Raw genomic sequence first — 113,115 nt, forward strand, 5'->3', positions numbered from 1 at the left:
TCCAAGCGTCGCGAGACTGTCATCCGTGGGGGCGAACAATGAAGAGGTGTTCATTGTTCGCAACCAGGTGACAATTCATGTTGACGCAGACGCTTCCCTTGGCTCGCCCCTTTCTGGGGCTGACGCTGACCATTGCCGCGCTTGCCGCAGGCATTTCCACCGCCCAGGCCGATTTCAAGCTCAGCGATCGCTACACTGACAACGATGGCGATCTCATCGCCGATATTCCTGAAAACGAGGCCCAGCAGCGCGATCCGGATACGTTGGTTTTCGCGTACACGCCGGTGGAAGATCCCGCCGTCTACAAGGATGTGTGGGCTGGCTTCCTCGAGCATATGGAAGACGTTACCGGCAAGAAGGTGCAGTTCTTCCCCGTGCAGTCCAACGCTGCGCAGATCGAGGCGATGCGCGCCGGACGCTTGCACGTCGCCGGTTTCAATACCGGCTCTAACCCGCTGGCGGTGGCCTGCGCGGGCTTTCGACCCTTCGCCATGATGGCTGCCGACGATGGCTCTTTCGGCTACGAGATGGAAATCATCACCTATCCCGGTTCGGGCATCGACGAGGTCGAGGACATCAAGGGCCACACGCTGACGCATACTTCCGAGACCTCGAATTCCGGCTATAAGGCACCCACTGCGCTGCTGGCTTCGGAATTCGGCATGAAACCCGGCGAGGACTACGAGGTCGAGTTCTCCGGCAAGCACGACAACTCGGTGCTAGGCGTGGCCAATCACGACTACGAGGTCGCCACCGTCGCCAACTCGGTCAAAAACCGCATGATTGACCGGGATGTGATCGACGCCGACCAGCTCGAGGTGATCTACCAGTCGGATACCTTCCCGACCACGGGGTACGGCGTGGCGCATGACCTCAAGCCTGAATTGCAGGAGGCCATCAAGGAAGCATTCTTCAGCTTCGACTGGGAAGACTCCGCGCTGGCCGAGGAGTTCGGCAAGAACGGCGAATCGCAGTTCATCCCCATCACCTTCAAGAAAGAATGGTCGGTGATCCGCCAGATCGACGACGCCAACGGCGTGAAGTACCAGTGCTCGTGAGCCGATGGGCGGCGGGCGGTGCCTTGCATGCCACCGTTCGCCGTCATGGCATCGGGAGGATGACATGCTAGAACTCCAGCAACTTTCCAAGACCTATGCCACCGGCGATACGGCACTCCAGGATGTGTCGTTCATGGTGCCACGCGGTCAGGTGGCGGGCTTGATCGGGCCTTCCGGGGCCGGCAAGTCGACGTTGATTCGCTGCATCAATCGCCTGGTCGATCCTAGTGCGGGCCGTATCTTGCTCGGTGAGACCGACCTCGCTCAGGTGGGGCGCGCTGAGTTGCGTCGCCAACGGCGGCGCATCGGCATGATCTTTCAGGAATACGCCCTGGTTGAGCGCCTCACCGTGATGGAGAACGTGCTCTCCGGGCGCCTGGGTTATGTGCCATTCTGGCGAAGTTTCACGCGGCGCTTTCCGGGACACGATATCGAGAATGCCTATCGCCTGCTGGATCGTGTGGGGTTGCTCGAAAAGGCCGACAAACGCGCCGACGCCTTGTCGGGCGGCCAGCGCCAGCGGGTGGGCATCGCCCGCGCCTTGGCGCAGGAGCCGGCGTTGCTGCTGGTCGATGAGCCGACCGCGAGCCTGGACCCTAAGACGAGCCGCCAGATCATGCGCTTGATCATCGAGATCTGCGATGAGCGCGAATTGCCGGCCATCGTCAATATTCACGACGTGCCGCTGGCCCAGCAGTTCATGCATCGCATCATCGGCTTGCGCGAGGGGGCGGTGGTCTTCGACGGCGCACCGGCGGCGCTCGATGAAGCGGTGCTCGGCGATATCTACGGTGCCGAGGACTGGACGGCGATGCGTCGCGAGCACGAGGAGGATCAGGCTGCCGAGGCGGACGCCACGCGGCGTGTGGCGGAGGTGGCACGATGAGCCTCGGAACGACCTATCCGACGCACTGGCGGCGTCCGCCGCGGATGTTGCGTGATCGGCGCTGGCGACTCGTCGTGCAGGGGGCGGCGCTCGTTTACCTGGTGCTGGCGGTGGGCTCGCTGGATATCGAGTGGTCGCGGGTGGTGGAAGGCTTGGCCCGCGGGCAGGCCTTCGTGGAAGGGTTCTTGCAACCCGATTTCACCAGCCGCTGGGGCGATATTCGTCAGGGACTGATCGAAAGCCTGACCATGACGCTGACCGCGACCGTGGTGGGGGTCTTGATCTCGGTCCCTATCGGTATCGGCGGCGCGCGCAACCTGGTGCCGGCACCGGTATATGCGGTGTGTCGCACGATCATTGCCGTCAGCCGCTCGCTGCAGGAGATCATCATCGCGATCTTCCTGGTGGCGATGTTCGGCTTCGGTCCGCTGGCGGGTTTCATGACGTTGTCATTCGCCTCGATCGGCTTCATCGCCAAGCTCCTCGCCGAAGACATCGAAGAATGCGATGTGCATCAGATCGAAGCGGTGCGTGCGACGGGGGCGTCATGGTGGCAGGTGCTGCACTATGCCATCCAGCCGCAAGTCATGCCGCGCCTGATCGGCCTGTCGATGTATCGCCTGGACATCAACTTCCGCGAAAGCGCGGTGATCGGCATCGTTGGTGCCGGCGGGATCGGCGCCACGCTCAATACCGCCATCGACCGTTACGAATACGACAGTGCCGGCGCCATCCTGCTGATCGTGATCGTTATCGTCATGCTGTCCGAGTATGGCTCCAGCTATTTGAGAAGATTCCTGCAATGAAGCCCTCTCTCGTTAACACCGCCGAGCCGGCGACATACGCTCAGATCTGGACATTCCGCACGCCGCGCGCCCGGCTGGCCTTATGGGTCGGCTGGCTGGCGCTGGTCGCGCTATTCGTCTATTGCTGGCAGGTCATGAACGCCGAGACGATGTGGGTGTTCGTGGCCGATGCGCCGACCCAGGCTGCCGATATCGGTTCGCGCATGTGGCCACCGAGCTTGAGTTATCTGCCCGAGCTGATGAAACCACTGTGGGATACGCTCAATATCGCCACCCTGGGTACGCTGGGCGGGGTGATCATGGCGGTGCCGGTGGCCTTTCTCGCAGCGCGTAACACTACGCCCTCTGTGGCTTTGATCAGGCCGCTGGCGCTGTGGGTGATCGTCGCCTCGCGCTCGATCAATTCGCTGATCTGGGCCTTGTTGCTGGTGGCGATTATCGGCCCGGGGCTGCTTGCCGGCGTGGTGGCGATTGCGCTGCGCTCCATCGGCTTCGTCGGCAAGTTGCTTTACGAAGCCATCGAGGAAACCGATATCCGTCAGGTCGAGGCGGTCAGCGCCACAGGGGCGAGTGCCATGCAGCGGCTCAATTACGCCATCGTGCCGCAGATACTGCCGGCGTTCTGGGGTATCACCATGTTCCGCTGGGACATCAACATCCGCGAGAGCACCATTCTCGGCCTGGTCGGCGCTGGGGGTATCGGCCTCAAGTTGCAGTCGTCGATCAATGTGTTGGCCTGGCCGCAGGTGGCGACGATCCTACTGCTCATCCTGGGCACGGTGATCGTTAGCGAGTGGATTTCGGCCCGGGTGCGCCATGCCATTCTGTGATCGATGCGCCGTCGACATGCGGCGTGCCCCGTGCATCTTGTCGAGCGGCGTAATATCCTTCTCCTCCTAAGGTCTAATCGACGTCTTTCCGCCATGTTTGACAGGTAATTCGTCAGCGGAAAGCGTTCCCCTGTGCCAGCCAGGCTGGTGGTGTTCAATCCGACCGCCGTTGCCCGCGCGGGGCTTTCGCCCGCGTGCCGTACGGCCGTCGCGTGACAATAGGAGTCTTGAGTGGCAACTCCCTCGCAACACGATCTACGTAATGACTTCCGCGCCTTGCTGGCGTCCGACCAATGCTTTTTCACCGCCTCGGTCTTCGACCCGATGTCGGCGCGCATCGCTGCGGATCTGGGCTTCGAAGTGGGGATTCTGGGGGGCTCGGTGGCCTCGCTGCAGGTGCTGGCGGCGCCGGATTTCGCCTTGATCACGCTCAGCGAGTTCGTCGAGCAGGCGACCCGCATCGGCCGTGTGACGCGGCTGCCGGTGATCGCCGATGCCGATCATGGCTACGGCAATGCGCTCAACGTCATGCGCACCATCACCGAGCTGGAGCGTGCCGGAGTGGCGGCATTGACCATCGAGGACACGCTACTGCCGGCGCAATACGGGCACAAGTCCACCGACTTGATTCCCCTCGACGAGGGCGTGGGCAAGATGCGCGCGGCCCTGGAGGCGCGTATTGACCCGGCGATGGCGATCATCGCGCGCACCAACGCCGGCCAGCTCGATGATGATGCCGCCGTCGAGCGCGTGTGTGCGTATCAGGCGGCGGGCGTGGATGCCATCTGCCTGGTGGGCGTGCGTGATTTCGAGCATCTCGAGCGCCTCGCCGCGCCGCTAGACATTCCACTGATGCTGGTCACCTACGGCAACCCCGAGCTGCGCGATCGTGAGCGCCTGGCTGCGCTCGGTGTGCGCGTGGTGGTCAACGGCCACGCAGCCTACTTCGCCGCCATCAAAGCCACTTACGACTGCCTGCGCGAGCAGCGCGACATCGCCGCCAGCGAGCTGAGCGCGTCGCAGTTGTCTACGCGTTACTCTACGCTGGACGAGTATCGTGCCTGGGCGCGCGATTATATGGATGTGAAAGAGTAGGCCTCGACAACCGGAGAGTGCGATGACCGCCATGCAATGGGAGCGCTTGCTCGACCCGATGCGTCTCAATGACAAGCACGGAGGCTCGCGCGAGGAGATCGGGCGCAGCCCGTTCCACAAGGATCATGACCGTATCGTCTTCGCCGGGTCGTTCCGGCGTCTGGGGCGCAAGACCCAGGTGCATCCGCTGACCGACAACGATCATATCCACACCCGCTTGACGCATTCGTTGGAGGTGGGCTGCGTGGGACGCTCGCTGGGCATGATCGTCGGCGAGCAGTTGCGCGAGCGGTTGCCGGCCTGGATCACGCCCGCCGACTTGGGGGTCATCGTGCAGGCGGCTTGCCTGGGGCACGATATCGGCAATCCGCCGTTCGGTCATGCCGGCGAATATGCCATTCGCGACTGGTTCAAGCGCGCCGAGGCGGAGGGCAGCGGGCTATTGGCCGAGCTTTCGCCGGCCGAGCGCGAGGATCTGCTGACCTACGAGGGCAATGCCCAAGGGTTTCGCATCGTCACCCAGATCGAATACAACCAGTTCAATGGCGGCATGCGCCTGACCGCCGCCACGCTGGGCACGATGCTCAAGTATCCGTGGACGGTGGAGCGCGCCTCGCGGGCCGGCAAGTTCGGTTGTTATCAGTCGGAGCGCGAGCAATTAAGCGAGGTCGCCGAGCGTCTGGGCTTGTTGCCGCGTGGCGAAACTGCCTGGTGCCGGCATCCGCTGGCGTATCTCGTCGAAGCCGCCGACGATATCTGCTATGCGCTGCTGGATCTCGAAGATGGCCTGGAGATGGGCATCCTGCGCTACGACGAAGTCGCCGAGGTGCTCATCCAGATCGCCGGGGGCACGCCGTCGGGCTATGACGATATGCGTGCTCGGGGCGTTTCTCAGCGTCGGCGTATCGCGGCCTTGCGCGGCGCGGCGATGGAGCGTGCGGTGAACGATGTCGCGGCGGTGTTCGTGCAGCATGAAAGTGCGCTGCTGAATGGCACGCTGGAGGGCGACCTGCTCGAGTTGTGTCATCCCGATCTGGGCTGGGGAGTAGGTACGGCCAAGCAGATCGCCCGTGAGCGTATCTTCCAGAACGAGCGCAAGGCCAAGCTGGAAATCGGCGCCTATACGACGCTGGGCATCCTCCTCGAAGCCTTTATCGGCGCGGCGTATGAGTTACATCACAGCGGCGAATCGTCCTTCAAGCATCAGCGCGTACTGGCGTTGATCGGCGAGAACACGCCCAAGCCGTCGTGGTCGCTCTACGCCAGCTATCGGCGCATGCTCGACTTCATCGGCGGCATGACCGACCACTACGCCGTCGATCTCGCCCAAGAGATGGGCGGCCGACTGCGCGGCGAGTGACGCGCTCGCCACTCGCCATGCGTTGCGGGTTTACGGCGAGGTGCTACGCAGGCGCTCGGCCAGCCAGGCACGAGTGCCGCTGTGCCCTTCGCGCTCGGCGCGTTCGGCCAGTTGCATGGCCAGCTCGATGTCGTCGGCCTTGAGGGCGGCGTCGATCATCCGCCGGTAGTCGAAGTCGGGTGCGGAGGCATTGTCGCTATCGCCGCTTGACGGAGATGCCTGTTTATCGCGCGAAGGCGCAGTGCCGGTATCCGCCGTTGCACTGTTGGTATGCGAGCGCGTGCCGAGGATCGGCGTCAGCAGGCCGCCGCCGCTCTCGCGGGATTCGCTTTCCAAGGTGACGTTGCCGGTGGCGGTGTGCTCGGCGATGGGGTCGGGGCCCGGGGGAAGCGCGAGACCGCGCACGCGGGCATAGACTTTTTCCGCGCTCTCATACTGCGTCGTGCCCTGACGCGCGGCATCGTTACTGTAGACCACCAGGTAGGCGGCATCGGGGCCAGGGGTGATGTCGAAGGAGGCACCCAGACGTGCACCGGCGAAACCGTTGGGACTGAGATAGTCGAATTTATCGCTTGCGACGCGCTGGGTGGGCTGAAAATCCTCATCGAGGACCAGCACGGTCGGGGCGAAGACCTGATCATTGGCGATGGTGCTGGTGAGTTTGAACGTCAGCGGCTCTCGCGTGGGTGGTAACTCGAACGCCTGGAAGTAGCTGGCCCCGTCCTCGAAACGGTGCATCGGGGCCTTTTTATTGAGCGTTAATGACTGTGACTCGCCGACCGCCAATGACTGATACGGCAAGGCGGCAAGCGAGTCGCAGCAGTCCGTAGCGCGATCGAGCGCTTGCTGGCTCTGCTTGGCTGGCGTCACGGAAGCGTCGTCGTGGGGAACCAGTGAGGCGCAGCCCGCCAAGCTGGTAAGTGCCAGTCCCGAGAGCAGGACGGCGAGAGGACGTTGTGGCATGCGATGAACTCCCGAGTGCGAAAACGGCCCCGTTGCCGATGCAACGGAGCCTCAAGGATCGAAACAGCTAGACTAGCTTGGGCAATGGGCGGTAGCCGCCCGCCGTGCGATCAACTGCCCCACCAGACCTCCATCTGGGCGCCGAAGGTCACGCCGTCGGTGTCGTTGAAGTCGACGTTGTTGGGACCGGAGCCGGTGTCCAGTGCGTGGGCCTGGCGATAGTTATCCTCATCTAGTTGTTGCTGGTAGGCATCGCCGTTCCACTTGGCGTAGGTGGCGAACAAGCGAATGGTGGGGCGCACCATGGCGCCGCGCCCGGCGGACCACTGCTGAGCGAGGGTCAACTTGGTGACGTGATGATCGCCGCCATCATAGCCGGTGACGTTGCTTTGCGGCTCGATATGGTCGTAGCCGAGCTCGACCGCCGTGCTCATGATGTCGTTCCAGTAATACACCGGACGCACCCCTGCCGAGAACCACTTACGGCCTGAGTCGTCATCCATGTTCTTGTCTTCGTAGATGGCGGTGTAGAGCAGGTCGAGCTTATCCGGCATTAGCCAGACATGACCGTGGTCGAGCACGCGCCACATGTCACCTTCCTGCTCGAGACTACCCGAGCCCCGTCCGACGGCATTGCCGTCGCTGGTGATGATGCCATCGGTGGCGTACTGCAGGGCCACGGTGTTGGAGCCACCGAACCAGTTCGACTGGGTGTGCTCGATGGTGCCCATCCAGCCCTTGTCACCCTCATCGTAGTCGATATCCGAATTGTTATCGTAGTAGTCCTCTTGCCATTCGGGCAGTGAGGAACGGCCGTAGTCGACGCCCAGTTGCAGCGAGCCGCCGGGGTTAGTGGGAATGTCCGTCCAGCGTACATCGACGGTGTCATCGGAGAGCCGCTGATCCTCATCAGGGAGGTTGTCGCCATCCGAACCGGTGCTTCGCACCCAGGCGAGGCTGAGCTTGCCGGTGCCCATGTCGATGTCCGAGATCCCCACGCCCGGACCGGAGACGTCCCAGTAGTAGTAATCGTTCATGTGGATATCGTGACGCTTGTAGAAGCGCTTACCGGCCCACAGCGTGGAACCGTCGGGCAGGCCACTAACGGCGTTGGTGCCGGTGACGAACATCTCACGCAGGGCGATGTTGTTGTCGTCGTCCTTGAGCGATTCGTCGTCGTTGGCCTGCGAGGTGACGTAGGCGACGCGACTGCTGAAGTCGAACGTGGTGCCCTGCTGGTCGAAGAGGTTGGCACCCAAGCCCAGCTCGGCATAGGTTTCACACTCGTTGCCCAAGCGGTACTTGGCCGGGGCACCTGCCGCCTTGAAGCACGTCTGGCTGCCACCACCGGCGGTGGAGCCGATTCCCGAACGCGCATAGCCGAAGAAGTTGGGGTTGATATCGGCATGGGCCAGGGCCGGCATGACGCAGGAGGCGCCGATCAGGGCCGCGAGCAGCGGTCGGCGGGTGAACTGGCGTGAGACTTTCATAAGTTGTCCCTTGTGATGTTATTGGACGTTGAGCCGTTTTATTGCTTGTGAAACGCGATGGTTCGTGCGCGTCGCTCAGCGAGCCGTGAGGCCCGACGCCGAGATCGTTGCGCAGGGGTATTGAGGCCTCCTGGGCAGTGAGTGGATTAGATGGGCGTGTTCTGGCCCGCGTGAAGCGGGTGCGCAGTGGCGTGTCGAAGATGTCGGCATGAGATCCCCTTGTTGTTGTTCTCGAAACGTCTTTGTTTTTTAAACGCGATGATCGAATGATGCCTGCGTCATTTACGACATTATTAGCACGATGTCGTAAGTTTTCATTTTGACTATGGTATAAACGCCACTAAAGTTTAATCTCTAAACTTAGTTCTGATGCCAATTGTCAACTTATCCAGGAAATGGCGTTTTTTCGGTGTTTTTTGCTCGATTCGGCCAATCGGTTCGTTCGATACATGGTCGATGGGATTGAAACATTACGAAAAAATAAGTGTTTGACTTGGAAACGTTGCGACGCGGAGCTTCCGGCAGCGCGCTCTAAAGCCTGCTAATTTAGACAGTCAGGTGGGGAACATGGGGACGGGAATGTGAGCGAGTTTACCTGGCTGGATAGCGTCGTCTTGGTGGTGTATATCCTGCTCGTGGCGCTGATCGGCGCGCGCTTCGGGCGCTCTCAGGCGAGTACCCAGGATTATTTCCTCGGCGGGCGGCGCATTCCCAGTTGGGCGATCGGGTTATCGGTGATGGCGACTCAGGCCAGCGCGATTACCTTCATCGGCGCGCCAGGATGGGGCTTCGACGGTGGCCTGGAGCGTCTGGTGACGTTCATCAACGTACCGCTAGCGATGGCGGTATTGATCGTGTTGCTCGTGCCGGTATTCCACCGTGCGGGGATCTACAGCATCTACGAGTTGCTTGAACGGCGCTTCGGTCCGGCCACGCGCAGTGTCAGCGCCGGGTTGTTCTTGATCGCACGCGGGCTGGCTACCGGCGTAGTGCTGTATGCGCCGGCGCTGGTGCTCTCGGTGGTGACTGGCTGGAGCGTGAATCTGACCATCGTGGTGATGGCAGTGCTGGCGGTGAGTTACACGGTGCTGGGTGGCATCAGTGCCGTTATCTGGACCGACGTAATCCAGATGTTCGTGCTCTGGCTCGGCGCCCTGGTCAGCATGGGCTTGATGGTGGCCAGCCTGCCCGGGGGCTGGAGCGATGTATTTGCCTTCGGCGCCTCGCACGGCATGTTCAATACCCTCGATCTTTCGCTCGACCCGAGTGTCACTTATTCGCTTTGGGCAGGGCTCTTCGGTGGCATCTTCCTGCATATCGCCTATTTCGGCACCGATCAAAGCCAGATTCAGCGAGTATTGACCAGCCCCGACGTTCCGCAAGGCCAGCGTTCGCTGTTGATCGGCGGCTACCTGCTGGTGCCGCAGATGCTGCTGTTCCTGTTCATCGGGGTGATGTTGGCGACTTACTACGACCAGCATGGCCTCACCGCGCCCGAGAACCTCAACGAGCTATTCCCACGCTATGTGGTCAGCGCTTTTCCGCCCGGCTTGGCGGGCCTGGTGATGGCGGGGGTCTTCGCTGCGGCGATGTCGAGTCTCGATTCGGCCCTCAATTCGCTCTCGGCGGTCAGCGTGCGCGATTTCTATACCCGCTACATCAAACCCGAGGCCAGCGAGGCCCATTATCTCAAGGCGTCGCGTTGGGCAACGGTCTTCTGGGGGCTCTATGCGACGGTCTTCGCCTTCTTCGCGGGCAACCTGGGGCCGGTGATCGAGGCGGTCAATCGCATCGGATCGTGGTTTTACGGCGCTTTGTTGGGGACTTTCCTGCTGGCCATCCTCAGTCATCGTACCAACGCTAGAGGCGCGTTGAGCGGGCTGCTATTGGGGATGTTCGCCGTGTGGGGCGTCGAAAGCCTTGGCGACATTTCATGGCTCTATAATAACCTCGTTGGCGTGGTGGTCTCGCTCGGCGTGGGCTATCTCGTCAGCTTGACAGCACCTGCGCCGAGTGCCGCGCAACTCAGCGACGTGGTCATCGAGGAAACCGCACCGGACATGCAGGCACTGCTGTCGACACGCGCCGGCAATGCGCGACCGGTCACCGCAGTGGCACGCGTGACACGCCGCCGCTGCCTGGGATTGATGGCATGGTTCTGCGTACTGTTGGCGGGATTGGTGCTATTGCAGGTATGGGCCAATGCATGAGGCGCACTCCGCACCACTAAGCTTGCCATGGCGTCTCGACGAGGATAGGGCCATGCCCCGCTTGCGTCGCCTGGGGGCAGAGACCTTCGAAGCGGCCAGCCTCATGCTGTGGGCGCATGCCTTGGGGCGCGATGCGCGCGATAACCCCGCTGGATGGCTTTTATGTCATCCGCGAGCGCGACGCGCGCTGCTCTGGCCGCAGTCGCTCTCGCAGGCGCACGAGGCTGAGGTATCGACGGCGTCGCTGCGGTTGGCTGCGGCGTCTCCGCCCTCGGCGGAGGCGGTGACGCGGTTATGGTTCTGGGAGCGCATGGTGGCACGACGGCACTGGCGCGTGGCGCTACGCGAGGTGCCGCCGCGTGCAGTGATTCTGCCCGTATGGTTAGGGTATGTCGGGCGCGGGGCCAAGGCCGGAGGCCGCCATCGTCTGGTGGTACTCAGTGGGTTGTCCGGCGAGCCGTTGCCCGTGCTTAAGAGTGCGGTGCTGTGGGAACTAGGACAGTTGGCCGGCGCGCGCGAAAGCGACGCCTCGGCCTGAGTCGTTCAAGGGGTGGCGCGAGAGGACGTGTCGCGAGGTTCGCTGCGCTTCACCCGCTGATCGAGTGCCTGCACCACGCGTTGGTGTGCGTCGTCATTCATGGGCTTGAGCGGAGTACCGTCGAGCAGGGCGGCGAGTCCTTCACCGTTGACGACCATTAGCCCGTTGGGGGCTTTCTCGATCTTTATCTCCCAGCCGGGCAGGACCAGTACGCCTTGCACGGCGATATCGCCCAGAGATTGGCGGGTCAGCCATTGGCGGCACCAGCTCGCGGCCATCCGTGTGTGTGCCAGGGATTGACGTTCGCGCCAGCCGGGAAAGCGCAGGCGTTGCCCGGCTACCGTTACTTGGGTGCGGGCCTCGCCCATGATATCCAACGGCGGCGTCCGGGCGCTTACCTCGACCACGAAGACCCCATGCGGGGTGACCACGACATGGTCGATGGCGACGCTGTCGGTGGGCACATCATGGAACACGAAGTAGGGGTGCGCTTCTGGGCGGATCAAGCGCTCCAGCTCTTGGCCCACGGCCAGCTCGCAGGCCAGGCCCAGTTTGAGGCGGCGAATGCGCTGTACGTCGTGAATCAAGCGAAAGCACAGCACCAACGCCAGCAAGGTGGTCAAAAGCCCGTAAAGCGCCCATTCCAGCCAACTATGATGATTGGCGAACAGCATGCGCCCCATGCCGTAGACCAAAGGCGCCAGGGTGATGATGGGCCCCAGCGCGCCATCCAGGAAGAGCGCGGCATAAGCGCGGTCGAGTCGATTGCGTAGCGATTGCGCGGGCTCGCGCAGTGTGCGCCCATCATAGGGCGATACCAGCGCCCCGTCTTCCAGGTGGCGCAGTGCCAGCACCACGAGCGCGGTGGCGCCGAGCGGGGCGAGAAAAATGATCGGCAGTACGTATTCCAGCCAAGCCATCACGGTCATCCTGGTCGAGAACGTGTTACATGAACGCCCATTCTAGCTAGCTTACCGGGGATCGGCGATGCCGAAGCGCGATGGGCGCTTGTCGCGAGGCAGGATGCCAGTTGTATCATGGAGCATCGGCTTTGCTTGGGAGATCACGATGTCCGATTCCTCCACGTCGTCATTGGCGACCTTTTTTTCCCGTCATTCGCGGTTGTTCGTGCTCACCGGCGCCGGGATGAGTACCGATAGCGGAATCCCCGATTATCGTGATGAGCAGGGTGCCTGGAAACGCTCGCCGCCGATGACGCATCAAACGTTCATGCACAGCGACATCGCACGACGCCGCTACTGGGCGCGTAGCCTGGTGGGGTTCCAGGCGCTCTCCGAGGCGCGGCCGGGGCGTGGGCATTACGCGTTGGCCGCGCTGGAGCGTGCCGGACGCATTGAGCAGCTGGTGACGCAAAATGTCGATGGGCTTCACCAGCGCGCTGGGTCGCGACGCGTTATCGACCTGCACGGCCAGGCCGATGTGGTGCGCTGCATGCGCTGCGGCGCGACCCAGATGCGCCATGCCGTACACGCTGCCTTGGCACGTCTCAATCCCCAGTGGACGGGTCTGGAAGCGAGCGTTGGGCCGGATGGCGATGCCGACCTGGTGCATGATGACTTCGGCGATTTCGCGTTGTTGTCCTGCGCGCGTTGCGGCGACGGCATCTTCAAGCCCGATGTGGTGTTCTTCGGCGATAGTGTGCCACGCCCCCGTGTGGACGCGGCCTTCGCTGCCCTTGAGCGTGCCGATGCGATGCTGGTGGTAGGCTCGTCGCTGATGGTTTATTCGGGCTATCGCTTTGCGCGCCGCGCGGCGGAGTTGGGCAAGCCGATGGCCTGCATCAACGTGGGGCGTACGCGCGCCGACGACTTGTTTAGCCTCAAGGTCGAAGCCTCGGCGGGCGAGACGCTGGAGGCTGCGCTGCAAAACATGACCGCGACGACTGCCGATGGAGTGACGTCCCAAGCTCCGGTTGCTGGCGTCTGGCCCTCGTCAGGCGTTCGACCTTGAGTCTATCGTGCGCTACTTGGCGGCATTGGCTGTCTTCGCGCGTTCACTCACTAAGGTGAAGCGGGCTCCAGCGTCACGGTCGGTATCTCGCCAGTCTCGCCGTTGAAGACGTCGACACGCTCGCGGTTGAGGTGTGTCAGTCGCCCTTGATCGCGCACCTCGGCCTGCAAGACGTAGCTATGCGCTGCCTCGATGGCGCTGTCGTCGTATTGCAGCGTGACCTCGGTCGTAGGAGTGTCGATACGCGTGTAGCGGCTTTCCGCTATGGTGGCGTTGTCGTCGCTATCCTTCAGCGTGACATTGAGGATGGCATCGTCCGACAGCTCGGGCGGTTGAGCGAAGGTGACCCGGGCATCGAGCGTATTGAAATCAGGGCCACTGGCACAGCCCGCGAGGCCGAGCAGCAACAAGCCGGTGAATACGGCATGCAGGCCACGTGGAAAATTAGGCAAGGACATGAGGGCCTCCTCGCACAGGTAAAGGGAAAGCAGCCGACGAGGCGTTCAACCGCCAGCCAATTTGACGCGATAGCTGCGTGCTTCCAGCTCAGCCTTGAGCGTGTCGCGCTGATCGCCTTGAATCTCGATGATGCCATCCTTGATGGCGCCGCCGGTACCACAACGCTGCTTGAGCGCCTTGGCCAGGGGCTTGAGCTCATCGGCCTTGAGCGGTACGCCTTCGATTAGAGTCACGCCTTTGCCCTTGCGTCCCTTGGTCTCACGGCGCAGGCGGACGGTACCGTCGAGGCTTGCCAGGCGTGCTTCCTCCGCCGCCTCGGCACAATGACACTCGGCAATCGGCGCCCGGCACTCGGGGCAGGTCTCGCCATGTTCGGTGGAGTATACCCGTCCGCGTAACTGATCCTGCAGCGATGCCATGCGCGCCTCCCTGAATCGATGTATCGCGATATTTCCATGATAACGCGCCCTGCCGGTGGGCACGATATCGATCGGTGCCATCCAACGGGGTCAGTGGAGCACGGCTTCCAGCTGTTCCAGCCGCGCCACGGCACTGGGTAGATCGCGCATGTGATGCAAGGTGATAGCGCCCTCGGGAGTAGTCTCGCGCTCGGGGAAGCGGTTGATGTGGATCGTGCGCATCCCCGCCGCCAGGCCGGCTGCAACGCCCACATCGGCATCGTCGATGACCACGCAGCGTTCGGGCGCGACCCCCATCTCGCGTGCGGCATGCAGGAACAATTCGGGATCGGGCTTCCAGCGCTCGATGGTGTAGCCGCTGTAGAGGCGGTCCCCGAAATAGGCACGCAGGCCCGTGCTGTCGAGGGCGCGGCGAATCTTGTGCTCGGGGCCGTTGGAAGCCACGCAGCGCGGGTGCTCGGTGAGCCTGTCGAGTGCTTCGCGGATTCCTGGAATCGGTTGTAACTCGGTGCTCATGCGCGTCTGCATGGTACTGCGCATCTCCGCCTCGGCGGCGTCTCGAGTAGCGTCGTCCAGGGCGCCGAAACGGCGCTCCAGCTCGGAGACGATATTGGCGAATCTGACGCCTCGAAACTCTTCCATGTATTGAGAGGTGGTGAAAGGTAACCCGGCACGCGTCAACACATCGGCCATGACATCGGCGAGAAGGGGTTCGCTATCGACCAGGGTGCCATCGCAATCGAATAGCAGGCATAGCGGATGAGACATGGTGGAGCCTCGAAGGCGTAGTGGATGAAACCGTTCATTGTCCCAAATATCGGCAGGCGACGCCCAGTCTTGAAAAAGCATACCGAGTTTTAGAACGGTGTTTTTAAACGTTCTCTAGAACTTTAGTTGCCCCCGGCCATGATGGCAAGGCCGGGGAGGCGTTTAAAGCGATTGCCCGCCGGTGAGTTCGATGCGTTCGCCGTTGAGCCAGCCGAAATCGCTCGACAGCAGGTTCGCGACCGCAGCGCCAATATCATCCGGTTTGGCCGTGCGCCCTAGCGGGGTGATCGCGCGGAAGTGGGCGTTGAGTGCCGGATCGTCGCGGACCGCGCCGCCGGCGAAATCGGTTTCCACGGCGCCGGGGGCGATGGCGTTGACCGTGATCCGGCGCTCGCCGAGTTCCTTGGCCATGTAGCGTGTGGTTACCTCCAGCGCGCTCTTCATCGCCGAGTAGGCGCAGTGATTGTCCAGCACGAAACGCGTGGCGGCGGTGGAAACGTTCAGGATGCGGCCGCCCCGGGCGATCATCGGCAACAGGGCTTGGCTGAGCAGGAAGGGTCCCTTGAAGTGGGTGCGGTAGAGAGCGTCGAGATCGTCTTCGGTGGTCTCTTCGTAGGGCGCGAGAATGCCCTCGCCCGCGTTGTGGACCACGGCGTCCAGCTCCGTGCGGCCGAAGGTGTTTTCCAGCGTGTCCGCGACGTTGTCCTTGAATTCGGCGAAGGCGGTGCTATCGCCGATGTCGAGTTTGAGCATCGCCGCCGTGCCGCCGGCGGCCTCGATTTCGCGGGCGACTGCCAGTGCTTCGTCGCGATGGTGACGGTAAGTACCGATGACGCCGACGCCGGCGGCCGCGAGGTGCAGCGCCATGCTGCGGCCGAGGCCTCGTCCGGCGCCGGTGATGAGGGCAATGCTGGAGGACATGGAGTGGCTCCCGAATCGAAAAGTGCGCGGCGCTGGGGGCCGCTATCAGTGATCACTGACTGGGGGCGGGATGCCAGGTTTCAAGCGGACGTGTCATGAATCGAAAACGCCCGCATCGAGAGGCGCAGGCGTGTGAAGGGAGGTGGCGCGGCGTATGGGAGAGGCGTCAGCCGCGTGGTGTGACGTCGTTGTAGGGGCTCGGTGGTTGCTGGCCCTCTAGGGCGGCGATGACGTTGTCGACGGCGCGCTGGGCCATGGCCTCGCGCGTTTCATGCGTGGCCGAGCCGATATGCGGCAGGGTGACGACGTTATCCATCCTCGTGAGGGGTGAGTCGGCGGGCAGCGGTTCCTGGGCGAAGACATCCAGCCCTGCGGCGTGGATCTCGCCGCTTGAGAGCGCTTCGATCAGCGCTTGTTCGTCGACTACCTTGCCGCGAGCGATGTTGATCAGGATCGCCGAGGACTTCATGCGCTTGAGCACGTCCGCGTCGATCAAGCCGGTGGTCTCGGCGGTCAGCGGCACGTTGACGCAGACGAAGTCGGCCTGTTCGAGCAAGGCGTCGAATTCGCAGTGCGTCGCGCCGAGCTCTTTTTCCAATGCTGGCTTGGGCGAGGCATGGGTGTAGAGCACTTGCATGCCGAAGCCCAGCGCGCCACGCCGCGCGATAGCCTGACCGATGCGCCCGAAGCCGATCATGCCCAGCGTCTTGCCGTGGACATCGGTGCCGAAGTGAGGCTCGCCGATACTGCTCGTCCATTGGCCTTGCTTGACCATGTTGGCGAGCTCCACCGCGCGGCGGGCGCTGGCCATGATCAGCAGGAAGCCGGTGTCCGCAGTGGTTTCGGTGAGTACATCCGGGGTGTGGCAGAGCAAGATGTGGCGCCGGGTCAGCTCGTCCACGGGGTAGTTGTCGACCCCCACCGAGATGCTCGAGATGGTCTCTAGATGAGGTGCATCGTCGAGCAGCTCGGAGGTGATCGGCAAGCTGGCGCCGAGCAGGCCGTGCGCTTCGCTCAGCGCTTCACGAAAGGCGGGGTCGTCGGCGCTTGCCAGATGGTCGAAATAATCGACGTGGAAGTGTGCGCGCAATTGGTCGAGATGATGCGGCTTGAGTCGCCCGAAGGCGAGGATGCGCTTGGTCATGCAGGACTCCTGATCGTGAAATACAGCATGGTGGCGTGTCGTCACGCCATTGGGTGTGCGGCTTCCAGGTCGCGCAGTCGGGCCCGGTGCGGCAGGCCTTCCATGTCGCCGACGACCTGAACCTGTTCGGCACCGATGAGATTGCCGCGATGCGCGGCTTGGCGTGGCGAGCACCCGTCGAGCAAGGCGCTGATCACGCCCACCGCGAAGCCGTCGCCGGCACCCACGGTATCGACGACGCGAGATACGGCCACGCCCTTCACCATGCTTTCATCGTCCGCCGTGCGCACGTAGCTGCCTTCCGGGCCGAGCTTGATGATGACACCGCTGGCGCCTTGATCGAGGTAATAACCGGCGATGTCGTGCGCGTTATCGAGGCCGGTTAGGCGCTGACCCTCGGCGAGCCCCGGCAGCACCCAGTCGGCGTGCGCGGCTAGTGCATTGAGAGTCTCGCGCATTTCGGCTTCGCTGTTCCACAGCGAGGGCCGCAGGTTGGGATCGAAGCTGATCGTGAGACCGGCCTCGCGAGCGCGTTCTAGCATGTGAAAGGCGAGCTCGCGTGTGCTCGGCGACAGCGCGGGGGGCAAGCCGGTGGCGTGCAGGTGACGCACACCCTGGAAGTCGAGATCGTGCACGTCGGCCACACCCAGGTGGCTGGCGGCGCTACCGCGGCGGTAATAGGCCACCTTGGGATCCTCGCCGTGTTCGGCGCGTTCCTTGAAGACCAGGCCGGTAGGGTGCTCGGTATCGGTACTCAGGTAGCGGCAGTCGAGACCTTCGCTTTCGAGCGTGCGACGGATGAAGGTGCCAAAACCATCGTCACCGACGCGGCTGATCCAGGCGACGTGAAAGGCCAGTCGTGCCAGGCCGATGGCGACATTGGTATCGGCGCCGGCGATGCGTCGCTGGAAGCGCTCGACTTCGGCTAGGTCGCCGGGGGTTTCGGCGATGAACAACGTCATCGCTTCACCGAAGGTCAGGACGTCCGGCGTGGTGGAATCGGTCATGACAAGATCCTGAAAGAAGTTGCAAAAGCGGTTGCCGAGGGCATGGTGTCGGCGTTGCGATGGGTCGAGCGGTCGTCGATGGGAAAGCTCCATCATAGAAACACTGGGGCATCACGACAATCGAATGTATCTAGACTTTGGTCGGGGAGGGGAGGAGATGCTAAAGGAGAACGAAAGGCAGGATACTGCGCGGGGCGAAATGCCCCGCGCATGGGGGCTTATTGCGTTTGCTTGGTGTACTTGTCGACCAGCTGGTTGGCGTCGTCGTAGAGCTGCTGGCCGTCGTAGCCTTCTGCGTCCATGTCCGCGATCCACTCGTCGATGGTCTTGTCGGCGGCCGCTTTCCACTCACCCTGATCTGCTTCGGCGATATGGATCATCTGGCCTTCGTCGCGAGCCGCGATGTCGTCGATGGCGGCTTGCTCCGCCTCGTCCATGACGTGGCCGATTTGCTGGGCTTCCTGGATGCCGGCGTTGTCGTCGATGACCTTCTGCAGTTCGGGCGACAGGCTATCGTATTTGTCCTGGTTCATTGCCAGCACCATCATCGCTGTGTATAGACCATGCTCACCGTCGAAGAAGGTATGGTTCTGGGCGACATCCAGCACGCCCAGGGCGGAGGCGCTCTCGAAGGGCAGCGTCAGGCCGTCGATCACGCCACGCGAGATCGCCTCGGGTATTTGCGGCATGGGCATGCCCACGGACTTGGCGCCGAGCCGGGTGAAATAGCGGTTCATGGTTTTGGAAGGAGCGCGAATGGCCAAGCCGTCGATATCATCGATATCGTGCACGCTGACATCTTTGGTGTGGAGCTTGCCCGGGCTATGGGCGAAGACGGCGATGGGATGAACGCCTTCGAAATCGTCCTGCATATGTTCCATGGCGAATTCATGTGCCGCCATGCTGGTGGCTTCACCCGTGGTCGGCAGAAAGGGCTGATCGAAGGCTTCGGATTCCGGAAAGCGGTTCGGCGTGTAGCTCAACAGCGTCCAGGCGATGTCGACGACACCGTCCTTGGCCTGATCGTAAAGCGAGTTGGCCGATCCGCCGAGCTGCATGGCGGGGAAAATCTCGACCTTGATGGCGCCATCGGATTGCTCCTCGATGCGTTTCGCCCAGGGTTCCAGATACTGCGCCTGAACCGGCGTGGTCGGCGCCGCGAAGTGGTGAAGACGCAGCGTCACGGTGTCTTGTGCCAGGCCTGTGCCGGCCAGGGTGATGCCGCTGAGGAGAACGAGACCGGCGAGCGTATGTTTTGTTGTCATCATCTTAAGCTCCATGGGAGTGTTGGCGTGCCAGTGCGCGATATCTAGAGGCATGACCGCTAGATGATCTAGAGGTGTGACCGTTAAATGGGATAGTGCCGGGGCCCGAGCTGCATGGTCATCCAGCGCAGCTCGGTGAATTCCTCAATGCCAGCCTTGCCGCCGAAGCGCCCGTAACCGCTCGATTTGACGCCGCCGAACGGCATCTGTGGCTCGTCGTGTACGGTGGCGCCGTTGATGTGGCAAATGCCCGATTCGATACGTTGGGCGACACGCATGGCGCGTGCCGTGTCGCGGCTGAAGACCGCTGCAGAGAGGCCGTACTCGCTGTCGTTGGCGACCCGCAGGGCATCTTCTTCGTCCTTGACGCGCATCATGGCCACTACGGGGCCGAACGACTCTTCGGCGTAGAGGCGCATGGCGTCGGTGACACCATCGACCACGGTGGGCTGCATGATCACGCCCTCGGCCTTGCCGCCGCAGGCCAGGCGGGCGCCGTGCTGCTGGGCGTCGTCGAGCAGGCCATTGAGCTTTTCCCCGGCCTCGCGATTGATCAGCGTGCCCAGCGGATTGCCGTCTTCACGAGGATCGCCGGCCTTCAGACTGGCGGCTTTTTTCGCCAGCTTCTCGACGAAGGCATCGGCCACGGCGTCAACGACGATCAGTCGCTCGGTGGACATGCAGATCTGGCCCTGGTTGAAGAAGGCACCGAAGGCAGCGGCCTCGACAGCGGCGTCCAGATCAGCATCCTCGAGCACCACGAACGGCGCTTTACCACCGAGTTCCAGTAGCACGGGCTTGAGATGGTGCGCGGCCTTCTCAGCGATGATGCGTCCGACCTGCGTGGAACCGGTGAAGTTGATGCGACGCACAGCGGGATGTTCGATCAGCGCCTCGACGACGTCGGCAGCTTGCGGCGGCGCATTGGTCACCACATTGACGATACCGTCGCCCAGGCCCGCCTCGACGAGCACTTCGCCGATCAGGTGATGGGTCGCCGGGCATTGCTCGGAAGCTTTGAGAATGACCGTGTTGCCGCATGCCAAAGGCGTGGCGATGGCCCGCGTGCCGAGAATGATCGGCGCGTTCCAGGGCGCGATGCCGACGACCACGCCACATGGCACGCGCACGCCCATGGCCAGGCTGTCGGGAACGTTGGAGGGGATGACATCGCCGCCGACCTGGGTGGTCAGCGAGGCAGCTTCGCGCAGCATGTTGGCGGCGACCATGACATTGAATCCGGCCCAGCCCGGCGTGGCGCCGGTTTCATCGACCATGCGTGCGATGAAGTCGTCCTGGCGGGCTTCCATCGCTTCGGCGGCCGCGAGCAACTTGGCACGGCGCTCGCCGGGGCCGGTCTGCGACCAGGCGGGAAACGCCTGAGACGCTGCCTCGGCGGCATGCCGGGTATCTTCCACCGAGGCTGCAGCGGCGCGCGTCACGACATGTTCATGCAGTGGGTTGCGACGCTCGAAGGTCGCGTTGTTCTGGGCGGTGCGATGTTTGCCGCCGATGAGTAGCGCAAGATCCATGAGACTCCCCTTGTTGTTGTCGAAGCGATATGACGTTCAGGGCTGGGCGACTTGCTGTATCGCCAGCGGGTTCGGTGGCGTCTTGCGAGTGAACGCCACCGTGCCCTCGCGCCTGTCAGCGGTGGTAGCTTTCCAGCCCGGGCTTGATGCTCTTGTCGTCGAGGAACTGCTTGAGGCCTTGCTCGCGGCCATGTTCCGGGTCGAGCTGTTGCGCTTGGTCCAGCTTAGCGTAGAGATATTCCTCGTTTTGTTCCCAGGTCAACTCGCGGGACATCTTGAAGCCGGTCTTGGCGGCACGCAGAACGACGGGGTTCTTGTCGCGCAGCGTGGCTGCCAGCGTCTTGGTGGCCTCGCGTAGTTCGGATCGCGGCACGCTCTTGTTGATCAGGCCCATGTCTGCCGCCTGAGGACCCGTGAAGGTCTCGCCGGTCATGATGTAATAAAGCGCCTGGCGATGGCCCACGGTATCGGCCATGGCTTTGCTCACCAGGTTGCCCGGGGGAATGCCCCAGTTGATTTCGGAGAGCCCGAACACCGATTCGTCGGCGGCGATCGCCAAATCGCAGGCAACCAACGGCGAGAACGCGCCACCGAAGCACCAGCCGTTGACCATGGCGATGGTGGGCTTGGCGTAGTGGCGCAGCAGCTTCCATTGCCAGGTGGAGGCATCGCGGCGGACCTTGACCTGAACGATCTCGGGGCTGGCGTCGATCTCGCGGAAGTATTCCTTGAGGTCCATGCCGGCGGAGAAGGCTTCACCTTCGCCGGTCAGCACGAGCACGTGGGCGTCCTGGTCCAGTTCGATGGTTTCGAGCACATCAATCATTTCACGGTTGAGCGTGGGGCTCATGGCGTTGCGCTTGTCGGGGCGGTTGAGCGCCACCCAAGCAATGCCGTCCTCGACGTCGACCTTCACGGTCTGCCAGCGGTCTGTATAGTCGCTCATCGCATTTTCCTGTCAATTAATTGTCAAGTAAGTTGATATTTACCGTTTCCATCATAGTGCGCTATGCTGCGCTTGCAAAGAGGAAATCCCTATGACCAAAGTTGAACCGCAGGCCTCGCATGACGCGAGCTCCTCCGTTGATGGCGCGCCGGAAACGGTGCGTGTCGCCTATCTGATCGGGCGTCTCGATCGCGCATTGCGTCGCCATATCAGTGAGGCCGTGCATCCGCTGGGCTTGACCATGCAGCAATACACGGCGCTTTCGGTGTTGGCCTGGCGTAGTCCGTTGTCCAATGCCCAACTGGCGGAGAAGTCGCTGGTCTCGCCACAAGCCGCCAACGAAATGGTCAAGGCCATGGAAGGCAAGGGGCTCGTGGAACGTTCTCCCGACCCTCATCATGGGCGCATCGTGCAGATCCACATGACCGATACCGGGCGAAGTACGCTCGATGAGGCGAATCACGCCGTCGAGGCACTCGAACGGTGCATGCTGGAAGCACTCAGCGCGTCTCAGCAACGCATGTTTCAACGCCATCTCAAGTCCTCCCTTAAAGCTTTGGGGGCCGGCCTGGTCGAGCCTGAATAACGGCTCGACCGGCACTGCCTTTTCCTGCCATGGGTCAGCGTGTGTATTCGTTGACGAGTTGCGTGGCGCTGTCGTAGAGCGCTTGACCGTCGAGCCCTTTGGCGTCGGCCTCGGCGATCCAGTCATCGACGACCTCTTGACCAACCGCCTGCCAGCGGGCGGTTTCTTCGCTTTCCAGGCGGGTGATCGTGCCCGGTTGCTCGCCACTCTGAATGGCCAGGATTTGGCGGTGGTCGGCATGGTCCATGATCTGACCGATCTGATACGCCTCGCGGCTTCCGGAGTGCGCATCGATGACGGCTTGCAGGTCATCGGGCAGGGCGTCGTATTTGTCCTGGTTCATGGCCACGATCATCATCGTGGTGTAGAGCGCCCGATCACCGCTGAAGATAGTGTGTTCGGTGGTGATATCGGCGAGCCCCATGGCGGTGATGGCTTCGAAGGGAATCACCGTGCCGTCGAGCACGCCACGTGATAACGCCTCCAATGCCTGGGCCACCGGCATACCGATGGGCTCGGCGCCGAGCTTGGCCAGGTAGCGGTTTACCAGCCGGCTGGGGCCGCGCATCTTGAGGCCCTCGATATCCTCGAGGGATGCGATACGGGTTTCTTTGGTATGCAGTGCGCCAGGGCTGTGGGTGTGCACGGCAATGGGGTGCACACCCTCGAGTTCGTCCTGCATGTGTGTCATGGCGTATTCATGTGCGGCCTGACTCGTCGCGGCACCCGAGGTCGGCAGGAAGGGCAGGTCGAAGACTTCCGCCTTGGGGAAACGCCCCGAGTTGTAACCCAGCACGGTCCAGATGATGTCCACCTGGCCGTCCTTGGCTTGATCGTAGAGTGAGGGCGGCGTGCCGCCGAGCTGCATGGAAGGATAGAGCTGCACCTCTATGCGTCCATTGGATTCTTCTTCGATGGCCTCTTTCCAGGGGATGAAGTACTCCTGGTGCACGGGCGCCGAGGCGGGGAAGAAATGATGCAGCCGCAGGGTGTATTCGGTCTCTTGGGCTTGGGCCTGGCTGGCAACAGCGATCGAGAGTGCTGCCGCAGTGGTCATTACGAAGCGACGCAGGTGTGAAGTGGCGTGTTGGGTCATGGCGAGGTGCCTCATTGTGGTTGTTGTATGACGCTGGGTGGCAATGGATCAGCCGACGGCGAAAAGGTCGATGACCACGTTGTCTTTGGTGCGTGCCGCGCTGCCCAGAAACAACGTCCGGTTGAGCCACTCCAGCCGCGTGCTGGTGGTGAAAAAGCGCGGCGCGGTGTGGAAGTAGTAGTCCTCGGGCGGCACGGCCTCTCCGTCTCTTAGCCGCTGCATGACGGCTGGCGGGCCGTGGCGAAAGCCCGTGTTTTCTACCTCAAGGCGCTCGCCGTCGTCGGTTTCCAGGAAATAGCGTGCGTATAGTTCAGCCACGCCATCCGGACGTATCGTTTGCCAGTCGCCGCCCGCGGCGAGAATACGGCCATTGAGTCCCTCGCCGGTCACGTCGCCGCCGGTGATGGCGATGAAGCGACGCTGGCCGTGTGCGCTCTCGCCCAGTTCCCAGGGCGAGGCGACGTCCACCGTTAGGCGGGCGATGAAATCCAGCGTGGGCGTGCGAAGTGGGTTAGTAGACGACATCATGTGGTCTCCTCGAGCGGTGTGGTGACGTCAATAAAGCCAGTAGACGAAACCCAATGTGATGGACGGGAAAACCACCAGCATGATGATGCGCAGCACGTCTGCCGCCAGGAATGGCAGGATGCCCTTGAAGGTCTCGGTCAGCGGTACGTGGGGCGCCATGGAGTGGATGATGAAGATATTCAGTCCCACCGGTGGTGTGATCATCCCTACTTCCACGACGACCAATGCCAGGATGCCGAACCAGATCGCCACGTCGCCGGGAGGCATGCCGAAATCCATGCCCGTCACGATGGGGAGGAAGATGGGCACGGTGAGCAGAATCATCGACAGGCTATCCATGAAACAACCCAGTACCAGGTAGCACAGCAGGATCCCCGCCAGGACGATCCAGGGGCTGATTTCCAGGCCCACGATCCAGCCCGCCGTGATTTGCGGCAATTGCGTCAGGGCGAGAAAGCTGTTGAACACGCTGGCCCCGAGGACGATGAAGAAGATCATCGCCGAGGTGACGGCCGTGTCGAGGAGGCTCTCACGCAGCCCTTCCCAGCGCAGCCCACCGCGGATGACGGCTAGCAGCCCGGTGGCGGCGGCACCCACGGCGGCGGCTTCGGTGGGCGTGAAAATCCCTGTGTAAATACCGCCGATCACGATGACGAAGATCGCTGCACCAGGCCATACATCGAGCAGCGAACGCCAGCGCTCACCGGCCGAGGCCTTGGCCTTGCTGGGGGCGCTATCCGGAAAGAAGCGCACGAACAGTGAGATCGCCACCATGTAACTGAGCGCGGCAAGGATGCCGGGGATCAAGGCGGCGGCGAACATCTCGTTGATGTTCTGTTCGGCAAGGATGGCGTAGATGACCAACACCACGGAGGGCGGGATCAGAATGCCCAGCGTACCGCCTGCGGCCAACGCGCCGGTGGCCAGACTACCGCGATAGCCTTGACGCTCCATTTCCGGTAGCGCGACTTGCGTCATGGTCGCGGCAGTTGCCAGCGAGGAGCCGCAAATGGCGCCGAAGGCACCGCAGGCGCCCACCGTCGACATGGCGAGGCCACCGCGACGATGGCCCAGCCAGTCGTTGGCGGCCTGAAACATGGCGCGTGATAGCCCGGCGCGTGCTGCGAATTGTCCCATCAACAGAAAGAGGGGAATGATTGACAGCGTGTGGCTGGAAAAGTGCTCGTAGGGCAGTGTCTTCAGGGCATTGAGGATACCCATCGGTCCCGTGATGAGCATCGAGCCCAACGCGCCGATAACCAGCATGGCGAGGCCGATGGGTATGCGGGCGCCCATCATGGCCAGCAACAAGACGAAGCCGCCTGCGCCCAGAGTAAGAGGCGTCATGAGGCATCTCCTTGTGTCGCGGGGGCGGCGTCGTCCGAGAACGTGGAAAAGAGCCGGTATAGACAGACTAGCGAGAGCAGGGTGAAACCGACGATGCCGGCGATATAGCCCCACCACAGCGGGATACCCAGCAGCATGCTGGTTTCCATGTAACGGTGCTTGTCGAGCAGGCCGTGATACAGCCGCCATGTCATCAGGCATGCAACGACGAGGAACAAGGCTTCCGCGAGAACGGCGAGACAGCGCTGCACGCCCAGCGGCGCGCGCATGACCAGCAGATCCACCGTGACGTGGCCGCCGCGCAGATGGCAGTACGGCAAGAAAAGAAACACGGCGATGGCCGTTCCGAGCTCGACGAGTTCGTAGTCGCCGGTGATGGGACCGATCCAAGCCAGTGCCGATAGGTCGCTGATCAGCGGCAGGCTAGATGCCCAGCGTCCGAGAATGCTGACCACTGTCATCAGTGAGAGCGCCGCGACGATCAATCCGCCGATGATCGCGGCGAGCCGACAGGCTGTTTCGAGGCCTCGGCGTAGGCAGGTGATGCTGGCGTTGGATGTCGTCGCTAGGCTGCTCATGATTATATCTTTATAGGTTGCGTGGATCGGCCAAGGCGGTTAGGGGTATCGTTTTTAGTTGCTTTGTATAATTAATTGTCCCGAAGCAGGTGTGCAAGCCATGTCGCTTCAATTTGCCTAAAATTGCGGCTAAAGGATTAGTCGTTACCTTCCTCGGAGGCATAAACTTTACGCAGCAAGGTCAATAATTGACGCCGCTCTATTTCGCTAAGTAATTGAGTTGCGTCTAAATCACTTTGCTCTGCCAACCCTTTCAAGCGCTCGACGAGTGCCTCGCCGGTCTTGGTGAGGAAGATGCCGTGTGAGCGACGGTCGCGCTTGCAACGTACCCGCAATGCCAAGCCACGCTCTTCAAGACTATTAATCAAGCTAACGACTCGCGGCGGATCGATGCTCAATGTCTGGGCAAGATTGGATTGCGTCACGCCCGGATAGCCCTCGATGACTACCAGCGAGGAAAACTGTGCCGGTCGAATGTCATGCTCGCGCATGGCCTCGTCGAAGTGCTTGAAGACCTTGAGCTGCGCCCGTCTCAGGGCATAGCCAAGGCGTTCCTCGAGCACTAATCCTGTGACCGTGGTTGGGTAGGCTTCCTCGAGGGGTGTTTGCTCCGGGGAGGGCGTTTTCTTGGATGTCGTCATCGGGGGTTCCTTCTTCGATACCATAGTTAATAGTAGAAACTATATTCTGAATGCATTGTTTACGATATCGGTGTGGATAGGCAATACCGTCGACTAATGGGCGCTTGTGTGCACCTAAAGTCTCATGCGGTGCGTCTAGTCAAAAAAATAGTTACCTATTATAACTATATCTATCACGTTGCTGGTGAAGAACGTATCGCTGAATAACAAGTTTAATCACAGACTAATGGAGCGCCTTTCATGTCGTCCCCTTCCGGTAACCGGTCTTCGCCCCGTTCCGAGAGCGATGCGTTCGCACAGGCGTATCGACTATACGGTGGTGAAGTGCTGGATTACCCCCGTTGCATGACCCAGCGTCTCGCGCACTGGGCACGTGAGACGCCGTCGACAACGTTCCTGGCCGAACGCGAGGGGGCGCAGCGCGACTGGCGAAAGCTAACCTTTGATGAAGCGATGCCGCGGGTGACCCGTCTGGCACAAGCGTTGCTGGATTACGGCCTGTCCCCGGAGCGTCCCGTCGTGGTGCTGTCAGGTAACAGTATCGAGCATGCGTTGCTGGCGTGCGCCGCCATGCATGTAGGCATCCCCTATGTGCCGGTATCACCGTCCTATGCCCTGCTCTCGGAAGATTTCGTCAAGCTTCGCCATGTCGTCGATCTCGTGACCCCAGGGCTCATCTTTGTCGACGACGAAGCTCGCTTTGGCGCAGCTCTGGCGGCCGTTTGCGATGAGCAGGTGACCTGCGTAGCGACGCTGCCGACTCAGCGAGCGCTGGCGTTCGAGACACTGGCGGCGACGCCGGCACGGGCCGAGGTCGATGACGCTCATGCCCGCGTGACACCGGATAGCGTCGCCAAGTTGCTGTTCACCTCGGGCTCGACGGGTATGCCCAAGGCAGTGATCAACACCCAACGCATGCTGTGCAGCAACCAGGCCATGCTCGAGAAACGTCTGGATTTCTTGTCTCGGCACAAGCCGGTGTTGGTGGACTGGCTACCCTGGCATCACACCTTCGGCGGCAACACGATCCTCGGCATGACGATCCATAATGGGGGATCGCTGTACATCGATGACGGCAATCCGACGGCGGACGGCGTGCGGCGCACGGTGGATAACCTGCGTGAGGTGTCGCCGACGTTCTATTGCAACGTACCCAAGGGGTTCGAGGCGCTGGTCGAGCATTTACGTGACGATGAGGCGTTACGCACGGCGTTCTTCCGCGATCTCGAGATGATGCACTTCGGTGGAGCCGTGTTGCCCGTTCACGTGCGCGAGGCGCTGGATACCTTCGGCGAGCAGGCATGTGGACGCCCCGTGCCCATGCTGACGGGGCTTGGGTCCACCGAGGCTTGCCTGGCGTTCTGCACCGCGGAGGCCAGTGGTACGCCGGGCCTGATCGGTCAACCCGTGCCGGGGATGTCGCTCAAGCTGGTGGCGACGGATGACAAATGGGAAGCACGTCTCAAGGGGCTCAATGTCACGCCTGGCTATTGGCGCGACGCCGAACGTACCGCCGAAGCATTCGATGACGAAGGCTATTATTGTACCGGGGACGCGATGCGACTCGCCGATCCCGAGTACCCTGAGCGTGGGCTGATCTTTGACGGACGCTTGAGTGAGAATTTCAAGCTGGTGACCGGTACCTGGGTCAATGTGGGCATCTTGCGACTGCAGCTTATCGAGCACTTCGCCCCGCTGGTGCAGGACGTGGTGATCGCCGGTGAAGGGCGTGGCTATCTCACCGGGTTGGTGGTGCTGAACGTCCCGGCGTGCGCACAGCATGCAGGTGTCTCGACGTCATCGCTGGGTGACCTGGCGCACGACGCCACCTTGCACCAATGGTTCACGCAACGCCTGGCGTCCTGTCGTCGAGGGCAGTCGAGTTCTACGTGTCTGGAACGCTTGTTGATTCTGGATACGCCGCTTTCGGTCGATCGCGGAGAATTGACCGATAAGGGGTCGGTCAATCAGCGGCTGGTGCGCGAGCGCTATGCCGATCTCGTCGACACACTCTATGCCGATGCTCCTCACGATGCGCGCGTGGTGCTACCTGCCCCCCAAACCCAATAGGGGGCGTTAGACGGGCTGGCCAAGACGCCAAGTCATATGCATGCCTCCCAGGCCGAGCAAGCGATTGATGCTGGTAAGCATGTGCTCTGTGAAATACCCATGAGTCTGAACTTGGTCGATGCCGAGCGCATGACGGCGCGAGCCCGTGACTCGAACACCGTCGCGATGGTGGCCCATACGCGTCGCTTCAACGCTCCGCATTGGGAAATGAAGCGGCGTATTAAAGCGGGTGTGTTTCATCTGCAGCATTTCGTCAGCGAGACGTATTTCCTGCGTCGCGAAAACCTCAATATGCAAGGCGAGCCTCGTGTCTGGACGGATCATTTGTTATGGCATCATGCTTGCCATAGCGTGGATCTTTTTGCGTGGTTGCTGGAGGATTTCGACTTGGATGTCTGGGGAGGGCGAGGGCCGATTCACCCCGAGCTAGGGATTGCCATGGACATGAATATCGGCTTGAGGTCACGCGATGGGATTCTGGCGACCTTGACGCTTTCCTTCAACAATCATGGGCCATTCGGCGGGTTTTATCGCTATATCGGTGAAGAAAGCACATTGCTGGCTTATCGTGATGAGCTAAAGGATTATCGAGGAGAGGTGTTGCCTCTCGAAGGGACGGGGGTTCAAGCGCAGGACGCCGAATTCATCACCGCCATTCGCGAATCTCGTGTACCTGAAGCGGCGTTTTCACATTGCCTTCCTACTATGCGACTTCTCGATAAGCTGGAAGCGCTAATAGGCTGAAGTCCGTGAAATGGCACAGACTATTTTTGGCCTTCCATGAAAAAGGCTGGCGAAACGCCAGCCAAAATCACGATCGATCACTATCACAACACTAGAACTGGAAGGTAGCGCTTGCCTGCAGGCGGCTTGCATCGTCGGAGTTGCCGTTGATCTGCTCGACATCGGCGTTTTGATACTCAAGACCCACGGCCAGGCGTTGGGTGACATCCCAGATCACGTTGGCGAAGGTGTAGTCGATGGTCTCGAACTGGGCACCATAGCTATCGGGAAGGTCCTGGTCGAGACGCGAGAAGCCAACGGAGCTGAACCAGTCGTCGGTCCAGTTATGGTTGAGGGATACACCGAAGGCACGTGTCTCGACGGCCTCGAGTTCGTTATTGTCATTAACGTAGACATCGGGTGCATTGCGATGCCCGGTATTGCCGGGGTTGCCCATGTAGTTACCGATACCTTCACCATAAGTCGCACTACCATGTAGGCTCGTCATCGGCGTAAAGGGTAGGTTGAACTGTGCTTGTACCCCGTAACCGGTGGTTTCGTCATCCACGGTATTGGTGATGTTATTGGTGGAGAGCTGGCGCGCGACACCGGAAAGAGCGAACAGGCGCTTGTATTCGTAGCGTACCGTCAAGTCGGGGAATTGACTCTCACCATCGGCAACGCCTGCGTCGTCACGTGCGATCACCGTATCCGGATCCTCCACGGAGAACGATAGGTTGCCCGCACCAAGTGGCTGGGTATAGCGCAACTGGGCCTGGCGCTCGAAGGCATAACCTTTAGGATCGCCCAGCGCCAAGGTGCGTGTGCCACCCACGAAACTCATGAAGTTCGTCCAGGTACGGCCCGCCAAAAAGCCATTGAGTTCGCCATAGGCATGGCGCAGGTTGAATTTGCCGTCCGGGATGAAATGCCCTTCGAAATAGGTCGTTAATCGGCCATAGTCGGTCATGGTATGCGTACGGAAGTTAAGACGCGACTCATAGGCGGTGAAGTCGCTGCGTCCATCGGTACGATTCGATGGATCCATGACCGCATAAGGGTCGGTAGCCTTACCAAGGTCATAGTCGAAATCGTAAAGCATATCGAGCTTGACATAACCACCGAAGGCGATATCGGTTTCGGTGCCTGGGATGTTGATGGTCGAGCGATGGTTCCACGGAGGACCGACGCGGCTTGGGTCGCCGGTGACCACGGGTTGGCCCGCTTCAACGACGTCGAAGGCATAGGCGGGAGCCGTCGCCACGCCAGCCATGCCTGAAACGAGTGACACGCAGAGCGCGAGTTTTGTCATCTTGAATGTTGTTATATCGGATCGCATTGGTGAGCTGCCCTTTTTAGGAAGTTATCGAGCTTGGTGCGCATGAATGAGTATGCGTTTCTGAATCGACGGGAAAATTAATTTTTTACCGTCTCCCCATGCATTTTTCTGATGAAGCTAGGTCATATCTCCTTCGTCTACCCCATGAACTCAGGAGGGAACCACGCTGGTCGAGCGAAAGATCTGCTGTGCATTTTGTTCCCCGGCTAATGTTTTTATCGTCTTATAAGTTCGTAATACGAACCTTGATTCGTCTTGCGTACAGAGAAGCTGAAAAAAAACGCCCTTCCTGTCAATGAGGAAGGGCGCGGTAATTTATGAAGCTGATATAACGCTTTGTATTAAAGTGGTTTTTAAGTTCTTATACTTTGGTTGTGACGCATGTTTTTTGCGATTAAATTAACGTTTCTTTTATTTCTAATGCCTTTTCTTTCAAGCAGGGTAGGATATTTTCCTCAAGCCTTTCGAGAGGCACGCGAGCGGAGTTCGTCGAGACGTTCATTGCGCCGATAAGACGTCCTCCCCCACTGAATATGGGCACGGCGAGTGAGCGAAGCCCCGAGTCGAGTTCCTGGTCGACGATACAATAGCCTTGCTCTCGGGCTTTGATGATCTCGGCTTCGAGCGTTTTAAGATCGGTAATACTATGCGCGGTATGTGCTACGAGCTCGCTTTCTTGCAGGATGCGGTGGCGCTCTTCGTCCGGCAATGTTCCTAGCAAAATGCGTCCCATCGAGGTGTAGGCGGTGGGCAGTCGAGTGCCTACCGCAAGCGTGATGGCCATCAGTCGATGCTTGGCCGCAGAGCGCGCGACGTAGATCACATCCTTGCCGTCGAGTACGCCTAGGGACGAGGATTCGCCGGTCTCATGCGTGATATCTTCCAGGTACTTTTGGATGGCGTTGTGGTAGTTGTTCGCCGACAGGAAGGCGTAACCCAGTTGTAGCGTCTTGGGTGAAAGTTCGAAATAACGCTCCTGCTTACGCACGTATCCCAAGGCATGCAAGGTCAACAGGAAGCGCCTGGCCTTGGCTCGGTTCATGTGGGTTTTCGTGGCGACCTCGCTGAGTGTCATGCGAGGGCTGGCCTGATCGAATGCCATGATGACTTCCAGGCCGCTTGCCAATGCGGTAACGAAATCCCTGTCGTCGGGCGTGAGCGCTCCGTCTTGTGATGCCATGTGCCGTGATGCCTCGTTGTTGATTGTCAGGTATCTTGGAGCAAACCTATCATAAAGTTCGAAATGCGAACATTTGTTCGCCTTGATTCCGGCTGGAGATCCGCATGTACGACACCCTACTTCGCCACCCCTTCATGAGCTCTGCGGGACGTTCGGCGACCCAAGCCCGTGATCTGATAGAGGCTATGGCGGTCGTCGAAATCGCTCTCGCCAGCGAACAGGAAGCGCTGGGTATCCTCCCTACCGGCGCCGCCGATGGCATCGAACGTGTTCTCCGCGCGCATGTGTTTGACCTGGAGTCGATGGCCCAGGAGACCGTTCTGGGCGGCAATGCGGCAATTCCTTTCGTCAAGCAGGCCAAGGCGGCCCTTCCCGATGAACTCAAGGGAAGTTTTCATCGTGGCGCGACCAGCCAGGATATCCTCGATACGGCCTTGATGTTACTCCTCAAGCCGCGCCTCGAGGCATGCTTGACGCACTTGAAACATAGTCGTGAGGCGGGCTGCGTGCTCATGCGTATGCATGCACGCACCCCCATGGTGGGTCGCACGCTGATGCAACAAGCATTGCCCATTACTTTCGGGGTCAAGGTCGCGCAATGGGCGGAGAATCTGGCCCAAGCCGAACGGCGTCTCAAAGACGTGGCTGAGACAGGGCTCTACCTGCAATTCGGTGGTGCGGTGGGCGTTCACTCCGGATTGGGTGCGCAAGGGCTGGAGGTGATGGATCGTGTCGCCGCGCGGCTGGGGCTCGCGTCGCCGTTGCTGCCATGGCACACCAACCGCCAGCCGATCTTGGCCCTGGCCGGTGCCATCGATGCGGTGGCGGTGGGCGTCGAGAAAGTGGCGTTGGATGTCTCGTTGCTGACGCAGTCGGAAGTCGCGGAAGTCAGCGAGCCTGCCGTTGCTGGTGCCGGTGGTTCGTCGTCGATGCCCCATAAACGCAACCCGGTGATTTGCGCGCGCTTGCGGGCCGCGGCGCGCCAGATTCACGGGCAAGTGGCGACGCTCAGCCATGCCGGGGCGCAGCCGCTCGAACGGGGGTTGGGTGAATGGCATGCCGAGTGGGCGCCGATGCTGGATGCCGTGCTGCTGATGGAAGGTGCCCTGGAATCTCTGGTCGAGCTTTGGGAAGGCCTGGAAGTACACCCCGAGACGATGCGGCATAACCTGGCGCTGACCGGCGGCGCGATCATGGCCGAGCCCGCGGCCCGCTTTCTCGCCGACGCTCTAGGGGCAGACGCCGCACAGCGTATTGCCAAGGAGGCCGTCGAAACCTCGCGTCGCGAGCGGCGTGATTATGCCGATGTGCTCTTGGCTGACGAGGAAGTGGCGAGGCAGGTGGATGCTCAGGATCTGCGGGCATGTGTCGATCCGGGTTTATACATTGGTAGTAGTCCGTGGCAGGTTGAGCGTGTTCTGGATGCGCTGGAAGTCATGTAACTTTCTATATTTAAAGCATTAGTTGTTTTTCTACCGCAAGGGCAACGTGGAGGCGTTGCCCTTTTGTGTGTTTGACCGGCCGTCGCAATCCCGATAATTTTGTTCGTATCACAAACCAGTGTTCACCAAGCGAACAAATTGCGAGGCAATCCGCATGGCCGAATTTCTTAGCCTCCATGACGCCGTGGCGCGCTATGTCGAAGATGGTGCCACCGTGGCCATGGAAGGCTTCACCCACCTGATTCCCTTTGCCGCTGGGCACGAGATCATTCGCCAGGGCAAGCGTGACCTGACGCTGATCCGCATGACGCCGGACTTGGTCTACGATCAATTGATCGGTGCCGGTTGTGCCAAGAAACTGATTTTCTCTTGGGGCGGTAACCCCGGTGTGGGGTCGCTGCATCGCCTGCGCGATGCGGTGGAGAAGGGCTGGCCGCACAAGGTGGAGATCTTCGAGCATAGTCATGCGGCTATGGCGTGTGCGTTCGAGGCCGGCGCGGCGGGGCTGCCGCTGGCGGTGTTGCGCGGTTACGTGGGCAGTGAGCTGCCCAGCGTCAATGATCAGATCAAGTACATCGAGTGTCCGTTCACCGGGGAACGCCTCGCGGCGGTGCCATCGGTGCGTCCCGATGTCTCCCTGGTGCATGCGCAGAAGGCGGATCGCAAGGGCAACGTGCTGGTGGAAGGCATCATCGGCGTGCAGAAGGAAGCGATCCTCGCCGCGGGCAAGAGCATCGTCACCGTCGAGGAAGTGGTCGACGATCTTGAAGCCGGCCCCAATGCCTGCGTGATTCCCGGTTGGGCCATCGACGCCATCGCGGTGGCCGAGAAGGGCGCTTATCCCTCCTACGCCCATGGTTACTATCCGCGCGACAACCGCTTCTACAAGGAGTGGGACGCCATCGCCCGTGACCGTGACGCCTTCCAGACATGGCTCGATGACAACGTCTATAACGCAGGAGGTCAGGCCTGATGAGTAACGAATACACCTCTGCGGAAATGATGACCGTGACGGCGGCGAAAGCGCTGGAAAACGGCATGACCTGCTTCGTGGGCATTGGCTTGCCCTCCGAGGCCGCTAACCTGGCGCGCCTGACGCACGCACCGGACGTGGTGCTGATCTATGAGTCCGGCACGCTGCAGACCAAGCCCGAAGTGCTACCGCTGTCGATCGGTGACGGCGAGCTGTGCGAGTCGGCGTTGACCACCGTCTCAGTGCCGGAAATGTTCCGCTACTGGTTGCAGGGCGGCAAGGTCGACGTGGGCTTCTTGGGTACCGCGCAGATTGACCGCTACTGCAATCTCAACACCACGCTGATCGGTGACTATCAATCGCCCAAGGTGCGTTTGCCGGGCGGTGGCGGGGCACCGGAGATCGCCACCAGCGCTGGCGAGGTCTTCATCACGCTCAAGCACTCCAAGCGAACCTTCGTCAACGATGTGGATTTCATCACCACGCTGGGTTTCGGTCGCGACGGCAAGGCGCGCGATGGCGTGCCCAACATCGGCCGTGGGCCGACTAGGGTGATCACCGACCTGTGTGTCATGAAGCCCGATCCCGAGACCAAAGAGTTGGTGGTCGTATCGCTGCATCCCGGCGTTACGCGTGACGACGTGATTGAGGCTACCGGCTGGGAGATTCGCTTCGCCGAGCAGCTCGAGACGACACCGACGCCGGATGCACGCGAGCTGGAAGTGCTGCGGGACCTCAAGGCACGTACCGAACGTAAACACGCCGGCGAGGCGTGAGGAGAATTCGATGAGCGATGTTTGGCTGTGTCATCCCACGCGTTCCGCCGTGGGGCGCTTCGGTGGCGTGCTGGCCAGTGTCCGCCCCGACGACCTGGCGGCGACGATCTTCCGCGCTGTGCTGGCCCAAGCCCCGGATCTCGATCCGGCGGCCATCGATGAAGTGATCATGGGCTGCGCCAACCAGGCCGGCGAGGACAATCGCAACGTGGCGCGCATGTCGGCGTTGCTGGCCGGGCTGCCCACCAGCGTGCCCGGTACCACGATGAACCGCCTGTGCGGGTCGGGCATGGACGCCGTGGGTACGGCGTTCCGTGCCATCAAGGCAGGCGAATTCGAACTGGCCCTGGCGGGCGGTGTGGAATCCATGTCGCGCGCGCCATTCGTGATGGGCAAGGCCGAGAGTGCCTTCGCGCGTGCTCAGGCGATTGAGGACACCACCATCGGCTGGCGCTTCGTCAATCCGCTGATGAAGAGCCACTACGGTGTCGAGTCGATGCCCGAGACCGCCGAGAACGTGGCCGAGCAGTTTCATGTTTCTCGCGAAGATCAGGATGCCTTCGCCGTGCGCTCGCAGCAGAAAACCGAGCGCGCCCAACAGTCGGGGCGTCTGGCGCGGGAAATCACGCCGGTCGAGGTGCCACGTCGCAAGCAGGATCCTCTGATCGTCGATCAGGACGAGCATCCGCGTGCCGGTACCACGCTGGAGAAATTGGCCAAGTTGCCGACCCCATTTCGCGAGGGCGGCAGTGTCACCGCCGGCAATGCGTCCGGCGTCAACGATGGCGCAGCGGCGATGCTGGTCGCCAGCGATGCCGCCGTTGCGCGTCACGGGCTTACCCCCATGGCGCGCATTCTGGGCATGGCCACCGCCGGCGTGGAGCCACGCATCATGGGCATGGGCCCGGTGCCGGCCACACGCAAGCTGCTCGAACGTCTGGGTATCGGCATCGACGATGTCGACATCATCGAGCTCAACGAAGCCTTCGCCGCCCAAGGGCTGGCGTGCCTGCGCGAGCTGGGCGTCGCCGACGACGACCCGCGCGTCAATCCCAACGGCGGGGCGATTGCGCTCGGCCATCCGCTGGGCATGTCCGGTGCGCGCTTGCTGCTGACGGCAGCGCATGAATTGCACGCGCAGAACAAGCGCTACGCCCTGTGCACCATGTGTGTCGGTGTGGGCCAAGGCGTGGCCACTTTGATCGAACGCGTTTGAGGAGAACGGCATGGCTTTCTTGACGGTAGCGGAACGCACGATCGCCTATCGCGATAGCGGCGAAAACGCGTTGCCAGCGGTGCTGTTGGCACATCCGCTGGGCATGAGTCAGGACGTCTGGGAAGGCGTGGTGACGGCCCTGCGTGGGCGCTTTCGCTGCGTGACCTGGGATTTTCCCGGTCATGGCGCAAGCACTGGCCTGACAGCGTCGGTAACGCCGGACGACCTGGCCGAGGACGCCTTGGCTCTGGCCGATGCCCTAGGCCTTGCGCGCTTTCACTTCGTGGGCACGTCGGTCGGTGGCGTGGTCGGCCAGCAGTTGCTGGCCCAGTGCCCCGAGCGGCTCATCAATGTAGTGCTCACCAATACCGGTGCGGTCATCGGCACGCCGAATAACTGGCATGCGCGGGCGACGCGAGTACGTCAGGAAGGCCTGGCCGCGATGGCCGACGAGATCGTACCGCGCTGGTTTACCGAGGCGTTCGTGCAGCGTGACACGGCGGCGTATGCGGGCTGGAAAGTCCAGCTCGCGCGCACCGATGCCGAAAGTTACGCGCGGCTCTGCGAAATGCTGGCCGCGACCGATTTTACCGGCCGGTTGCGTGACGTTACCGGCCCCGTGCGTCTGCTGGGTGGGCGCGAGGATCTTTCCACGCCCCCCGAGACCTTGAAAACGCTCGCTTCCCAGTTCGGCGACGCGCGCCTCGAAGTGCTCGAGAACATCGCCCACGTGCCCAGCGTGGAAGTGCCCGAGGCGATCGCCAAGCGCCTGCGCGCCTGGTTGGGCGAGGAGCACGCCGACGAGAACGGCGTGAGCTATGCCGCTGGACTGGACACCCGCAAGCAGGTGCTGGGCGATGAGCACGTGGCACGCGCCAGCGAAAATGCCACCACGCTCGACGCGCCGTTCCAGAACATGATCACGCGTATGGCTTGGGGCGAGCTATGGGGCAACGAGGACTTGAGCCGCACCGAGCGCAGCATGATCACCCTGGCGGTGCTGGCGGCGCTGGGCCGCGACGGCGAGCTGGAGCTCCACCTGAAAACCGCCCAACGCATTGGCCTCAGTGAAGCGCAACTGCGCCAGACGCTGATGCATGTCGCGATCTACGCTGGCGTGCCGGCCGCTAACCATGCCTTCTCGATGGCCAAGAAACTGGGCTGGGGCAACACCCTATAACGAGAATCCCGCCTGGATAATGCCTTCCTCGGAAGGCGATTGAAGCGAGAGGTCCTTAGCGGATCTCTTTCGAGATAATAAAAGGAATCAATGCCATGAAACGTACGCTAACTTGCATGCTCACCCTCTCCCTCACGGCGGCGGCCGTGTCGACCGCCCATGCGGAAACCACGCTGCGCATGTCGCATTTCTGGCCGGGCGCTTCGTCGATCAATAAAGATGCCTTCGAAGCCTGGGCCGCAGCAGTGGAAGAAGACTCCAATGGCTCACTGACGATCGAGAACTATCCCTCCCAGACCTTGAGTCAAGCCGATGAAACCTATGAAGCGGTTGTCAACGGCATCGCCGATATCGGGATCACTGCGCAGGGCTACACCAACGGCCGCTTTCCGCTGAGCCAGATCGTCGAACTGCCGGGCGTGGCGTCGTCGGCCCCCGAGGGCGCCTGCGTGCTGCAAACGCTCTATGACGATGGCCAGATCGCCGACGAGTACGATGACACTCATGTATTGTTCATGTTCACCACGGGGCCGGGGTATATCCACACTCGCGATACCGACGTGCAGAAACCCTCGGACCTCGAAGGACTGCGCATGCGCCGCCCCACGGCCGTGGCGGGCAACATACTCAAGAACATGGGCGCCGAACCGACCGGCATGCCGGCACCGGAAATCTATACCTCCATGCAGCGCGGTGTGCTCGATGGCTTGAGCTTTCCCTGGGAAGGCATGAAGACCTTCCGTCTCAACGAGCTGACCGAGTACCACACGCAGGTACCGTTCTACACGCTGATTTTCGTCGCCACGATGAGCCAGGACAAATATGACAGTTTGTCCCCGGAGCAACAAAAGGCCATCGACGAAAACTCCGGCATGAAGTGGGCTGAGAAAGCCGGCAAGGTCTTTGCTGCCGATGATAAGGCTGGCAAAAAGGAAGCCGAAGAAGCCGGACACACCATCCGTGTCATCGACAATCCGCTCGAGAATTCGGAATGGGAAAAGCCGCTCAAGGCGGGCATCGATCAGTACCTGGGTAATCTTGAGTCGCGCGGTCTCGATCAGGCGCGAGATGTCTATTACGCCGCGCTTGAAGCGCGTAAATCCTGCTCAGCCGAATAAGGCTAGGAGAGAACGGTATGCAGCAAGGGCTCACTCGGCTCAGCCACTGGCTGGGCTCCCTGTGCAGAATCATTGCCGGTATAGCGCTTCTGGCTTTGCTGTCGGTCACCATTCTCGACGTGGGTCTGCGTTACTTGAGTGATCTTACTAGTGGTGCGATATCCCTCAGCGTGTCGGGTAGCGTGGAACTAGTCAGTTACCTGATGCTGTTCTCTCTGCTCGCCGCCATGGCCGCGAGCGTCGAGAAAAGCCAGGTGGTGGTCGAAGCGCTGACCCATCGTATGAACGATGTTTTCAAGGCGCGCTTGCACGGCTTTTACCTTCTGGGCTTCATGGTGCTTGGGATCATCTTGTGCGTGGGTCTGATCAATTCGGGGCTCGGTGCCATATCTCATGGTGAAGTCACGCAAGACTTGAGAATTTCCATGGGACCTATTTATTTGTTTGCCGCCTTTCTGAGTGCACTACTCAGCTTGCGAAGCTTGATGCATGTCTTGCTGAGCGGCGTCTTCGGCCAACAGGAGGAAAGCGCCAATGGGTAGTGAAATGATTGGCGGTATCGGTCTGGCCTCGCTGCTGGTGTTGATGATGCTGCGTGTGCCCGTGGCGCTATCGATGTTGATCGTCGGTGTCGTGGGGTTCTCGCAGATCATCAACATGGGCGCCGCCCTGTCGATGGTCAAATCCGTCCCGGTGGAGGTACTGTCTAACTACAGTTTTAGTGCGGTTCCCATGTTCATTTTAATGGGTGTCTTGGCGGCGCACTCCGGCATGGCGGGTAAATTGTTCAATTCTACACGCATGATCTGCGGAGGTTGGAAAGGGGGGCTGGCGATCTCGGCGATTGGTTCCTGCGGAATCTTTTCGGCGATTTCCGGTTCTTCTCTTGCGACGGCAAGCACCATGACGCGTGTCGCGCTGCCCGAGATGGAGCGCTATGGCTACAACCGTGGTCTAGCCACCGGCGCACTGGCCGCCGGCGGAACGCTGGGAATCATGATTCCGCCGAGTATCGCGCTTTTGATCTACGCCATTCTTACCGAACAGTCGGTAGGCGATATGTTCATGGCGGGCCTTATACCCGGTCTGATGGGGCTCGTTTTCTATTCATTGGCGATCACCGTCGTGATGCGGCTCAAACCTTCGCTTGCGGTCGCGGGAGAGCCCACATCCTGGAGCGATAAAATCAAATCCCTGGCAGGATTGTCACCTTTCTTCGGTGTTTTTCTGCTGCTTATATTGGGCATTTATTTCGGTGCTTTCACGCCCACAGAAGGGGCGAGCGTGGGGGCATTCGCGACCTTGTTGTATGCCTTGGCCAAAGGGATGCGAGCCAGGGGGTTGTGGCAGGCCGTGCAGGAAACATTGGCACTTTCCTCGGTGGTGTTTTTCATGCTGGTAGGAGCCGAGACGCTGGGCTACTTCATTTCGGTCTCGCGTATCTCCTTCACTATCAGTGAGTTCCTGTTAAGTATGGATCTCACGCCGCTCGTCGTGCTGCTATGCATCCTGCTGCTGTATTTTATCCTCGGGATGTTCATGGATTCGATCGCCATGCTGGTAATCACCGTGCCGGTCGTGTTCCCGATCATTCAGACAGTGGGCATCGATCCGGTATGGTTCGGCATCGTGACCGTTTTGACCGTCGAATTAGGTCTGATAACGCCACCGGTGGGGATGAATGTCTTCGTGATCAAAGCCATGGCACCCCATGTGGGGCTGGGGGAAATCTTCAAGGGAGTGGCGCCTTTCATCGCCGCCGATTTCGTTCGATTGGCGCTACTGATTGCGTTCCCCGTACTTACCCTATTTCTCATCTGATTCCAGGAGTGGAAAACGCTAGCTGTATTGATGGACGAACGATAGCAATAAACAAATAATGAGGTTCTGAAATGAAAACAATATGCTACGCCGCCGGTTTGACCCTCGGGCTCACTGCTTTGCCCAGTCTGGCGCAGGCGGAAACGCTACGCCTGGCCCACGTATGGCCAGGTGGCTCCAAGATCGACACGGAAATCTTTCAGGCGTGGGCCGATAGCGTGGAAGAAGACTCTGACGGTCGCTTGGAAGTTCAGGTGTTCCCGGGCCAGACGTTGGCCAAGTCGGACGCCACCTATGAGGCGGTGGTCGATGGTATCGCCGATATCGGGGCGACGGCCCAAGGCTATACGTCTGGGCGTTTTCCCCTGACCCAGGTTATCGAAGTCCCCGGTGTTTCCAACAGCAGTCGTCAAGGTTCCTGTGTCTTGCAGAAGCTCTATGATCAAGGCGACCTCGATCAGGAATATTCGGATTCGCACGTGCTTTTCATGTTCACGACCGGGCCTGGCTACCTGCACGCCAAGGAAAAGCTGCTCGAAAAGCCCAGCGACTTGGAAGGCATGCGCCTGCGTCGTCCGACCTCGTTGGTGGGTGACATGATGGAAGATCTTGGCGCGCAACCCGTCGGTATGCCGGCACCGGATATCTACACCTCGCTCCAGCGTGGCGTAATGGATGGCTTGAGCATCAATTGGGAAGGCGCCAAGACGTTCCGCGTCAACGAACTCGTCAATTACCACACCGAGGTGCCGCTATACGACCTGGCACTGATCGCGACGATGAACAAGGACGACTACGAGAACTTGCCGGACGATCTCCAGAAAGTCGTCGACGAGCATAGCGGTATGGAATGGTCGATGAAGGCCGCCAGCGTTTACGATGGACTCATCGAAGAAGGTCGTCAGGAAGCGCTCGACGCGGGCGATGAAATCATCACCATCGATAACCCGTTGCAGGACGACGATTGGGGACCGGTTCTCAAGGACACGATCAATCGTTATGTGAGCGACTTACAGGAAGACGGATTACCAGGGGCCCAGACGTACGACAACGTCATGACCCTCAAGGAATCCTGCGAGTCGTAAGTCACACCGCATGGTCCGTCAGCGTGTGTCTGACGGACCGTCCTTTTCATGCCCCGGGGCGATGGCCTCGATGAGCGTTTGACGGAACCACTCTTGCGCCGATGAGTCATCGGCATGGCGTGGCCAGTAAAGTGTTACCTCGACATTCGGCACGTCGAAAGGCAGCTCACATATCTGTAGGGCGGCTTCCCGAGCAAAGATTTGCGCGATCTGCTGGGGGAGTATCGCCAGCAATTCTGAATTCTCCAGGATACGAGGCAACGCCGAGAAGTGAGGCACGACGACGCTGACTTTGCGGCTGATGTCATGTGCCTTCAATATATCTTCGACGAGCCCGTGGCCCGATGATGGCGAGATGACGATGTGATGTTCTTGTGTAAAGGTCTCCATGTCGAGCGTCTGCTGAACGCGTGGATGCTGCTTGCTTAGCAAGCAGACATAGCGCTCCTCAATAATGGCTTTCTTCCCCAGGCTGGGCGCCGTTATATCCCGGCTGCAAACGACGGCATCGACACTTTTATTGTCGAACCATGCGTTGATCTTCTCTATTTCCAGCGGCACGACCTCAAGCTCTACATGTGGCGCTAGCGCCTGCATGCGCTGAAGAATCGCAGGCAGCAGTGTCGTTTCTCCCAAATCGGTCAATGCCAGCCGAAAACGCCGCTGCGAGTGGCGAGGATCGAAATGCTGATTGTCGCTGATGGTGTGCTCGATCTGCGTCAAGGCATGGCGAAAAGACGCGTAGACCTGCGTGGCAAGGAAAGTGGGCTCCATGCCATCGCGCGTTCTGGAAAAGAGAGGGTCATTGAAAAGTTCGCGAAGCCTGGAAAGAGAATAGCTGACGGAGGGTTGGGTGACATTGAGCCGGTGCGCGGCGAGGGTAACGCTACGCGATTCATACAGTGTCACGAATGTCCGTATGAGATTAAGGTCTATAGGGCGCATTCGAATAAGTCCTGTTTATTTTGTATAGAAAGAATAATGATTTGAGTAGTGTTGGCAAGAAAACTATCGTTCTATAATACGACGTTTCGAGGTAGTTATGCCCACCGTACATTCTGCGACTTATGAACTATTGCGTCGCCAGGGATTGACGACTGTCTTCGGTAATCCCGGCTCTAATGAGCTGCCTTTCTTAAAGAATTTCCCAACTGATTTTCGTTATGTTCTGGGGTTGCATGAAGGCGTCGTCGTCGGCATGGCGGATGGTTTTGCCCTGGCCAGTGGACGTCCGGCCCTGGTGAACCTGCATGCTGCTGCTGGGTCCGGCAATGCGATGGGCGCGTTGACCAATGCCTGGTATTCGCATTCCCCCTTGGTGCTGACTGCTGGCCAGCAGGCGCGCTCGATGATCGGTGTCGAGTCGATGCTGGCCAACGTGGATGCGCCGCAATTGCCACGACCGTTGGTCAAGTGGAGTTACGAGCCGAGCTGTCCGGAAGATGTGCCACGTGCCTTGAGTCAGGCGATCCACACCGCCAACTTGCCGGCGCGGGGGCCGGTCTACGTGTCGATTCCGCACGATGACTGGGGGCATGAGGTCAGCGCAGAGACCGCGCTGCTCAGCGAGCGTGAGGTGAGCAGTGCCGCGCTACCCTCTGAGGCGCAACTCGAGACCCTGGCGGAGCGCTTGAACGCGGCCCGCAATCCAGTGTTGGTGCTGGGGCCGGATGTCGATGCGTATAGTGCCAACGCCTTGGCTGTGACGCTGGCCGAGCGCATCAACGCGCCGGCCTGGGTGGCGCCGTCGGCCTCGCGCTGCCCCTTCCCGACGCGCCATGCGAGCTTTCGTGGCGTCTTGCCGGCGGCTATACAGGGCATTTCGGATCGCCTCGCGGGGCATGACCTGATCGTCGTCATCGGTGCGCCGGTATTCCGCTATCACCAGTACGCGCCAGGGCGTTACCTGCCCGAGGGCGCCAAGTTGATCCATCTTACCTGCGATATGCAGGAAGCCGCGCGCGCCCCCATGGGCGATGCCCTGATCGGTGACATCCACGCCACGCTCGAGGCCTTGATGCCGCGTCTCCAGCAGAGCGACCGGGCGCGTCCCGAAGCGTTGCCGCGGCCCGAGCCGCAAGTGGACCCCGAGGGCCTACTGACACCGGAGACGGTGTTCGATGTCATGAATGCGTTAGCCCCGGAAGATGCGATCTACGTCAAGGAGTCGACTTCGACGGTGACGGCGTTCTGGGAACGTGTGGAAATGCGCCATCCCGGTAGCTATTTCTTCCCCGCCGCCGGTGGGCTGGGCTTTGGTTTGCCGGCGGCTGTCGGCGTGCAGTTGGCGCGCCCCGAGCGTCGCGTGATCGGCGTGATCGGCGATGGCTCGGCGAATTACGCCATCACCGCGCTGTGGAGCGCCGCGCAATATCGTATCCCGGTGGTCTTCGTGATCCTGAAGAACGGCACCTACGGGGCGCTGCGCTGGTTTTCCCGGTTGCTGGATGCCGAGGACTCACCCGGACTCGACGTGCCCGGGCTCGATTTCTGTGCCTTGGCCAAGGGCTATGGCGTCGAAGCCGTGGCCGTCTCGGCCCGTCATGACTTCGAGACGGCACTGCAAACCGCCCTCGACGATGACAAGCCCCGCGTCATCGAAGTTTCCACGACCACCATCGAGCCTTGAAAAACGCCTTGCATAACAAGCACGTCGCCAGATTGTGAATGCCACACGACCGTACACATCACACAACGATAACGAGGTCATATAATGAAACACGCCATCTCATGCTGCCTTCTGGGGCTCGGGCTTACCGCTGCGGCAAGCGGTGTCCAGGCCGATACCACGCTGCGTCTGGGCCACCTGTGGCCGGCGCAATCCGCCGTCAATCAAGATCTCATCGAGGCCTGGGCGAAGCAGGTCAAGGAAGATTCCGATGGGGCGCTTCAAGTAGAGATATATCCCTCGCAGACGTTGAGCAAGGCGAACAGCGCCTACGAAGGGGTGGTCAACGGCGTTGCTGATATCACCATCACGCTGCAGGGCTATACGGCGGGGCGCTTCCCGCTTTCCGAGATCGTGCAATTGCCCGGCGTCTCCGCCAGCGCGCCGCAAGGGGCGTGCATCCTGCAGTCGCTCTACGACGATAATGATTTGGGTGATGAGTACGCCGATTCGCATCCGCTGTTCTTTTTCACCACCGGGCCGGCCCCCCTGCATACGCGCGAAACCGAGGTCCAGTCACCCGAGGATCTCGAGGGGCTGCGTATCCGTACGCCCAGCGAGGTCTCCAGTGACATGCTGGAAAGCATGGGCGCCGATCCGGTGGGCATGCCGGCACCGGACATCTATACCTCGATGCAGCGTGGCGTGATCGATGGCCTGAGCCTGCCTTGGGAGGCCATGAAGGTCTTTCAGGTCAATGAGCTGGCCAACTACCACTTGGATATTCCCTATTACACGGGTGCCCTGATGGCCATCATGAACCGCGACACATACGAGGCGCTGTCACCCGAGGCACGTAAGGCGATCGACGCCAACAGCGGCATGCGCTGGGCCGAGAAAGCGGGCAAGGTATTCTACAGGCTCGATACCCAAGGCAAGGAACAGGCGCGCGAGCAGGGCGACACGATCCATAGCGTCGAGGATCCCTTGAATGACCCGCAGTGGTCCGGCCCCTTGAAGCGAGGCACCGAGCATTACCTCGAACGTCTGAAAGAACGTGGCATCGACAATGCTCAGGCGATCTACGATAAGGCCTTGTCCTTGCGTGATGGCAAATGCGCGTTGTAATGCAGCTACACTCGCGTGACACGACGCCGCCTTACGAGGCGGCGCCGTTGTGTTTCACGGCAATGAGTCGATGGCGATAATCTGCGTCGCCATGGCCGGTACCAAGCGCCTGCTGGTATCCTCTTCTCACTGATGCCGACCTTGGCGGGGTCGCGACATCGCGCTTCATGTGTGCGTTGCACCCCTGCCCGTGATTCGTGAGGACACCGCGATGCTGAGCGCTCGCGTCAAGCTGCGCCATCTCATGGCGTTTCAGGAAGTCGCGCGACTGCAGAGCTTGGCCAAGGCCGCGCAGGCGCTTTCCATCACCCAGCCAGCGATGTCCAAGACGATTCGCGAGCTGGAAGAGATTCTCGAGACGACGCTCTTCGAGCGCAGCCCGCAAGGCGCTACCTTGACCGCCGCCGGTTTGACCCTGCTGCGTCACGCCGGCCCGGCGCTGCGCAGCCTGGGCGAGGGGTTTCAGGCGGTACGGGATACTGCCCAGCAGGAAGCGGTGGTGCGTCTGGGTGCGCTGTCGACTGTCGAGGAAGGCTTGCTTCCTCGGGCGCTGCATCGCCTGCATGCCCAGGCACCGCAATGGCGCGTTCATGTGGTGACGGGGCCCAGCGCTTACCTGCTCTCCCGCCTACGAATGGGGGAGTTGGACGCGGTGGCCGGACGCATGAGCGAAGCGCGCGAAATTCGCGGCCTGCAGTTCGAGCACCTGTATTATGAGCCGCTGGTGCTGGTGGTGCGCGCCGGACATCCGCTGTTGGCGCACGACACACTGGAAAGCGAAGCGTTGACCGCCCATGCATGGATCGTCCCACCAACGTCGACCACCCTGCGTGATCAGGTCGAGCGCTTCTGGGTCGAGCAAGGCGCCGAGCCGCCGCGTATCGCGTTGGAAACCTTGTCGCTCTCGCTGAGCCGTCGTTACGCCCTGGCCAGCGACGCGCTGTGGGTCGCGCCTCTCGATGCGGTACGCGAGGATCTCCGCGATGGCCGTCTGGCACGCTTGCCCGTGCGCCTGGAATCACGGGGCGGCTCCGTCGGGGTGTGCACCAACATTGCCCTGCCGCGCAACCCCGGTGTCGACGCCTTGAGCGCGTGTCTGCGCGATATCGTTGCCGAAATGGCAGCGCCTTCGGTGTGACGGCGCTCGGTCGCATGCTTATGCCTTCGTCTTATAGACCTTTGGCCGATATATCCTCTGGGTTATAGCGGTGGTCGGCCATTTCAATTGGCAGGCCGGGCCAGGCCCGGACAATGAGGCATGATATCGCGGCGTTCGCTCGTGCCGCGGTCCTTTCGATCAGGAGATCCGCATGCCTCGCAACGATAACAAGCGCTTCGTCGAGCGCGACCGTAACTGGCACCCTCCGGCCTATGCGCCGGGCTACAAGACGACGGTGGCGCGCTCCCCCAACCAGGCCTACGTCAGCATGCAGGCGCCCAGCGTCTCCGAACTCGGCGGCCCGGACTTCTCGCGCCTGCGCATGGGGCCCCACGACAACGACTTGCTGCTCAACTATCGTGAAGATCCCGCGCGCACCGGGCAGGCCGGATTGCCCATCGGTGAACGCATCATCATGTTCGGCCGCGTCGTCGATCAGTTCGGCAAGCCGGTGCCCAACACGCTGGTGGAAATGTGGCAGGCCAATGCTGGCGGGCGCTACCGCCACAAGAAGGATGGCTACCTGGCGCCGCTCGACCCCAACTTCGGTGGTGTGGGGCGCTGCCTGAGCGACGACGAAGGCTGGTATCGCTTCCGTACCGTCAAGCCCGGCCCTTATCCCTGGCCCAATAACATCAATAGCTGGCGCCCGGCGCATATCCACGTCTCGGTGATGGGTCCGTCGATTTCTACACGGCTGATCACGCAGATGTATTTCGAGGGTGATCCGCTGATTCCGCTGTGCCCCATCGTGGATACCCTGCGCGACCCCGAGGCCGTGGAGACGATGACCGGTCGTCTCGACATGGCGCGTAGCCGCTCGATGGATTGCCTGGCCTACCGTTTCGACCTGGTGGTCCGCGGCGAACTGCAAACCTATTTCGAGAATCAGGGGTAAATCATGCAACAGCCGAACTCACAGCCCTGCGCTGAAACCATGCTGCGTGAAACCGCGTCGCAGACGGCCGGCCCCTACGTGCATATCGGCCTGGCCCTGGATATCGCCGGCTTGCCGCCGCGCGAGGAAGAAATCTGGAACCGGCTTGCGTCGCCGGAGGCCGACGGCGAGGCCATCGAGCTCGTGGGGCGCGTCATCGACGGCAACGGCGACCTGGTGCGCGATGCCTTGCTGGAAGCCTGGCAGGCGGACGCGCATGGCGACTACCAGTGCGAATTCGATCTACGCGCGCCCTTCAACAGCTTCGGGCGCACCGCGACCACGGCGGAAAACGACGGCGAGTGGTGCTTTCACACCGTCAAGCCGGGCCAGGCCACGCGTCGCGATGGTCGCCTGATGGCGCCGCACGTCACGCTCGCCGTGTTCGCGCGTGGCATCAATATCCAGTTGCATACGCGTTTGTACTTCGAGGACGAAGCCGAGGCCAACGCGGCTTGCCCGGTGCTCAATGCGGTCGAGTCGCCCACCCGGCGTCAGACGCTGATCGCCACGCGCGAAGAAGGCGAGGGCAAGCCCCGCTATCGCTTCGACATTCGCCTTCAGGGCGAGGGCGAGACGGTGTTCTTCGACTTCTGAGTGCGGTCACTCGAGTACGTGCTGCCAGAACGCCGCTCAAGCGCTTCCATCAAAGAAAGCCGGCTAGCTCGTCGCTCCCCAGGTTGGCGCCGGTGACGATGACTACGATATCGCCTTGCGGCGGCAGCGTGGCGGCATCTTCCAGCAGGGCGGCCACGCCCACGGCGGCGCCGGGCTCCGCGACCAGCTTGGTCTGGTAGAGCAGATGGCGTATGGCGCGGTGAATGGCCTCTTCGTCCACGGCGAGGAGCGCGGCGACGTGACGGCGACTCAGCGGATAGGTGTGTTCGCCGACGATGGCGGCGGCCAGGCTCTTGGCGCAGCTTTCGACCCTGTCGAGCTTCGCCGGGCCGCCTTGGGCCCAGGCATGCGCCATGCTGGCCGCCCCGCTGGGTTCCACGCCGATCAGCGAGAGCGAGGGACGCAGTGCCGAGGTGGCCACTCCGATGCCCCCGATCAACCCACCCCCACCGACCGGGCACAGGATTGCCTGCGCGTCGGGCGCCTGCTCGAGTACCTCGAGCCCCAGCGTGCCCTGGCCGGCGATGATGCGTTCGTCGTCATACGGATGAACTAGCGTCAAGCCGCGTTCCTCGACCAGGTCATGCATCAATGCCCAGGCCGCGTTGATATCGCCATGCAGGATGACCTCCGCCCCCAGCGCGCGGCTGCCTTCTACCTTGAAGGGGCTGGCATTCTCGGGCATCACGATGGTCACGGGTACGCTCCGCTGGCGTGCCGCCCAGGCCAGCCCCAGGGCGTGGTTGCCGGCGGATACGGCACCCAGTCCGCCGCTGAGTTCCTCGTCACTGGCCGTGCCCAGCCAGTTCAGCGAGCCGCGCGCCTTGAAGGAACCGGTGTGCTGTAGTGATTCGGCCTTGAGCCACACACGCCGCCTCAGACGATCGGAAAGCGCGTGATCGAGCACCAGCGGTGTCGGCGCGAGGGCCTTGGCGATACGGCGCCGCGCGCGCTGAACATCGCTCACTTCCATTTGATGTTGCAGCCCATGGAGGGGATTTGCTGGGCCGACGGTGCGCGGTCCGCGAGCACGGCGTCGGCGGCGGCGCGTAAATCTTCCCCGGTGGCGGGCGTTTCCTTGCTGGGCCGGCTGGCATCGAACTGGCCGCGATAAGCCAGGCGATGCTCGTAGTCGAAGAGGAAGAAGTCCGGCGTGCAGGCCGCTTCGAAGGCGCGCGCCACGTCCTGGCTCTCGTCCACCAGATAATGAAAGGTGTAGCCGCGTGCGTCGATTTCCTCGCGCATACGCTCGGGGCTGTCGTCCGGATGGGCGTGAAAGTCGTTGCTGTTGATGGCGATCACCGTCAGCCCCTTGGCCTGGTACTCGCGGGAGAAGTCGGCGAAGGCATCCGCGATATGCTTGACGAAGGGGCAGTGGTTGCAGATGAACGCTACTAGCACCGGGCGTCCGGCGAAGTCTGCGCTGTCGACCTCCTTGCCCTCGGCATTGGGAAGACGAAATGCCGGCAGTGGCGAGCCCAGCTCGATCATGGTGGAAGGCGTCAATGACATGGGGACCTCCTGTGCGCGATGGATATCAACCACGCCTGGCAACAGGCGCGATGCATGCATTCATTCTAGGCGCGGTTGGCCCCGGAGAGACAAATATGCTTTTGGGTGCCTCCGCCTAGGTATGTCGGGCGGGCGTCAGATTGTGCCGAGCGAGTAGGGCGATGAGCAGCAGCAGTAGGGCGGCGATGCTGAACAATAGTGTGAGATCGCCGAGGCTGAAGAGTAGAGCGCCGAGAAACGGCCCGCTGGCCATGCCCATGAAGCGAAAGAAATTGTAGAGCCCCACGGCGGTGGCGCGGTGGGTGACGAAGACGCGCGTCAGCAGCGCGGTCTGCGCGGGCAGCGAGAGGCCCAGCAGCAGGCCGAAAATAAAGGTGGTGGTGATGAGCATCGCCAGCGAGTGCATCGTCGTGACGAGAAAGACCACGACATCGATGGCCCCCAGTAGTGTGGTGGCTACCAATAGGCTTTCCGTCGACAGACGTTTCTGCACACGGCTGCTCAGGAAACTGCCCAGCACCAGGGCCACGGAAAGCGGCAGGAACATCAGCCCTTTCTGGGCCACGGTGAGCGTATAGCCCCGGTCGAGGATCACCGGCAAATAGACCAGGAAATTATAGTAAATGTAGAACTGCACAAAACCCAGAATGCCGAGGGTCAGCCCCTGTCGATCGCGCGCAATGCGGGCATATTCGGCCATATCGATTTTGCGGGCAGGGCCGGCGGGCTTGGTCTCCCGGAGCAATGCCCAATTGATGATGCCGATCAGCGCTCCGGCGATGGCCAGCGCCAGAAAGACGAAGTGATAGTCGAGCCGACCGGCGATGAAGCCGCCCGCTACGGGCCCGATGACGGGGCCGAGCGCGACCATCATCTGGAAGGTGCCCATCGCCTTGAGGCGCTCCTCGCCTTGGAAAAGATCGCCGATGACGGTGACGGCGACCACCGACCCCGTCGCGATCCCCACCGCCTGGAACACGCGGAAGAAGAGCAGCGAGGTGATGTGATCGGCATAGAAACAGCCGATCGACGCCGCGACGTAAAGCGCGATCCCGGGGAGCAAGACTTTCTTGCGTCCCAGACTGTCGGTCAGCGGACCGTAGAGGATCTGCATGAAGGCGATGATGAAGGTAAACACCGAGATACTGGCGTTGATGAGCAGCTGGCTGGTGGCCAGCGTGTCTTGCAGCTCGGGGAGGATGGGAACGTAGACGGTTTGAGTAAAAGGGCCCAGAAAAGCGGCGAATGACACTGAATACGCAATTGCCTTTTTATGAACCATCGAACGTTCCCAGGGTGGTGAAATAAAACGTTAGCTTAGCAAGTATCTGGCGACGGAGTCTCGTCGGTATCCCGGCGGCGGGCCACGGAGTAGGTGACCTGTTGATTGGCGTGATCCACGGCGAAGCCGATGGTCGGGGTGTGGGAAACGCCGAGTCCGCCGATGATATGTGCCATCTTCATTACCTCGTTCGAATGTGGACGTCAGTCGCTGTTGTTGAGCGCGAGGAGCCCGATCCCGGTGGTCATCGGGGCGTAGTAGAAGCGATGAACTTCCTCGACACGCTCGGTCATCGCGCCGCGCATCACGAACCACATGATGACTTCACCGCCCTCGGCGCCGGCCGCCGTCATCACTTCCTTGTGCGACAGGGCGGCTAGCTCCCGAGGCTCGTCCTGGATGCGTTGCAGCCACTGTTTGTCCCACTCTTCGTTGATATGTCCGAAGCGCTCGCCGTTGAGTTGATGCGAGAGGCCACCGGTGCCGACCACGGCGACGCGGGTATCCTCGGGGTAGGCCTCGACGGCGCGACGAATGGCCTCGCCCAGCTTGTAGCAACGTTGCCCCGTGGGGAGGGGATGCTGGATAACGTTGACCAGCAGTGGCACCACCTTGACCGGCCATGCCGTGTCGTCGTGCTCCCACAGCAGAGGCATGGCGGTGAGAAAGCCATGATCCAGCGCCATTTCCTGGCACAGGGTCAGGTCGAACTCATCGGCGACCAGGTGATTGGCCAGATGCTCGGAAAACGCCGCGTCGCCGGGGAAGTCCGGCAGCGGGCGCTTGCCGTAGCCTTCGTCCGCTACCGCGTAGCTGTCGGCGACGCCCAGCGCGAAGGTCGGGTAACAGTCGAGGAAGAACTCGGTGCCATGGTCGTTGTAGACGAGGATGACGACATCGGCTTTCACTTCCTCGGCGAGCCAGCGCTTGACCGGTTCGTAGCCGTCGAAAAGCGGCTGCCACGCGGGGTCGGTTTGTTTCTGCTGGTCGTAGGCACGCCCGATCGAGGGCACATGGGAGGAGCCGATACCGGCGACGATCTTGCCCATTAGGTTGCTCCTGGCACGTTGCGGGTGGACATGAACTGTTCGTAGCTTTCGCCACGCATTTGTGCACCGATGGTGTAGAGCCCGTAGCCCAGGGTGGCCCCGAGCTTGAGGAAGAAGAACAGGTTGCCGCCGAGTTGGGTCAGGCGAAGCCAGTCACGCTCGCGAATGGCCTGTTTCTGTTCTTCCGACAAGCCATAGCGTTCCATATAGGCTTCTTCGTCGGCCTTGAAGGCCTCGCGGTTCTCGTCGAACTTGAGCGAGTTGCACATCTTGTTGATGGCATACCCTTGCCGCGAGAGCGCAAGGTCGAAAACATAGGTGCCGGGAATGCCCCAGCGCTCTTGTGTATCCGACATGACGTGTACTCCCTTTCTTGTGTGGTGGCAGTCGGCATGACGCATGGCGTCAGCCATCGCGATGCATGATGAAACGGGCATGGCGTTCGGCGAAGCGCCATGCGCCTTGATCGAGCACGCACAGGTCGTCGAATTCGCCGATCATGGTACGTCCCGCCAGCGGCCATCCGAAGTGGCCGTCAGGTTCGCTTTGGGTATCGGCGGCGAACACCTGCACATAGGTACTGACCCGTGCTCGCTCAGCGCTTTCCACCTGCACGCGGATGTTGCTGCAGAAATGGCGGGTGATGCGTTGTGCCGGCCGTGCCTGGTAGCTCGCCTCGATGGCCTCGCGGCCTTCGAGCGGTGCGTCGGGCGCGGTGGGACGAAACAGCTTGCCGTCGGGTGTGAATAGCGTCACGAGACCGGCATAGTCCTGGCGATCGGTAGCGTCGGCGGCCGTCAGTACGAGGCGAGTACAGGCCTGTTCGATGGCGGTGCATGCCTCGCGTGATAGCGGGGATGTCATGTGGTTTTCCTCCAGTGCTCGAGGGTCCGGGCGACGGCGTCGGGCTGTTCCATGGGGCTCATATGGCCAGCCTCCTCGATGACCTCGAGACAGCTGCCGGGAATGAGCCCCGCCATTTCCTCGTGGCGTTCCAGCGGGCTCCAGGCGTCCTGACGCCCACACATCAGCAGGGTCGGACAACTGATACCGGTCAGTTGCTCGGTGGCGTCCGGGCGGGCCAGCAAGGCGTCGATCTGGGCGGCGAAGATCGCCGGGTCCTTGCGTTCGATCATCGCCAGGATGGCGTCGATGAGTGCGTCATCGTCGAGGCGTTCGGGATGAATCATACCCTGTAGCCAGGTTTCGCCCATGGCACGCATGCCTTCTTGCCGCGCCTTATCCAGCAGGGCGTGGCGGCCCTCACGTTCGCGCTCGCCGGCGTCGCCCTCCGCTCGGCCGCGAAAGCCGGTATCCAATAGGGCCAGACCGGCGACCCGAGACGGCGCGCGGCGCTGGATCTCGAGCGCTACGCGGCCGCCCATGGAATGTCCCACTGCAATGAAGCGTTCGGGCGCACCCTGCAACGCGATGTCCGCCATGGCGCCGATGGTATCGGCTATGCCGTAATCGGGCGTAGGCAGGGTGGGCGCGACGAGATGCGTGCGCATGTCGGCCCAGACGGCGTCGTCGCAAAGCAGGCCGGGGAGCAGTAACAGAGGCGTGGAGGTCATGAGGCGGCTCCGGAGATGGACGATGGCTCAGGCATGCCCTCCCAGACGGCGCGCGGCACATGCAGGTACCCTTCGAAGAGCAGCCTTGCGGTGCGCAAAAGGCCGGCACGCACGACGTCGCCTTGCGCATCTTGCGTCAGTTCGACAGTGAACTCGCCGGTGGGATGCTCGATCGACAAACGTTGCGTCGGTCCTTCGCCTAGCCGGGCCAGGCCTTCGCACACAGTGCCGGGGATGAGACAACCGCTGGCCACGCTGACTGCGCCGAGCACGCCGATGGCCTCGTGGCAGCGATGCGGGATGAATGAGCGCGTGGCGAGGCTGCCGCCGTGACGCGGGGCGGCGATGAGCGTCATTTTGGGCACGGTGCGCTCGCTGACATCGCCCAGGTTCATGCGCGGCCCTGCTGCCAGGCGGATACGCTCGATCCGCGTGCGCAGTACGTCGTTGGCTTCCAGCTCGGCGGGGCTTTCGTGCCCGCTGACGCCGAGGTCCTCGGCACGCAGCAGCACCACCGGCATGCCGTTATCGAGACAAGTGACGTCGACGCCCTCGAGCGTGTCGCGTGGGTTGCCGGTGGGCAGCAGCGCGCCACAGCTCGAGCCGGCGGTATCGCGGAATTCGATGATCAGGGGCGCGGCCCGGCCCGGTACGCCGGAGATTTCGGCATCGCCGGTGTACTCGACGCGGCCATCTGGAGTGGGGACATGGATGATCGCCACCTGGCCGGTATTGACCATGTGCACGCGCACCGGCGTCGTGCCGTCTTGCGCCGTCACCCAGCCACGCTCGATGGCGAAGGGCCCTACGCCGGCGAGGATATTACCGCAGTTCTGGCCATAATCGACGCGTGGCAGATCGACGACGACCTGGGCGAACAGGTAGTCGACATCCACGTCGTCGCGAGTCGGGCGGTCGATGATCGCAACCTTGCTGGTCAGCGAGGTCGCGCCACCAAGGCCATCGATCTGACGCGCATCGGGCGAGCCCATCGCCGCGAGTAGCACGGCGTCACGTTGCGCGGCGTCGCTGGGGAGGTCCTCTGCGAGGAAATACAGCCCCTTCGAGGTGCCGCCGCGCATCTGCAGGCACGGGATGCGCGTCTGGCTCATGATGAGCGCTCCATGGCGCGGGCCAGCGCTTGCGGGTCGTCGTAATAGGTCAGCCCTTTGTCGGCGAGGCGCTGGCGCATGTCGTAGATGTCGAGGCCCAGTTCGCCGTTGGCGAGGCGCACGCGCTTGTCTTCCTCGGCGGCGGCGCGCTTGCGACTGGCTGCGACGACGCTTTCGGCCTCATCGCGACGCACGACGACCACGCCGTCGTCATCGGCGACGACGATATCGCCGGGGTTGATCCACTGACCGGCACAGACGACAGGAATATTCACCGAGCCGAGTGTCTCCTTGACGGTGCCTTGGGCATGCACGGCACGCGACCAGACGGCGAAGCCCATCTCGCGCAGGGTGCGTGTGTCGCGCACGCCGCCGTCGAGCACCAGGCCGCGCACGCCGCGTGCCTGCAGCGAGGTGGCGAGCAGATCGCCGAAATAACCGTCGATGCAGGGCGAGCGTGTGGCCACTACGAGGATGTCGCCGGGCTGGCATTGCTCCACGGCGACATGAAACATCCAGTTGTCGCCGGGCGAGACCAAAGCGGTCACGGCCGACCCGCTGATGCCATGATCCTGCTGGATGGGGCGGATGGCGGGATCGAGCAGTCCTTTGCGGCCCTGAGCCTCGTGTACCGTCGCCACGCCCTGTTCACCCAGGGCGTCGATGTGTTCACGCTCGGCACGCGGGAAGTCGCGAACGACGATGCCGGGCGTTTCCAGGGCGGTCGCTATGTGAGAGGTCGTCATGCCAGATTCTCCGTGACGCGCGGGAAGATGCTTTGATAACCCTCGGCATACTGTATGTTCTTCTTCGCGGTGATGCCGATGTTGCGCTTGGCCTGCACGCCGCGCTGCAGGGCAACGCGGGTATAGTATTCCCACAAGTGTTCCTGCCCGGCCATGCATTGAATCGCGCGATACTTGTCGTCCCATACCTCGGTGATATCGAGCAGCACATCGGGACGCCACTGACACTGTTCCGGCTGGTGCGGCTCGAAGCAATACACCGGTGGCGCGCCGACGATGGTCTCGCCGGGGTTGTGACCTTCCGCTTGGGCGATGATGCGTGCCTCCTGGGCAAGATCGGTGGCGAGCGGGTGATCGTAGTTGTAGGGGTCCTTGAGCGAGTGCGTGAGCACGAACTCGGGCTGCACGCGGCGATAGACTTCGACGAGCCTGAACAGCGTCTCCTTGTCGGCGCGCATGGGGTAATCGCCGATATCGAAGAACTCGACGCTGGCGCCGAGGGCTGCGGCCGCCGCTTCGGCCTCCTCGCGCCGAGCCGCCTTGACCTTGTCCTCGGTCATATTGCCCTGCCGCCAGAGCTTGGCGGATTCGCCGCGCTCGCCGAATGACAGGCAGACGATATGCATGGCGTAGCCTTGCCGAGCATGTAGGGCGATGGCGCCGCCTGCCCGCCATACGAAGTCCGCCGAATGTGCGCTGACCACCAGGCCAGCAGGAGAAGGAGCGCCAGTCATTTGTCAAAACCTACCGTTGAAGACGATGGTTTTATCCTGTCACCTCGCCTGAAACGCGAATAATGTTATTCACCGGCGTCAATATGCGTTTTGCTTATGCAGCAGGCTTTTGGTGGCGCTGGGCATGCTCCCTTTATGGCATATCGCCATGTTCTGCTGTCGGGCATGCTAGGTGCGAGCAAGCCATGCCAAGGAATCCTTCATGACCGAACTGCATCGCGAGGCGTTCGATTACATACCCAACATGCGGCGTTTACGGGCAGTCATCGCGGTCGCCGAGGCGGGTAGCGTGATGCGCGCAGCCGAGACGCTGCATTTGTCACAACCTGCGGTGACCCGGGCAGTGCGTGACCTGGAGAAAGAGCTCGGCTTGGCGCTGTTCGAGCGCCATCGCAGTGGCATGTTATGTACCACGGCGGGCAAGATCGTCTTGCATCGCTTTCGGCGCGCCTTGCAGCAACTCGGCGATGCCGAAGCCGCGCTGGCGCGCATGCAGCCGGCGGGACATTCCGAGCGGCTCACGCAACGCCTGTCGCATCGTCAATTGACGGTACTGGTGGCCATTGCCGATCTACATAACGAGCCTCAGGCGGCCAAGCGGTTGGGGCTGACGCAGCCGGCGGTCAGCGGCAATCTACGCGATCTGGAAAACTTGCTTGGCGTGTCGCTGTTCCTGCGCACGCAACGTGGCATGCTGGCAACGGACTGCGGCGCGGTGTTGATTCGATATGCCAAGGTGGCGCTGCGTGAACTGGCGTTGGTCAGTGACGATCTCTCGGCCTGGCAGGGTGAGGTGCGCGGGCGCGTGGTGATCGGCACCTTGCCGTTGTCGAGTTCGTTGCTGGTTCCTCAGGCCGTGGATGCGCTGCTGCGCGAATTGCCGGGGTTGCATGTCACGATTCTCGAGGGTACCTATGACGCGTTGTTCGAGTCGTTGCGCCATGGCGATATCGACATCCTTATCGGTGCGCTGCGCCAAGCGGGCACGAGCGAGGACACCGTCCAGCAGCGGCTTTTCCACGATCGTCTTGCCGTCGCGGTACGTCGCGGTCATCCCTTGATGCAATATGCCTCGCTATCGCTGAGCGATCTGCTCGATGCGCGATGGATTGCGCCGCGCCACGGCACGCCAGCACGCGTGAGCTTCGAACAGGAATTTCGCAGTGCGGACTTGGCGCCCCCTGAAGTGGAAGTCGAATCCGGCAATCTCAGTACCATCCGCACACTATTGCTGGATAGCGACCGCGTGACCCTGGTCTCTCCCCATCAGGTGTTCTTCGAGGTTCAAAGCGGCCAGCTGGCGCTGCTCCCCATCAAGCTGACGGGCACCTTGCGCCCGATCGGGATCACGACGCGTACCGATGATTCTCCAACGCATGCCTTGAAAGTGCTTCAGCGTATTTTGCTGGAACTCGGCGAACGCATGGCGAGCCCAGGCTTGCCGTCTCATTCGTGAGCGGGATAGCAAAAACGTATACCCAAGCACGTGATTTGAATTTGTTGCTGTGACTGAGGGCCGGGTACGGTGCTTTAAGGCTCCGTTTCCTTATGTTTTTTTGTGCGAAAACGGAGGTAGAACAAGACTAAAGTTCAATAAAAGTCGGGAGACGCCGGAATGAAAACATTAAGAAACTGTACCTTGCTAACACTGACGGCTGGCGTGGCGATGGCCGTTAGCGCAGGCGCCAATGCCGCTGAAACCTTGAAGCTTGCCCACTTCGTTTCACCCGCTCATGTCGTCAACAGTTCCATCGTTTATCCCTTCAAGGACGGTGTTGAAGAGCAGACGAATGGGGAGCTGGAAGTCAAAGTATATCCCGGCGGAGAGCTGGGTTCCGGTCCCACGGAACAATACCCGCGCGTGCTGCAAGGGGTAGCGGATATCGTCTGGGGACTGCCGGGATATACCTCGTCGCAATTCAAGAAATCGATGGTAGTGGAAATGCCCGGCGCCATTCCTGACGACATGCATGGCTATGACATGCTTTGGAACGCCTATGAAGATCAGATGAAAAGTGAATTCCCCGGTACCAAGCCCCTGGCACTTTGGGTCAGCGAGCCGAACATTTTCATCATGAAAGATGAAGAAATTCGCACGCCGGAAGATCTTGAAGGACTGAAGATTCGTGTCTCGGGAGAAATGACGGCGGCGTTGATCGATGCCTACGGCGGTACCCCCGTGCAAATGCCCGCCGGCGAGATTTACAACTCCCTGCAAACCGGCCTCATCGATGGTCTGGTGACCGGCGCCAGTGCCGTCAACGACTTCAAACTTGATGAAGTGGCCAACGTATATTCGGTGGGAGCCCCTTTGGGCCACATCATGTTTTATCTGGCCATGAATCAGAATAAATATGACAGCCTTTCCGCCGAATTCCAGCAAGCGATCGATGACAATAGTGGTGAAAAACTCTCACGTAGCGGGGAGCAAGGCTGGAATGCGCGTGCCAACGAAACCTTGAAGGCCATTCGCGAAGATGCCGACAACAAGGTGATCGAGCTTAGCCCGGAGGAAATCACAGCGTTCGAGCGCATTGCCGATACCTTCCGCGAGAAGCGTCTGGCGGAAAAAGGGACCAATGACGTGCTAGACGCCATGCGTGGGGAGTGAATTCTCGATGAGCCACTTTCTCACGCGGGTGACTCGCACGTTGGATGGGGTCGTGAACCTGTCCAGCATTATCGGCACCCTGGCGTTGATCTTCGCGGTATCGGTGACCTTGGTCGATGTCACGGGGCGCCTGTTCGGCGCCCCCTTGCCGGGTGGTCAGGACCTGTCGCAAATGACCATGGTCATCATCGTGTTCGGTGGTATGGCCCTCTGTGACCGGCAAGGCGGCAACATCGCCGTGGATATCTTCGAAGACAAGTTTCCCGAGCGTATGAACCATTGGCTGGATATGGCGGGCTGGGTACTGGGGTGTGCCATCTTCACGGCGATTGGTTACACGATGCTCGGCGCGGCGGAAATGTCGAAGCTGCTCAACTTGAGCACCAATATCATCGCGATCCCCAAGGCACCGTTTCAATACATCGTGGCGTTCTTTGCCTTTCTGACGGCACTGTCCATGCTGGCGCGCATCGTTTCGACGTTATTGACGTCATCCCACCGGCGCGCGGCTCCGCAAGAGGAAGAGGATTTATGAGTACCGAGTTGGTGGGTGCCTTGGGCATCTTGGCGCTTTTTGCGCTTCTGGTACTGCGAATTCCCGTAGCCTTTGCGATATTCGCCGTGGGGTTCGGTGGTATTACCGTGCTCGATAGCCTCAATTCTGCCTTGAGCTTGTTGGCTAGCGAAACTTTTACCATCGCCTCGAACGCCGAGCTAATCGTCATCCCCTTGTTTATCTTGATGGGCAATATCGCCACCGAGGCGGGCATGAGCCGTAAGCTGTATGACGCCGCCTATGCGCTCATTGGCTCGGTGCGTGGTGGCCTGGCGTCGGCCACGGTGGTGGGTTGCGCGGGATTTGCCGCTTTGTGTGGTTCATCCGTCGCCTCGGCGTTGACCATGGGGCGTGTCTCGCTCAGCGAGATGGAACGCTATAACTATAGCCCCAAGCTTTCGACGGGGTCGGTAGCCGCCGGGGGCACGCTGGGGATTCTCATTCCGCCTTCGACTGGCTTCGTGATCTACGCCATCCTGACGCAGCAATCCATCGGCCGTCTGTTTCTGGCGGGCGTGTTGCCCGGCATCATGCTGTGCTTATTGTTCGTCATCTTGATCATGGTATTGGCTACCATCAAACCGAGTCTCGCGCCCTCGGGGCCCAAGACGTCATGGCGGGAAAAACAGCAGGGATTATTGGGCGCGACGCCGATTCTGATCATCATCCTGTTGACCATCGGCGGCATCTATAGCGGGATCTTTTCTCCTGTCGAGGCGGCGGCCGTGGGCGCCGGATTGACGATCCTCTTCGGCGCGGGCATGCGCAAGCTGACGCTGGCTTCCTTCTGGCGGGCGGCACAAAGCTCGATCACCACCACGGCCACCGTGATGCTGATTCTGATTGCCGCGCATATGCTCAACCCTTTTCTGGCCTTGAGCCATATCCCGCAAGCGTTGGGCGATTTCCTGATGCACTTGGATATCGGGCCTTATGGGGTTCTGCTCTTGATACTGGCGTGCTACCTGGTGCTTGGGTGCTTCCTGGAAGGCTTCGCCATGCTGGTGTTGACTATGCCGATCTTCTTTCCCGTGATTACCCAGTTGGGCTTCGACCCGATCTGGTTCGGCGTGCTTGTGGTGCTGACGCTGGAAATGGGGCTCATCAGTCCGCCAGTGGGCGTGAACGTTTTCATCGTCAAATCCGTGGCACCCAATGTGCCGTTACGTGACATCTTCAAGGGTGTCATGCCGTTCTGGCTGGTGATGATTGCGGCCATTGGGTTGCTGATCGTCTTCCCCGAGATCGTGCTATTTCTCCCCGACACGATGATGAATTGAAGGCAAAAGATATAAAGGGCGGGATCATGATGGTCCCACCCTTATCGTTGAAACGCTTATTTTACGCGTCGCCCTGATGTATCAGCCGCGTTCCGTCATTGCCAGGCGATGCATGATCCGTCTGGCCATCAAGCCGGGCTTGTCGGGAGCGAAACTCAGCTCGAATTGTTGGGCTTCCTTGTCGCTGAGAACGACGTCCATGATCCATTCCAGTGCCTCGACATCTTCATAGTACGCTTGCGTGCTGGCGTCTCTCAGGAAGTCGTCGATATCTGTGTCGTCAATGCGATAGTCCCGGGAATTGAACCACCAGTAGTGGATGGAGTGATTGGACTCGGGCGTAAAGCAATGCGTGATGTAATAGCCATACACCGATGGTTTGCCGGCGTCGGGTTGGGGGTCGAAAATCTTGGCATGGGCGGTATGCACGGCGGGCGAAGCGAAGCGCGCCTCAGAGGTGCGGTCGACATTCTTGTGCATGATATCGGCCGGTTTACCGTAAATTCCCGGGGGTGGCGCGTTGTCCAGGCGGCGAGTGATCGCTACCTGATCACCCTCGGTGGAAGCTTCCATGCTGGCGCGTGCGTATTCAGGCGTCCCCACAGTGCCCGGATGCAAGAAGGGGAAGTGGGTCTGGTCGATGAGGTTTTCATGCATCGACACATAGTCAGCTTTGATATGAAAGTCGCCGGTGACGGTGCCCCACTCGGGCGAGGCCAACCAGGGCAGCTTGGGAATCAATGCCTCGTCGGCCAGGTTGGGGTCTCCCATCCAGATCCAGGTCAAGGGACCACGATCGGCGACGGGGTAGGTTTGAACACAGGCATTGGCAGGTACATGAGAGATCGCGGGCAGGTGCGCACATAGCCCGTCGGGTTCGAACTCCATGCCGTGATAACCACACACCAACCTGTCGTCCTCTATGCGGCCTTTCACCAAGGGAAAGGCACGGTGCGGACAGCGGTTATGCATGGCGACTGGTTGGCCACCTTGGGTGCGGTACATGACTACGTCCGTGTCGAGCAGGCGGCGTGAGATAGGCGTGCGGCACACTTCATCGCGCCGCGCGCACACATACCAAGAGTTGCGGATCAGCGGGGTGACGTGGTTGGCGAACTGGCCACTTTCTTCCATGGGCATGGCGTCGAAAATGGCTTCATCGTTGAGCGGTGTCGCTTGGCTAGCATGGGTCATGACAGTTAGCTCCTTTATCTTTTTATCTTTCAGATATCGAGTTCAATCGATCCCGAACGTGGGCGAGAGCAGCACAAGGCGATTTGCCGGTTACTACGTTTCTGGTCGGGAGTGAGAAAACGGTCGCGATGCTCGATGTCCGTGTCGACGTTTCTGACCGGGGTGATGCATAGGCCACACTCTCCGCGGCGGCAGTCCGAAAAGGTCTCGGCACCGGCCGCTTCGAGTGCTTCTAGCAAGGTATGGCCGGGTGAGACGGGAATCTGCGTACCGCTTCGGGTTTGCACCGTGACGGCACGGTCCTCGGCCTTGTGGGCGGCATTGAATATCTCGTGACGCACGCGTTCCGGCGCCCATCCCAAGCGTTGCGCTGCTTGGCGGGTGCCCTCGATCAATGCCGGCGGGCCGCATACATACGCGGTGGTATCGGTGGGCTGTTGAGCGAGCAATGCGTCGAGATCGGGTCTACCGCCAAGCGCCGTGGCGTCATGCACGGTGACAGCGTCGCCACCCAGCGCTTCGACTTCCTCGACATAGGCCATGGCGTCACGACGGCGCCCGACATAGAGCATGTAGACATCGCGCTGACGCATCATGCAGGAGCGCAGCATGGGAAGAATCGCGGTAATGCCGATACCGCCTGCGATAAGCAAGACAGGGCCATCATCGGAAGTCAGGCGAAAGGGGCTGAGCGCGGGAGAGATCAATACGTTAGTGCCAGCGCTGAAGTGTCGATGAATGTAATCGGACCCCCGGCGGCGGTTTTCTCGTTGAACCGCGATGCGCCAGAAAGCTTCATGATCATCGACCGGGCTGAGTGGACCAATGAGCGAATAATGGCGCAGGAATCGACCGTCTTGCCCTCCGAAACGTATCTCGACATGCGCACCGGCTCGGGACGCCGGCAAGGGTGAGCCGTCGGCCAAACCGAGAGTGATTTCACTTATATGTTCGGTCAGTTCTCGCCGCTCGAGCACCACCGCAGTTTTATATTTGCCAGGCATGTTGTCTCCTCTCTCGGTTGCCAAGATAGTCAGGTCTTACTGACGTTAGGTGAAAGCGTCATGGCCGTCTCATGCGAAGATGAAATAGCGCTTTGCGTTTTTGATATAGTGAAAATCCAGGCCACCAGGAGGCGCGAGAATGTCGCACGATGATGTGTCACCCCGTCTTTCCATCCGTGAGGTGCGTGCCATCCTGGCGGTCGCCGAACAGCGGGGGCTTTCCCGGGCTGCCCAGGCGCTCAATATCAGTCAAAGCAGTCTTTCGCGAACCATTCATCGTGCCGAATCAACGTTGTCCATAAGTTTGTTTCAGCGGGGGTGGAGTGGTGCGGAACCGACACCCGAGGGCGAGGTCGTGCGTCAACATTGTGCTCGCCTAGTGGCGGAGATGGGACGTGAACGTGAGGTATTGCTTGGCGCAGGGCTGACCGCATTGCCACTGCCTTTCGATGTGACGTGGTTGGATCTAGATTGCGTATCGGCTGTTGTACAGACGGGAAAGGCTACCGCGGCGGCCGGGGTGCTCAGTACCTCTCAGTCGCATGTCAGTCGTACGTTGGGCGCCTTGTCTGTGAGGCTTGGGGTTTCGCTGTTTCAACGTACGGGCGGCGGCCTGAGGGCTGAACCCGTGGCGGAAAGATTGTCGGCGTTGCGCGACCGGCTGCGTGCCCTGATGCTACCGCTCAATGAGCGACTCGATCGCCTGGCCGGGGAAGTGACCGGACGCGTGGCGGTAGGGATGACGCCGTTCTGTGAGCAGGAGAGGATCACTCAAGTCTTCGGCGAATTACTGGTGGCGTATCCCCAATTGCATTTGTCCGCGTTGACCGGTAGCTATGTGATGCTCACGGATGCGCTTCGTCGTGGAGAAATCGATCTAGTCGTCGGCTTGTTACGGGAAGTTGATGAGGACGGTGAACTGGTCGAAGTACCGCTTTCCGAAGAAGCAATCACGGTACTGGCGCGCTCGGATCATGCCTGCGCCCAACACCCCGTATCGATGGAAGACTTGGCACTTCAGACGTGGATCGTGGCACCGACGGGGACGCCGATACGTGCTTATTTCGAGTCTCTTTTTCAGGGTATGGGGCAAGTGCCTCCCGTTCAGCCATGTGAAATAGTGACGTTTCATTTGGCCGAAAGCATGGTTCGCGAAAGTCAGAGCTTGGCGCTATTGCTCTACTCCCCGCGTAAAGTCAGGGCGCTGCCGGAGGGGCTGGTTCGTGTGCCGGTGACGTTGCCGGACAACCGCCGCCGCATTGGCGTGACCTATCGGCGAGGCGGAGGGCTGAGCTTTGCTCAGCAGCAGTTCGTCGACGGTTTGGCACGGCGGTTCGCGGCTGATAGCGCCGAGGGAGACGACGCGAGCTAGAGGCATGACAGGGAAGCCGAAGGCATTCCCTGTCACCTGATTGCTACCCTCAGGCGCCGACCGCCAATTTCAATATGCCGGTTGCATCGAAGTCATCGGAGAGTGTGTCGCCGGCCCAGGCAACGAACTGATCGGGGCGCACAAGAATGAGCGTTGCAGCGTAGTCGGCCGTTTCGTCTCCTGTTCCTGGTGCGGCGCTTTCAATGACCGTCAATGGGATATTCAACCGGGCCGCTTCATTGGCAAAACGCGCGGCAGCGTTCGATTGCCCGAGTGCGATGAGCGAGAACCCCGTGCCGAGACGATCATGAGTCGTCCCTCCCTCGGGCAAGGCGCGTGGTGCGAGGTGGTAGCCTGCTCGGGCGGTAAAGCTATGCGCTCCTTTCGCATTGGCGGTACCGTCCCGGAGGCCGGCCACGACGCGAGAGCCGCGGTAGTTGGGTTGGAAATCGCCGACCTCGTTGACGGCACCGTGGGCGCGGGCGGACCAGACGGCCTCGAATTCGGCCCGATTCGTGGCCGGATCGTAGGTTGCCAAGAAATCACGGTCGGTCTCGATGGACTTCTCGATGAAGTCCTTGGCGGTCGACCAGAAGACCGGCCGGCGTTCGGCATCGTAGGAGGTCAGCAACTCGGGGCCACCCCAGCCTTTGAGGCGCGCGCTGAGTTTCCAGCCAAGGTTGCGAGCATCCTCGAAGCCTGTATTGATGCCGTAACCGCCATAAGGCGGGTGGTTATGCGCGGCGTCCCCCGCAATGAAGGTGCGTCCGCTGCCGTAACTGTCGGCGATGGCGACACGACAATCCCAGAACCCGCGATGGCGGATATCCATGTCGATGGACTGGCCGACAGCGCGCTCGATGTACTCTTGAAAATCGAAGGCCTCCGGATCGGCGCCTGCTGGCACGGGTGCGTGAAAGAAAAATTCTCCTTCCAAATCGACGCGCCCGAAGAACATCCAATAGCCCTGGAGATCTGGATGCAAGACATTGAAAAAGCTTTTGCCGGGATGCTTGTCCAGCAGGGCACGGTGCAGCGTATTGGATTGGAAGACCAGCAGGACCATCAAGCGATCATGATCGAAAACGGTTTGCGTCAGGCCGGCGGCTTCGCGCACTGCCGAACGGCTACCATCCGCCCCGACAGCATAGGCGGCGCGGAATACGCTGTCTGTGCCGGAAGCGCGGTCGCGAACCGTGACGTTAACGCCTTCGTCTTCCTCGCGCACATCACGCACCTCCTTCCCGCTCAGCAGCGTCACGCTGTCCAGAGACGTTGCCCGTGCACGCAGGACGTCCTCGGTGGCGTACTGCGGAAGGCGCTCGTTATCGGCGCTGTAATAGGAGTGGACGAGTTCGCGTTTCATCCAGTCGTAGTGGTAATCGCCTAATAGCGTGCCATAACTGGTCAAGCCGCCAATACCGAAGTTAGCCGGTACGGTGCGGGCCGCGCGCAGTTCTGATTCGGCGCCCCAGGCGCGGAAATGTTCCATCGTGCGTTGCGTCAGGTTCTGCCCTTTGGGAACGCGTTGTGGCGTAGGGTGTTTTTCGATTACCAGAACGGTGATGCCGCGCTGACCCAACTCTATCGCCAGCCCCATGCCGACGGGTCCACCGCCTGAAATGATGACATCCGCATCTTGTTTGTTTTTCATTGGTTCTGAGCTTCCTCTTGAATTGGGAGATTTGATGGGGCCTCGCCGGTGCGGCGGGCTTGTCGCAGCGATACGGTGATGCTGTTGGCGGCGGCCGGGACTGCCTGCGTGGTAAGGGCCTGTAATTCGCGTGGGCAGTCTTCCTGACGCATGGTCATGCACAGCGCGCCGGTGGGTTCTGCGGCTTCGTCGAAAATCGGCGAGGCGACACCGACGACACCGGGAGTGACCTCACCGAACGCGATGGCGTAGCCGTTCCGACGAACCATGCGCAGCGCTGAGACTTGCTCGGAGATATAGGCTTTACGGGCTTCCTCGGGGCTTTCAGGCGCGAAGGATTCGATGATCTTGCGCGCCTTGCGGGATTGCAGGTGGGCGAGGATTGTGCGTGCAATGGCACCCCGGTTCATGGGCATGACGCGGCCGCGTGGGTAGCTGCTGAGCGGGGCCTCAAGCGACGTTTCCGAGTGCATGCAGAGAAGCCGATTGCGGTACCAACGCACGAGAAAGGCGGTACAGGCGAACTGCTCGGTTAGCCCCTCGACGACGGGCCGCCCGATACCGACAAGGCGGTCGGACAACCGAAGGAGATGATCCATCTCGACGATCTTGGGGCCGAGCGTATAGATGCCATGCCCATTGGAGGCGAGCATGCCTGAATCGGTGAGGACCTTGAGATAGCGGTAGAGCGTCGGACGTGGATAACCGAGCACGGTCATCATGTCGTCCGACGACCATTCCGGACGTGTTTCGGTGAAAATGTCGAGGATCGACATCAGCCGTATGAGGCTTGAAGAGGCGCTTCCTTCGGTCACCAATCAACTCCTTCCAGATAGACTCGGGGTTAGCCGAGTGCGAAATATGAGAACCACGCCTGCGAAGATGGCGAGCAGGTTGACCAGATAGCCACCCCAGCCCAGCGAAACCGGTAAGATGCCCGCCAACGCAATCATGCCCAGAAGCACTCGTTCCACGATGCCGAGGTGCCGGGTGAGATAACCGTAAATGGCGCCGGTCGCGAACCAGACTCCCACCAGGGCCCCGACGAGTTGCCATATGATGTCGATAGGATCGGCCTGCATGACCAGCCCCGGCTCAAACACCATGACGAAGGGGATTAGGTAGGCCACCCAGCCCATGCGAAACGCTTGCCAACCGGTTTTCATCACTTCGGCACCGGCCATGGTCGCAGCGGTAAAGCTCGCCAAAGCGACGGGGGGCGTGATCATCGACAGCATGCCGAAGTAGAGCAGGAACATGTGCGCCGCGATGGGTTCAATCCCGGCACGCACGAGTGCGGGGCCTATCAGGCTGGCCAGAAGCACGTAGACCCCGACGGTGGGCATGCCCATGCCCAGCACGACACTGACAAGTGCCGAGATAAGCAGCAACAACATCAGGCTACCTTCCGCCATCGCCACCAGGTTCAGCGTCAGGGAGAACGCCAGGCCCGAGATGTTCAGGACGCCAATGACCATCCCGGCGGCAGAAGCGATGATAACGATCTCGATCATGCCCTTGCCCGCGTCGGGAAAGGCGCGCAGCAGGTCGCCCAGGCGGCTGCGTTTACCACGATAGGGCAGGAACAGCGCTAAAACGGCCAATGCCAGAGCGGCCGCGAGCGCGGCAAGTTCCGGGCGCCAGTTCAGGCCGAAGAGACCGAAGATGAGGATGACGAAGGGGGCGACGAACTGCCAACCGTCCGCTAAGACGTGCCGCAGCGGGCGAATTTCCACGTCGTCGGGCAATGACATGCCGTTCGATGCGGCGTGGGCATCGATGTAGAAGAAGATCGCCAGGTAATAGAGTAGTGAAGGGATTACCGCAGCCAAGATCACGGTGGCGAAAGAGATCTGGAGAAACTCGGCCATCAAGAAGGCAGCTGCCCCCATGATCGGCGGTGCAAGCTGCCCGCCGGTAGACGACAGGGCTTCGATGGCGGCGGCCATGTGGGGTTGGTATCCTGCTCGGCGCATTAGCGGCAGGGTGACGCCGCCCGACGCCGCCACATTGGCGACGGCGCTGCCCGAGACGCTGCCGAACAGAAAAGATGAAACCACTGCAATCTTTGCGGCTCCACCTCTGGAACGCCCTACCAACGCCAGAGCCAAGTCGTTGAAGAACGCGCTACCGCCGGAACTGACGAGAAGCTGGCCGAGGAAGATGAACGAAAACACCATGCTGGCCGTCACCATCAGTGGTAAGCCGATCAGACCGTTGGTATCCATGACCACATAGATCGCAAGCCGGTCCCATAGGATTTGTCGCGTCATCCCGAAGGGGAGCAGGTAACCGACGAGGCCATAGGCTAAGAACAGAACAACGATGATGGTCAGTCCTGGTCCGGTCAGCCGGCGCACGGCCTCGATCGTCAGCAAGCCGATGACGAGGCTGACGATCAGACCGTCCACGGGCCGATAGACTAATTCATTGACGATCGTGGGATAGCTCAGGGCGATATAGCCCGCGGCACAAAAGCCTGCCAGTGCCAGGAGCGGATCGAGGAAACGAAGCAGCCCGGTGAAGCGGGGAGCCACGAGGAAGGTCATGCCGAGCGCGAAGGCGAGGATCGCGGCCAGATACTGTTCGGTATAAAGGCTGAGCCCCAGTAACTGTGGGACATCGAGCGCTTGAAGAATGGCACAGAGGGTCATGATCGTGGCCAGCGTCATCGTCAGCAGGCCATAGGAAGTAGGTTGCCGCGGAGTGCCTGGAGACGAGGTAGTCATGGCTGTATCCATCAATCGGAAATTGGCGAGGTTAAGATCGCGCGGTGTGGGCACGGAAATGGTTAAAATCTCCCACGGACACGCCAGTTGCCATGCCCGTGGGTATGCGCGTCTTAATTGTCAGTTTTTTCTTCGGTGTTCAATACGTTGAGTGCGCCGGGGTGGTAGGGCACGCCGATATCGACATACATGGCGTCGGGGTCCATGTCCTGGAATGCACCGAAGGAGTCGACAAGCGCCTGCTTGTTGTCGCGGAGGATCGTGACGATACGTGCGACTTCTTCATCAGGGACGTGAGTCCCTACCACTAGCATGTAGTCATAGGCCATCATTGGCATGGGGTCATCAATGCCCGTTAGGCCTTCACGTGGCTCGATGTTATCCACGTAGGCTTGGGGAATGACGTCTTGAAGGCGCGCTTCCGCCTCGTCGCTTTCAGGCAAAGGGAGGAAATGGATGCCACCCACAGAGGCGTCAGCTTCCGTCACCTTGCCGGACCCTGCGGCGAAGAAGGCGCCATCGGCTTGGCCCGTTACGAAAGCGTTAACCCCGCGCACGATATTAGGCACCATGACTTGTTCGATGTCGGACGGCTCGAGCCCGCCAGCGGCGAGTATCGCGTCTAGCACGCGATTCATCGTGGCTTGGCTGGTGAAACCATAGGTGACGGAATGCCCGGCCAGGTCAGCAACCGTCTGTATACCGCTATCGTCCCGAACGAAGACCCCCACCCGAAACGGATAGAGTCGCGCGGCCGGCGCAATATTTTCTAGAGCGTGCCCTTCGAAGTATCCGTTTCCAGAAACCGCGTCGCTGACCTCGATGGCATTGGCAATGCCGAGGTCAAGCTCCCCCATATCGATCAGAGGTAGGTAAGAGCTGGTACCCGCACTGGGTTGCACCAGTGCGTCAATGCCGTTTTCCGATAGAACGCGCGCAATCGCGGCGCCCATGGAATACCCGCTGGTGCCCTGGCCCATCGTACCGATGCCCAGTTGCTGTGCCTGCGTCGCCGACGCGAACAGGAGAAGCGCCGCAAAAGCGACAGTTTTTGTTTTGAAATAACTCATGTTGCCTCCTAAGACCTTCGCAAACGGCTTATGCCATGCTAGGACTTTCAATTGTGTAATAATCTCGTATTTTGAGACATTACCAATTTGTTTATGAGACCAAGAGGTGATTCTTCAGAAAGAGGTGATGTTCGGTCGGGCGGGGAAGCCAGCGTGAGCCTGAGTATCGCTCAATCATCTGGACTGTCGGTTCAAGATGACGGCGCCCCAAGATCTGCCGTTGGGGCGCCGCAAGCGGTGGGTCGGGTAGGGCGTCTTACAAGTCCAGCACTAACGTCTTGCTCTTGGCGCGGGAGCAGCACGGCGTGAACTGGTCGTTGGCGGCGTGTTCGTCGTCGTCGAGGTAGAGGTCGCGATGATCCGGCTCTCCCTCCAGAACGCGTGTCAGGCAAGTGCCGCAGACGCCCTGTTCGCAGGAGACCATGATCTCGACACCGTTTTCGCTCAGTACCTCATAGACGCTCTTGTCCTTGGGTATCGAGAAGGTCGCGCCGCTGCTGGCGATTTTCACGTCGAAGCTTTCGTCGTCTTCGGAGGTCGTCTCCACACCACTGAAATACTCGGTATGCAATTGTGACGACGGCCAGCCCTGCGCCTTGCAGGTCGACATGACGTGATCGATGAAGCCGCTGGGGCCACAGACATAAATATGTGTCTCATCGTCCGGCTCACCGGCGACGGTTGCGACATCCAGCTTGCCGGCCTCGGGCGCATCGTCGTAATAAAAATGCACGTGATCGGCGTAAGCGGATTGCTCGAGTCGGTCGACGAAGGCCATGCGTTCGCGCGAGCGTGAGCAATAATGCATATCGAACTGTGCCTGAGTGTGTGACAGGCGCTCTGCCATGCACAGGATAGGCGTGACACCGATGCCGCCGGCGAACAGAACCGAACGCTTGGCAGGTTCGAGAGGGAAGTGGTTCTTGGGTGCGCTGATCTGCAGGAGATCGCCTTCCTCGATCTCATCGTGCATGGCGACCGAGCCGCCGCGAGAGCTGGGTTCGCGCAATACGCCGATGAAGTAGCGATCGCGCTCCTCGGGGTGGCCGCACAGCGAATATTGGCGAATCACGCCTTCCTTGACGCGCACATCGACATGCGCGCCGGCACTGAAAGCAGGCAACGGGCGCCCGTGAGGGTCGGCCAACTCGTAGCTGACGATGTCCTCGGCTTCCAGGTGCTTTTGAGAGACTCTGACGAACAGAGACAGCGTACTATCGTTCATGGGATGACCTACTGCCGGGTAAACGGCGAACCGGGAAAGGACCGGCGCGCGCCGATCCTTTCGTTATGCAAGATCCATCAACTGGCGGTGGCGGCCTGCTGTTGCGGCTGCGCGTTCTCTGCTTCTGCCTTGAGGATTCGGTCGATGACGCGACGTGCCTGGACGCCGCCACCGTCGATGTTGAGCATCAGCAAGCGCCGTTCCGGATAACGGAGCAGATTGCGTTGTTGGGATTCGAGCATCTCCAGGTCTTCGGAGAAGATCTGCCCCTGGCCTTCGCGGATCTTTTCGGTCAGGGCCTCGTCCTGCGGATTGAAGTTGCGCGCCATGCCCCAGAAGTACCAGATCGAGGTCTCGGTTTCCGGCGTGATGAAGTCGACCACGATGCTCGACGCCTTGGCATCGGCCGGAGCGTCGTAGCCACCCTTGCCGGCGTGCGCGACACCCACTTCGATCAGAATGTGGCTGGGGGGCGTGAAGCGGCAGATCTGCCAGCGATCCACGGGCACGTCGTCGGCGAGGTTGTTGCCACGCAGCGCGGATTGCCAGAACGGCGGTGCGGTGATGTTTTCCATGTGACGAATGGTCAGCACTTCATCGCCGTTGACCTTGGTTTCCGGCGCGGATTCTTCGATTTCGGGCTGGCCGATGCTGGAGGCATGCACGTAGGTCTCATGGGTCAGGTCCATGAGATTGTCGATCATCAGTCGATAATCGCAGTTGATGTGGTAAAGGCCGCCGCCATAGGCCCACTCAGGGTCGTTGGCCCAATGCAGCTCGGGGATCTGGTCGGGGTCGGCTTGCTCGGCATCGCCGGGCCAGACCCAGATAAAGCCATGCCGCTCGACGACGGGATAGGCATGAATGCTGGGGAAGCCTCGCACACGTTGTCCGGGCATGCTGGAGCATTTGCCTTCGCAGCCCATCTCCAGGCCGTGGTAACCGCATACCAGTTGACCGTCACGCACGAAGCCCAGGGACAACGGGGCGCCACGGTGAGGACAGAAGTCTTCCACGGCGGCGATTTGGCCACCTTCAGCGCGGAAGAAGACGATTTGTTCGTTGCAGATAGTGCGGCCCAGCGGCTTGTCTTCGACTTCATCCGGCATGCAGGCCACGTACCAAGTATTCTTGGGGAACATGGTAATCTCTCTCCTCATTATGGGTAGGGAATTGTTATTCTTTGGATCCAAAGTAAAGGTTTTTGGCCTACCTTCCGTCAAGTTATCCTTTAGTTGGATCCAAAGAGCGAGCCATCGATAGGAGCGCGTAGATGCCGGAAAAATCGGAAAAAAATGGTCGCCTTAATGTCATCGCCAGTCTGCGCAAGCTCATCAGCGAAGGGGTCTACGCCCCTGGCGAACGCCTCAAGGAGCTGCATGTCGCCGAGCGGCTTCAGGTCTCGCGCATGCCGGTGCGCCTGGCCTTTCGTACGCTCGAGCAAGAGGGGCTGCTGCAGAAGACCGGGACGCGCGGCTATGTGGTGCGCCAATTCTCGGAAGAAGACGTGCTCTGTGCGGTGGAAGTGCGCGGTGCCCTCGAGGGTTTGGCGGCGCGGCGCCTGGCGGAGCAGGGCGTGACCGAGGAGGTCGGCGCGCAGCTGCGGGACTGCTTGTCGCGGGGCGAGGCGTTGCTGGAAAAAGGGCATCTGGTCAAGGCGGATATCGAGGTCTGGGCGACACTCAATCAGGAATTTCACCGTGCCATCGTCGGCGCGACCGGCAGCCGCGTCATCCACGATGCGATTGCCCGTAACGACCATCTGCCCTTCGCCTCGGCCGACTCGATCGTCATCGACGATGCGGCACTGGACCGGGAGTACGGAAAACTGCGCATGGCGCACGCTCAACATCAGTTGGTATTTCAGGCCTTGTCGCGCGGTGAAGGGGCGCGGGCCGAGATGCTGATGCGCGAGCATGCCTATATCGGACTGCGTTACGGCACACTCTTCGGTTTGGGGGAGGTGGGGCGCACGTCGGAGACGACATGACGTTTTTGGATCCAAAGCGCTGGTGAGGCTATGGCTGACGTTGGCGGAATTCCTTCGGTGAGCAGGCGACGTGGCGTTTGAAAAAGCGCGTGAAATAGGCCGGTTCCTTGAAGCCCAGCCTTTCAGCGACCTGACCGATGGTCATGTTGGTGTAGGTCAGGTGACGCTTCGCCTCGAGAAGCACCCGCTCGTGCAGCAATTGCTGGGCGCTGCGCCCCGCCAGCCGTTGGCAGACCGCGCTGAGGTGCGCGCTGCTGATGCCTAGATGCTCGGCGAGTTCGGGAATGCTGGGCTGCTGGTGGTAGTGCGCTTCGATGAGCTGTTGAAAGCGGGCGAGGTGTGCCTCGCCGCGTTCATGATGACGCGAACGGCGGGCCTGGCGACGCGTGGCACGCCGTGAGGCAAGAACCAGCAAACTGTTGAGCAAGGCCTCGAGCAAGGCATCGCGCCCTTCGGCCGGCTGGCGGTACTCGGCATCGAGCTGGGCAACGAGCGTGGCGATGGGGGCGCGTTCGGCCTGTTCGGCCAATGGATAAAACCCCGCACGCGCCAGCACCTGGCCCTGGGGATGCAACGTATCGGCGATATGGGTCGCCAGCGGCATCGCCAGGGTGATGATGTGGCCATCGACATCGTGCGAGAAGCGAAACGCATGCACCGTCATCGCGGGGACGACGATCAGCAGTGGCCCCTGGACGCGCTGCACATCGTCATCGAAGGTCAAGCGGACTTCACCATGGGCAATATGCAGGACATGCACCAGGTCGGCATGGCGGTGCGGACGTATATGCCAGTCATGCAGACGGCTGCGTTCGGCGATGGATTCACAGTGCAGCAGGTCCGGCGTCGGCCATTGATGCGTTTCGCCATAGAGTTGAAAGACCGGGATGGCACCTTGTTGCCGTGTCGTCATGCCCTTTTTCCTGTTCGACGAAGGTCGATACTTCGACCAAAGTTACGTACTGATCTTGGGAAAGTATAAATTCATCCGGGGATTTTGTCTTATTCGTGGCTTTTTATCGGTGAAAAATGCAACTCGATGACTGAGCAACGCTCAGCGCCGAATAAGAGGAGATCACCATGAAAACCCAAGTCGCGATCATCGGTGCCGGGCCGTCGGGGCTGCTGTTGGGGCAATTGCTGCAGCGCGCGGGAATCGACAACGTCATCCTCGAGCGGCGCAGCGGCGAATACGTCTTGAGCCGCATTCGTGCCGGTGTGCTCGAGCAGGGCATGGTCGATCTGCTGCGCGAAGCCGGTGTCGACCGCCGCATGGACAAAGAAGGCTTGCCGCACGATGGCGTCGAGCTAGCCTTCGACAATCGCCGGGTACGTGTCGACCTGGCGGCGCATACCGGCGGCAAGCAGGTTATGGTCTACGGTCAGACCGAAGTGACGCGTGACCTGATGGAAGCGCGCGAGGCCGAGGGCGGTCAGACCCTCTATGAAGTGGATAACGTGCAGCCCCACGATCTCGATAGTGACGCCCCCTACGTAACCTTCGAGCAGAGCGGCGAAACGCGGCGGCTAGATTGTGACTATATCGCGGGCTGCGACGGATTCCACGGTGTCTCGCGCCAGTCGATACCCGCCGAACGACTGAAGACGTTCGAGCGCGTCTATCCGTTTGGCTGGCTGGGGTTGCTCTCTGACACGCCGCCGGTCTCCGACGAGTTGATCTATGCCCGCCACGAGCGGGGATTCGCTCTATGCAGCATGCGCTCCCAGACACGTAGCCGCTATTACGTGCAGGTACCGCTGGAAGAAAAGGTCGAGGACTGGTCGGACGAACGCTTCTGGGACGAACTCCGGCGTCGTCTCCCCGAGGACGTTGCCGCCAACCTGGTGACGGGGCCCTCTCTGGAAAAGAGCATCGCGCCGTTGCGCAGCTTCGTGGTCGAGCCCATGCAATACGGCCGCCTGTTCCTGGTCGGCGATGCCGCGCATATCGTGCCGCCGACGGGCGCCAAGGGACTCAACCTGGCGGCCAGCGACGTCAATACGCTGTACCGGCTGATGCTCAAGGTGTATCGCGAAGGCCGTACCGACCTGGTGCCGCGTTACTCCCAGACCTGCCTCAAGCGTGTCTGGAAGGCCGAACGTTTCTCGTGGTGGATGACCTCGATCCTCCACAAGTTCTCCGAGGAAGAGGATTTCGGCGCCCGTATGCAGCAAGCCGAATTGGACTATGTCACCGGCTCCGAGGCAGGTCTGACCACCATCGCCGAGAACTACGTGGGGTTGCCCTACGAACCGCTGGAGGACTAGGCGGGTATGGCGGCGCAATCATCACGTATCGAGGCCATTGGGTATTACTATTAGTCTGCGTATTAAATACCCGGCTAGTCTCGCATGACAGCGACGCGACCCAGCGAGGTTGCGTCTTCGTACGTCGATTGAGGTGAGAGACATGACACAAGCACCGTTGTTTGCCGGCCAGGATACCCAGCCGATCGCGGGAAAATGGCGGCAAGGCCGCGCCGAGCGTCGTCTGAGCGTGACCAATCCGTATTCCGGGGAGACATTGCTCGAGTTGGCCATGGCCGATCGGCAGGACCTGGACGATGCTTACCGCCAAGCCCAGGTGGCCCAGGCCGAATGGGCGGCGATGGGGCCCAACGCCCGCGGCGATGTCATGCGCCGTGCGGTGACGATTTTCGATGAGCGCCGTGACGAGATCATCGACTGGATCATCCGTGAATCCGGCAGTACCCGCATCAAGGCGCAGATCGAATGGGGCGCGGCGCGGGCGATCACTCAGGAAGCGGCCAGCATGCCGACGCGGGCGCATGGGCGTATTCTGCCCTCGGACATCCCCGGCAAGGAAAGCCGTGTCTATCGGGCGCCGTTGGGCGTGGTGGGCGTCATCAGCCCCTGGAACTTTCCGCTCAACCTGAGCGCGCGCTCGGTCTCGCCGGCGTTGGCGTTAGGTAACGCGGTGGTCATCAAGCCGGCGAGCGACACGCCCATTACCGGGGGACTGCTGTTGGCGCGCATCTTTGAAGAAGCCGGGCTGCCGGCAGGGGTGTTGAGCGTCCTCGTCGGTGCCGGTTCCGAGATCGGTGACGCCTTCGTTGAACATCCCGTGCCATCGTTGATCACCTTCACTGGGTCGACGCCGGTGGGCCTCAACATCGGGCGCTTGGCCAGCGGCGGCAAGCATCTCAAGCATGTCGCGCTGGAGCTGGGCGGTAACAGCCCTTTCGTGGTGCTGGCGGATGCCGATGTCGAGCAGGCGGTCGATGCGGCGGTGATGGGCAAGTTCCTGCACCAGGGGCAGATCTGCATGGCGATCAACCGCATCATCGTCGAGGCACCGCTGCTGGAGGCGTTCACGGCGCGCTTCGTCGAACGCGTCAAGGCGCTGCGCTACGGTGATCCCGCCGATGCCGAGACCGCCGTGGGACCGATCATCAATGCCAAGCAGTTGGATGGACTCCAGACCAAGATCGCCAAGGCACAGGCCGAAGGGGCCAAGCTGCTGACCGGCGGCGAGGCACAAGGCAACGTGCTTCCCCCGCATGTGTTCGGCGATGTCACGGCAGACATGGAAATCGCCGAGGAAGAAATCTTCGGGCCGTTGGTGGGCATTCAGTCAGCGCGCGATGAAGCGCATGCGCTGGAACTGGCCAATCGCACCGAGTTTGGCCTCTCCAGCGCGGTCTTTACCCAGAATCTGGAGCGCGGCGTGCGCTTTGCGCAGAACATCAAGGCGGGCATGACCCACGTCAACGATATTCCTGTGAACGACGAACCGCATGCGCCGTTCGGCGGTGAAAAGAACTCCGGCCTAGGCCGCTTCAACGGTGACTGGGCGATCGATGAATTCACCACCGAACACTGGATCACGCTACAGCACGAGCCGCGCCAGTATCCGTTCTAGTTTGCATGCGGTAATGACGATACCACCGGGCCGTATCGTGGCCTGGTGATCATGCGCCTCCACCACAGGATGGCGAGGGGCATTCACCGAACTGTTGTGGGGAACCTTCCATGCAAATCAAAGCGGCCGTTACCCGAGGCAAGGGCGAACCTTTCTCTGTGGAAACCTTGGCATTGACCGAGCCGGGAGCCAATGAGCTGCGCTTGCGGATCGTGGCCACGGGTGTATGCCACACGGATGCCGTGGCGCGCGAGATGGGGCTGACGCCATTCCCTGTGGTGCTAGGCCACGAGGGTGCGGGCATCGTCGAGGCCGTGGGCAGCGAAGTCACGGCGTTTGCGCCGGGGGATCATGTCGTCCTGTCTTTCGCCCATTGCGGTGGATGCGAGCACTGTCTGACCGGGTATCCGAGTGCTTGTATGCGCATGAATGAATTGAACTTCGGTGGTCGTGCCGAGAATGGGGCTTGCTATCTGCACCATGGGGACGAAGAGGTCTCCACCTTCTTTGGGCAGTCGTCGTTCGGTTCTCACGCGGTGGTTCATGAGCGCAACGCGGTCAAGGTGGATGCCGACCTCGATCTGGGCTTACTAGCCCCATTGGGCTGTGGTATCCAGACGGGGAGCGGCACGGTCTTCAACCGCCTCAAACCAGCGTTTGGCAGCAGCCTGGTGGTCTACGGCTGCGGCGCGGTTGGGCTGAGCGCCATCATGGCGGCGCGTATCGCCGGTTGTTCACGGATCATCGCCGTCGACGTACACGATAACCGCTTGGCCCTCGCCAAGGAGTTAGGGGCCACGCACGTTTTCAACGGCAGCCAGGTGGACGTAGTGGAAGAGATTCGCGCCGTGACCGGCGCGGGCGCGCACTACGCTGTCGAAACGACCGGCGTGCCGCAGGTCGTGCGTCAGGGGCTGCATGCGTTGCGTCCCCTGGGGCAGCTGGCCATCGTGGGTGTGACGCCGGAAGTCACGTTGGATGTTCACAATGACCTGATGGCGGAAGGTAAGACCATGACGGGCGTTATCGAGGGAGATTCGGTGCCCAAGGTGTTTATCCCCCAGCTCATCGAATACTACCGCCAGGGGCAATTTCCCTTCGATAAGCTCATTACGTTTTATGAGTTCGATGCATTGGAAGACGCGTTTTCGGATTCCAAGTCCGGCAAGGCCATCAAGCCTGTGGTGCGGATGAATTCATAGATTCATACGCGTCTTGGAAAAGCTGGATCACGCTACAGCACGAGCCGCGCCAGTATCCGTTCTAGTTTGTGATGTGGTAACGGTGAGGTATTGAGGTCGAGCTTGAAAACAAGCGGCCCGCTTCGTTGCAACGGGGCGGGCCGCCTCAACACGCCTACGGCGCGTAAATGTCGCGTTAACCGAATAGCTGCTTGAGCGTATGCGGCTGGCTACGCAGATACTGCTTCGGGGCGTGGACGCTGGCGCCGAGCTGGGCGGCGGCGTGCCACGGCCAGCGCGGGTCATAGAGCATGCCGCGGGCCAGGGCGACAGCGTCCGCCTCACCGCTGAACACGATGCCTTCGGCCTGTTCCGGCTCGGTGATCAGTCCCACCGCGATCACCGACATGGCGACCTCCTGCTTCATGCGACGAGCGAACGGCACCTGATAGTTGGGGCCGACATCGAGCGTTTGGCGCGGATCGAGACCGCCGCCGGAGCAGTCGATGAAGCTGCAGCCACGGGCGTCGAGTGCCTTGGCCAATTCGACGCTCTGCTCCAGATCCCAGCCGCCTTCGACCCAGTCGCTTCCGGAGATGCGGATACCCACTGGCTTGTCGTCCGGGAACACCTCACGCACGGCATCGAAGATCTCCAGCACGATTCGCATGCGGTTTTCCAGACTACCGCCGTACTTGTCGTCGCGCTGATTCGAAAGCAGCGACAAGAATTCATGCAATAGATAGCCATGTGCCGCGTGCAGTTCGATTAGCTCGAAACCGAGACGCTCGGCGCGCTGGGCCGAGGCGACGAAGTTCGCCTTGAGCTGTTCGATATCAGCAAGGCTCATCGCCTGTGGCGGACGCTGCCCGTCCTGATACGCGATGGCGGAAGGCGCCACGGTCTGCCAGCCGCCTTCTTCGAGGCTGAGCTGCGCGCCGCCCTCCCAGGGCGCCTGGCAGGACGCCTTGCGACCCGCGTGACCCAACTGGATGCCGACCGGCATCGGCGAATGGGCACGAATCGACTCGAGTACACGCGCCATTGCCTGCTCGTTATCGTCCGAATAAAGCCCCACATCGCCGGAGGTGATGCGTCCTTCCGGCGCGACGGCGGAGGCCTCGACGATCAACAGCCCTGCGCCGGAGAGCGCCAGATTACCGAGATGGATGGTGTGCCAGTCGGTCATGCTGCCGTTAGCGTCGGCGGAGTATTGGCACATCGGTGAAATGACGATGCGATTGGCCAGTTCGAGCTCGCCGAGCGTGAGCGGCGTAAACAGCTTGGGGGATGCCATAAAAACGTTCCTGAAGCGAATGATGGCAAGAATGTAGCTTGCTAACAATTATTTGGCAATAGCGGACTGGCATAGCACAGATACCTTCGATATTGTATGTAAAGACTTAGGCGAGTACGCATTCGCAGTGATTCACGCGACTATACTCGATGGTTATGCAATGGAATTCAGGGAGTCGGCACTATGCAGGCAAGATATCGATACGCAGCGCTGGCCGTTGGGCTGCCGCTGATGGCAGTGGCGGTGCCCAGTCAGGCACAGGAAAGCGGCTGGCAGGGGAGCCTGGGCACGGGGGCGATTTACTCTCCCGATTATCTGGGGAGCGACGATTATGAAACCTCCGTGTGGCCGTCTGTCGACCTGGCCTATGGCGATAGCGTGTATATCAACGCGCGTGATGGTGTGGGGTGGAACGTCATCAATCGGGATGGCTGGAAGGTGTCGCCGTTTCTCGGTTATACCCTCGGGCGCGATGACGAAGACGATCTGCATCGTCTGGATAAGGTCGATGGCGGCGTCACGGCCGGGCTGCGAGCCGAGTATACCGAGGGCCATTGGTTATACAGCGCGGCGGTGGAAGCCCCCGTCAGTGGGGACGTGGACGGCTATCACGCCAAGGCCAAGGCGCATTGGCGTTCACGCTTGACCCAGCGGCTGTCTGTCTCGCTGGGGCCAAGCGTTGCTTATGGGAGCGAGTCCTGGGCCGAGGATATGTTCGGCATCTCCTCGCGGGAAAGCCAACGTTCGGGGCTGGATGCCTATTCGCCGAGCGAGGGGTATTTCAAGGTCGGCGCCGATGCCAGTCTGAGCTATTACCTCACGCGAACATGGTCCGTCACAGGAATGGTGGGTGTGTCACGCCTGACCGGCGATGCCAAGGACAGCCCCATCGTCGACGATATCGGCGATGCGACCCAGGCTTATGCAGGCGGTTTCGTCAACTACAACTTCTAGTTACGGAACATAAAGGTGCCCAACAACGAAGCGCCCCCGCCCAATCATTGGGCGGGGGCGCTTACGTTGGGGCGTTGACGGCTCGCTTACTTAGCGATATAGACCGTGCGCACGTTGAGGAAGGCGCCAAAGCCGTATTCGCTCTGCTCGCGGCCGTAGCCACTTTCCTTGACGCCGCCGAAGGGCAGTTCGGCGAAGGGCGTGGTGGGCCGGTTGACGAAGCTCATGCCGACTTCGAGTCGGCGTGCGACTTGCTCGGCGCGTTTTACGTCCTGGCCGACCACGGTGCCGCCCAGTCCATAGCGGCAGTTGTTGGCCAGCTCGATGGCGTGCTCGGCGTCGTCGGCGACGATGACCGAGGCCACCGGGCCGAACAGTTCCTCGTCGAAGGCCGGGTTGCCGGGCGCCACGTTGGTCAGCACGGTCGGCGCGTACCAGGCGCCGGGACGGTCGAGAATCTCACCGCCGGTTTCGAGCTGCGCCCCGCCCTTGATCGCGCGCTGTACTTGGTCGTGTATATCGTCACGCAGATCCTTGCGCGACATGGGGCCGACCTCGGTGTCGCCGTCCATGGGGTCGCCGATGCTCATCTTCTGAACACGGTCGATGAGGCGCTCGGTAAAGCGCTCCAGCATCGGGCGTTCGACGATCAGGCGCTTGGACGCGGCGCAGCTTTGCCCGGTATTGTCGAAGCGGCCATTCACGGCCAGTTCCACTGCCTTGTCGACATCGGCGTCGTCGAGCACGATCAGCGGGTCGATGCCGCCAAGTTCGAGCACGCTGGGCTTGATGGCGTCGCCGGCGATCTTGGCCACGGCGCGACCGGCTTCCTCGCTGCCGGTCAGCGTGACGCCGCAGACGAGCGGATCGTGAACGATGCCCTCGACCTTGTCGGAGCCGACTGGCAGCCAGGTGAAGGTGCCTTCCTTGAAGCCGGCGTCATGAAACAGCTTGGTGATGTATTTGGCACAGCCCGGCACGTTGGAAGCGTGCTTGAGCAGGCAGACGTTGCCACCCGCCAGGTTGGGCGCGGCGAAACGCACCACTTGATAAAGCGGATAGTTCCACGGCATCACGCCGAGCACGGCGCCCATCGGGTCGTGGACGATCTCGGCCTTCTGCGCGCCTTCTACCTGGCGTGACTGAGGCTCGAGCAGGGATTCCAGGTTGTCGGCGTAGAAGCGCACGATGGCCGAGGAAATCTGTGTCTCGGCAATCCCCTGGTGGAATGGCTTGCCCATTTCATGGGCGATGATCTCAGCCATTTCGCGTTGGTGCTGGTCGATCAAATCGGCCAGTGCCGTTAGCCGGCGGCTGCGGTCGGCCAGCGGCAGGTGACGGAATTCGGCATAGCCTTCGCGGGCTTGGTCGAGCTTTTCGGCCAACTGGTCATCGTCGAGCATCTCGTGCTCGCCGAGCACTTGATCATTGGCGGGATTGACGGCGGTGAGGGTCTTGCGGCTCATATCATCCTCCTTAACGGGATCGTCGGTGACGAATCTTCCCGAGGCAGCCATCCTGCGTGCCTCACTACTTGTTTTGGCGATGCTGAAGGAGAGAATCAAGGGGGGCGGCGACATGACCTTGGCGGTCATGTCGCCAAGTGGGTCAGTCGAGCAAGGCGCGGGCCGTGTCGACCACGTTCTCGACGGTGAAGCCGAAGTGGCGGAACAAGTCCTCGGCCTTGCCCGATTCCCCGTAGCCGGTCATGCCGATCACGCTGCCGCGAGGGCCGACGTACTTGCGCCAGTAGTCGGGATGCGAGGCTTCGATGGCGAGGCGACGTGTCACTGTGGGTGGAAGCACCGTCTCCTGGTAATCGGCGTCTTGGGCATCGAAGGCGCTGGCGCAGGGCATCGAGACGACGCGGACCTGCCGCCCCTGGGCGTTGAGCCGGGTGGCGGCCTCCATGGCCAGGCCCACTTCCGAACCGGTGGCGATGAGAATCAGCTCGGGCGAGGCGTCGCTGTCGTAGAGCACATAACCGCCGCGTTCGATAGCCGCGAGCTGCGCGACATCGCGTGCTTGCCCGGGGAGCCCCTGGCGCGAGAAGACCAGGGCCGTGGGGCCGTCCTGGCGCTTGAGCGCCGCCAGCCAGGCCATGCTGGTTTCGGTGGCATCGCAAGGGCGCCACGTTGCCAAGTTGGGCGTGATGCGTAGCGCATTGAGCTGTTCGATGGGCTGGTGCGTAGGGCCGTCTTCGCCCAGGCCGATGGAGTCGTGGGTGTAGACGAAGATCACCTGGCGCCGCGCGATGGCGGCCATGCGCACGGCGTTGTGCATGTACTCCATGAAGGTGAGGAATGTCGCCCCGTAGGGAATGAAGCCGCCGTGCATGCTGATGCCGTTCATGATGGCGCCCATGGCGAACTCACGGACACCGTAATGCAGGTAGTTGCCCTCGGGAGACTGCGCGGAGAGTACGCGTGCTCCCTCCCAGAACGTCAGGTTCGACGGCGCGAGATCGGCACTGCCGCCGAGTAGTTCCGGCAGCTTGGGCCCCAGACGATTGAGCACGCCCAGCGAGGCCTTGCGCGAGGCGAGCGTGTCGCAGGCTTGCTGGGCCTCTTCGATCAGGGCGCTGCCGCCCAGATCGCCGGGTAGCTCGCCACGCCAGCGGCGCTCGAGTTCTTCGGCGAGCTCGGGATAGGCCTCGGCGTAGCGCGCGAAGCGTTGGCGCCACTCGGCCTCGGCTTGCTGGCCGGCTGTGTCGGCGTTCCACCCTGCGTAGATGTCGGCGGGCACGTGAAACGGCGGATGCGACCAGTCGAGGCGCTGGCGCGCGGCGGCGACTTCATCCTCGCCCAGGGCGGCGCCATGACAGGCGCCGGTGCCCTGTTTGTTGGGCGCGCCGAAGCCGATGACCGTCTTGCAGATGATCAAGGTCGGGCGCTGAGCGTGTTGCGTGGCAGCGGTGATGGCGTCTTCGATGGCGGCGGGGTCGTGCCCGTCGACGTCGGCGATGACCTGCCAGCCGTAGGCCTCGAAGCGCTTGGCGGTGTCGTCGGTGAACCATCCCGCGACCTCGCCGTCGATGGAGATGCCGTTATCGTCGTAGATGACGGTCAGCTTACCGAGGCCCTGGGTACCTGCCAGCGAGCAGGCTTCGTGGCTGATGCCTTCCATCAGGCAGCCGTCGCCGACGAAGCACCAAGTGCGATGGTCGACGATGTCATGTCCTGGGCGATTGTATTGCGCGGCCAGGGTACGTTCGGCCAGCGCCAGGCCCACGGCGTTGGCGAGCCCCTGACCCAACGGGCCGGTGGTGGTCTCGACCCCGGGTGTATAGCCGAGCTCGGGATGCCCGGGCGTGCGCGAATGGAGCTGGCGGAATTGCTTGATGTCGTCGATGGCCAGATCGTAACCGCTGAGATGCAACAGCGAATACAACAGCATCGAGCCATGCCCGTTGGAGAGCACGAAACGGTCGCGGTCGGGCCAGGTCGGGTTGCCGGGGTTGTGCTTTAGATGGTCGTTCCATAGCACTTCGGCGATATCGGCCATGCCCATCGGCGCGCCGGGGTGGCCGGAATTGGCGGCCTGCACGGCATCCATCGAAAGGGCGCGAATGGCGTTGGCCAGCGTGAAGCGAGAGGGCATGGGGGTCTCCTCCATGAGCGGTGAATCAGTTAGCGAGCCGGTCGGCGATCAAGTCCTCGAGGCAGGCCTGATCGTCGGCGAAGCGCCGGATGCCTTCGGCCAGTTTATCGATGGCCATGGGATCTTGATTGTGCTGCCAGCGGAAGGCGCTTTCCCCGAGGGGCTTGGCGGGTTGTGCCTCGGGGTGCGTGAAGCGCACCTTGGGCTCGACATTACCTTCGCGCGCCTCGAGCGTTTCCAGCAATGCAGGGGAGATCGTCAGCCGATGACAGCCGGCGAGGGCGAGGACTTGCTCCGGCGTACGGAAGCTGGCCCCCATGACGACGGTGTCGTAGCCGCCCTGGTCGGCACGCTCGCAGACCTGGCGCACGAAGCGCACCCCGGGATCGTCCTCGGGGCCGAATGTCTGCTCGGTCTCTTTCTGATACCAGTCGGTGACACGCCCCACGAAGGGCGAAATCAGAAACACCCCTGCATCGAAGCAGGCCTGCGCCTGGGCGTCGCTGAACAAAAGCGTCAGGTTGCACTGGATGCCTTCGCGCTCGAGTACCTCGGCGGCGCGGATGCCCTCCCAGGTCGAGGCGAGCTTGATCAAGATACGCTCGCGGCCGATACCCAGTGCCTCGTAACGCGCCACCAACTCATGGGCCTTGCGGATACTGGCCTGGGTATCGAACGAGAGTTTGGCGGCGACCTCGGTGGAGACGCGTCCCGGAATAAGCTGGGCGACCTCGCTGCCGATGCCGACCGAGAGTCGGTCGACAATACGCGCCAGCCGGTCGGCGTCATGCGCCTTCTCGGTACGCTCCTCCGCCAGGATCCGCTCGATCAGCGGCTGATAGCCGGGTAGCTCGAATGCCTTGAGGATCAAGGAAGGATTGGTGGTGGCATCGACGGGCCGATAACGTTCGATGGCGACTGGGTCTCCGGTGTCGGCGACCACTTGCGACAGCGCTTTGAGTGAGTCGAGTTGTGAAACCATGGTGTGCTCCGCCGCGGTATGCGGGCGTGAAGGCCCATGACGTGCCAGGCAGCGTCGGGGGCGAGGAAGTGGAAGGAAAAGTGGGTGGCCGCCAGTGCTCAGGCGGCGGCTTTTTCCAGGCGGTGTTCGGTGCTATCGGCCAAGCGGCTCAGCAGCAGGCAGCACGATACCGCGCCGGCATCCAGATGACCGCACGAGCGTTCGCCGAGGCGTGCCGCGCGCCCGATCTTGGCTTCCAGGTCGAACGTCGAATCGCGACCGTATTGGGCGCCATTGCGTAACGCCTGCAGTGCGTGGGGAAAGTCGTCTCCGCCCTCGACGGCGTCGCGGTAACGTTCAATGGCCGGCACCAGGGTATCGAGTAGGCACTTGTCGCCGACCTTGGCATCGCTGATCTGCTCGAGCGCTTCGCGGCCGTCGGCGAGCATGTCGCCGAAATCCTTGGCGTCGAGAACGGTCTTGTCCTTGACTGACTTGGCCATGCCCATGAAGAGGCTGCCGTAAAGCGGCCCCATCGAGCCGCCGATCGAGCCCATCAAGGTCGTGGCAAGCGTGCCCAGCGCCTTGGAAAGCGACAGCGATTGGCCGGCGATAGACTCCCCGCAAAGCCGAAAGCCCTTGGCCATGTTGATGCCGTGATCGCCGTCGCCGATCGCGCCATCGACGTCACTCAGATATTGGCGGTTGTCGACGATGACCTCGACCAACTCCTCAAGAATGTCCCTGCCGTGAGTCGCATCCAGAACTTGCATGGTGAATCTCCCGTGATAGCGGTTCCGATCAGCACTGCGTGATGGCCAGCGAGCGTGCCGGGGCGTCCAGCAATGGTTTGAGCTCGTCGTCGAGCTTCATCAGCGTGAGCGTGGCGCCCATCATCTCCAGCGAGGTGAAGTAATTGCCGATGTCCGTACGGTGCACGCGGATGTTGGCGTCTTCGAGCCGCTCGGCGATGTGTGCGTAGAGGATATTGAGCTCCATCACCGGCGTGGCGCCAAGCCCGGAGATCAACACCGCCACCTCGCTGCCGGCGAAGTCCTGATCGGCGAGCACGGGGTCGCACATGGCCGTGGCGATGGCCTCGGCACTGGTCAGCGGCGCGACTTCGATCCCCGGTTCGCCGTGGTGGCCGATGCCGAGTTCCATGTGCCCGGGCTCGATCGAAAAGTTGGGTTTACCGTTGGCGGGGATGGTGCAGCTGCTCAGCCCGATGCCGATACTCGAACACGCATCGACGGCCTTCTGCGCCAGTCGAATGACCTCGTCGAGACTGTCGCCACGGGCCGCCGCCGCGCCGCCGATTTTCCACATCATCACCTCGCCGGCCACGCCGCGCCGCTTGTCGCGCTCCGACGCCGGTGCCGAGGCCACGTCGTCGCGTGCAATCACCGTCTTGACCTCGATGTCTTCCAGCTCGGCCATTTGCTTGGCCATCTTCACGTTCATGTTGTCGCCCGCGTAGTTGCCGTACAGGCAGGCGACGCCCTGCCCATGGGGCGCGGCACGGAAGGCTTCGAGGAATGCATCGGCGGTGGGTGATGAAAATATCTCGCCGATGGCCACCGCATCGCACATCCCGGCCCCGATATAGCCCAGGAAGGCGGGTTCGTGGCCGGAACCGCCACCGGTCACGACCCCCACCTTGTCGCTCGGGCTGCTCGGGTACTTGAGGACGCGCGAGTGGTCGGTGGCGGCAAACAAGCTCGGCGAGGCGCGCAAGTAACCTTTGATGGCGTCGTCCACGACGTTGTCGGGGTCATTGATGATGCGTTGCATGGCATATTCCTCTTGTTCGTTGTGGCCGACGGTGAGGCGTGGCGATCCGCTACCTGGGCGGCGGATTATATAATGATCTTTCGCTGATCAGATGTTTAGGCTTGGGGGCCAAGGCTGTCAAGGCGTGGGCGGTGTCGGTGCCTGAGACTTTGGTCGTGAATAAGGGGTGTGAAATCGCTATTTAAATTTAAATAATTGAATTAATGGATTTTTTATTTCTTCATCGGGAAATTGGATAACAGGACGGCGCAAGGTTTGATCTTACTTTTCGTGATTGAGAATTTTACAAATGTTCGGTTAGTGATATTTTGAACATAGCGCGAACGGTAATAGCATGCCGATCGCAAGGGGAGGAATCATCACGGGAGACGACACATGTCAGACTCAAGAGGCCGCGCGCCGGAAAAGCGCATTGCAGTGGGCGGCGATGAAGCCGCGTTCGAGCTCAAGGTCTTGCTGATCGAGCACATTCGCGCTCTGGGGTATGAGCCTGTCGATTACGGCACCTATAACGCAGAGCCGGTACTGTATCCCGATGTGGCGGTCAAGGTTGCGCGCGCCATCGACTCGGGAGAGGTCGCGCGGGGAGTGCTGGTCTGTGGGACCGGCATCGGCGTGGCGATGTCGGCCAACAAGGTACGTGGTATTCGTGCCGCGCAGGCGCATGACACCTATTCGGCTGCCAAGGCGCGCTCGAGCAACGATGCGCAAATCGTGACGCTCGGCGCCCGTGTGGTCGGCCCGGAGCTGGCCAAGGCCGTCGTCACGACCTTTCTGGAAACCGAGTTTGGCGGTGGCGGCTCGCGCGCCAAAATCGCGCGCATCGCGGAATATGAAAGAGAGGCTTTTCGCGACCCCCCGAGCGTCTGATCGACGAGAGTACGCATGTTCGCTGTGGTACCTTGTGCGCATCGTCCGAAATGGCCCGGAAGCGGATCGTATGAGGCAGTGCTATGAGTGAACGTGTCGAGAGCGCCGAGGTCGCGCTGATGACTGAAATCGCCTCTCTGTATTATGTGGAGGGCGAAACCCAGGAAGCGATCGCCAACCGGCTGGGGATCTCCCGGGTCAAGGCGGGGCGGCTTTTAAAACGCGCGCACGCAGAGGGCATCGTCGATGTGCGGGTGCGCCAGCATCCTGCGGTGAGTGCCGAGATCGAGCAGGCGCTGATACGCCGCTTCGGTATCAAGCGCGCCTTGATTGCGCTCGACCACACCGACCCTGACGTTCAGCGTTCCGGTGTGGCTAGCCTGGTGGCCGATCATTTGTCGCGCGAGTTGCACGATGGCTCGATCGTGGCGGTGGGCATGGGGCGTAACGTCGGCTCGGTGGCCGATAACGTCTTCGAGCAAGGCGAGCGTAAATGCTCGTTCGTGTGTGCCATCGGTGGGTCTTTGCGTGCCGGCGAGTATATGAATCCCGATCATATCTGCCGCCGTCTGGCGATGAAGTATGGTGGCGATAGCGAGACGCTTTATGCGCCAGCGCTGGTGCAGAACCCGGCGCTGCGCGATTCGATGTATGAAAACCCCACCGTACGTCAGACGTTGGACAGGGCGCGACGTGCGGATATCGCGATGATCGGTGTCGGCGATCTCAGCGAAGACAGCAACATGGTACGCATGGGCTGGTTCACGCCCCAGGAAATTGCCGAGGCGCGGCTCTCGGGAACCGTGGGTGACATGATGGGGTACGACTTCATCGACATGCATGGCCGGCCGTCGGAAACGCCCATGCAGGGGCGGGTCATCGGCTTGACCATCACCGATCTGGCACGGATTCCCGACGTGGTGGCGATCGCCAGTGAAAACACCAAGGCGGCAGGGATCCTGGGGGCCCTGCGTACAGGCGTCATCGATACCTTGGCTACGAGTGTAACCAACGCGCATACCATTCTGCGTCTGGATGAGGCGACCACCACGACGGCGAGCTGAATCCAGGTGCTGCTGAGTGCCGTACAAAGCCGTTCATATGAACACTGAAGTGTCTATGTGAACGGCTTTTTTCTGCGAGTCTTCTTTTCCTTCCTGTGCTTTGCGGACGTTCGTTGCCGTAAAGAGGCTTTAAAAAAATCATTTATTACAATGACTTGTAAGGCAATCCTAAAGTATAAGGCGAAAAGATCGCCGACTTCATTGACCTGGCTATACTGAAAAGCGTTAATTCATTTGAGCAACAAAAGATCAAATGATAAATAAGCGCCAGCTCAATGGAGGCCGTCATGAACGATACGCTTACCCCATCCCCCGACATCCCTGACACGATGCGTGCCATCGTTGCCTACGCGCCGGAAGACTATCGACTGGAAAACGTCGCAGTCCCCGATATCGGAGAAAAGGAAATCCTGGTCAAGGTCGAGGCCTGTGGCATCTGTGCCGGTGATCTCAAAGCGTATGAAGGCGCGCCGAGCTTCTGGGGTGACGAGGATCAGCCTGCCTATATCAAAGCGCCGATGATTCCAGGCCACGAGTTCATCGGGCACGTCGTCAAGATGGGCCCCGGTGCGACCGGTTTCGAGATCGGCGATCGGGTCATTTCCGAGCAGATCGTGCCGTGCTGGGACTGCCGCTTCTGTCATCGCGGCCAGTACTGGATGTGCGAGAAGCACGACGTGTATGGCTTCCAGAACAACGTCAACGGCGGCATGGCCGAGTACATGAAGTTCCCCAAGGAGGCCATCAACCACAAGCTGCCGGAGGATGTACCGGTGGAGAACATCGTACTGACCGAGCCATTTTCCTGCTCCATGCACGCGGTGGAACGAGCGCAAATCCAGTTGGGAGACATCGTGGTGCTCTCCGGCGCGGGAACGCTGGGGTTGGGCATGATCGGACCCGCCAAGAAATCCGGCCCCGCCAAGCTGGTGGTGCTCGATCTGCACGGCGAACGCTTGGAACTGGCCAAGAAGTTCGGCGCTGACATGGTGCTCAACCCGAGCGAGGAAGATGTCGTCCAGATCGTCAAGGATATGACCGACGGCTATGGCTGCGACATCTACATCGAGGCGACCGGCGCGCCCAAGTCGGTGGAGCAGGGGCTGGCGATGTTGCGCAAGCTGGGACGTTTCGTCGAGTTCAGTGTGTTCAAGGATCCGGTGACGGTCGATTGGAGCATCATCAGTGACCGCAAGGAGCTCGACGTGCTGGGCTCGCACTTGGGGCCCTACTGCTACCCGCACGTGATCGAAGGCATCGAGAATGGCGACTTTCCCACCGAAGGTGTGGTGACCCACAAGCTGCCACTGGCGGATTTCCACAAGGGGATCGAGCTGATGAGACACGACAGCAGCGCACTCAAGATCATCCTCATGCCTGGGGCGTGATGTCGCGATGTCCTGCGTGATGACCACAACCGTCATTCGGCGTGGGACGTGATTACCACTCATCAGCGACGCCAGGGGGCGCTTCACCATGACTTCAAATACGGCCGTCATGCCTACGAAACGGTGGCGAAAAAGACGCGGTAGAGCGGTGATGATCGGCGTTGCGGTCGCCCTGCTGGCCGTCATGGCCTGGGATACGACGGTGATGCCGATCGGAGCGGAAGAGGAGCAGGAAGGCGCGAAAATGGCGCGCTTCGCCGAGGAAGAGTTTCCCAAGATTCGCGAGGATATCGACAGCAGAGCCGTCGATATCGACGAGCTGTCCAGTGCGATTGCTGAAGACCAGAGCGCGGCGGGGGAAAAATACGGCGTGTCAGGCGGCGTCGGCCCCATCATGCCCGTCACCTTTACCGGTGTGGTGGGAGAAGGCGCGTCTGGGACGTACGAGGTCAAAGCCGACGGGGCGCCCGATGACCTCGTGGTGCGGGTTCAGACCGGACCGGCCATCAACGGTACTGACCTGCGGGATGCCACGGGGGAGATCGAGTTCGGTCAATTCAAGAATCAGATCGAATACCAGAATGCGGGCGCCGCTCTGAACGATGCCATGAAGGCCCAGGTTCTATCGGATATCGATACACAGGCCCTGGAAGGCAAGACCGTGACGGTGATGGGCGTATTCCAGTTGATCAATCCGAATAACTGGCTCGTGACGCCGGTCGACTTTAGCGTGGAATGAGCCGGAGGCTTGATGCGATGAACGAACATGCAGCCAGTCAAGAAGAGGCGCTGGGCAAGGTGATCCTGTCGGCGCGCAATATCGCCAAGTCATTCGGTAATGTTCATGCCTTGAAGGCCGTCAATTTCGATGTTCATTACGGGCAGGTGACGACGCTTTTCGGCGAGAATGGCGCGGGAAAATCGACGCTTATGAAGATTCTCTCGGGTGTCATTCAGCCATCATCGGGAGAAATCGTTCTCGAAGGTGAGCCGGTTCGCTTCTCCTCGACCACGGAGGCGCAGCGCCATGGGATATCGATTATTCACCAAGAGCTTAGTCTCGCGCCCAATTTGAGCGTCCGCGATAACGTCTTCATGGGCCGTGAAATCGTCGGCAAGGGCGGCGTCGATTACGCGGAGGAATCGCGCCAGACTCGTCAGCTCATGGAAGAGCTGGATGAACCCATCGATCCACTCACGCCTGTGGAAGATCTGCGTCTCGGGCAGCAGCAGATCGTCGAGATCGCCCGGGCGTTATCCGTCAATTCGCGCATTCTGATCATGGATGAGCCGACCTCGGCATTGAGCGCTTCGGAAGTCGAGGTGCTGTTTCGCGTGATTCGTGACCTGAAAAGCCGCGGCGTCTCGCTCGTCTATATCTCCCACCATCTCGAGGAAGCCCTGACCATTACCGACCATGCCGTGGTATTGCGCGATGGTCGGATGACGGCCTATGCCGCGCGTGCGGAGATCGATCTCGAGTGGATTGTACGCAACATGGTGGGGGAAAACTTCGATCTCGGCTCCCCGCCGGAAGGATACGCGATGGGGGATGCCGTTCTGTCGATCGAGGGTGTCACCGTTCCGGATGCGTCGGTCCCTGGGCGGGCTGTGGTCGATGACATGTCGTTGAGTGTGCGTGCTGGCGAGATCGTCTGCATCTACGGGTTGATGGGGGCGGGCCGCACCGAATTGCTCGAAAGCGTGGCGGGTCGTGGGGGGATGGTCGCAGGCCGGGTTCTGCTACATGGCGAGGACATCTCGCGGCTGAGTATCGCGGAGCGTATCGAAAAAGGCCTGGTACTGGTGCCGGAAGACCGTCAGCGCGATGGCCTGGTGCAGACGATGTCGGTGGGCGAGAACCTCTCGCTTGCCAGCATCGGTGCCTTTACCAAAGGGCTACTGACATCGCGTGGGCGTGAACGCCACGTGGTGGGGGACTCGATCAGTAACGTTCACATCAAGACCGATGGCCCTGCCGCCTCTATCGGTTCGTTATCCGGCGGCAATCAGCAGAAGGTCGTGATCGGCAAGATGATGGCGACGCATCCCCGAGTCGTACTACTCGACGAGCCCAGTCGGGGGATCGATATCGGTGCCAAGGCTGAGGTCTTCAGGCTGCTCAGCGAGGGCGCGGCGCAACAGGGCTTGGCCGTGGTGTTTTCGACGTCGGAAGTCGGCGAATGCCTGAGTATTGCCCACCGTATCGTCGTCATGAGTCGTGGCCGGATTGCGGCCGAATTCGGTGCCGATGCCACCAAAGAAGAGATTATGGCTGCCTCGGGCGAGGCCGTGGTCGCTTGATCCACTTGTACAGCGGAGATAATCACAATGTCTGATGTCAGCCAAGATAACGACAATGAGCGCGGCAAGCTATTCGGTGGCGATTTCGATATAAAGCGTGTGCTTCTAGAAGGGCGTGCGTTCTTCGCCTTGATCGCGATCATCGTCATTTTCTCGATTCTTTCCCCGGTCTATTTCTCGACCAGCAACTTCCTGACCATGTCGTCGCACGTCGCCATCTTCGGCCTGCTCTCGCTGGGTATGTTGCTGGTCATCCTGACGGGCGGCATCGACCTTTCCGTGGGCTCGACGCTTGGCCTGGCGGGCGTCTTCGCGGGCTTTCTGATGCAGGGCGTTTCCTTCGAGATACTGGGTGTCGTGTTCTATCCCCCGGTGTGGGTCGTGGTCATCCTGACATGCGGGTTGGGCGCACTGGTCGGCGCGATCAATGGCGTGCTGATTGCGTATTTCAAGGTGCCCGCCTTCGTGGCGACATTGGGACTCTTGTACGTGGCAAGAGGTGTTGCCCTGCTGATGACCGACGGGTTGACCTTTAACAATCTGGGCGGTAGTCCGGAGCTGGGTAATACCGGTTTCGACTGGTTGGGCTTCAATCGATTGCTCGGGATTCCGGTCGGTGTCTTGATTCTTGCGGCCGTGGCAATTGTCGGCATCCTGCTGCTGGCGCGCACACCGTTTGGGCGTTGGGTGTATTCCACCGGGGGTAACGCCCGTGCCGCAGAGCTTTCCGGGGTGCCGGTCAAGCGTGTGCAGGTGTTGGTATATGTGATCTCGGGCATTTGCGCGGCGATTGCCGGGCTGGTGCTGTCATCTCAATTGACCTCGGCAGGGCCGACCGCCGGGACGACCTATGAATTGACCGCGATTGCGGGTGTCGTCATCGGCGGTGCAGCACTCACCGGGGGGCGCGGCAATGTGCGCGGCACGTTGCTGGGGGCCTTCGTGATCGGGTTTCTCTCCGATGGGCTGGTCATCATCGGGGTTTCTTCCTATTGGCAGACCGTGTTCACAGGGGCCGTCATCATTCTTGCGGTCTTGCTCAACAGTATTCAGTACAGCGGTCAGAAGAAGCAGAAAGCCTCTTCCGATGGCAAGACGACTTCGCCGCAACCGGAGGGCGCCACTGGGCGTTCGCCGGCCTCGGGAAGTACTGCCGGTAAAGCCGGTACACAATCATAAGAGTAAAAGGTGATCGATTATGTTCATGAAAGGAAAACGCCTGCTGATAGCTGCACTGGCCGTGAGCACGCCGCTCTTCGCGGGTGGGGTCGCGGCCCAGGACGAAGGACGTATCTCCATTATCGTCAACGACACCTCCAACCCCTACTGGTTCACGGAAGGCAAGATCGCCGAGGAAACCGCCGAAGAACTTGGCTATCGTGCCGAGGTGAGCTCTCACAAGGGGGACACCAACACGGAAAGCAACCAGATCGATACGGCCATCACCAATGGTGTCGAGGCGATCATCCTCGATCCGGCCAACGCCGACGGTTCCATCGGGGCGGTACGCAAGGCCGTCGAAGCGGACATCCCGGTGTTTATCATCAATGCCGAAATCAACGAGCAGGGGCTGGCTCAGGCACAGCTCGTCTCGAACAACGCCCAGGGTGCGGCGCTGGGGGCACAGCAGTGGATCAAGAGCGTCGGCGATTCGGCACGCTACGTGGAGTTGAAGGGCGCGCCTTCGGATAACAACGCCGCCACCCGTTCCAACGGTTACGAAACCGTGCTCAGCCAATATCCTGGCCTCGAGCGGGTCGGCGTCGATGTCGCCAACTGGGATAGAACTGAAGGGTTCAACAAGACGCAGAGCATGTTGCAGGCTAATCCCGATATCGATGGCGTGATCAGCGGTAACGACGAGATGGCGCTGGGGGCGATCTCGGCCTTGAAGGAGGCCGGCAAGCTCGATGACGTGGTCGTGGGGGGCTTCGATGGCTCGCCCGATGCGGTCGAGGCGGTCAAAGCCGGCGAGATGGAATATACCGTGTTGCAGCCGGTGGCCATCTTCTCGGAGACAGCGGTGCGCATGGCGGATAAATACATCAAGAACGGTGAAACCGGCATGGATGGCGAGAAGAGGCTCTTCGACTGCTTCCTCATCACCTCGGACAATGCCGATCAATACACCGACCCGTTCGTGCTCGAGCAGTAATCCTTCCCTTAATCGATTGAGAGCGCCGGTGGCGCTCTCAAGTCTCCCGGTCTCGATAGGGCCTTACGAGACCTGCGGCTTCAACTCGCCCCGTGCATAACGCTCGAACATGCGTTCGAGGTTGAGCGGGGCGATCTTGCTGGCTTGGCCGGCGGTGCCGAAGGCCTCGAAACGCTGGATGCACACATCGCGCATGGCGGTGACGCTTGCCTTGAGGAACTTGCGCGGGTCGAACTCGCTGGGGTTCTCGGCCAGGAAGCGGCGTACCGCGCCGGTGGACGCCAAGCGCAGGTCGGTGTCGATATTGACCTTGCGCACGCCATGCTTGATGCCTTCGACGATTTCCTCGACCGGGACGCCATAGGTCTCGGGAATCTCGCCGCCATGGGCGTTGATGATTTCCAACCATTCCTGCGGCACCGAGCTGGAGCCGTGCATCACCAGGTGGGTGTCGGGAATGCGCGCGTGAATTTCCTTGATGCGCTGAATAGAGAGAATGTCGCCCGTCGGTGGCCGCGTAAACTTGTAGGCGCCGTGGCTGGTGCCGATGGCGATGGCCAGGGCGTCGACTTGGGTAGCGTCGACGAACTGCGCGGCCTCTTCCGGGTCGGTCAGCAGTTGGCTGTGATCCAGCGTGCCCTCGGCGCCGATGCCGTCTTCCTCACCGGCCTGACCGGTTTCCAGCGAGCCCAGGCAGCCCAATTCCCCTTCCACCGAGACGCCACAGGCGTGCGCCATTTCCACCGCGCGACGGGTGACGTCGACATTGTAGGCATAGTCGGCGGGCGTCTTGCCGTCTTCCTTGAGCGAGCCGTCCATCATCACCGAGGAGAAGCCGAGCTGGATGGAGCGCTGGCAGACATCGGGGCTGGTGCCGTGATCCTGGTGCATGACCACCGGGATATGCGGAAACTCTTCGACGGCGGCCAGGATCAGGTGGCGCAGGAAGGGCGCACCGGCGTATTTGCGCGCGCCTGCGGAGGCTTGCACGATCACCGGTGAGTCGGTCTTGTCGGCGGCCTCCATGATGGCGCGCATCTGTTCCAGGTTGTTGACGTTGAACGCGGGAACGCCATAGGCGTGTTCGGCGGCGTGGTCGAGCAGTTGACGCAGGCTGATCAGAGCCATGGGGAGTGTGATTCCTCTGGAAGTGCAGGGCGGCCCGCAGGCCGCCGATCATGACGTAGTGATTTGAGATGTCTTGGTTTGCGCAGTGGCGTGAGCCGGGTTACCGAGAGGCGGCTTCGAGGGCCGCCACGGCGGGCAGTTGCTTGCCTTCCACGTATTCGAGGAAGGCGCCGCCGCCGGTGGAAATGTAGGAGACATCATCGGCGACGCCATACTTGTCGATGGCTGCCAGAGTGTCGCCGCCACCGGCGATGGAGAAGGCCGGGCTGGCGGCGATGGCGCGCGCGAGCGTTTCCGTGCCCTTGCCGAACTGGTCGATCTCGAACACGCCGACGGGGCCGTTCCATAGGATGGTGCCGGCGTTGTCTAGCAGTGCGGCGAAGCGCTTGGCGGTGTCTGGGCCGATATCGAGGATCATGTCGTCGTCGGCGATCTGGTCGAGCGGTTTCACCGTGGCTTCGGCCTGTTCGGAGAACTCGGTAGCGACCACCACATCGGATGGCAGCGGAATGTCGACCTTGGCCATCAATGTCTTGGCTTGATCGACCAAGTCCGCTTCATGCAGCGATTTGCCGACGTTGTAGCCCGCCGCGGCAATGAAGGTGTTGGCGATGCCGCCGCCGACGATCAGTTGATCGCACTTCTCGGAGAGCGCGGTGAGCACCTCGAGCTTGGTGGAGACCTTGGAGCCGCCGACGATGGCCAGCATCGGGCGTGCCGGCGTGGCGAGTGCTTTTTCCAGGGCGTCGAGCTCGCCGGAAAGCAGTGGTCCGGCGCACGCCAACGGTGCGAAACGCGCCACGCCGTGGGTGGAGGCCTGGGCTCGGTGCGCGGTACCGAAGGCGTCCATGACGAAGACGTCGCAGAGTGCGGCGTAGGTCTTGGCCAGTGTCTCGTCGTCTTTCTTTTCGCCGCTGTTATAGCGCACGTTCTCGAGCAGTACGACCTCGCCGTCGGCGATCTCGACGCTGCCGTCGAGATAGTCCTTTTCCAGACGTACCTCGCGGTTCAGCAGCTTGCCGAGGTGCGTCGCCACCGGCGCGAGCGAGAATTCATCGGCGGGCTCGCCTTCGGTGGGGCGGCCCAAGTGGCTCATCAGCATCACTCGAGCGCCGGCGTCGAGCGCGGCCTGGATGGTCGGCAGACAGGCGCGCAGGCGCGCATCGCTGGTGACTTGGTCGCCCTTGATGGGCACGTTGAGATCTTCACGAATCAGTACACGTTTTCCGGCGAGATCCAGATCGGTCATCTTGCGCACGTTCATGGGCGTGTTCCTCACTTGGGTGAAGGGATGTCAGACGACAACGATGATGTCGAGGGTGCGGCGCGCGTCGGTGTAGCGGAAGCGGTCTGGGTGGCGAGTGCCAGCCAGTGTGTCGCCACGTCGAGCATGCGGTTGGCGAAGCCCCACTCGTTGTCGAACCAGCACAGCATCTTGATCAGATGGCTGCCGGCCACGCGGGTCTGGGTGGCGTCCACGATACCCGAGCGCGGATCGTGGTTGAAGTCGACCGAGGTCACCGGCTCCTGAGTGTAGCCGAGCAAGCCATGGAGCCGTTCGTGGCTGGCGGCCTGCAACAGCGCGTTGACTTGCTCGGCCGTGGTGGCCTCGCGCACCGAGAGCGCCATGTCCATGGCCGAGACGTTGATGGTCGGCACGCGCACATGCAGACACTCGAAGCGCCCGGCGAGATGCGGCATAAGGCGCTCGATACCGCGTGCCAGCCCGGTATCCACGGGGATGATCGAGTGCATGGCCGAGCGCGTCAGGCGCAGATCGGTCTTGTGATAGGCGTCGATCACCGGCTGGTCGTTCATCGCCGAATGAATGGTGGTAGTCACGCCATGTTCCAGCCCCAGCGCCTCGTCGAGTACGGTCAATAGCGGCACCAGACAGTTGGTGGTGCAGGACGCCGCGGAAACGATGCGCATTTCGGGACGCAGCTCGGCGTCGTTGATGCCATGCACGATGGTGGCGTCGACATCGGCTTCGGCGGGCTGCGAGAAGAGCAGTCGTTGCGCGCCGGCGGCGATATGCCGCTCGGCGGTGGCGCGGTCCTTGAAGCTGCCCGAGCATTCGAGCACCAGGTCGATATCAAGCTCTGCCCAGGGGAGGCGCGTGGGGTCGGGCTCGGAGAGCACGCGGATGGCATGGCCGTCGATGACCAGCGCACCGTCGCGGGTTTCCACCTGGCCGGGAAAGCGCCCATGGGTGGTGTCGTAGCGCGTCAAATAGGCGATGGTATCGAGATCGGAAAGCTCGTTGATGGCTACCACGACCAGGTCAGTGGCATGGCGCTCGGTGAGGGCTCGCAGGACACATTGGCCGATACGACCGTAACCATTGATGGCGATGCGATAGGACATGGATAGACGCTCGGGAGCCCCGCTTCGACAGTGAAGCGCCGATGTTAGCGCAGTTACGCCCCGCTTGCCCAAGGCCATGTGACGTCGGCATGACATGACACGATTCAGTTTGGAAATTCATGTCACCGTAGGCGGGCGCTTATCCCATTAGATGCCACATCAAGGGTAGCCATAGCGCGGTGAACACGCCGGTCAGGCTCATACCCAGCGAAGCGAAAGCGCCGGCGGTGGGGCCGATGTCGAAAGCGCGCACGGTGCCGATGGCGTGTCCGTTGAGGCCCAGCGCGAAGCCGATAACGCGTTGATCGTGGATGTTGCCCCAGCGTGCTAGCAGCGTGATGCTGAGCGTGGCCATCACCCCGGTGATCAGCAAGGCGCCCATCAGCAGCGATACGGAGCCGCCCAGTTCTTGGGTGATGCCCATGGCGATGGGCGCGGTGACCGATTTGGGGGCGAGCGAGGCCAGCACTTGGGGCGGTGCGTCCAACAGCCAGGCGATGCCCACTGCGTAACCGGCCGCGAGCATGGCAGCGGGCGGCAAGGTGAGGACAATGGGCCGCCACAATGTCCGAATGTGGTGCACCTGCTGGTAGAGCGGCACGCCCAGGGCCACGGTGGCGGGGCCCAGCAGCCAGGTCAGCCAGCCGACGCCATGGCGGTATTCGGTGTAGTCGAGCGGCAACAGCGCCAGCAAGCCGGCCAGCAGGCAGGCGGCGAGCAGAATGGGTGGGCACCAGGCGGGCGAGCGCAGCCAGCCAAAAAGTCGCAGGCCGGCGAAATAGGCCGCCAGGGTGAGCACGATGGCGGTTTCGGGACGTTGCGAGAGATCGCTCGTCAGTATCTCCAGGCGAAGTAATAGCTCACTCATCCGGCCGCTCCCGTGGCGTGGAAACCAGTCGCTGCATCAACCACAGCGTGGTCAACGAACTGAGCAGCGTGCTCAGGATCAGGGCGATGAAGATGGTCAGCCATTGGCCGCTGAATTCGTCGGCCTGGAAGAAGATGCCCACGACGCCCGGCATGATGAGCAGCGCCAGCATGCCGATCAGCGGTTGGCTGGCGGCGCCGAGGTCGTCACTTAGGCGGCGACGCAGCAGCAACCAGAAGGTGAGCAATAACATACCGGCCACCCCGCTGGAGAGCGGCAGTGCGAACAGCTCGACGGTGATGTCGCCGAGCATCAAAAACGCCGTGAGGATCAGAAAACCCCGTAGGATGGACAGCATGCGGAGGGCCCTTGCATGAATGTGCCGGAGATTGACGCGCATCATACCAGAGCGCGCGGTGGTTGCCGGACGCGACATTGACGCTTACGCGGCGAGCGTGAATTGCTATGCTCCACACGCATGTGCCAGCCTGATGAGCGTGTCGGCTGCCACGTCGTGCGTATAGCCAGGCTTGGATGAAGATGACAGGGAGGGGATTACATGACCGATATCGCAAGGCTCTTGGGGGCTGAGGCGGAAACACTGCTGGAGCACCAATGCCAGACGTTTCGCAAGGAAGATTTATACCTGCCGGGGCCGGATTTCATCGATCGGGTGATGTCGGAAAACGACCGCAGCCCGCATGTGCTGCGCAACATGCAGACGCTTTTCAATCATGGCCGCCTGGCGGGAACCGGCTATCTGAGTTTCCTGCCGGTCGATCAGGGGATCGAGCACTCCGCCGGGGCGTCGTTCGCGTCCAATCCCCAGTACTTCGATCCCAAGAACATCGTCGAGTTGGCCATCGAAGGCGGCTGCAACGGCGTGGCCTCGACGCTGGGCGTACTGTCCTCGGTGGCGCGCCGTTATGCGCACAAGATCCCCTTCATGCTCAAGCTCAACCACAATGAGACGCTGACCTATCCGGCGATGTTTGATCAGACGCTGTTCGCGCAGGTCGAACAGGCGCACGACATGGGCTGCGTGGCGGTGGGTGCAACCATCTACTTCGGCTCGCCCGAGAGTCGGCGCCAGATTCAGGAAATCAGCGAGGCCTTCGAGCGCGCACATGAGCTGGGCATGGTGACCGTGCTGTGGTCTTACCTGCGCAATCCGGCGTTCAAGCACGAGGGTACGGACTATCACGTCGCCTCGGACTTGACTGGTCAGGCGGTTCATATGGCGGCGACGCTCAAGGCGGATATCGTCAAACAGAAGCTGCCGGAGAACAACGGCGGCTATCGTGCCGTCGGTTTCGGGCATACCCACGACAAGGTCTACGACGAGCTGACCAGCGACAACCCCGTGGATCTGGCCCGCTACCAGGTGGCAAACTGCTTCATGGGGCGTGCCGGACTGATCAATTCCGGCGGTGGCTCCAAGGGGCATTCCGATCTCGGTGAGGCGGTTCGCACGGCCGTGATCAACAAGCGCGCTGGCGGCATGGGGCTGATTTCCGGGCGCAAGGCGTTCCAGAAGCCGATGAACGAAGGCGTCGAACTGCTCAACGCCATTCAGGATGTCTACCTGTCCTTTGAAGTCACTATCGCCTGATCCAAGACGCTCGCCTGATCCAAGACACCCCAGTGACACTGAATGACGACTCGGTCTTGCCGGGTCGTCTTGCCGACTTGTCGTATATAGCCTAAGGTCGCGGCCCATTGTCGCGTCCGTTTCCCGTGGCGCGTTCCTCAACGGCGTCATGGCGCCGCCTGTCGTAGACAGGGCCGCACCACCCGATACGTTCCTTTACCTTACTAGATATACACTCTATCTCGTTTTGTACTACCATATATGGTGTATTGAGACGCGGTGCCTGATACGGCATCGCGTCATCCCTGATCGATTGTTTTTTGTCCGAAACGCTTCTTTGCGAAAACAAAGGCTTATCATTCTCATGAGCATCAAGATTTACAGCAAGCCGGATTGCATGCAGTGCCACGCCACCTATCGCGCCCTCGATAAGCAGGGGCTCGACTACACGGTGGTGGATATCAGCAAGGACCCCGAAGCGGTACGAACCGTCGAATCGCTGGGCTATCGCCAGTTGCCGGTGGTCGTGGCGGCGGAATCGCAGCATTGGTCAGGTTTTCGTCCCGAGCTGATTCGCCAGCTCGCGTGAGAGGAAGGGGGCAGCATGCGCGATGTAGTGTACTTTTCCACGCAATCGGGCAATACGCGGCGCTTCGTCGAAAAGCTCGACGTGCCGGCGCAGGCCATCCCGCGTAGCCGTAACGATGCCCCGCTGCGCGTGGAACGCCCCTATATCCTGATCTTGCCGACATACGGCGATGGCGATCCACGCACGGCAGTACCGGGACCGGTGATCCGGTTCTTGAACGACCCCCACAACCGGGCCCTGATCGAAGGCGTGGTGGCCGCTGGCAATACCAACTTCGGTGCCGCCTTCGGCCTGGCCGGTCGCGTGGTCGCGCACAAGTGCCAGGTGCCGTTGCTGCACCGCTTCGAATTGATGGGAATGCCCGAGGATGTCGCCAAGGTGAATAGTTGCCTGGCGGCGGAGATGACAGATGCTGGATGACACTGTGGAAACTACCGAGAACACGTCCTCCGTCGAGCTGAGCCGCGCGACGCAGACGCTGGACTATCATGCCCTCAACGCGATGCTCAACCTCTACGACAATGAGGGGCGCCTGCAACTGCAGGCAGACCGCGAGGCGTCGCGTCAGTACTTCCTGCAGCACGTCAATCAGAATACGGTTTTCTTCCATTCGCTGGCGGAAAAACTCGAGTATCTGGTGGCGGAGGACTATTACGAGAAAGAGGTGCTCGACCAGTACGACTTCGCCTTCATCAAGTCGCTGTTCGAGCGCGCCTATGCCGTGAAATTCCGCTTCCAGAGCTTCCTCGGCGCATTCAAGTACTACACCAGTTATACGCTCAAGACCTTCGATGGGCGCCGTTACCTCGAGCGTTTCGAGGACCGGGTGTGCATGGTGGCGCTGACCTTGGCGCAGGGTGACGAGACGGTGGCGCGGCAGTTGATGGATGAAATCATCCATGGGCGCTTCCAGCCGGCCACGCCGACGTTTCTCAATTGCGGCAAGAAGCAGCGCGGCGAGCTGGTCTCGTGCTTCCTATTGCGCATCGAGGACAATATGGAGTCCATCGGGCGCTCCATCAATTCGGCGCTGCAGCTTTCCAAGCGTGGCGGCGGTGTCGCGTTTCTGCTCAGTAACATCCGCGAGGCCGGGGCGCCGATCAAGCATATCGAGAACCAGTCCTCGGGCATCATCCCGATCATGAAGATGCTCGAAGACGCTTTTTCCTACGCCAACCAGTTGGGCGCGCGTCAGGGCGCCGGCGCGGTGTATCTCAACGCGCATCATCCGGACATCCTGCGTTTTCTCGACACCAAGCGCGAAAACGCCGACGAGAAGATTCGCATCAAGACGTTGTCGCTGGGCGTGGTGATTCCCGATATCACCTTTGAGCTGGCCAGGCGCAACGAACCGATGTACCTGTTCTCGCCCTATGACGTGGAGAAGGTCTACGGCAAGCCGTTCGGCGACATCAGCGTCACCGAGAAGTACGCCGAGATGGTCGACGACGCGCGTATTCGCAAGACCAAGATCAACGCGCGGGAGCTTTTCCAGACGCTGGCGGAGGTTCAGTTCGAGTCGGGCTATCCGTATGTGATGTTCGAGGACACGGTGAATCGTGCCAATCCCATCGCCGGGCGCATCAACATGAGCAACCTGTGCTCGGAGATCCTGCAGGTCAACACGCCGTCCGATTACGATGCGGATCTGGGCTATGAGCGTATCGGCGAGGACATCTCCTGCAATCTTGGCTCGTTGAACATCGCCAGGACCATGGATTCCTCGGATTTCGGGGCCACGGTCGAGACCGCGATTCGCGGGCTGACGGCGGTCTCCGAGATGAGCGATATCCGCTCGGTGCCGTCGATTGCCGAGGCCAACAAGCATTCGCATGCCATCGGCCTGGGGCAGATGAACCTGCATGGTTACCTGGCGCGTGAGCATATGCATTACGGCAGCGAAGAAGGCTTGGATTTCACCAATCTGTACTTCTACACCGTGACCTATCATGCGCTGCGCGCTTCCAACCAGTTGGCGATCGAACGGGGCGTGGCCTTCGCCGGCTTCGCGGACTCGGACTACGCCAGCGGCGTGTATTTCGACAAGTACACCGAGCAGGCGTGGGGCCCGCGTACCGCGCGTGTCCGCGAGCTGTTCGACAAGGCCGGGATTCATATTCCGAGTCAGAACGACTGGCGCGAGCTCAAGGCGTCGGTCATGGCGCACGGGCTCTTCAACCGCAATCTTCAGGCGGTGCCGCCGACCGGTTCGATTTCCTATATCAACCATTCGACGTCGAGCATTCACCCGGTAGTGTCGAAGATCGAGATCCGCAAGGAAGGCAAACTGGGGCGTGTCTATTATCCGGCGCCGTATCTCAACGACGACAACCAGGAATACTACCAGGACGCCTACGAGATCGGCCCCGAGAAGATCATCGATACCTATGCCGAGGCCACCCGTCACGTCGATCAGGGACTGTCGCTGACGCTGTTCTTCCGCGATACCGCGACCACGCGCGACATCAACCGGGCGCAGATCTACGCCTGGCGTCAGGGTATCAAGACGCTTTATTACGTGCGTCTGCGTCAGGCTGCGCTGGAAGGGACGGAAGTCGAGGGCTGCGTTTCCTGCACGCTGTAAGAAGGCAAAATTGCTGAGCTCGGCCATGCTGTGTTGAAAGTCGGCTTAAGGTACTCATTTACGCCCAGTAAACTCCGTCCTTTCGCCGACTTTCGCCTTGCCTGGCCATCGCTCGCTAATTTTGCAAACGTCGACTGAAATCTGCCGTTGACTAAGCCGTTTTGATTCAATCGAGCGATGCTCCGGAGCCAGATATTCCGGCGCCAACCGAACGAGAATACTCTCATGGATATGACCGCTACCGCGACACCGCGTCATCTGACGCGCGTCAATGCCATCAACTGGAACCGCCTGCAGGACGAGAAGGACCTGGAGGTCTGGAACCGGCTGACCGCCAACTTCTGGCTGCCCGAGAAGGTGCCGTTGTCTAACGACGTGAGCGCGTGGAACACGCTGACTGAGCAGGAACAGACGCTGACCATTCGCGTCTTCACCGGGCTTACGTTGCTCGACACCATTCAGGGCACCATCGGCGCGCCGGTGCTGATCGAGGATGCTGTGACGCCCCACGAAGAAGCGGTGTTCACCAACATCAGCTTCATGGAGTCGGTGCACGCGCGCTCCTACAGCTCGATCTTCTCGACGCTGTGTGCGACGCGCGATGTCGACGACGCCTACCGCTGGAGCGAGGAAAATACGCACCTGCAGCACAAGGCCGAGCTGATACTCAATCGCTATCGCATGGATGATCCGCTGATGCGCAAGGTCGCCAGCGTCTTCCTCGAGTCGTTCTTGTTCTACTCCGGTTTCTATCTGCCGATGTACTGGGCCAGTCGCGGCAAGTTGACCAATACCGCCGATCTGATTCGTCTGATCATTCGCGACGAAGCGGTCCACGGCTACTACATCGGCTACAAGTTCCAGCAGGCGCTGGCCAAGGAGAGCGCCGAGCGCCAGCAAGAGATCAAGGACGCCACCTTCGATCTGCTGCTTGAGCTCTACGACAACGAGGTGCAGTACACGGAATCGCTCTACGACGACGTGGGGCTCACCGAAGAGGTCAAGGCGTTCTTGCACTACAACGCCAACAAGGCGTTGATGAACCTGGGCTATGAGTCGCTGTTCCCCGGCGCGGCCGAGTCGGTCAATCCGGCGATCCTAGCGGCGCTTTCACCTGGGGCGGAGGAAAACCACGACTTCTTCTCCGGCTCCGGCTCCTCCTACGTCATCGGACGTTCGGAGCGTACCGAGGACGAAGACTGGGCGTTCTGAGATTCACTCCCTAATGGCGTGTCGATACCTGCCTCCGCACAGGGTGCGCGGGGTCGGCGCGCCTTGCTCGACGCGCTGCCCCTCCTTGACGCGGGGCACGTAAGTACTTGCCCACGTTGCCGCTCTCTCCTGTAGGCCTTGCCAAAGCCGCCGCCGGCGACCACGCTGGATAGCGTTCCGAGGAAGCGGCACGCATGCCGCCGACAGGCAAAGGAGAGCGACATGGAAAGCGTCACGATACCGGGTACCGAGCTTGCGCCGTCACGCGTGGGGCTTGGCACCTGGGCGATCGGCGGTTGGAAATGGGGTGGCACCGACGATGCCAACGCCATTCGGACCATTCACGCCGCCTTGGATCGCGGCATCACCTTGATCGACACCGCGCCGGCCTATGGCTTCGGGCATTCCGAGGAGGTCGTCGGCCGCGCACTGGCCGAGTACGGGCAGCACGACAAGGTAGTGCTCGCCACCAAGACGGCGTTGGAGTGGCAAGAAGGCCGCGAGGGCGTGGTGCGCAATGCATCGGCGGCGCGCATCGAAAAGGAAGTGGAAGACTCGCTGCGACGCCTGCGCACCGATGCTATCGGTCTTTATCAGATCCATTGGCCAGATCCACGGGTGCCGATGGAGGAAACCGCCGACGCCATGCGTCGCTTGTACCGGGATGGCAAGATCCGCGCCATCGGCGTCAGCAACTTTACCGCCGAGCAGTGCGAGGCCTTTCGCCAGGTGGCGCCGCTGCACAGCGTGCAGCCACCGCTCAATCTGTTCGAACGCGATGCCGAACGGGAGATCATCCCCTATTCGCAACGCGAAGGGCTGGTTTTTCTGGCTTATGGCGCGCTGTGCCGTGGCCTGCTCACGGGCAAGATGCACGCGGATTCGACCTTCACCGGCGATGACCTGCGTCAATCCGACCCCAAGTTCCAATCGCCCCGCTTCGCGCAGTACCTTGCGGCGGTCGAGGCGTTGGCGCAACTCGCCCGCGAGCGCCACGACAAGCCGGTATTGGCCCTGGCGGTGCGCTGGGTGCTGGATTCCCATCCCAACGCCATCGCCCTGTGGGGCGCACGGCGGCCGGATCAGGTGACGCCGCTGGATGCGCTTGCCGACTGGTCGCTGACCGCTAGCGACTTGCGCGACATCGACGCCATCATTGAAGCGCACGTCACCGACCCCGTAGGCCCCGAGTTCATGGCGCCTCCCACACGGGAGGCGTGATAGTGCCCAAGCGGTCGTCCAGTGGACGGCTGTGATTTCGTCATCGAGTCAGGAGAGCAACATGGAATATCGTCATCTCGGCCATTCCGGCCTGCGCGTTTCTTCATTGACGCTTGGCACCATGACCTTCGGCGGCGTCGGCAAGATGGCCAGCGTCGGCGAGACCGATATCGCCGGCGCCAAGCGCCAAGTCGATCTGGCCACCGAGCAGGGCGTCAACTTCTTCGATACCGCTAACATGTATTCGGAAGGGCGTTCCGAGGAGATTCTCGGCGAGGTGCTGGCGGATCGTCGTGATTCGGTACTGGTGGCCAGCAAGGTGCGTTTCCCGATGGGCGATGGCCCCAACGACGAGGGCCTATCGCGGCATCATATCCTGCGGCAGTGCGAGGCCAGCCTGCGACGCCTGCGGACCGATTGGCTGGATTTGTACCTCATGCACCAGTGGGATGGCAGTACGCCGCTGGAGGAGACGCTGGGCACCATGGATCAGCTGGTGCGCGACGGCAAGATTCGCTATTACGGCGTTTCTAACTGGTCCGCCTGGCACGTCATGAAGGCGCTCCAGATCTGCGAACGGCACAACTTCATCAAGCCCATCTGCCAGCAGATCCACTATACCGCTCAGGCCCGCGACGCCGAGTATGAGCTGATGCCGGCGGCCGTCGATCAGGGGCTGGGGACCATGGTCTGGAGCCCGCTGGCTGGCGGCTTGCTGTCAGGCAAGTATCGCCGCGACCAGCGCCATCTCGATGGCACGCGGTTCAGCCAGGGCTGGACCGAGCCGCCGATCCACGACGAGGACAAGCTCTTCGACTTGATCGACGTCCTGGTCGAGGTGGCCGACGGTCATGGCGTGTCAGCCGCCCAAGTGGCGCTGGCCTGGACGCTGTCGCGCAGCGGCGTGTCCACGGCAGTGATCGGCGCGCGCAAGGACGAGCAGCTCAAGGACAACCTGGCCAGCGCGGGTCTCACGCTCAAGCCTGACGAAATCGCCGCCATCGAGAAAGCTGGCCGCCCGGACCTGCTGTATCCGTATTGGCATCAGCACAATACCGCCGCCAGCCGGCTGGGACCCGCCGACCGTGTGCTGCATGGTCAGTATCTCGACGACTGAGCGTTAGCCGATAGCCCGTCGCGTGGCGGCGCGACATACAAACGCCCGGCACTTGCCGGGCGTTGACGTTATGCGACGAGCATTAAAGGCCTGGCGAATGGCGCCAGGCCGGGCGCGTCATGCCAGCAGCGCCTTGGCCTTGGCGACGACGTTGTCGACGGTGAAGCCGAAGTGCTTGAACAGATCGCCGGCAGGGGCGGATTCGCCGAAAGTGCTCATGCCGACGACATTGCCTTCGAGGCCCACGTACTTGAACCAGAAGTCACGATGACCGGCCTCGATGGCCAGGCGTGCGGTGACGCCACGCGGCAGGACCGATTCGCGATAGTCGGCGTCCTGGGCGTCGAAGGTGTCGGTGGAGGGCATGGACACCACGCGCACGCGTTTGCCTGCGCTTTCCAGCTCGCTGGCGGCATCCATCGCCAGGCCGACTTCGGAGCCGGTGGCGATAAGGATCAACGCCGGCGTCCCGTCGCAATCCTTAAGGACGTAGCCACCGCGCTCGATATTGGCCAGTTGTTGCTTGTCGCGGGCCTGATGGGGCAAGCCCTGGCGTGAGAATATCAGCGCGGTGGGGCCGGCCTGACGCTTGAGCGCCGCATCCCAGGAGACAGCGGTTTCCACGGCATCGCAGGGGCGCCAGGTGGACAGGTTGGGCGTCGAGCGCAGCGTGGTGAGCTGTTCGATGGGCTGGTGCGTGGGGCCGTCTTCGCCGAGACCGATGGAGTCGTGGGTGAAGACGTGGATGACCTGCTGGCCCATCAGCGCTGCCATGCGCACGGCGTTGCGCATGTATTCCATGAAGATCAGGAAGGTAGCGCCATAAGTCACGAAGCCGCCATGCAGGGCGATACCGTTCATGATCGCGGCCATGCCGAACTCGCGCACCCCGTAGTGCAGGTAGTTGCCGCTGGCCTCGGACTGCGTGATGGCCTTGGCGCCCTTCCAGAAGGTCAGGTTGGACGGCGCCAGATCGGCGCTGCCGCCGAGTAGCTCGGGTAGTTGCGGGCCGAGCTCGTTGAGACATGCCAGCGAGGCCTTGCGCGAGGCAATGCTTTCGCCTTTTTCCTGGGCGTCTTCGATGAGCTTTTCGCTGGTCAGCGTCGCCGGCAGTTCACCCTTGAGGCGGCGCTCGAGCTCGCGGGCTTCCTCGGGATAGGCCGCTTGATAGCGTGTGAAGCGCTCGTTCCAGTTGGCTTCGGCCTCGGCGCCGCGCTGGGTGGCATCCCAGGCTTGGTAGATGTCTTCCGGCACGTGGAACGGCGGATGCGACCAGCCGAGCTGTTCGCGGGCGGCGGCGACTTCGTCGTCGCCCAGCGCCGCACCATGGGCTTCTTCCTTACCCTGCTTGTTGGGCGCACCGAAACCGATGATCGTCTTGCAGATGATCATGCTGGGTTTGTCGTCGTTGGTGCGGGCCAGCTCGATGGCGGCCTTGACCGCCTCGGGGTCGTGGCCGTCGACGTTGGGCACCACGTGCCAGCCGTAGGCCTCGAAACGCTTGGCGGTGTCGTCGGTGAACCAGCCTTCGACTTCACCGTCGATGGAGATGCCGTTGGCATCGTAGAAGGCGATCAACTTGCCCAATCCCTGCGTGCCCGCCAACGAGGAGACTTCGTGCGAGATGCCTTCCATCAGGCACCCATCGCCGACGAACACGTAGGTATAGTGGTCGACGATCGTATGACCGGCGCGATTGAACTGTGCGGCGAGGGTGCGCTCGGCGATGGCCATGCCTACGGCGTTGGCCAGGCCCTGGCCCAGCGGCCCGGTGGTGGTCTCGATGCCCGGCGCATAGCCGAGTTCCGGGTGCCCGGCGGTTTTGGAGTGCAACTGGCGGAAGTTCTGCAGGTCTTCCAGCGAGATGCCGTGGCCCGTCAAGTGCAAGAGTGAGTAGAGCAGCATCGAGCCGTGACCGTTGGAGAGTACGAAACGATCGCGGTTGGCCCAGTGGGGATTGGCCGGGTTGTGCGCAAGATAGTCATTCCATAGCACCTGCGCGATGTCGGCCATGCCCATGGGAGCGCCGGGGTGGCCGGAGTTGGCTTTCTGGACGGCATCCATGGACAGGGCACGAATGGCATTGGCCATTTCGAAACGGGACGGCATTGGCTAGCTCCTCGCCTGCGGGCATCGGGTAAAGCGGTGCGTTATTGTCGCCGAGAAGCCACGTGGCAGCAAATGCCAGCGATGGCCAATCGCTAGGCAGCTAGTCATCCAGCGTGTAAACTTTGCACCCCCGAGCCGGCCTCGTCTCGCGCCGGACCTTTCATGCGTCGTGCCGACATCGCCATTGGCTGACGACGTAATTTTATCTCCTTAACGATGGCGGTCGTGTTCCGGCTCGCCAGCATGTGATAGAGAGAGTCGAGGACGCCATGAGCGAATACTCCCTGTTTACTTCCGAGTCCGTTTCCGAGGGCCACCCGGACAAAATCGCCGATCAGATTTCCGATGCGGTGCTGGATGCCATCATCGCCCGCGACAAGCAGGCGCGCGTCGCCTGTGAAACCATGGTCAAGACCGGTGTCGCCATCGTCGCCGGCGAGATCACCACGTCTGCCTGGGTGGACCTGGAAGACTTGGTGCGTAACGTCATCAACGACATCGGTTACACCTCTTCGGAGGTGGGCTTCGATGGCAACACCTGTGGCGTGCTCAACCTGATCGGCAAGCAGAGCGTGGATATTGCCCAGGGCGTCGACCGCTCCAAGCCCGAAGATCAGGGCGCGGGCGATCAGGGGTTGATGTTCGGCTACGCTACCGACGAGACCGACTCCTATATGCCGGCGCCGATCCACTATTCTCACCGTCTGGTGGAGCGCCAAGCCGAGCTGCGCAAGCACGGCTTGCTGCCGTGGCTGCGTCCGGATGCCAAGAGCCAATTGACGTTCCGCTACGACGAGCACGGCAAGCCGTGTAGCGTCGATGCCATCGTGCTGTCCACCCAGCACGATCCTGACATCGATCAGGATGAACTGCGTGACATGGTCAAGCGCGAGATCATCGAGCAAGTGATTCCCGCCGAATGGTTGACCGAGAACACCAAGTACCACATCAACCCGACCGGCAACTTCGTCATCGGGGGTCCGGTGGGCGACTGCGGCCTGACGGGGCGCAAGATCATCGTCGATACCTACGGCGGCATGGCGCGTCATGGCGGTGGGGCGTTCTCGGGCAAGGACCCGTCGAAGGTCGACCGCAGCGCGGCCTATGCCGGCCGTTACGTGGCCAAGAATATCGTCGCCGCCGGCCTCGCCGAGCGCTGCGAGATTCAGATCTCCTACGCCATCGGCGTGGCCGAGCCGACCTCTGTCTCGGTGGATACCTTCGGTACCGGGAAGATCAGCGATGCCAAGATCGTCGAACTGATTCGCGAGCACTTCGACCTGCGTCCGAACGCGATTACCAGCATGCTCAACCTGCTGCATCCCATGTATCAGCTAACGGCGGCTTACGGTCACTTCGGTCGCGAGCCGTTCGAGCACAGCTACACCTGGACCGATGCCAACGGTGAGAAGAAGACCGAGACCTTCACGGCGTTCCCTTGGGAAAAGGTCGATCGTGCCGATGCCTTGCGGCAGGCAGCTGGACTGTGATGGGAAGCCGACTGGTAATAGCCGACGTATGAGGCTTGATCGACAAGCGACGGTATGACGGCATAGCGGATCCGGGTTCCCGGGTCCGCTTTTTTGATTGATTATCGGGTTGGCAATGACAGGGAAGCCTTTGCATGCTGGAAATCGCAGCAGTCTTCATTACGATCACCGCGCTGTTCGCGTGGTTCAACTATCGCTTCATCAAGCTACCGGCGACGATCGGCGTGATGTTCATCTCGCTGGTGGCGTCGGTGCTGTTGATCGTCCTGAGTCATACCGGTTTCGATGCGATCACCGACTGGGCCGAAGCCTGGCTGGGGCAGATAAACTTCAATGCCTTGCTGATGGACGGCATGCTGTCGTTTTTGCTGTTCGCAGGCGCCTTGCATGTCGATATCACCAAGCTCAAACGCTATCGCTACTCGATCGGTTTTCTCGCCACCATTGGCGTGGTGATCTCGACTCTGGCGGTCGGCAGCGCGGCCTGGTGGCTCTTTCGTACCTTTCATATCGATGTCCCCTATCTCTACTGCCTGGTCTTCGGCGCGTTGATTGCGCCGACTGACCCCATTGCGGTGCTCGGTATCATGCGCAGTGCGGGCGCCCCCGAGGATATGGAGATCAAGATCGTCGGCGAGTCGTTGTTCAACGACGGTGTCGCGGTGGTGGTGTTCACCATGATGCTGGGGGCGGCGACGGCGACCGAAACGCTGACGGTCATGCACTCCGCGACGCTGTTCCTGGAAGAAGCCGGCGGCGGGGCGCTACTCGGATTGGTCATGGGATATGTCGCCTATTGGCTGATGAAGAGCATCGATCAATATCAGATCGAGGTGCTGGTCAGTCTGGCGCTGGTACTCGGCGGCTATACACTGGCGACGCATCTACAGGTGTCGGGGCCCATCTCGATGGTCATCGCCGGGTTGTTCATCGGCAATCGCGGCCGCGAGCATGCCATGTCGGACACCACGCGGCGTTACGTCGATGGCTTCTGGGAACTGATCGACGAGATTCTCAACGCGGTGCTGTTCGTGCTGATCGGTCTCGAACTGCTACTGATTCCTTTCGAATGGTCGTATCTGATCGTGGCGGGGCCGGTGATCGTCGTCATCCTGGCGACTCGCCTGATTACTATCGGTTTGCCACTGATGACGTTGAAGCGTTGGATCCACTATCGTCCCGGAACCACGCAGGTGCTCACCTGGGGTGGGCTGCGCGGTGGCATTTCGGTGGCGCTGGCGCTGGGGCTGCCCGAGAGCGACTATCGCAATACCATCGTGATGGTGACCTATATCATCGTTCTCTTTTCGATCCTGGCTCAGGGGCTGACGATCGGCCGTCTGGTTCAGCGTGTCTTATCTCGCGATTCCAAAGAGAGTTAGACTTTAGTCGTAAGACGGGGCGTCGCCATGGTATCCCCTCGCTGCGGCTCGTAAGCTAGGGGGTCGACAATTCAATAACCACGGGATCGTGGATAATCAAGGGGTGGATGCGCTATGGCGACTCGTACTTTAATGCTGGCGGCGGCGTTGGGCCTTTCCGGTGCCCTGCTGGCCGGTTGCGGTGACGATGGAAGTGACTCCGATACCGAGGAAACGACGCAAAACGGCGAGACGAGCTCGCAGGCCTCCGAAGAGCAGGCATCGGACAATGCCAGTGACACCAATGGCGAAGGTGACAAGCAGACCGCGAGTGTCGAGCCGGTCAACTTGATCTTCGGCACCGGGGGCACAGGTGGCACCTACTATCCCATCGGCGGTGCCTTGAAGGGCGTCTTCGAAGCCAGCGATCTCGTCGATGGCGTTCAGGTCGTTTCCACTGGCGCGTCCGTGCAGAACATCAACAACATTACCGATGGTCTCAATCAGATCGCCATCGTGATGAGCGATGTCGCCTACGATGCCGTCAACGGCGAAAACCAGTTCGATGGTGATCCCGCCGACATTCAGGCGCTCGCCGGGCTTTATCCCAACGTGGTGCAGGTCGTGGCCACCGAAGATAGCGGCATCGAGAGCATTGCCGATCTCGAAGGTAAGCGTGTCGGCGTGGGCAAGGTCGGTTCCGGCGTCGAGCAGAGCGCCGCCAAGGTGATCGAGTCCGCCGGCTTGAGCTATGACGACCTGGCACAGGTCAGCCATACCGGATATGCCGATAGCGTGACCGGCATGAGCAACGGCAACATTGATGCCGCCTTCTTTACCTCCGGGGTACCCAACTCGAGCATCACCGGATTGATGCAGAGTACCGATATCACCTTCGTGCCGGTGAGCGGTGATGTGGCGGACAAGCTGCTGGAAGCCTATCCGTATTACGAGACGTATACACTGCCGGCGGGCGCGCCCGAGCGTTATGATCTCGGCGAAGAAGTCGACACCGTGGCGATTCGCAACATGCTGATCGTGAGCAGCGATATGCGCGATGACGTCGCCGAAGAGCTGACTCAGCGCTTCTATGACTATCTCAACTCCGAGAACGTCTCGGTCGGCGCTCTCAAGCAGTTCGATCCTGACAGCATGAATCAGAAGCTGGTGGCGCCGGTGCATCCGGGGGCTCAGGAATTCTACGATTCGTTGTCCTCAGAAGACGGTGAAGCCGACGATACCTCGAGCGAGGATAGCGCCGACGACGCGCAATCCTGATGCCAGGCCGGGCGGTGTGATGCACTATGCCGCGTAAGCGTTGGTGGATCGGCGGCACGGTGGCGATCATGGCGATTGCCACCGTGTTGTATCCATGGCCTTGGTTGGCGGTCCGTGAAGGGTCGCAATGGCGCTATGCCTTCCCGGGCTGGGAGGGGACATCGTTCACCTTGCGCTGGACGCACTCGGTCGAGAAGGAAGATTGGGAAGAGTGGTTCGAGGTGACCGATGGTGGCGC

106 protein-coding genes (1 of these 106 only partly in view) are annotated in these 113,115 nt (G+C 61.2%); 54 read left to right on the forward strand and 52 right to left on the reverse strand.

The annotated features are described in order from the left end of the window. Positions 1-77: 77 nt before the first annotated feature. The 6 genes from phnD to L1071_RS09925 all read left to right on the forward strand — a co-directional run bounded on the left by phnD (position 78) and on the right by L1071_RS09925 (position 6,035). Positions 78-1,058: a phosphate/phosphite/phosphonate ABC transporter substrate-binding protein gene (phnD, locus tag L1071_RS09900; protein ID WP_246973928.1), complete on the forward strand. Its 981-nt coding sequence runs from the start codon at positions 78-80 to the stop codon at positions 1,056-1,058. A 64-nt stretch (positions 1,059-1,122) separates the two neighbouring features. Next, entirely contained in the window at positions 1,123-1,944 is an 822-nt protein-coding gene (gene phnC, locus L1071_RS09905; RefSeq protein ID WP_246973938.1) for a phosphonate ABC transporter ATP-binding protein, read from the forward strand. Beyond that, positions 1,941-2,750 (forward strand): phosphonate ABC transporter, permease protein PhnE, encoded by an 810-nt coding sequence (gene phnE, locus L1071_RS09910; protein ID WP_246973949.1) that lies wholly within the window; start codon positions 1,941-1,943, stop codon positions 2,748-2,750. The genes phnC and phnE (L1071_RS09910) overlap by 4 nt, the downstream gene beginning before the upstream one ends. Beyond that, positions 2,747-3,580, forward strand: a complete 834-nt coding sequence (gene phnE, locus L1071_RS09915; protein ID WP_246973961.1) for a phosphonate ABC transporter, permease protein PhnE — start codon at positions 2,747-2,749, stop codon at positions 3,578-3,580. The genes phnE (L1071_RS09910) and phnE (L1071_RS09915) overlap by 4 nt, the downstream gene beginning before the upstream one ends. Positions 3,581-3,811: 231 nt before the next feature. Further along, positions 3,812-4,675 (forward strand): isocitrate lyase/PEP mutase family protein, encoded by an 864-nt coding sequence (locus L1071_RS09920; RefSeq protein WP_246973965.1) that lies wholly within the window; start codon positions 3,812-3,814, stop codon positions 4,673-4,675. A gap of 22 nt (positions 4,676-4,697) precedes the next feature. Further along, positions 4,698-6,035: a deoxyguanosinetriphosphate triphosphohydrolase gene (locus tag L1071_RS09925; protein ID WP_246973973.1), complete on the forward strand. Its 1,338-nt coding sequence runs from the start codon at positions 4,698-4,700 to the stop codon at positions 6,033-6,035. Between the two features lie 30 nt (positions 6,036-6,065). Here the strand turns inward: L1071_RS09925 and L1071_RS09930 are convergent, their stop codons facing one another. Together L1071_RS09930 and L1071_RS09935 are read right to left on the reverse strand one after the other, a co-directional pair. After that, positions 6,066-6,998, reverse strand: coding sequence for a MalM family protein (locus L1071_RS09930; protein ID WP_246973984.1), 933 nt, complete (start codon positions 6,996-6,998; stop codon positions 6,066-6,068). Positions 6,999-7,108: 110 nt separating this feature from the next. Then, a complete protein-coding gene (locus L1071_RS09935; protein ID WP_246973986.1) occupies positions 7,109-8,488 on the reverse strand; it encodes a maltoporin in 1,380 nt (459 codons plus the stop codon). Positions 8,489-9,069: 581 nt separating this feature from the next. On the opposite strand from L1071_RS09935, the gene L1071_RS09940 reads away from it, so the two are divergent. Beyond that, a complete protein-coding gene (locus tag L1071_RS09940) occupies positions 9,070-10,698 on the forward strand; it encodes a sodium:solute symporter family protein (RefSeq protein WP_246973988.1) in 1,629 nt (542 codons plus the stop codon). Between the two features lie 52 nt (positions 10,699-10,750). Further along, a complete protein-coding gene (locus L1071_RS09945) occupies positions 10,751-11,236 on the forward strand; it encodes a hypothetical protein (RefSeq protein ID WP_246973993.1) in 486 nt (161 codons plus the stop codon). Between the two features lie 5 nt (positions 11,237-11,241). Here the strand turns inward: L1071_RS09945 and L1071_RS09950 are convergent, their stop codons facing one another. Then, positions 11,242-12,156 (reverse strand): nuclease-related domain-containing protein, encoded by a 915-nt coding sequence (locus tag L1071_RS09950; protein ID WP_246973996.1) that lies wholly within the window; start codon positions 12,154-12,156, stop codon positions 11,242-11,244. 148 nt (positions 12,157-12,304) lie between these two features. Here L1071_RS09950 and L1071_RS09955 point away from each other — a divergent pair, with 148 nt between their 5' ends. Continuing rightward, a complete protein-coding gene (locus L1071_RS09955; RefSeq protein WP_246973999.1) occupies positions 12,305-13,207 on the forward strand; it encodes an NAD-dependent protein deacetylase in 903 nt (300 codons plus the stop codon). A 50-nt stretch (positions 13,208-13,257) separates the two neighbouring features. Here L1071_RS09955 and L1071_RS09960 read toward each other — a convergent pair whose 3' ends face one another. The 9 genes from L1071_RS09960 to L1071_RS10000 form a co-directional block, all read right to left on the reverse strand. Further along, positions 13,258-13,665 carry a YbaY family lipoprotein gene (locus tag L1071_RS09960; RefSeq protein ID WP_246974001.1) on the reverse strand — a complete coding sequence of 136 codons (408 nt, stop codon included), beginning with the start codon at positions 13,663-13,665 and terminating at the stop codon, positions 13,258-13,260. A 45-nt stretch (positions 13,666-13,710) separates the two neighbouring features. Further along, positions 13,711-14,085: a translation initiation factor Sui1 gene (locus tag L1071_RS09965; protein ID WP_246974003.1), complete on the reverse strand. Its 375-nt coding sequence runs from the start codon at positions 14,083-14,085 to the stop codon at positions 13,711-13,713. Between the two features lie 90 nt (positions 14,086-14,175). Beyond that, on the reverse strand, positions 14,176-14,853 hold the full coding sequence (locus L1071_RS09970) for an HAD family hydrolase (protein ID WP_246974005.1): 678 nt from the start codon (positions 14,851-14,853) through the stop codon (positions 14,176-14,178). A 162-nt stretch (positions 14,854-15,015) separates the two neighbouring features. After that, the gene (locus L1071_RS09975) at positions 15,016-15,774 is read right to left on the reverse strand and encodes an SDR family NAD(P)-dependent oxidoreductase (RefSeq protein WP_246974007.1); all 759 of its coding nucleotides are present in this window, start codon (positions 15,772-15,774) and stop codon (positions 15,016-15,018) included. A gap of 166 nt (positions 15,775-15,940) precedes the next feature. Next, positions 15,941-16,918 carry a 2-hydroxyacid dehydrogenase gene (locus L1071_RS09980; protein WP_246974009.1) on the reverse strand — a complete coding sequence of 326 codons (978 nt, stop codon included), beginning with the start codon at positions 16,916-16,918 and terminating at the stop codon, positions 15,941-15,943. A 41-nt stretch (positions 16,919-16,959) separates the two neighbouring features. Continuing rightward, on the reverse strand, positions 16,960-17,925 hold the full coding sequence (locus L1071_RS09985; protein ID WP_246974011.1) for a sugar kinase: 966 nt from the start codon (positions 17,923-17,925) through the stop codon (positions 16,960-16,962). A gap of 218 nt (positions 17,926-18,143) precedes the next feature. Beyond that, positions 18,144-19,193 carry a TRAP transporter substrate-binding protein gene (locus tag L1071_RS09990; protein WP_246974013.1) on the reverse strand — a complete coding sequence of 350 codons (1,050 nt, stop codon included), beginning with the start codon at positions 19,191-19,193 and terminating at the stop codon, positions 18,144-18,146. Positions 19,194-19,273: 80 nt separating this feature from the next. After that, positions 19,274-20,722 (reverse strand): aldehyde dehydrogenase, encoded by a 1,449-nt coding sequence (locus tag L1071_RS09995; RefSeq protein WP_246974015.1) that lies wholly within the window; start codon positions 20,720-20,722, stop codon positions 19,274-19,276. Positions 20,723-20,837: 115 nt separating this feature from the next. Continuing rightward, on the reverse strand, positions 20,838-21,668 hold the full coding sequence (locus L1071_RS10000; RefSeq protein WP_246974017.1) for a p-hydroxycinnamoyl CoA hydratase/lyase: 831 nt from the start codon (positions 21,666-21,668) through the stop codon (positions 20,838-20,840). Between the two features lie 91 nt (positions 21,669-21,759). Between L1071_RS10000 and L1071_RS10005 the strand changes: the two genes are divergently transcribed. After that, positions 21,760-22,254: a MarR family winged helix-turn-helix transcriptional regulator gene (locus L1071_RS10005; protein ID WP_246974020.1), complete on the forward strand. Its 495-nt coding sequence runs from the start codon at positions 21,760-21,762 to the stop codon at positions 22,252-22,254. 34 nt (positions 22,255-22,288) lie between these two features. Here the strand turns inward: L1071_RS10005 and L1071_RS10010 are convergent, their stop codons facing one another. The 5 genes from L1071_RS10010 to L1071_RS10030 form a co-directional block, all read right to left on the reverse strand. Next, the gene (locus tag L1071_RS10010) at positions 22,289-23,350 is read right to left on the reverse strand and encodes a TRAP transporter substrate-binding protein (protein ID WP_246974023.1); all 1,062 of its coding nucleotides are present in this window, start codon (positions 23,348-23,350) and stop codon (positions 22,289-22,291) included. Between the two features lie 48 nt (positions 23,351-23,398). Continuing rightward, entirely contained in the window at positions 23,399-23,878 is a 480-nt protein-coding gene (locus tag L1071_RS10015) for a DUF3237 domain-containing protein (protein ID WP_246974026.1), read from the reverse strand. A 27-nt stretch (positions 23,879-23,905) separates the two neighbouring features. Then, a complete protein-coding gene (locus tag L1071_RS10020) occupies positions 23,906-25,225 on the reverse strand; it encodes a TRAP transporter large permease (RefSeq protein ID WP_246974028.1) in 1,320 nt (439 codons plus the stop codon). Beyond that, positions 25,222-25,803 (reverse strand): TRAP transporter small permease, encoded by a 582-nt coding sequence (locus L1071_RS10025; RefSeq protein ID WP_246974031.1) that lies wholly within the window; start codon positions 25,801-25,803, stop codon positions 25,222-25,224. The genes L1071_RS10020 and L1071_RS10025 overlap by 4 nt, the downstream gene beginning before the upstream one ends. 137 nt (positions 25,804-25,940) lie before the next feature. Next, positions 25,941-26,444 (reverse strand): MarR family winged helix-turn-helix transcriptional regulator, encoded by a 504-nt coding sequence (locus L1071_RS10030; RefSeq protein ID WP_246974036.1) that lies wholly within the window; start codon positions 26,442-26,444, stop codon positions 25,941-25,943. A 240-nt stretch (positions 26,445-26,684) separates the two neighbouring features. On the opposite strand from L1071_RS10030, the gene L1071_RS10035 reads away from it, so the two are divergent. Both L1071_RS10035 and L1071_RS10040 read left to right on the forward strand, forming a co-directional pair. Next, positions 26,685-28,514: a feruloyl-CoA synthase gene (locus L1071_RS10035; protein ID WP_246974040.1), complete on the forward strand. Its 1,830-nt coding sequence runs from the start codon at positions 26,685-26,687 to the stop codon at positions 28,512-28,514. Between the two features lie 36 nt (positions 28,515-28,550). After that, positions 28,551-29,258 (forward strand): Gfo/Idh/MocA family oxidoreductase, encoded by a 708-nt coding sequence (locus L1071_RS10040; RefSeq protein WP_246974043.1) that lies wholly within the window; start codon positions 28,551-28,553, stop codon positions 29,256-29,258. Positions 29,259-29,349: 91 nt separating this feature from the next. Here L1071_RS10040 and L1071_RS10045 read toward each other — a convergent pair whose 3' ends face one another. Together L1071_RS10045 and L1071_RS10050 are read right to left on the reverse strand one after the other, a co-directional pair. Beyond that, on the reverse strand, positions 29,350-30,528 hold the full coding sequence (locus L1071_RS10045; protein WP_246974045.1) for a DcaP family trimeric outer membrane transporter: 1,179 nt from the start codon (positions 30,526-30,528) through the stop codon (positions 29,350-29,352). A 442-nt stretch (positions 30,529-30,970) separates the two neighbouring features. Further along, on the reverse strand, positions 30,971-31,756 hold the full coding sequence (locus L1071_RS10050) for an IclR family transcriptional regulator domain-containing protein (RefSeq protein ID WP_246974048.1): 786 nt from the start codon (positions 31,754-31,756) through the stop codon (positions 30,971-30,973). 104 nt (positions 31,757-31,860) lie between these two features. Between L1071_RS10050 and L1071_RS10055 the strand changes: the two genes are divergently transcribed. The 9 genes from L1071_RS10055 to L1071_RS10095 all read left to right on the forward strand — a co-directional run bounded on the left by L1071_RS10055 (position 31,861) and on the right by L1071_RS10095 (position 41,367). Next, positions 31,861-33,198 (forward strand): class-II fumarase/aspartase family protein, encoded by a 1,338-nt coding sequence (locus L1071_RS10055; RefSeq protein WP_246974051.1) that lies wholly within the window; start codon positions 31,861-31,863, stop codon positions 33,196-33,198. A gap of 154 nt (positions 33,199-33,352) precedes the next feature. Beyond that, a complete protein-coding gene (locus tag L1071_RS10060) occupies positions 33,353-34,171 on the forward strand; it encodes a CoA transferase subunit A (RefSeq protein ID WP_246974055.1) in 819 nt (272 codons plus the stop codon). Further along, the gene (locus L1071_RS10065) at positions 34,171-34,947 is read left to right on the forward strand and encodes a CoA-transferase subunit beta (RefSeq protein WP_246974058.1); all 777 of its coding nucleotides are present in this window, start codon (positions 34,171-34,173) and stop codon (positions 34,945-34,947) included. The genes L1071_RS10060 and L1071_RS10065 overlap by 1 nt, the downstream gene beginning before the upstream one ends. Before the next feature lie 10 nt (positions 34,948-34,957). Then, entirely contained in the window at positions 34,958-36,163 is a 1,206-nt protein-coding gene (pcaF, locus tag L1071_RS10070; RefSeq protein WP_246974062.1) for a 3-oxoadipyl-CoA thiolase, read from the forward strand. A 10-nt stretch (positions 36,164-36,173) separates the two neighbouring features. Next, entirely contained in the window at positions 36,174-37,343 is a 1,170-nt protein-coding gene (gene pcaDC, locus L1071_RS10075; RefSeq protein ID WP_246974077.1) for a bifunctional 3-oxoadipate enol-lactonase/4-carboxymuconolactone decarboxylase PcaDC, read from the forward strand. Positions 37,344-37,438: 95 nt separating this feature from the next. After that, positions 37,439-38,461: a TRAP transporter substrate-binding protein gene (locus tag L1071_RS10080; RefSeq protein ID WP_246974081.1), complete on the forward strand. Its 1,023-nt coding sequence runs from the start codon at positions 37,439-37,441 to the stop codon at positions 38,459-38,461. 17 nt (positions 38,462-38,478) lie between these two features. Next, positions 38,479-39,003: a TRAP transporter small permease gene (locus L1071_RS10085; RefSeq protein ID WP_246974083.1), complete on the forward strand. Its 525-nt coding sequence runs from the start codon at positions 38,479-38,481 to the stop codon at positions 39,001-39,003. After that, positions 38,996-40,282 (forward strand): TRAP transporter large permease, encoded by a 1,287-nt coding sequence (locus L1071_RS10090; protein ID WP_246898439.1) that lies wholly within the window; start codon positions 38,996-38,998, stop codon positions 40,280-40,282. Before L1071_RS10085 ends, L1071_RS10090 begins: the two co-directional genes overlap by 8 nt. 71 nt (positions 40,283-40,353) lie before the next feature. Then, a complete protein-coding gene (locus L1071_RS10095; RefSeq protein WP_246974086.1) occupies positions 40,354-41,367 on the forward strand; it encodes a TRAP transporter substrate-binding protein in 1,014 nt (337 codons plus the stop codon). Between the two features lie 18 nt (positions 41,368-41,385). Here L1071_RS10095 and L1071_RS10100 read toward each other — a convergent pair whose 3' ends face one another. After that, the gene (locus L1071_RS10100; protein WP_246974089.1) at positions 41,386-42,312 is read right to left on the reverse strand and encodes a LysR family transcriptional regulator; all 927 of its coding nucleotides are present in this window, start codon (positions 42,310-42,312) and stop codon (positions 41,386-41,388) included. 97 nt (positions 42,313-42,409) lie between these two features. Between L1071_RS10100 and mdlC the strand changes: the two genes are divergently transcribed. The 5 genes from mdlC to pcaG all read left to right on the forward strand — a co-directional run bounded on the left by mdlC (position 42,410) and on the right by pcaG (position 47,796). Then, positions 42,410-43,996, forward strand: coding sequence for a benzoylformate decarboxylase (gene mdlC, locus L1071_RS10105; protein WP_246974108.1), 1,587 nt, complete (start codon positions 42,410-42,412; stop codon positions 43,994-43,996). Between the two features lie 84 nt (positions 43,997-44,080). Next, a complete protein-coding gene (locus L1071_RS10110) occupies positions 44,081-45,103 on the forward strand; it encodes a TRAP transporter substrate-binding protein (RefSeq protein WP_246974111.1) in 1,023 nt (340 codons plus the stop codon). 211 nt (positions 45,104-45,314) lie between these two features. Continuing rightward, entirely contained in the window at positions 45,315-46,241 is a 927-nt protein-coding gene (gene pcaQ, locus L1071_RS10115; RefSeq protein ID WP_246974119.1) for a pca operon transcription factor PcaQ, read from the forward strand. Between the two features lie 172 nt (positions 46,242-46,413). After that, positions 46,414-47,160, forward strand: a complete 747-nt coding sequence (pcaH, locus tag L1071_RS10120; RefSeq protein ID WP_246974121.1) for a protocatechuate 3,4-dioxygenase subunit beta — start codon at positions 46,414-46,416, stop codon at positions 47,158-47,160. Between the two features lie 3 nt (positions 47,161-47,163). Beyond that, positions 47,164-47,796, forward strand: a complete 633-nt coding sequence (gene pcaG / locus L1071_RS10125; protein ID WP_246974124.1) for a protocatechuate 3,4-dioxygenase subunit alpha — start codon at positions 47,164-47,166, stop codon at positions 47,794-47,796. Positions 47,797-47,845: 49 nt separating this feature from the next. On the opposite strand, the gene L1071_RS10130 is transcribed toward pcaG, so the two are convergent. The 11 genes from L1071_RS10130 to galB form a co-directional block, all read right to left on the reverse strand. Next, the gene (locus tag L1071_RS10130) at positions 47,846-48,790 is read right to left on the reverse strand and encodes a threonine ammonia-lyase (protein ID WP_246974127.1); all 945 of its coding nucleotides are present in this window, start codon (positions 48,788-48,790) and stop codon (positions 47,846-47,848) included. Continuing rightward, complete coding sequence (locus tag L1071_RS10135) at positions 48,781-49,329, reverse strand: thioredoxin family protein (RefSeq protein WP_246974130.1); 549 nt, start codon at positions 49,327-49,329, stop codon at positions 48,781-48,783. The genes L1071_RS10130 and L1071_RS10135 overlap by 10 nt, the downstream gene beginning before the upstream one ends. 115 nt (positions 49,330-49,444) lie before the next feature. After that, entirely contained in the window at positions 49,445-50,581 is a 1,137-nt protein-coding gene (locus tag L1071_RS10140) for an MFS transporter (RefSeq protein ID WP_246974132.1), read from the reverse strand. A gap of 65 nt (positions 50,582-50,646) precedes the next feature. Beyond that, entirely contained in the window at positions 50,647-50,787 is a 141-nt protein-coding gene (locus L1071_RS10145) for a hypothetical protein (RefSeq protein ID WP_246974134.1), read from the reverse strand. Positions 50,788-50,814: 27 nt separating this feature from the next. Then, entirely contained in the window at positions 50,815-51,660 is an 846-nt protein-coding gene (locus tag L1071_RS10150) for a class III extradiol dioxygenase family protein (protein ID WP_246974137.1), read from the reverse strand. Further along, positions 51,660-52,016, reverse strand: coding sequence for a protocatechuate 3,4-dioxygenase (locus L1071_RS10155; RefSeq protein ID WP_246974148.1), 357 nt, complete (start codon positions 52,014-52,016; stop codon positions 51,660-51,662). Before L1071_RS10155 ends, L1071_RS10150 begins: the two co-directional genes overlap by 1 nt. A gap of 49 nt (positions 52,017-52,065) precedes the next feature. Then, a complete protein-coding gene (locus L1071_RS10160) occupies positions 52,066-52,524 on the reverse strand; it encodes a nuclear transport factor 2 family protein (protein WP_246974151.1) in 459 nt (152 codons plus the stop codon). Further along, on the reverse strand, positions 52,521-53,234 hold the full coding sequence (locus L1071_RS10165; RefSeq protein WP_246974154.1) for an alpha/beta fold hydrolase: 714 nt from the start codon (positions 53,232-53,234) through the stop codon (positions 52,521-52,523). The genes L1071_RS10160 and L1071_RS10165 overlap by 4 nt, the downstream gene beginning before the upstream one ends. Continuing rightward, positions 53,231-54,346, reverse strand: a complete 1,116-nt coding sequence (locus tag L1071_RS10170; protein WP_246974169.1) for a 4-oxalomesaconate tautomerase — start codon at positions 54,344-54,346, stop codon at positions 53,231-53,233. Before L1071_RS10170 ends, L1071_RS10165 begins: the two co-directional genes overlap by 4 nt. Continuing rightward, positions 54,343-55,092: a 4-carboxy-4-hydroxy-2-oxoadipate aldolase/oxaloacetate decarboxylase gene (locus tag L1071_RS10175; protein WP_246974172.1), complete on the reverse strand. Its 750-nt coding sequence runs from the start codon at positions 55,090-55,092 to the stop codon at positions 54,343-54,345. The genes L1071_RS10170 and L1071_RS10175 overlap by 4 nt, the downstream gene beginning before the upstream one ends. Further along, on the reverse strand, positions 55,089-55,826 hold the full coding sequence (gene galB, locus L1071_RS10180; protein WP_246974180.1) for a 4-oxalmesaconate hydratase: 738 nt from the start codon (positions 55,824-55,826) through the stop codon (positions 55,089-55,091). The genes L1071_RS10175 and galB overlap by 4 nt, the downstream gene beginning before the upstream one ends. Before the next feature lie 202 nt (positions 55,827-56,028). On the opposite strand from galB, the gene L1071_RS10185 reads away from it, so the two are divergent. From L1071_RS10185 to L1071_RS10200, 4 genes are all read left to right on the forward strand, one after another. Continuing rightward, entirely contained in the window at positions 56,029-57,282 is a 1,254-nt protein-coding gene (locus L1071_RS10185) for a LysR family transcriptional regulator (RefSeq protein WP_246974183.1), read from the forward strand. Positions 57,283-57,441: 159 nt separating this feature from the next. Beyond that, positions 57,442-58,437, forward strand: a complete 996-nt coding sequence (locus L1071_RS10190; protein ID WP_246974184.1) for a TRAP transporter substrate-binding protein — start codon at positions 57,442-57,444, stop codon at positions 58,435-58,437. A 7-nt stretch (positions 58,438-58,444) separates the two neighbouring features. Next, on the forward strand, positions 58,445-58,972 hold the full coding sequence (locus tag L1071_RS10195; RefSeq protein WP_246974196.1) for a TRAP transporter small permease: 528 nt from the start codon (positions 58,445-58,447) through the stop codon (positions 58,970-58,972). Then, a complete protein-coding gene (locus L1071_RS10200; protein ID WP_246974198.1) occupies positions 58,969-60,273 on the forward strand; it encodes a TRAP transporter large permease in 1,305 nt (434 codons plus the stop codon). Before L1071_RS10195 ends, L1071_RS10200 begins: the two co-directional genes overlap by 4 nt. Before the next feature lie 81 nt (positions 60,274-60,354). On the opposite strand, the gene L1071_RS10205 is transcribed toward L1071_RS10200, so the two are convergent. Both L1071_RS10205 and L1071_RS10210 read right to left on the reverse strand, forming a co-directional pair. Beyond that, positions 60,355-61,467: a Rieske 2Fe-2S domain-containing protein gene (locus tag L1071_RS10205; RefSeq protein ID WP_246974208.1), complete on the reverse strand. Its 1,113-nt coding sequence runs from the start codon at positions 61,465-61,467 to the stop codon at positions 60,355-60,357. A 29-nt stretch (positions 61,468-61,496) separates the two neighbouring features. Then, positions 61,497-62,471 (reverse strand): PDR/VanB family oxidoreductase, encoded by a 975-nt coding sequence (locus tag L1071_RS10210; protein WP_246974209.1) that lies wholly within the window; start codon positions 62,469-62,471, stop codon positions 61,497-61,499. Between the two features lie 139 nt (positions 62,472-62,610). Between L1071_RS10210 and L1071_RS10215 the strand changes: the two genes are divergently transcribed. Beyond that, entirely contained in the window at positions 62,611-63,843 is a 1,233-nt protein-coding gene (locus L1071_RS10215) for a LysR family transcriptional regulator (protein ID WP_246974212.1), read from the forward strand. Positions 63,844-63,892: 49 nt separating this feature from the next. On the opposite strand, the gene L1071_RS10220 is transcribed toward L1071_RS10215, so the two are convergent. From L1071_RS10220 to L1071_RS10245, 6 genes are all read right to left on the reverse strand, one after another. Beyond that, positions 63,893-65,497, reverse strand: a complete 1,605-nt coding sequence (locus L1071_RS10220; RefSeq protein WP_246974221.1) for an FAD-dependent monooxygenase — start codon at positions 65,495-65,497, stop codon at positions 63,893-63,895. Then, positions 65,494-66,312 carry an IclR family transcriptional regulator gene (locus L1071_RS10225; protein WP_246974488.1) on the reverse strand — a complete coding sequence of 273 codons (819 nt, stop codon included), beginning with the start codon at positions 66,310-66,312 and terminating at the stop codon, positions 65,494-65,496. The genes L1071_RS10220 and L1071_RS10225 overlap by 4 nt, the downstream gene beginning before the upstream one ends. Before the next feature lie 3 nt (positions 66,313-66,315). Next, complete coding sequence (locus L1071_RS10230; protein ID WP_246974224.1) at positions 66,316-68,226, reverse strand: TRAP transporter permease; 1,911 nt, start codon at positions 68,224-68,226, stop codon at positions 66,316-66,318. A 113-nt stretch (positions 68,227-68,339) separates the two neighbouring features. Beyond that, positions 68,340-69,296 (reverse strand): TAXI family TRAP transporter solute-binding subunit, encoded by a 957-nt coding sequence (locus tag L1071_RS10235; protein ID WP_246974230.1) that lies wholly within the window; start codon positions 69,294-69,296, stop codon positions 68,340-68,342. A gap of 256 nt (positions 69,297-69,552) precedes the next feature. Beyond that, positions 69,553-70,521: a PDR/VanB family oxidoreductase gene (locus L1071_RS10240; protein ID WP_246974233.1), complete on the reverse strand. Its 969-nt coding sequence runs from the start codon at positions 70,519-70,521 to the stop codon at positions 69,553-69,555. Positions 70,522-70,598: 77 nt separating this feature from the next. Beyond that, positions 70,599-71,663: an aromatic ring-hydroxylating dioxygenase subunit alpha gene (locus tag L1071_RS10245; RefSeq protein ID WP_246898508.1), complete on the reverse strand. Its 1,065-nt coding sequence runs from the start codon at positions 71,661-71,663 to the stop codon at positions 70,599-70,601. 131 nt (positions 71,664-71,794) lie between these two features. On the opposite strand from L1071_RS10245, the gene L1071_RS10250 reads away from it, so the two are divergent. After that, the gene (locus tag L1071_RS10250) at positions 71,795-72,511 is read left to right on the forward strand and encodes a GntR family transcriptional regulator (protein WP_246974235.1); all 717 of its coding nucleotides are present in this window, start codon (positions 71,795-71,797) and stop codon (positions 72,509-72,511) included. A 28-nt stretch (positions 72,512-72,539) separates the two neighbouring features. Here the strand turns inward: L1071_RS10250 and L1071_RS10255 are convergent, their stop codons facing one another. Continuing rightward, a complete protein-coding gene (locus L1071_RS10255; RefSeq protein ID WP_246974238.1) occupies positions 72,540-73,424 on the reverse strand; it encodes a helix-turn-helix domain-containing protein in 885 nt (294 codons plus the stop codon). A gap of 167 nt (positions 73,425-73,591) precedes the next feature. On the opposite strand from L1071_RS10255, the gene pobA reads away from it, so the two are divergent. The 3 genes from pobA to L1071_RS10270 all read left to right on the forward strand — a co-directional run bounded on the left by pobA (position 73,592) and on the right by L1071_RS10270 (position 77,596). After that, positions 73,592-74,779, forward strand: a complete 1,188-nt coding sequence (gene pobA / locus L1071_RS10260) for a 4-hydroxybenzoate 3-monooxygenase (protein ID WP_246974242.1) — start codon at positions 73,592-73,594, stop codon at positions 74,777-74,779. A 142-nt stretch (positions 74,780-74,921) separates the two neighbouring features. After that, positions 74,922-76,394 carry an aldehyde dehydrogenase family protein gene (locus L1071_RS10265; protein WP_246974245.1) on the forward strand — a complete coding sequence of 491 codons (1,473 nt, stop codon included), beginning with the start codon at positions 74,922-74,924 and terminating at the stop codon, positions 76,392-76,394. Between the two features lie 110 nt (positions 76,395-76,504). Beyond that, positions 76,505-77,596 (forward strand): NAD(P)-dependent alcohol dehydrogenase, encoded by a 1,092-nt coding sequence (locus L1071_RS10270; RefSeq protein ID WP_246974248.1) that lies wholly within the window; start codon positions 76,505-76,507, stop codon positions 77,594-77,596. A 175-nt stretch (positions 77,597-77,771) separates the two neighbouring features. Here L1071_RS10270 and L1071_RS10275 read toward each other — a convergent pair whose 3' ends face one another. Next, positions 77,772-78,872 carry an NADH:flavin oxidoreductase/NADH oxidase gene (locus L1071_RS10275; protein ID WP_246974251.1) on the reverse strand — a complete coding sequence of 367 codons (1,101 nt, stop codon included), beginning with the start codon at positions 78,870-78,872 and terminating at the stop codon, positions 77,772-77,774. A gap of 183 nt (positions 78,873-79,055) precedes the next feature. Between L1071_RS10275 and L1071_RS10280 the strand changes: the two genes are divergently transcribed. Continuing rightward, positions 79,056-79,826: a MipA/OmpV family protein gene (locus L1071_RS10280; protein WP_246974253.1), complete on the forward strand. Its 771-nt coding sequence runs from the start codon at positions 79,056-79,058 to the stop codon at positions 79,824-79,826. Positions 79,827-79,912: 86 nt separating this feature from the next. On the opposite strand, the gene L1071_RS10285 is transcribed toward L1071_RS10280, so the two are convergent. From L1071_RS10285 to L1071_RS10305, 5 genes are all read right to left on the reverse strand, one after another. Next, positions 79,913-81,292, reverse strand: a complete 1,380-nt coding sequence (locus L1071_RS10285) for an NAD-dependent succinate-semialdehyde dehydrogenase (RefSeq protein WP_246974256.1) — start codon at positions 81,290-81,292, stop codon at positions 79,913-79,915. 142 nt (positions 81,293-81,434) lie between these two features. Next, on the reverse strand, positions 81,435-83,426 hold the full coding sequence (gene tkt, locus L1071_RS10290) for a transketolase (protein WP_246974272.1): 1,992 nt from the start codon (positions 83,424-83,426) through the stop codon (positions 81,435-81,437). Between the two features lie 25 nt (positions 83,427-83,451). Beyond that, positions 83,452-84,408, reverse strand: a complete 957-nt coding sequence (gene tal, locus L1071_RS10295) for a transaldolase (protein WP_246974279.1) — start codon at positions 84,406-84,408, stop codon at positions 83,452-83,454. Positions 84,409-84,506: 98 nt separating this feature from the next. Next, on the reverse strand, positions 84,507-85,160 hold the full coding sequence (gene dhaL, locus L1071_RS10300; protein ID WP_246974289.1) for a dihydroxyacetone kinase subunit DhaL: 654 nt from the start codon (positions 85,158-85,160) through the stop codon (positions 84,507-84,509). 28 nt (positions 85,161-85,188) lie between these two features. Beyond that, positions 85,189-86,181, reverse strand: a complete 993-nt coding sequence (locus L1071_RS10305; RefSeq protein ID WP_246898568.1) for a dihydroxyacetone kinase subunit DhaK — start codon at positions 86,179-86,181, stop codon at positions 85,189-85,191. A 375-nt stretch (positions 86,182-86,556) separates the two neighbouring features. On the opposite strand from L1071_RS10305, the gene L1071_RS10310 reads away from it, so the two are divergent. From L1071_RS10310 to L1071_RS10340, 7 genes are all read left to right on the forward strand, one after another. Continuing rightward, a complete protein-coding gene (locus tag L1071_RS10310) occupies positions 86,557-87,051 on the forward strand; it encodes an RpiB/LacA/LacB family sugar-phosphate isomerase (RefSeq protein WP_246974292.1) in 495 nt (164 codons plus the stop codon). Positions 87,052-87,134: 83 nt separating this feature from the next. Further along, on the forward strand, positions 87,135-88,115 hold the full coding sequence (locus L1071_RS10315) for a sugar-binding transcriptional regulator (RefSeq protein WP_246974295.1): 981 nt from the start codon (positions 87,135-87,137) through the stop codon (positions 88,113-88,115). A gap of 287 nt (positions 88,116-88,402) precedes the next feature. Continuing rightward, a complete protein-coding gene (locus L1071_RS10320) occupies positions 88,403-89,503 on the forward strand; it encodes an MDR/zinc-dependent alcohol dehydrogenase-like family protein (protein WP_246974309.1) in 1,101 nt (366 codons plus the stop codon). A 151-nt stretch (positions 89,504-89,654) separates the two neighbouring features. Beyond that, positions 89,655-90,242 (forward strand): DUF2291 family protein, encoded by a 588-nt coding sequence (locus tag L1071_RS10325; RefSeq protein ID WP_246898574.1) that lies wholly within the window; start codon positions 89,655-89,657, stop codon positions 90,240-90,242. 17 nt (positions 90,243-90,259) lie between these two features. Beyond that, positions 90,260-91,807: a sugar ABC transporter ATP-binding protein gene (locus L1071_RS10330; protein WP_246974312.1), complete on the forward strand. Its 1,548-nt coding sequence runs from the start codon at positions 90,260-90,262 to the stop codon at positions 91,805-91,807. A 27-nt stretch (positions 91,808-91,834) separates the two neighbouring features. After that, positions 91,835-92,986 (forward strand): ABC transporter permease, encoded by a 1,152-nt coding sequence (locus L1071_RS10335; protein ID WP_246974322.1) that lies wholly within the window; start codon positions 91,835-91,837, stop codon positions 92,984-92,986. Positions 92,987-93,011: 25 nt separating this feature from the next. Then, positions 93,012-93,962 (forward strand): D-ribose ABC transporter substrate-binding protein, encoded by a 951-nt coding sequence (locus L1071_RS10340; RefSeq protein WP_246974323.1) that lies wholly within the window; start codon positions 93,012-93,014, stop codon positions 93,960-93,962. A gap of 63 nt (positions 93,963-94,025) precedes the next feature. Here L1071_RS10340 and fba read toward each other — a convergent pair whose 3' ends face one another. The 5 genes from fba to L1071_RS10365 all read right to left on the reverse strand — a co-directional run bounded on the left by fba (position 94,026) and on the right by L1071_RS10365 (position 98,683). After that, positions 94,026-95,090, reverse strand: coding sequence for a class II fructose-bisphosphate aldolase (gene fba, locus L1071_RS10345; protein ID WP_246974327.1), 1,065 nt, complete (start codon positions 95,088-95,090; stop codon positions 94,026-94,028). A 100-nt stretch (positions 95,091-95,190) separates the two neighbouring features. Further along, positions 95,191-96,354, reverse strand: coding sequence for a phosphoglycerate kinase (locus L1071_RS10350; RefSeq protein WP_246974330.1), 1,164 nt, complete (start codon positions 96,352-96,354; stop codon positions 95,191-95,193). An 11-nt stretch (positions 96,355-96,365) separates the two neighbouring features. Beyond that, entirely contained in the window at positions 96,366-97,457 is a 1,092-nt protein-coding gene (locus tag L1071_RS10355) for a type I glyceraldehyde-3-phosphate dehydrogenase (RefSeq protein WP_246974333.1), read from the reverse strand. Between the two features lie 139 nt (positions 97,458-97,596). Continuing rightward, complete coding sequence (locus L1071_RS10360) at positions 97,597-98,325, reverse strand: LrgB family protein (RefSeq protein WP_246974336.1); 729 nt, start codon at positions 98,323-98,325, stop codon at positions 97,597-97,599. After that, a complete protein-coding gene (locus L1071_RS10365; RefSeq protein WP_246974339.1) occupies positions 98,318-98,683 on the reverse strand; it encodes a CidA/LrgA family protein in 366 nt (121 codons plus the stop codon). Before L1071_RS10365 ends, L1071_RS10360 begins: the two co-directional genes overlap by 8 nt. Before the next feature lie 201 nt (positions 98,684-98,884). Between L1071_RS10365 and L1071_RS10370 the strand changes: the two genes are divergently transcribed. The 7 genes from L1071_RS10370 (at position 98,885) to L1071_RS10400 (ending at position 106,639) form a co-directional block, all read left to right on the forward strand. Further along, positions 98,885-99,937, forward strand: coding sequence for a class I fructose-bisphosphate aldolase (locus L1071_RS10370; RefSeq protein ID WP_246974342.1), 1,053 nt, complete (start codon positions 98,885-98,887; stop codon positions 99,935-99,937). A 343-nt stretch (positions 99,938-100,280) separates the two neighbouring features. Further along, positions 100,281-100,505, forward strand: a complete 225-nt coding sequence (gene nrdH / locus L1071_RS10375; protein ID WP_246974357.1) for a glutaredoxin-like protein NrdH — start codon at positions 100,281-100,283, stop codon at positions 100,503-100,505. 15 nt (positions 100,506-100,520) lie between these two features. Further along, positions 100,521-100,925 (forward strand): class Ib ribonucleoside-diphosphate reductase assembly flavoprotein NrdI, encoded by a 405-nt coding sequence (gene nrdI, locus L1071_RS10380; RefSeq protein WP_246974374.1) that lies wholly within the window; start codon positions 100,521-100,523, stop codon positions 100,923-100,925. Beyond that, positions 100,915-103,089 carry a class 1b ribonucleoside-diphosphate reductase subunit alpha gene (nrdE, locus tag L1071_RS10385; RefSeq protein WP_246974378.1) on the forward strand — a complete coding sequence of 725 codons (2,175 nt, stop codon included), beginning with the start codon at positions 100,915-100,917 and terminating at the stop codon, positions 103,087-103,089. The genes nrdI and nrdE overlap by 11 nt, the downstream gene beginning before the upstream one ends. Before the next feature lie 231 nt (positions 103,090-103,320). Continuing rightward, the gene (gene nrdF, locus L1071_RS10390; RefSeq protein WP_246974490.1) at positions 103,321-104,301 is read left to right on the forward strand and encodes a class 1b ribonucleoside-diphosphate reductase subunit beta; all 981 of its coding nucleotides are present in this window, start codon (positions 103,321-103,323) and stop codon (positions 104,299-104,301) included. 222 nt (positions 104,302-104,523) lie between these two features. Continuing rightward, positions 104,524-105,522 carry an aldo/keto reductase gene (locus tag L1071_RS10395; RefSeq protein ID WP_246974387.1) on the forward strand — a complete coding sequence of 333 codons (999 nt, stop codon included), beginning with the start codon at positions 104,524-104,526 and terminating at the stop codon, positions 105,520-105,522. A 61-nt stretch (positions 105,523-105,583) separates the two neighbouring features. Further along, entirely contained in the window at positions 105,584-106,639 is a 1,056-nt protein-coding gene (locus tag L1071_RS10400) for an aldo/keto reductase (RefSeq protein ID WP_246974416.1), read from the forward strand. Between the two features lie 117 nt (positions 106,640-106,756). On the opposite strand, the gene tkt (L1071_RS10405) is transcribed toward L1071_RS10400, so the two are convergent. Then, entirely contained in the window at positions 106,757-108,748 is a 1,992-nt protein-coding gene (gene tkt / locus L1071_RS10405; RefSeq protein ID WP_246974418.1) for a transketolase, read from the reverse strand. 269 nt (positions 108,749-109,017) lie between these two features. Between tkt (L1071_RS10405) and metK the strand changes: the two genes are divergently transcribed. The 4 genes from metK to L1071_RS10425 all read left to right on the forward strand — a co-directional run. Beyond that, positions 109,018-110,238, forward strand: coding sequence for a methionine adenosyltransferase (gene metK / locus L1071_RS10410; RefSeq protein ID WP_246974421.1), 1,221 nt, complete (start codon positions 109,018-109,020; stop codon positions 110,236-110,238). 134 nt (positions 110,239-110,372) lie between these two features. Then, positions 110,373-111,620 carry a cation:proton antiporter gene (locus tag L1071_RS10415; protein ID WP_246974423.1) on the forward strand — a complete coding sequence of 416 codons (1,248 nt, stop codon included), beginning with the start codon at positions 110,373-110,375 and terminating at the stop codon, positions 111,618-111,620. Positions 111,621-111,734: 114 nt separating this feature from the next. Beyond that, entirely contained in the window at positions 111,735-112,877 is a 1,143-nt protein-coding gene (locus L1071_RS10420; protein ID WP_246974425.1) for a TAXI family TRAP transporter solute-binding subunit, read from the forward strand. Positions 112,878-112,903: 26 nt separating this feature from the next. After that, a protein-coding gene (locus L1071_RS10425; protein WP_246974427.1) for a DUF1850 domain-containing protein crosses the window boundary here: on the forward strand, positions 112,904-113,115 show its 5' end (the start). It continues 289 nt past the right edge of the window; the window shows 212 of its 501 coding nt (coding positions 1-212); the start codon lies at positions 112,904-112,906; the stop codon falls past the right edge of the window.

Source organism: Chromohalobacter sarecensis (assembly GCF_023061135.1).
In the GTDB taxonomy this organism is placed as follows: Bacteria; Pseudomonadota; Gammaproteobacteria; order Pseudomonadales; family Halomonadaceae; genus Chromohalobacter; species Chromohalobacter sarecensis.

What these genes read in the sequence shown, in the direction of transcription:
- phnD (WP_246973928.1), top strand. Translation starts at nt 78, where the DNA reads ATGTTGACGCAGACGCTTCCCTTGGCTCGCCCCTTTCTGGGGCTGACG.
- phnC (WP_246973938.1), top strand. Translation starts at nt 1,123, where the DNA reads ATGCTAGAACTCCAGCAACTTTCCAAGACCTATGCCACCGGCGATACG.
- phnE (WP_246973949.1), top strand. Translation starts at nt 1,941, where the DNA reads ATGAGCCTCGGAACGACCTATCCGACGCACTGGCGGCGTCCGCCGCGG.
- phnE (WP_246973961.1), top strand. Translation starts at nt 2,747, where the DNA reads ATGAAGCCCTCTCTCGTTAACACCGCCGAGCCGGCGACATACGCTCAG.
- L1071_RS09925 (WP_246973973.1), top strand. Translation starts at nt 4,698, where the DNA reads ATGACCGCCATGCAATGGGAGCGCTTGCTCGACCCGATGCGTCTCAAT.
- L1071_RS09930 (WP_246973984.1), bottom strand. Translation starts at nt 6,998, where the DNA reads ATGCCACAACGTCCTCTCGCCGTCCTGCTCTCGGGACTGGCACTTACC.
- L1071_RS09935 (WP_246973986.1), bottom strand. Translation starts at nt 8,488, where the DNA reads ATGAAAGTCTCACGCCAGTTCACCCGCCGACCGCTGCTCGCGGCCCTG.
- L1071_RS09945 (WP_246973993.1), top strand. Translation starts at nt 10,751, where the DNA reads ATGCCCCGCTTGCGTCGCCTGGGGGCAGAGACCTTCGAAGCGGCCAGC.
- L1071_RS09950 (WP_246973996.1), bottom strand. Translation starts at nt 12,156, where the DNA reads ATGGCTTGGCTGGAATACGTACTGCCGATCATTTTTCTCGCCCCGCTC.
- L1071_RS09955 (WP_246973999.1), top strand. Translation starts at nt 12,305, where the DNA reads ATGTCCGATTCCTCCACGTCGTCATTGGCGACCTTTTTTTCCCGTCAT.
- L1071_RS09960 (WP_246974001.1), bottom strand. Translation starts at nt 13,665, where the DNA reads ATGTCCTTGCCTAATTTTCCACGTGGCCTGCATGCCGTATTCACCGGC.
- L1071_RS09965 (WP_246974003.1), bottom strand. Translation starts at nt 14,085, where the DNA reads ATGGCATCGCTGCAGGATCAGTTACGCGGACGGGTATACTCCACCGAA.
- L1071_RS09970 (WP_246974005.1), bottom strand. Translation starts at nt 14,853, where the DNA reads ATGTCTCATCCGCTATGCCTGCTATTCGATTGCGATGGCACCCTGGTC.
- L1071_RS09975 (WP_246974007.1), bottom strand. Translation starts at nt 15,774, where the DNA reads ATGTCCTCCAGCATTGCCCTCATCACCGGCGCCGGACGAGGCCTCGGC.
- L1071_RS09980 (WP_246974009.1), bottom strand. Translation starts at nt 16,918, where the DNA reads ATGACCAAGCGCATCCTCGCCTTCGGGCGACTCAAGCCGCATCATCTC.
- L1071_RS09985 (WP_246974011.1), bottom strand. Translation starts at nt 17,925, where the DNA reads ATGACCGATTCCACCACGCCGGACGTCCTGACCTTCGGTGAAGCGATG.
- L1071_RS09990 (WP_246974013.1), bottom strand. Translation starts at nt 19,193, where the DNA reads ATGATGACAACAAAACATACGCTCGCCGGTCTCGTTCTCCTCAGCGGC.
- L1071_RS09995 (WP_246974015.1), bottom strand. Translation starts at nt 20,722, where the DNA reads ATGGATCTTGCGCTACTCATCGGCGGCAAACATCGCACCGCCCAGAAC.
- L1071_RS10000 (WP_246974017.1), bottom strand. Translation starts at nt 21,668, where the DNA reads ATGAGCGACTATACAGACCGCTGGCAGACCGTGAAGGTCGACGTCGAG.
- L1071_RS10005 (WP_246974020.1), top strand. Translation starts at nt 21,760, where the DNA reads ATGACCAAAGTTGAACCGCAGGCCTCGCATGACGCGAGCTCCTCCGTT.
- L1071_RS10010 (WP_246974023.1), bottom strand. Translation starts at nt 23,350, where the DNA reads ATGACCCAACACGCCACTTCACACCTGCGTCGCTTCGTAATGACCACT.
- L1071_RS10015 (WP_246974026.1), bottom strand. Translation starts at nt 23,878, where the DNA reads ATGATGTCGTCTACTAACCCACTTCGCACGCCCACGCTGGATTTCATC.
- L1071_RS10020 (WP_246974028.1), bottom strand. Translation starts at nt 25,225, where the DNA reads ATGACGCCTCTTACTCTGGGCGCAGGCGGCTTCGTCTTGTTGCTGGCC.
- L1071_RS10025 (WP_246974031.1), bottom strand. Translation starts at nt 25,803, where the DNA reads ATGAGCAGCCTAGCGACGACATCCAACGCCAGCATCACCTGCCTACGC.
- L1071_RS10030 (WP_246974036.1), bottom strand. Translation starts at nt 26,444, where the DNA reads ATGACGACATCCAAGAAAACGCCCTCCCCGGAGCAAACACCCCTCGAG.
- L1071_RS10035 (WP_246974040.1), top strand. Translation starts at nt 26,685, where the DNA reads ATGTCGTCCCCTTCCGGTAACCGGTCTTCGCCCCGTTCCGAGAGCGAT.
- L1071_RS10040 (WP_246974043.1), top strand. Translation starts at nt 28,551, where the DNA reads ATGCATGCCTCCCAGGCCGAGCAAGCGATTGATGCTGGTAAGCATGTG.
- L1071_RS10050 (WP_246974048.1), bottom strand. Translation starts at nt 31,756, where the DNA reads ATGGCATCACAAGACGGAGCGCTCACGCCCGACGACAGGGATTTCGTT.
- L1071_RS10055 (WP_246974051.1), top strand. Translation starts at nt 31,861, where the DNA reads ATGTACGACACCCTACTTCGCCACCCCTTCATGAGCTCTGCGGGACGT.
- L1071_RS10060 (WP_246974055.1), top strand. Translation starts at nt 33,353, where the DNA reads ATGGCCGAATTTCTTAGCCTCCATGACGCCGTGGCGCGCTATGTCGAA.
- L1071_RS10065 (WP_246974058.1), top strand. Translation starts at nt 34,171, where the DNA reads ATGAGTAACGAATACACCTCTGCGGAAATGATGACCGTGACGGCGGCG.
- pcaF (WP_246974062.1), top strand. Translation starts at nt 34,958, where the DNA reads ATGAGCGATGTTTGGCTGTGTCATCCCACGCGTTCCGCCGTGGGGCGC.
- pcaDC (WP_246974077.1), top strand. Translation starts at nt 36,174, where the DNA reads ATGGCTTTCTTGACGGTAGCGGAACGCACGATCGCCTATCGCGATAGC.
- L1071_RS10080 (WP_246974081.1), top strand. Translation starts at nt 37,439, where the DNA reads ATGAAACGTACGCTAACTTGCATGCTCACCCTCTCCCTCACGGCGGCG.
- L1071_RS10085 (WP_246974083.1), top strand. Translation starts at nt 38,479, where the DNA reads ATGCAGCAAGGGCTCACTCGGCTCAGCCACTGGCTGGGCTCCCTGTGC.
- L1071_RS10090 (WP_246898439.1), top strand. Translation starts at nt 38,996, where the DNA reads ATGGGTAGTGAAATGATTGGCGGTATCGGTCTGGCCTCGCTGCTGGTG.
- L1071_RS10095 (WP_246974086.1), top strand. Translation starts at nt 40,354, where the DNA reads ATGAAAACAATATGCTACGCCGCCGGTTTGACCCTCGGGCTCACTGCT.
- L1071_RS10100 (WP_246974089.1), bottom strand. Translation starts at nt 42,312, where the DNA reads ATGCGCCCTATAGACCTTAATCTCATACGGACATTCGTGACACTGTAT.
- mdlC (WP_246974108.1), top strand. Translation starts at nt 42,410, where the DNA reads ATGCCCACCGTACATTCTGCGACTTATGAACTATTGCGTCGCCAGGGA.
- L1071_RS10110 (WP_246974111.1), top strand. Translation starts at nt 44,081, where the DNA reads ATGAAACACGCCATCTCATGCTGCCTTCTGGGGCTCGGGCTTACCGCT.
- pcaQ (WP_246974119.1), top strand. Translation starts at nt 45,315, where the DNA reads ATGCTGAGCGCTCGCGTCAAGCTGCGCCATCTCATGGCGTTTCAGGAA.
- pcaH (WP_246974121.1), top strand. Translation starts at nt 46,414, where the DNA reads ATGCCTCGCAACGATAACAAGCGCTTCGTCGAGCGCGACCGTAACTGG.
- pcaG (WP_246974124.1), top strand. Translation starts at nt 47,164, where the DNA reads ATGCAACAGCCGAACTCACAGCCCTGCGCTGAAACCATGCTGCGTGAA.
- L1071_RS10130 (WP_246974127.1), bottom strand. Translation starts at nt 48,790, where the DNA reads ATGGAAGTGAGCGATGTTCAGCGCGCGCGGCGCCGTATCGCCAAGGCC.
- L1071_RS10135 (WP_246974130.1), bottom strand. Translation starts at nt 49,329, where the DNA reads ATGTCATTGACGCCTTCCACCATGATCGAGCTGGGCTCGCCACTGCCG.
- L1071_RS10145 (WP_246974134.1), bottom strand. Translation starts at nt 50,787, where the DNA reads ATGGCACATATCATCGGCGGACTCGGCGTTTCCCACACCCCGACCATC.
- L1071_RS10150 (WP_246974137.1), bottom strand. Translation starts at nt 51,660, where the DNA reads ATGGGCAAGATCGTCGCCGGTATCGGCTCCTCCCATGTGCCCTCGATC.
- L1071_RS10155 (WP_246974148.1), bottom strand. Translation starts at nt 52,016, where the DNA reads ATGTCGGATACACAAGAGCGCTGGGGCATTCCCGGCACCTATGTTTTC.
- L1071_RS10160 (WP_246974151.1), bottom strand. Translation starts at nt 52,524, where the DNA reads ATGACATCCCCGCTATCACGCGAGGCATGCACCGCCATCGAACAGGCC.
- L1071_RS10165 (WP_246974154.1), bottom strand. Translation starts at nt 53,234, where the DNA reads ATGACCTCCACGCCTCTGTTACTGCTCCCCGGCCTGCTTTGCGACGAC.
- L1071_RS10170 (WP_246974169.1), bottom strand. Translation starts at nt 54,346, where the DNA reads ATGAGCCAGACGCGCATCCCGTGCCTGCAGATGCGCGGCGGCACCTCG.
- L1071_RS10175 (WP_246974172.1), bottom strand. Translation starts at nt 55,092, where the DNA reads ATGACGACCTCTCACATAGCGACCGCCCTGGAAACGCCCGGCATCGTC.
- galB (WP_246974180.1), bottom strand. Translation starts at nt 55,826, where the DNA reads ATGACTGGCGCTCCTTCTCCTGCTGGCCTGGTGGTCAGCGCACATTCG.
- L1071_RS10185 (WP_246974183.1), top strand. Translation starts at nt 56,029, where the DNA reads ATGACCGAACTGCATCGCGAGGCGTTCGATTACATACCCAACATGCGG.
- L1071_RS10190 (WP_246974184.1), top strand. Translation starts at nt 57,442, where the DNA reads ATGAAAACATTAAGAAACTGTACCTTGCTAACACTGACGGCTGGCGTG.
- L1071_RS10195 (WP_246974196.1), top strand. Translation starts at nt 58,445, where the DNA reads ATGAGCCACTTTCTCACGCGGGTGACTCGCACGTTGGATGGGGTCGTG.
- L1071_RS10200 (WP_246974198.1), top strand. Translation starts at nt 58,969, where the DNA reads ATGAGTACCGAGTTGGTGGGTGCCTTGGGCATCTTGGCGCTTTTTGCG.
- L1071_RS10205 (WP_246974208.1), bottom strand. Translation starts at nt 61,467, where the DNA reads ATGACCCATGCTAGCCAAGCGACACCGCTCAACGATGAAGCCATTTTC.
- L1071_RS10210 (WP_246974209.1), bottom strand. Translation starts at nt 62,471, where the DNA reads ATGCCTGGCAAATATAAAACTGCGGTGGTGCTCGAGCGGCGAGAACTG.
- L1071_RS10215 (WP_246974212.1), top strand. Translation starts at nt 62,611, where the DNA reads ATGTCGCACGATGATGTGTCACCCCGTCTTTCCATCCGTGAGGTGCGT.
- L1071_RS10220 (WP_246974221.1), bottom strand. Translation starts at nt 65,497, where the DNA reads ATGAAAAACAAACAAGATGCGGATGTCATCATTTCAGGCGGTGGACCC.
- L1071_RS10230 (WP_246974224.1), bottom strand. Translation starts at nt 68,226, where the DNA reads ATGACTACCTCGTCTCCAGGCACTCCGCGGCAACCTACTTCCTATGGC.
- L1071_RS10235 (WP_246974230.1), bottom strand. Translation starts at nt 69,296, where the DNA reads ATGAGTTATTTCAAAACAAAAACTGTCGCTTTTGCGGCGCTTCTCCTG.
- L1071_RS10240 (WP_246974233.1), bottom strand. Translation starts at nt 70,521, where the DNA reads ATGAACGATAGTACGCTGTCTCTGTTCGTCAGAGTCTCTCAAAAGCAC.
- L1071_RS10245 (WP_246898508.1), bottom strand. Translation starts at nt 71,663, where the DNA reads ATGTTCCCCAAGAATACTTGGTACGTGGCCTGCATGCCGGATGAAGTC.
- L1071_RS10250 (WP_246974235.1), top strand. Translation starts at nt 71,795, where the DNA reads ATGCCGGAAAAATCGGAAAAAAATGGTCGCCTTAATGTCATCGCCAGT.
- L1071_RS10255 (WP_246974238.1), bottom strand. Translation starts at nt 73,424, where the DNA reads ATGACGACACGGCAACAAGGTGCCATCCCGGTCTTTCAACTCTATGGC.
- pobA (WP_246974242.1), top strand. Translation starts at nt 73,592, where the DNA reads ATGAAAACCCAAGTCGCGATCATCGGTGCCGGGCCGTCGGGGCTGCTG.
- L1071_RS10265 (WP_246974245.1), top strand. Translation starts at nt 74,922, where the DNA reads ATGACACAAGCACCGTTGTTTGCCGGCCAGGATACCCAGCCGATCGCG.
- L1071_RS10270 (WP_246974248.1), top strand. Translation starts at nt 76,505, where the DNA reads ATGCAAATCAAAGCGGCCGTTACCCGAGGCAAGGGCGAACCTTTCTCT.
- L1071_RS10275 (WP_246974251.1), bottom strand. Translation starts at nt 78,872, where the DNA reads ATGGCATCCCCCAAGCTGTTTACGCCGCTCACGCTCGGCGAGCTCGAA.
- L1071_RS10280 (WP_246974253.1), top strand. Translation starts at nt 79,056, where the DNA reads ATGCAGGCAAGATATCGATACGCAGCGCTGGCCGTTGGGCTGCCGCTG.
- L1071_RS10285 (WP_246974256.1), bottom strand. Translation starts at nt 81,292, where the DNA reads ATGAGCCGCAAGACCCTCACCGCCGTCAATCCCGCCAATGATCAAGTG.
- tkt (WP_246974272.1), bottom strand. Translation starts at nt 83,426, where the DNA reads ATGCCCTCTCGCTTCACGCTGGCCAACGCCATTCGCGCCCTTTCGATG.
- tal (WP_246974279.1), bottom strand. Translation starts at nt 84,408, where the DNA reads ATGGTTTCACAACTCGACTCACTCAAAGCGCTGTCGCAAGTGGTCGCC.
- dhaL (WP_246974289.1), bottom strand. Translation starts at nt 85,160, where the DNA reads ATGCAAGTTCTGGATGCGACTCACGGCAGGGACATTCTTGAGGAGTTG.
- L1071_RS10305 (WP_246898568.1), bottom strand. Translation starts at nt 86,181, where the DNA reads ATGCAACGCATCATCAATGACCCCGACAACGTCGTGGACGACGCCATC.
- L1071_RS10310 (WP_246974292.1), top strand. Translation starts at nt 86,557, where the DNA reads ATGTCAGACTCAAGAGGCCGCGCGCCGGAAAAGCGCATTGCAGTGGGC.
- L1071_RS10315 (WP_246974295.1), top strand. Translation starts at nt 87,135, where the DNA reads ATGAGTGAACGTGTCGAGAGCGCCGAGGTCGCGCTGATGACTGAAATC.
- L1071_RS10320 (WP_246974309.1), top strand. Translation starts at nt 88,403, where the DNA reads ATGAACGATACGCTTACCCCATCCCCCGACATCCCTGACACGATGCGT.
- L1071_RS10325 (WP_246898574.1), top strand. Translation starts at nt 89,655, where the DNA reads ATGATCGGCGTTGCGGTCGCCCTGCTGGCCGTCATGGCCTGGGATACG.
- L1071_RS10330 (WP_246974312.1), top strand. Translation starts at nt 90,260, where the DNA reads ATGAACGAACATGCAGCCAGTCAAGAAGAGGCGCTGGGCAAGGTGATC.
- L1071_RS10335 (WP_246974322.1), top strand. Translation starts at nt 91,835, where the DNA reads ATGTCTGATGTCAGCCAAGATAACGACAATGAGCGCGGCAAGCTATTC.
- L1071_RS10340 (WP_246974323.1), top strand. Translation starts at nt 93,012, where the DNA reads ATGAAAGGAAAACGCCTGCTGATAGCTGCACTGGCCGTGAGCACGCCG.
- fba (WP_246974327.1), bottom strand. Translation starts at nt 95,090, where the DNA reads ATGGCTCTGATCAGCCTGCGTCAACTGCTCGACCACGCCGCCGAACAC.
- L1071_RS10350 (WP_246974330.1), bottom strand. Translation starts at nt 96,354, where the DNA reads ATGAACGTGCGCAAGATGACCGATCTGGATCTCGCCGGAAAACGTGTA.
- L1071_RS10355 (WP_246974333.1), bottom strand. Translation starts at nt 97,457, where the DNA reads ATGTCCTATCGCATCGCCATCAATGGTTACGGTCGTATCGGCCAATGT.
- L1071_RS10360 (WP_246974336.1), bottom strand. Translation starts at nt 98,325, where the DNA reads ATGAGTGAGCTATTACTTCGCCTGGAGATACTGACGAGCGATCTCTCG.
- L1071_RS10365 (WP_246974339.1), bottom strand. Translation starts at nt 98,683, where the DNA reads ATGCTGTCCATCCTACGGGGTTTTCTGATCCTCACGGCGTTTTTGATG.
- L1071_RS10370 (WP_246974342.1), top strand. Translation starts at nt 98,885, where the DNA reads ATGACCGATATCGCAAGGCTCTTGGGGGCTGAGGCGGAAACACTGCTG.
- nrdH (WP_246974357.1), top strand. Translation starts at nt 100,281, where the DNA reads ATGAGCATCAAGATTTACAGCAAGCCGGATTGCATGCAGTGCCACGCC.
- nrdI (WP_246974374.1), top strand. Translation starts at nt 100,521, where the DNA reads ATGCGCGATGTAGTGTACTTTTCCACGCAATCGGGCAATACGCGGCGC.
- nrdE (WP_246974378.1), top strand. Translation starts at nt 100,915, where the DNA reads ATGCTGGATGACACTGTGGAAACTACCGAGAACACGTCCTCCGTCGAG.
- nrdF (WP_246974490.1), top strand. Translation starts at nt 103,321, where the DNA reads ATGACCGCTACCGCGACACCGCGTCATCTGACGCGCGTCAATGCCATC.
- L1071_RS10395 (WP_246974387.1), top strand. Translation starts at nt 104,524, where the DNA reads ATGGAAAGCGTCACGATACCGGGTACCGAGCTTGCGCCGTCACGCGTG.
- L1071_RS10400 (WP_246974416.1), top strand. Translation starts at nt 105,584, where the DNA reads ATGGAATATCGTCATCTCGGCCATTCCGGCCTGCGCGTTTCTTCATTG.
- tkt (WP_246974418.1), bottom strand. Translation starts at nt 108,748, where the DNA reads ATGCCGTCCCGTTTCGAAATGGCCAATGCCATTCGTGCCCTGTCCATG.
- metK (WP_246974421.1), top strand. Translation starts at nt 109,018, where the DNA reads ATGAGCGAATACTCCCTGTTTACTTCCGAGTCCGTTTCCGAGGGCCAC.
- L1071_RS10415 (WP_246974423.1), top strand. Translation starts at nt 110,373, where the DNA reads ATGCTGGAAATCGCAGCAGTCTTCATTACGATCACCGCGCTGTTCGCG.
- L1071_RS10420 (WP_246974425.1), top strand. Translation starts at nt 111,735, where the DNA reads ATGGCGACTCGTACTTTAATGCTGGCGGCGGCGTTGGGCCTTTCCGGT.